The organism is Amycolatopsis sp. DSM 110486, from assembly GCF_019468465.1.
GTDB lineage: Bacteria > Actinomycetota > Actinomycetes > Mycobacteriales > Pseudonocardiaceae > Amycolatopsis.
The window spans coordinates 6,113,421-6,228,763 of the sequence record NZ_CP080519.1; the positions used below are offsets into that span (position 1 = coordinate 6,113,421).

A 115,343-nucleotide genomic window follows, 5' to 3' on the forward strand; every position below is an offset into this window, starting at 1 on the left:
ACAACACGCTCGCCCAGGCGTGGGAGCACCTCGTGACGCAGATGCTCTCGGTCCACGCCGGCATGGGCGAATCGCTGGTCCTTCCGCTGATGGCCGCGGAAGACCACCTGGTGTTCGTCGACGCCATCCGCTCGCGCGAACCCGCCCGGATCCAGGCCACCTTCGACGAGATCATGGCCCACTCCGCGGCCCAGCTGCTCGCTTCGATGCGCGACCCGGCCCGCGGCACCACCGGCTACTCCGATTCCACCCTCCACTAGATCCCCGGTACTCGACGAGGAGACCGACCATGGACCCCGAAACCCCCACCACCCCCGTGCCGCAGAGACCCCGTGAGGACGAACCACCCGGCTCGGCCCCGGCCAAGGTCGTCGCCGCCAGCATGATCGGCACCACGCTGGAGTTCTACGACTTCATCGTCTACGGCACGGTCGCCGCGCTGGTCTTCAACAAGCAATTTTTCCCGGCGGCGGCGCCCGGTGTCGGGACGCTGCTCGCGCTCTCGACGTTCGCCGTCGGCTTCCTGGCCCGCCCGCTCGGGGCCGCGTTGTTCGGTCACCTCGGTGACCGCGTCGGCCGCAAGCGCACGCTGATGCTCACGCTCGTGATCATGGGCGGCGCCACGGTCGCGATCGGTGTCCTGCCGCCGTACGCGGCCATCGGCTACTGGGCACCGCTGCTGCTGGTCGTGTTGCGTGTGCTCCAGGGCGCGGCGGTCGGCGGCGAATGGGGCGGCGCGGTGCTGCTGATCGGGGAACACACGGCGAAGGGCCGCCGCGGCTGGGCGACGAGCTTCGCGCAGCTCGGTTCGCCGCTGGGCCTGCTGCTGTCCAACGGCGTTGTGCTCGGCACGGTCGCGCTCGCCGGCAGCGACCGCTTCGCGAGCTGGGCCTGGCGGATCCCGTTCCTGCTCAGCTTCGTGCTCATCGTGATCGGTGTCGTGCTACGCCGCACCGTCGAGGAATCCCCGGTGTTCCAGCAGATGCAGGTGCGCCAGAGCACCGCGAAGTCACCCGTGGCCGAGGTCCTGCGCCGCCACTGGGCGCGGCTGCTGCTCGCGATCGGCGTCACCGTGGTGTCCTTCGGCGGCTATTACGTCTTCACCACCGTCGGGCTGGCGTACGTGAGCTTGAAGAAGATCCCCAGCTCCTACGGCCTCTACGGCACCGTGATCGGCGCCGCGCTCACCGTGCCGGTGATCCTCGGCTCCGGCGCGCTGTCCGACCGCGTGGGCCGCCGTCCGCTCTACGCGGTGTCGGCGGTGCTCATGGCCGGTTGGGCGTTCGCCTTCTTCCCCTTGCTGGACACAGGTTCCGCAGCGCCGGTCGTGATCGCCTTCGCCACCGGCATCGTCGCCTGGAGCGTGCTCTACGGCGCGCAGGGAGCGTTCCTGTCCGAGCTGTTCCCGTCGCGCGTGCGCTACACCGGCGCGTCGATCGCGTACCAGGTCACCGGTGCGCTCGGTGGGCTCGTGCCGCTGCTTTCCCTGTCCCTGCTGCAATCCCTGGGCACTACGGTCGCGATCTCGGTGTTCGTGGCGCTGACGGCGGTCGTCACGCTCGTGGCGCTGCGGCTGGCACCGGAGACCTACCGGATGCCCGACGACGGGGGCCGCGCATGACCGCCGGCCTCACCCACCACCACGCCGACCTGGGCGACGTGCGCCTGCACTACGTCACGGCCGGGCACGGGGAACCCGTGGTGCTGCTGCACGGCTGGCCCCAGACGTGGTTCTGCTGGCGCCACGTGCTGCCCCTGCTCGCCGGCGACTTCACGATCGTCGCCCCTGACCTGCGCGGGCTCGGCGACTCCTCGCGGCGCGCGGGCGGGTACGACACGCGCACGGTCGCGTCGGACATCGACCGCTTGATGCGGGAAGAGCTGCGAGCCGAGCGGTTCCACGTGATGGGTCACGACTGGGGCGGGCTCGTGGCCTACGCCCTCGCCGCGCACTTCCCGGGCCCGGTCCGCACCCTGACCATCGTCGACGTCGCGATCCCCGGCGACGGCAGTCCCGGCATCAACCAGGGCGGCCGCCGCTGGCACCACGAGTTCCACCGGACGCCCGGCCTGCCCGAGGCGCTGATCGCCGGGCGGGAAGAGCTCTACCTCGGCTGGTTCTACGACCACTACGGCCATCGCGCTGACGTGATCACCGCTGAAGACCGTGTGGAGTACCTGCGCACCTATACGCGGCCCGAGACGTTGAGCGCGGGGTTCGAGTACTACCGCGCGATCGACCAGGACGCCCGCGACAACGCCGCCCGAGCCGCCGAACAACGCGTCGACGTGCCGGTGCTGGCCGTCGGCGGCGCGAGCGGCTGGGGCCGGGGCGCCGAGGTCGAGGCGTCGGTCTCCCGGCTGGCCGACGATGTCACCGGCGCCGTCGTGGCCGAAGCCGGGCACTGGGTGCCGGAGGAGCAGCCGGGCGAGCTGGTGCGGTTGTTCCGCGAGTTCACCGCGCGGAACGCTCCACAGTAGACGGTTCACCGCCCCACGGACTCCACCGGTTCCTGCGGCCGCCCCCGCGGCCGCAACGCCTCTGCCGCGAACATCCGGTGCAGCAGCTGGATCGCGACCGAGCCCTCTCCCACCGCCGACGCCACCCGCTTCACCGAACCGTGCCGCACGTCGCCCGCCGCGAACACGCCGGGCAGGCTCGTCTCCAGTGGCAACGGGTCCCGCGAGAGCGGCCAGGCGCGCAGGTCCGGGCCGGTCACGATGAAGCCGCGGTCGTCGCGCTCGACCTCCGGGGGCAGCCAGTCGGTGTGGGGGTGCGCGCCGATCATGACGAAGAGGGCGTCGGCGGGGGCGGTGGCCGAGCGGCCGGTCCGGCGGTCGCGAAGCACGAGGTGGTCGAGCCAGCCGGTGCCGCCTCCGTCGACGATCTCGGTGGCGAGGCGAACGCTGAGCCGGGGCGTGGCCTCGATTTCCCGCGCGAGGTAGTGCGACATGCCGGACCCCAGCGACTCACCGCGGATCACGAGTGTGACCTGGCCGGCGTACCGCGCCAGGTACAGCGCGGCCTGGCCGGCCGAGTTCCCGCCGCCGACGACGTAGACCTCGCGGTCGGTGACACCGGGCGCCTCCGAAGCCGGACCGCCGTAGTAGACGCCGGCCCCGTTCAACGCCTCGAGGGCCGGCACGCCCAGCCGGTGGTAGGTGGCGCCCAGCGCGAGCAGCACCGCGCGGGACCGCACCCGCGTGCCGTTGGACAGCGTGATCGAGAGCTCGTCGTCGCGCCGCAGCTCGGCCGCCCGCTGCATGAACACGAACTTCGCCCCGAACACCCACGACTGGTCGTACGCCTGCTGCGCCAGCCGGCGGCCGCTGACGCCCCGGGGGAAACCGAGGTAGTTGCGGATCAGTGAACTGGACGTCGCCTGGCCCCCGAGCCCGCCCTCGTCGACGACCAGCGTGCCGAATCCTTCCGACGCGCCGTACATGGCCGCCGACAGCCCGGACGGGCCCGCCCCGATGATCACGAGGTCGAACTCCATGCGGTCCGGGTTGACCGGGGCGCCCGAGGCCACGGCGATGTCGGCGTCGGTGGGGTTGCGCAGGACCGTGCCGTCGGGGAAGACGACGATCGGGAGCTCGCCCGGCCCGGCCTGGGCGATGCGGGCGCGTCCTTCGTTCGAGTCGGCGAGGGAGAACGAGTGCGGGATCGCGCACCGCCCGAGGACCTCCCGCAGCCGGTAGGCCCGGCCGGACCAGGTGTCGCCGACCACGTGGATCGTGTAGGGCGACGTCCGCCGCAGCTCGGTCCATTCGAGCAGCAGGTTCGAGATCGCGTGGTGGAACACCTCGTCCGGCGCGGCCAGCGGCCTGAGCACGTAGTGGTCGATGTGCCCGCGCGCGATCGCGTCGAAGATCGCCTCGCCCGTGGCCCGGTCTCCCCATTCGCCCCAGGCGATCAGCAGTCCGCGTTTCGCGTGCGGGTGCAGCCGACGCGCCTGGGCCAGCAATTCGCTGCCCGTCGTACCGGAAAGCCATTGACCGGCAAGGACGAGCGCGACGTCTTCACCATCCGCGGCGAGTTCTTCGAGCAGCGACAACGCTTCCTGCGCCGAGCCCAGGCTCACGATGCGGTAGTGGCGCGCGTAGCGCTCGCGCAGTTCCCGGTCGACGTCACGCAGCGCATCCGCGTTCTCGTCGACGGCGAGAAGCACGGCGCCGGACATGCACCCGACAGTAACGGCGATCCACACTCGCGCGAACGCGTGGTTTTTCAGAGGCCGTCAGGCCCGGAACACGAACACCCCGCCGTCCTCGCCGTGCCGCGGCCACCCCGGGTCACCGGTCGTGGCGAAAGCCACCCACGCCGCCTGCACCCGATCCGCCAGCTCACGCGGCGGCGTCGGCCCTTCGAGGCCGGACAACCCGAGGTTGCCGAACACGAACCCCAGCTCCAGCCCGTGCGCCGCGCCCACACCGGGCAACGGCGAGGGCCACGCGAACTCGTACACGAAAGCCGGCCGCGCCCGGGCGATCTCCGCGACCGGACGGCGGAACAGGGCGTCGGTCAGCACGTCGGCGTAGAGCTCGACCGGCGTGGTCCCTTCAGGAGCGGCTTCGACCGCAAGACCCAGCTGCCCCAGTAGCTCCGTCACGTCCGAGTGCGAAACACCGTCCGGAAGTGACGCGCCGGCCAGCGCCAGCAGCTCGTCGGCGTTCGTCCCGATCAACAGATCCACCCCGCCGCCGCGCACGACCACGTCGAACGGCGGTTCGGCCAGTACCTCCCCGTCCACCACCGGCAGGAACGGCTGCGCGGCGGCCACGGTCGTCGCACCCCAGCGAGCGGGGTCGAGGTCGGCCGTGAGGTCCGCGACGGCCGCCGTCGACAGCGCGGCGAGCTGCTCCGGCTCGACGCGCGCGAACCCCGCCGCCGTCGGCTCCACGCCGGCCGCGCGGGCGATCTCGCCGGTGACCAGAAGCGCGTCGGACGCGGAAAGCGCGGCCCGCGCGCTGGCACTCTGCACGATCGCCCGCCGGAACAGGCCGCGGTCCGTCGCCACGTGCGCCAGCGTCGCGCCCGCGCCCGCCGACGTACCGAACAACGTCACCGCGTCCGGATCCCCGCCGAACGCCGCGATACTGGAGCGCACCCACTCCAGCGCCGCGACCTGGTCGAGCAGCGCGCGGTTCGCGACCGCGTCCGGCAGCAGCGCGAAGCCTTCCGCGCCGAGCCGGAAGTTCACCGACACGAACACGACCCCGCGCCGCGCGAAGGCGGCGCCGTCGTAGATCGGCATCGCCGACGAACCGGTGACGTTCGAGCCACCGTGCAGCCACACCAGCACCGGCAGTCCGGCCGCGTCCTGGTCGGGCGTCCACACGTTGAGGTTGAGGCAGTCCGGCCCCTCGACCACCGGCTCCGCCAGGAACGAACCCGGCAACGGCACCGAAGGCGCGGTCGGCCCGAACTCGAGCGCGTCACGCACGCCGTCCCACGCCTCCGGCGCGCGCGGCGCCCGGAACCGCGCCTCGCCGAACGGCGCGGCCGCGTAAGGGATGCCGAGGAACCGCGTGACGCCTTCGCGCACGCTGCCCCGCACCCGGCCGTACGGGGTGGTGACGACGGGATCGGTCATCCCCCCATCGTTACCAGCGCCGGGCCCGCACCGGGGCGCGGCTGCCCGAATCGCCAGGGATTCCTGTCCCGAACGCACGAACCCCCGGCCGGCGGTGATGCCGGCCAGGGGCCCGTGTCATGACTCAATAAGTGACTCAGCCGTCCGACTCGGCCGACGGGATGTACGCACCCGGCACCTGATCCGGCGAGAAGACCTTGTTCTCGCCGGGGTACGGGGTCTTGAACCCGTGCGTCTGGTACCACGTGAAGTGGTTCATCTGCGCGGGGTTGGCGTAGTCCGCCGTCGCGTTCGGACCGGTGAGGCGCTGGTTCTTCTGCCACGCCGACCACTGCGAAGCGACCTGCTGCTTGTCCGCCGGCACCGCGGTGTCGGGCTGGACGGACGCGAACTGCGGAGCCACCACGTCCGGACCGCACGACGGCTGCGTCGCGAGGCCGCCCGTGAGCGACGTGCGGTTCGCCACCGCGTTGAACGGCGTGAGGTTCGGCTTGCTCGTGAACGCACTCGCCATCGGGGTGGCCGCGCTGTCCTTCTGGTTCATCGGCTGGATCCCGAGGATCTGCTCGATCGTGCGAACCATCGTGATCTGCGAGTAGTACGTGCTGTCCACGGCACCGTGCTGGGCGTACGGGCTGATGATCTGGATCGGCGCCCGGTGCCCGTCGACGTGGTCCAGCCCGGCCTGGGAGTCGTCCTCGACCACGAAGATCGCGGAGTCCTTCCAGTACTGGCTGTGTGAGATCGTGTCGACGATCTTGCCCACGGCGAGGTCGTTGTCCGCGACCTGCGCGGCGGCGTTCGCAGGACCACCGGTGTGGTCACTGGAAAGCCAGAACATGTTCAGGTTCGCGGGACCGTTCTTCTCGAAGTCCTGCTGCCAGATCTGCTCCCGGTAGACGTCCGGCACGCTGGTGTCGAACTTCGGGAAGCCGTGCACCGACACGTCGTTGAGCGACGGGATCGGCGACGACGACACGAGCGGGTAGGCGCTGGGCTCACCCGTCGCGGCCATGTTCTTGCTGTCGCAGTACAGGTTCTGCCACGACGCGCCCGAAGGCTTGGTCAGGAACTGCTGGAACTCGCCGAAGTCGCGGACGGTGTTGCCCGCGGCCTCCGCGCCCGACCACAGCGTGCCGGAGGCCTGGTGGCCCAGCACGTCGTCCTCGGTGTCGTAGCTGCGCAGGTACTCGCCGGCCGAGGACTCGGTGTACTCCGGGTCGTCGGCCTGCATGAGCCAGTTGTGGCCCTCGGCGGAGTTCGTGCCGATGTCGTACGTGTTGTCGTACAACCCGAACTGCTGCGTCAGCGCGTGCTGGTTCGGCGTCACGTTCTCGCCGAACTGCGCGAGCGCCGCGTCGCCGTTGCCAGCCGCGATGTCACCGAAGACCTGGTCGTAGGTCCGGTTCTCCTTGACGAGCAGGAACACGTGCTTGATCGGGGACGGGTCGCCGAGGCGAGCCGGCACCGGCACGGGCTTCTTGTTCTTGCCGTTCGCCACCTGGACGGCGTTGTTCGTCCAGCCGTTCTGCTTGAACACCTTCGGCGTGTACGACTTGATCGTCCGGTCGTCGGGCAGCTGGAAGCGCTGCACGCTGGACGTCGTGTCGTGCGTGCCGTGCCCGGCGGCCGTGGTCGGGCGCTGGGCGTCGATGCCGCGGGTGTTGGACACGACGATGTCCTTGCCCACCGTGGCGATCGCGGTCGGGAAGTAGTCCGTGGGCAGCAGGCCGATGTAGCTGGCCGGGTCCTTCGGGCTGTCGTACTTGTACACGGCGATCGCGTTGGCGCGGCCCAGGGTCACCAGCAGGTGCCCGTCCTTGGTGAGCGTGATGCCGTCGGGCTCGTACCCGACTGTGGCCTCGGGCCACGGCTGGGTCGCGATGGTCTGGGTGACCTTGTCCTTGCCCGAGTCGATCACGGACACGTTGTTGCTCGACGTGTTCGCGACGAACACCGTGCCGTTGCTGGCGTACACCGCGGTGGGGTGGAGCCCGACGTTGATGGTGGCCACGGCGGCGGCCTGCTTCGCGGTGTTGATCACCGAAACCGTGCCGGTGGTGGAGGCACCCGTGAACGGGTCGGCCGGCACCTGGGTGTTGTACGAGTTGATCGTCGTCTCACCGGGGAGCGGCATCCGCCCGCCCTCGTTGCTGACGTAGAGCTTGTTGCCCACCAGCACGAGGTCGCGCGGCGCGATGCCGGTGTTCCAGCTCTGCTGGACGGCGCCGGTCGACGCGTTGATGGCGACCACGCGGTTCTGGCCGTTCACGGCGGCGTACACGACGGCGCCGTCGGGCGAGAACACCGCCTGGGCGACCAGGGCGTGCTTGGGTCCGTCGGCGGGGATCTTGACGGAGACGGGGTTGGCGAGCGAGCCGTCGGCGTTCACCGAGAACTTGGTGTAGCCGTCGGTCTGGGCGAGCCACAGGAACTTGCCGTCGGGGGAGTACGACGGGCCTTCCTGGCCGACGTCGCTGCCGGCGATCTTGAGGTTGACCTTCGCCGAGGTGCCGATCAGCTGCTGGACCTTGTAGCTCTTGAGGTCCACGATCGTCAGCGCGGCGTCGCCGTCGGTGGTCAGCGCGGCGAGGTGCGTGCCGTCCGGGCTGATCTTCGACGCCATGATCTTGCCGTCGTTCACGACCAGCCGGTCGCCGATCGGGTCGAGGTACTGGTCGCTCGAGACGACCAGCCCGTCCTTGGTGTTCTGGCCGACATGCTGCTGGCCGAACTCCTGCGTCGACGCGGTGCCGATGCCGGAGCCCGTCACGACCAGGGCGAGCGTGGCGGTTCCGGCGGTGACGAGGCGGATCTGACGCGATCTGCCGGTGCCGGACCTGGCTCTCCCTGCACGCCTGCGGCGGCGTGTTACCTGCATGGGGTCATCCCTTCGGGGTGTTGGACAGCAGTTCGACGCTGGCGTCGAACTGCCACAGCGGGTTGGGTTGGTCCCCGATCGGGGTCCGCACCTGGAAGTAGCCGTTCACTTCCTTCGGCCCGTCGCCGTCGGCGACGAACCGCCCGTCTGAGGTGACGTCGAGCTGGTAGATGGCCTGACCAGTCGCTTCGACGCCGGGGAGATGCCAAGAGACGACGCACCGCCAGTCGTTGCCCGGTCCTTCCTGGGCGACGAGGCCGCCGCCCTTCTGGCACTCCGACGTGACGCCGAGCTGGGCTTCGGTCACGGCGGGGCGGTGCAGTTCGTCGGTCTGCAGGCGGTAGAGGTGCGCGAACGTGGTCGAAAGCGACTGCTGCACTTTGTCCTGCGTCACGCCGGAGCCGAGCGACGGCGTGGCCACGGCGATCACCGCGAAGGCGACCACGATCAGCCCGACCAGCGGCAGCGCGCCGGCGGTGATCGTGCGGCGGGCCGAGCCGTCGTAGCTCAGGTTGGTGAAATCGCGGCGCAGGAACAGGAAGTAGGCCAGCGCGGTCGCCACGACTGTCCACACGAGACAGACGAGGATGCTGACGAGCAGCGGCCCGGCTTGCGCGGGACTGGTGAACAACCCTTCCCACGCGATGAACGAGTACGTCGGCAGCGCGAGCCGCACGGCCACGGGCAGCGGCAGCAGCTGGGCCACCGCCATCCCGAGCGCGACGACGGCGGGCAGCAGCAGGCCCATCGGCGACCGGCCCAGCGCGACGGACCCGAGCAGCCCGACCGCGGCCAGCGCGAGCGTCGGGGCCAGCGCGCACACCCAAGCGAGCAGCACCTGACCGGCGGCGGCGCCGGGGGAGAGCAGGTGCCCGTCGAGGCCGACGAGCTGATGGTTGCCGGCGCCGAGCACTCCGCCGATGATGCTGGACACGGCCAGGCCGGCCACGAGCACGAAGATCACGGTGAGGCTGGCCAGCACCTTGGCCACGAAGATCCGCCGGTACGAGCGCACGGCCACCAGCAGGTGCCGCCAGGTGCCGAGCCGGTCCTCGGACGCGAACACGTCACCGGCGACCACCGACGTGAGCAGCGGGAGCGCGTAGCTGCCGGCGAACCCGAGCATCACGAGTGAACCCGCCCAGCCGGTGGCGTTCATCCAGCGGCCGAAGACGGTGTCCACGGGCAGGTCGCTCTGCTGGCTCACCGCGGCGACGAACAGCGCCGGGGCGATCCAGCAGGCGAGCACCAGCAGGCGGACGCGCCACTGGGAGACGAGTTTGACCAGCTCGAAACGGTAGCCGCGGGCCACCGAGGCAGGTGCTTCGCGTGCGGTCGGGGTTTCCGGTGTGCCCGGCGTGCCGGGTTCGGTGAGGGTCGCGGTCATCGAGCGGACTCCTGCTGCTGAGACGCGGTTTCGGGCGCCTCTTCGGATTCGGTGAGGGCGAGGAACGCGGCTTCCAACGGGGACACCACGGGCGCGAGCTCGCGAAGGGCCACGCCCGCGTGGACGAGGCGCACCACGAGGTCGTCGAGAGCGGGCACCAGCGCGCGCACCACGAGGACACCACTGTCCTTTCCGGACTCATCGCCGAGCCGGATGCCGGGGGTTTCGGCGGCGAGCTTCCGCGCGGACTCGCGATCGGAAGTCACGAGCCGGTAGTCGAGCTCCTGGCTCTCCGAAGAGAGCTTGCCCAGCGGGCCGGTGAAGACGACGCGGCCGGTCGCGATGATCGTGACCTCCGAGCACAGCGCTTCGAGGTCGTCCATGCGGTGGCTGGACAGCACGACGGTGGCGCCTTCGGCCGCGAGCCGCTTGAGGACCCCGTGCACGTGCTTCTTGCCGGCGGGGTCGAGGCCGTTGGCGGGCTCGTCGAGCACGAGCAGCCGCGGGCGGGTGAGCAGGGCGGCGGCGAGGCCGAGCCGTTGACGCATGCCGAGGGAGAAGCCGCGCACGCGGTCGTCGGCGACGTCGGTGAGCCCGACCTGGGCGAGCGCGTCGTCGATGTCGGCGGTGCGGGTGTCTCCGCCGCGCAGGGCGGCCAGCGCGGCGAGGTTCTTCCGCGCCGTGAGCGAGGGGTAGAGGCCGGGGCCGTCGACGAACCCGGCAACGCCGCCGGGAGCGTCCAGGGTCCGCCCGACGGGCGAGTCGAGGATCTCCAGGCGGCCCTCGTCCGCGACGGCGAGGCCCAGCAGCAGACCCAGCAGCGTGGTTTTGCCCGCGCCATTCGGCCCGGCCACTCCGTGGATCTGCCCCTGGGCGACGTCGAGATCGATTTCGTCGAGCGCGACGACTTCGCCGAAACTTTTGGTGATTCCCCGAGCCCGGACTGCCAGAGGTGTGTCCATGGTCCCTTTGCTTTCGTCGTGAAACGTGCGTCAGGAACTTAGGGACAGCAAATTAATCTCGAACCGGTGCCGGGTGAACGATCGGGGAACGGGGCTCGGACGAAACAAGTCGCACTCGTGGATTGTCCGAGTTAAATCGTGATCTTGCCTTGAGTTAACTGTCACCTTGCATTAGGAGAGCCGGAACAGGGCTCGCGCGTTGTCCCTGCCGATCTTGCGACGGTCGGGTTCGTTCAGGGGTGCGGAGTCGAACCAGCCGGCCGCGTGGTCGACGTTTTCGAACGGCCAGTCGGTGGAGAAGAGCACGCGATCGGCGCTGAGTTCCGACATCGCGGCGAGCAAGGACTGGGTGTGGAAATTGCCGGACGTCGTCACGTAGAAGTGCTCGGTGAAGTATTCGGTGATCGGCCGTGCGGCGGGATAGGGGAGCGCGGCATTGGTCCATTTGTTGTGGTGGTCGATCCGCCAAAGGGAGTAGGGCAGACCTTCGCCGAGATGACCGAGAATGATGGTGACACCGGGGTGGCGGTCGAACAGCCCCGACGCGGCCAGGCGCAGTGCGTGCACCGCCGTCTGCTGGCCGAACGCCCAGGCCGGGCCGAGCAGCCACTCGTGGCCGGCGTACACGCGGGCGTCCTGCGGCAGCGGGTTGCGCGGGTGCAGGTAGAGCGGCACGCCGAGGCGTTCGACCTCGGCCCAGAACGGCAGGTACTCGGGGGTGTCGTAGTAGGTGACGGTGCCGGCGTCGTCGAGCTCGGTGAAGCTGTTCACGAGCGCGCCGACGAACCCGAGCTCCGTGACCGCGCGGCGCAGCTCTGCCGTCGCGAGGTCCGGGTCCTGCAGCGGCAGTGCGGCGAACCCGCGGAACCGGTCGGGCCGCGCGGCGACGTGCTCGGCGAGGGTGTCGTTGGCGCGCCGGGCGAGCTCGGCGGCCTTCATCGCGTCCGGGATCCCTTGCACGGCAGGGGAGTTGAGCGACAGCAGCATCAGCTCGATGCCGTGGGTGTCCATCAGGCGCAGCCGCTGGCCGTCGAGGTCGAGCAGGCGGGCGCGCAAGGTGGGCCACAGCGCGGGAGGAGCGTAAGGCTCGGAGTCGCCGAGTGTGTCCTCGGTGGCGAAGTGTTCTTCGAGGGCGATCTTGCCGTCCACAGTGGAGGTCCTTTCCGGATCAGGCCTGTTCGCGCTGCGCGTCTTCGAGCTGGATCTGCCTGACGCGCACGGGGTTGTGCAGCGCGGCGATGTGGACGCCGAAGAACAGGTGCCACACGAGGATCGCGAACGGGAACTTCCAGCCGTGCCCGAACGAGAAGAACCCGAGCCCGGTGCCCGGCCGGTAGATCAGCGGCGCGAGCAGGCCCGCGGCGACGAGGGCGAGGATCGTGCAGAAGGTGAGTGCTTTCAGTAGGTTTCCGGTGTTCGTGGCGCGGAAGGGCAGCTTCGGGTACGCGAGCAGCGCGAAGACGAACACGAACGCGATCCCGTTGAAGTAGTGCATGAACTGCCCGGCGAAGTACGACGCGGCCGTGCCCTCGGGGGTTGCCGGCGCGGCGACGTGCCCGTTGTGCAACGGCCACGGCAGCTCCGGCAGGCCGATGGCCGGCATGAAGTAGCCGGCCGTCGTGGCCATTTGTGTCGCGACGAACGCGGTGACCAGCAAGGCGCCGACGGGGTGGCGCCCCGACCAGCGGAACCACTCCCGGTCCGGGCGGAGGTCGGTGAGGCCGCGTGACGTGGCGCGTTCAGGCCGGGGCGCGACGATGCTCGTGGACACTGGAGTCTCCTTCGGCTCGTCCACTTATGTGCAGCGAGTTTACGAAAAGTGGATAACGGTGTCCAGGGGTGGGCGCGCTCGGGCGACGACCGGCGTGCTTTTGGGTGGTGTGGCTGAGGATTCGGGCTGGGGTCAGCCGGCCGCGGGGCCGCGTCCGCCGAGCTCTGCCGACGCGGCGGTGGTCGTGCGCAGCAGTTCCTCGGTGGCGCTCGCGACCTGCTCCGGGCTCGCGTGGCCGACGGGCATCGCGAGCGCGACGGCCAGCGGCAGCGGCGTGGCCTCGGAGAACACGGGGGCGGCGACCGTGGTGACGCCGGGGATCATGGCGTCCGTGGTCACCGCGGCGCCGGAGCGGCGGACGTCGCGGATGACGCGGGTGAGCTGGGCCGGCGAAGGGACTTCGGGTGCCGCGCCGGGGTCGAAGTCGCCGCGCAGGACGGGGGCGGTGATCGTCTCCGGCAGGTGGGCGAGGAAAACGCGGCCGACCGACGTGGACATCAGCGGCAGGATCGCGCCGACCCGCACGGTGATCGGCAGCACGTGGGAGCCGTAGTGCCAGCCGACGATGACCGGCCCGTGGTCGCCCCACACGGCGAGGTTCACGGAGTGGCCGGTCCGGTCGCGCAGGCCCGGCAGGTGCTCGGAGACGACCTCGACCTCGTCCATGCGCCGCAGCGCTTCCATGCCGAGGCGGCGCAGTGCGGGGCCGAGGTCGTAGCGGCCGGAGTTCGGCGACTGCGCGACCAGGCCTTCTCGCGACAGGCTGACCAGGTAGCGGTGCACCTTGCTCGGCGCCATCCCGCTCGCCTCGGCGACCTGCTTGAGGCTCATGGGACCCGGGCCCTGCTCGAGGGCGCGCACGACCGTCATCGCGATCTCGACCGACTGGATGCCCTGGCGGTCGTCTTCGGGTTCCCGGGCTGCCACGTTCTGGACTATACGGCCGGTCCGGTGCCGGACCCGGTGGGGTGAGCCGCCTCGGCGAGCCGTGGTCTGCCCTTGTGTACGGCGGTGGTTCCCGGGCGCACCTCGACAACTCGTCCACTTTCCATAAACTCGATGCAGATAAGTGAATTCTGTGGCCGCGCGGGCGGCCCACGAGGAGGTAGTGGTGAACGAGCGGAATCTGGGTCGCCGGGCGTTGCTCAAGGGTGTCGCGATCACCGGGGCCGCGGCGGCAGTCGCGACGGTGCTGCCGGCGGGGACCGCGGGCGCGGCTTCTCGGGGGTATGGCTCGGGTGGGGGTGTGCGGCAGGTTCCCGGCATCGGCACGGTCATCGACACCTCCCACGCGACGCCCGGCGTCTCGCGGGTGCTCAGCGCGTACTTCCTGGCCAAAACCGGGAAACAACCCGAAGCGACGATGGCGCAGATCAACCGCGCGCAGATGAACTACCTCGACGCCGTGACCGGCGAGATCTGGCCGTCGTGGCAGTCGCTGCACGATCTCTTCGCGAAGAACATGCCGAAGTGGCCCGCCGACGGGAAGTCCTACGCCACGCGCATCCTCGGCGACGACCGCAGCGCGATCGTCTTCTTCTCCAACACCCCCGGCCTGTTCGCGCCCGGCGAGATCCGCGCCACCGGCGTGGTCAACCTGCAGGGCGGCAGGATCGCGCGCTGGGTCGACTACTGGGACGGCCGCCACGTCGGCATCGACTACGTGCGCGGCAAGCGCGAGCCGTTCCCGGCGGATTTCAAGGAGGGGACCGTCGGCGAGACGGCCGCCTCCGTGATGCGCCGCGCGGTCGACGGCCTCGCCGGCGCGCTGGCCACCGGCGCGTCGACGCGGCAGTTCTTCGCGGAGGACGCGGTGTTCGAGGACGTCGCGGCGCACGTGTTTCTCGTGGGCCCGGCCGCGATCACGCGGTTCCTGACCTCGGCGCGTGACCTGCTCCCGTACGCCGGCCCGGGCTCGGCCGTGCGCCACACCTTGGGCGGCGCGCTCGGCGGCGGGTACGAGTGGACCTCTCGCGGCCCCGCGCCCCACGGCGTCACCGGGCTCGAGCTCGACGCGCGCGGCCTGATCACGCGCGCGACCGCCGTCTGGGACGGCTCCTTCGTCGACGACGCGACGCTCGCCGCATTGGCGCAGAAGGCGGTCGAGCACTGATGGCGGCGGGCGATCCGGATTGGCGCCGGTGAGGTTGCCGGGCGGGAGAAGGGGGTTCGGCGTTCTTCGGCCGAACCCGCTTCTCCGCGTGATCAAGCGTGGGCGATGGTCCAGGTGTCCACGGTGTGGAAGCCGAGCGTCCGGGCGAGCTGCTCGTTGGCCGGGTCGATCGCCAGCAGCCCGCCCCGCAGTCCGAGCCCGACGGCCACGACCTCACCGCCCACTTCGACCACATACGGCGACGCCGCGGGCAGATCGAGCGCGGCGCCGCTGAGCAGATCGCGCACACTGTCGGCCGGCACGCCTGTGGCCGCGACGGAAACGTCGAGGAACGTCTGCGCGTAAGCCCCGTCGACGCGCCGTACTGTCGCACCGGGCGGGGTTGTGTCGAATGGTGTGGTGTTCTTCTCGAGAACGGCGAGCGCACGCTGATCCTGCACCGTGAGCCCGTGACTTTCCGCGAGCTCCGTGAATTCCGGCGTCGCGGCACCCCTGGTCCGCAACACCCACGGCGCCCCGTACTTCGGCATTTGTGCGGCGAATTCCGCCATTTCCGCGACGCTCGCGTTTTCCGCGATCCCGAACACGCCGTTCATCCGGGCCTGGCTCTGGAAACTGACCAGCAGCGCGCTGCCTTTTCCGGCTTGATCGACTGACCTCGGCAACGCGCTGAGCAGGTGTTCCGTGGCCTGGAGCCAGCTACTGTTCGCCGCGTCGGCCAGACCTCGGCCCCGCGGCGCGGCCATCGCGGGTGCCGCCATCAGCACCACCCCGGCACCGTCGGCCAGGCCTGCCTTGAGCACGTCCCGTCTTTTCACGTCATTCCTCCTCGGGGTTCTCGCCTTCGAACCTAAGGCGCCAGAGGAGGATTTCGCCGCGACCGAGGACTGCAGGGCTCCGGCACTGCCCTTTCTCTCATTTCAGCGGAATATTCCGCTTGCGATCTTCAAGAGTGTGAACAAATCTCGGTGGTGCCGTTCGTGGAAAACGTTTCCGCGAACATGAATGCACTTCGCCGATGGTGCTCAGCGGTTCCAGAACCAGTCCTTGCCCCGCGCCTGCTTGAGGGCCTGCTTCTTGCGCTCTGGCGTCAAGCGGTCCAGGTAGAGCATGCCGTCCAGGTGGTCGGTCTCGTGCTGCAGACACTGGGCCAGCACGTCGACCCCCTCGACCTCGATCGGCTCGTTGCGCAGGTCGACGCCCCGCACCACCGCGTGCTTGGCCCGCACGGTCGGAAACCACAGCTCCGGCACCGACAAGCAGCCCTCGTCGATCTCGTGCGTCTCCTCCGACAACGAGACGATCTCGGGGTTGATCACGTAACCCGTCAGGCCGCCCACGTCGTAACTGAAGACCCTCAGCCCCACCCCGATCTGCGGCGCCGCCAACCCCGCGCGCCCGTCCGGCTTCACCGAGTCCATGAGATCCGTGACCAGCGCCTCGACCTTCTTGTCGAAAGTCGTCACGGGATCGCAGACCGTCTTGAGCACCGGGTCCCCGAAGTAGCGCAGAGCGCGCATCGCCATGATCGAACGTCCTTCTTCCCGCCGGGTATCCGGACGAAGTGTAATGACCACCGGGTCCGCCCCCACCCGGCACCCGCGCTGGTCAGCCCCGCAGCACGAGCCCTTCGACGCCTGCCGCCGCTCGCGGCGATGCGTCCGCCACCGGGTGCCGCCTCGGTGGCGGCCAGGGCCCGCGCCACGCAGCCGGCCGGCCACAGCCTCTGCGGGCAGGCCGACGCATGCGGCGGTCAGGCTGATGGCTGCGGTCGCTTCGGCGCCGATCGGACTCCGCGGTGGCCAGGCTCGCGCTCGCGGGGCTTCGGTTTCGCCGTTGCCCGTGGAGCACAACTGCGCACCGGCAGGCCTTCGGCGTCGCGGCTTCTTGCCTGCGGCTGCCAGGCGTGTTGCCGCGGCTTTGGCGTCCGTCCGGACACTCGAATACTTGGACACTCGAATACTCAGGCGCGCAACCGCAGCCCCTTCGGTGTCGCCCGGAAGCCGGCTTCACGGAGGATGTCGGCGAGTTCCGAGGTGAGGGCTTGTTCGCCGTCGGCGCGTTGGACGGCCAGCTGGCCCAGCCAGCCCTCGCGGACGGCGGTGGAGAGGCCCGCCGCCGCGGCTTGGAGGGGGGCGCGGTCCTCGGTGAAGCTGAGCAGGGACCGGCCGCCGCGTTCGACGTAGAGGGCGGGGACGCCGTCGACGAGGACCGCGAGGGCGCCCGCCTTGCGCGCCGGGCGGTGTTTCGTGTCGCCTGTGGCGGCCGGCCAGGGCAGGGCCGCGCCGTAGGGCTGGGCGGGGTCGGCGGCGGCCAGCACCACCGCGCGGTCGCTGCCGGCCCGGGCCGGGGAACCGGACCAGCCGTCCGCGCCGGGCGCAGGACCGGACAGGGCACGCAACCGGTCGACCGCACCCTTCGCCGCGAACTGCGCCGCGCCGAGGCCCTCCACCACGTACCCGCGCACGACCTGGCCCGAATCCTCCATGCCGCGCAACACCTTGTAGATCCCCGAAAACCCGCCTGTGACCCGTTCGGTGTCGAGCGCACCGCGCGTGAGCACGCCGTGCCGTTCGAGGAACGCCTCGGTGCGCGCGTGGGCCCGGCGCGTCGGATCGGTCTCCCGCGCCGGCGTGAGAGCCCAGCGGCCCGCGACCGTCGGCGGTCCCGTGCGCGACGGCATCGCCGGGCGCCCCGCCCGCAGTCGCGCATACCGGCCGCGCGGAGCCTGCCGCCGCGGTTTGTGGGCGCCGTGGCCCGCGACCTGCGCGCGCAGCGGCGCCAGCGTGTCGCCCGTGACCAGGCCGGCCCACACGAGGTCCCACAGCGCACCGGCGATGTCGCCGTCGTTCGGCGGCGACTCCAGCTGCGGCGAAACCCGGTCCACCAGCTGCCGGAAGAACAGTGCACCACCCTCCAAAGTGGACAGCAGGGCCTCGTGGACCGGGCTCGACGGCGCGTTCTCCTCGACCTCCGGCAGCAGCAGGTCGGCCACGTCCGTCGGCGCCAGCGCCAGCCACCCGTCCCCGCCGGACAGCGCGCCGCAGCCTGCCCACGTGACCTCGCCGGCCGTGGTGAGCTCGTCGAGCAGCGCGGGGGAGTAGCCCGGCAGCCGGCTCGGCAGGATCAGCGACTCCACGGCGCTGGCCGGCAACGGCGCGCCCGCCAGCTGCTCGACCACTGACAGCACGTCGTCAGCCGTCGGCGCCGAGCGCATCCGCGCGCCGATCCCATGCCACGACGGCAGGAACCGGCCCAGTGCCGCGGGCTCCACCGGCTCGACTTCCGCCCGCAGCTTCGCCAGCGACGCTCGCCGCAGCCGCCGCAGCACTGCCGCGTCGCAGTATTCGAGCCCCACACCGTGGGTGTCCGGGTGCCCGACCGGGCTCAGTTCACCCCGGACCAGCCGGCCCTGCCCAGTCATCCGCTCCAGCACGCCCGTGACCACGGCCGAACCGAGCCCGAACCGAGCGGCCGCCGCCGAAGCCGGGAACGGTGCGCGGATCCGCGCGTACCGCCCGAGCAGGTCGCCCAGCGGATCCTCCACCGGTTCCGTGAACGCCTCGGGCACCCCCACCGGCAGCGCGACCCCCAGCGCGTCGCGCACCCGCCCGGCGTCCTCGATCGCCAGATACCGTTCCTCGCCGGCGATCCGCACCCGGATCGCCCGCCGCGCGGCTTCCAGCTCCTCCAGCCACTCGGGCTGGATCCCTCGTTCCAGAGCCTCCGCAGTGGACAGATCACCCAGGAATCGCAACAGGTCGGCCGCGTCCTCGGCCGAACGCGCGTGCCGATCGGGATCGAGCCGCTGCAGTGACCGCTCCACCTCGCGCACGGCATCGGGATCCAGCAGCTCCCGGATCGCCTCCGTGCCGAGCAGTTCGGCCAGCAAACCGGAATCCAGCGACAACGCGGCCGCCCGCCGCTCGGCCAGCGGCGCGTCGGTCTCGTAGAGGAACATCCCGACGTAACCGAACAGCAGGCTCCGCGCGAACGGCGACGCCGCCGGCGTCTCCACCTCGACCAGCCGTACCCGCCGCGCCCGGACGTCGGCCATCAGCTCCCGCAGCCCGCCCACGTCGTAGACGTCCTGCAGGACCTCCCGCATCGCCTCCAGCACCACGGGGAACCGCTCGTACTTCGCCGCCACCGACAGGAGCTGCGACGCTCGCTGCCGCTGCTGCCACAACGGGGTCCGCCGCCGCGGATCGCGCCGCGGCAGCAGCAGCGACCGGGCCGCGCACTCGCGGAACCGCGCGGCGAACACCGCCGACCCGCCGACCTCCGCCACGATCAGCTGCTCGACCTCCTCCGGGTCCAGCAGCACGTCGTCGGCGCCGATGGTGACCTCGCCGCCCTCGGCGTCGAGCGCGTCGGGCAGCCGCAGCACGATGCCGTCGTCGGAATGCGCCACCTGCGCGTCGACACCCCGGTTCTCCCGCAGCCGCGCGGCGATCGCCAGCGCCCACGGCGCGTTGACCTGCGCCCCGAACGGCGAGTGCACCACGATCCGCCAGTCGCCCAGCTCGTCGCGATAGCGCTCCAGCAGGATCGTCCGGTCGTTCGGCACGTGCCGCGTTGCCGATTTCTGCTCTTCCAGGTACGCCAGCAGGTTGTCGCACGCCCGTTGGTCGAGCCCCGCCGCCGCGGCCCGGTTCCGCGCCGCCTCGCTGTCCGAAGTGGACAGCTCCCGCACGAACGCGCCCAGCGCCCGCCCCAGCTCCAGCGGCCGCCCGGCCGCGTCGCCCTTCCAGAACGGCATCCGCGCGGGCTCGCCCGGCGCCGGCACCACGATCACGCGGTCGTGGGTGATGTCCGTGATCCGCCACGACGACGTGCCCAGCAGGATGGTGTCGCCGACGCGCGACTCGTACACCATCTCCTCGTCGAACTCGCCGACGCGCGAGCCGGGTTTGTCGTCGGCCCCCGGCGTCATCACGGTGAACAGCCCGCGGTCGGGGATCGTGCCGCCCGACGTGACCGCCAGCCGCTGCGAACCCGGCCGCCCGTGCAGCTCACCGGTCACGCGGTCCCACGTGATCCGCGCCCGCAGCTCGCCGAACTCCTCGCTCGGGTACCGCCCGGCCAGCATGTCGAGCACCGCGTGCAACGCGTCGTCGGGCAACGCGGAGAACGGCGCCGCCCGCCGCACCAGCGCCGCGATCTCCGGCACCGTCCACGACTCGAGCGCCACCATCGCCACCACGTGCTGCGCCAGCACGTCGAGCGGGTTGCGCGGGTACCGCACGGCCTCGATCGCCCCCGCGGCCATCCGCTCCGCGACCACCGCGCACGACACGAGGTCGCCGCGGAACTTCGGGAACATCACGCCGGACGACACGGCCCCCACCTGGTGCCCGGCGCGCCCGACCCGCTGCAGCCCCGACGCGACCGTGGGCGGCGCCTCGATCTGCACCACGAGGTCGACCGCACCCATGTCGATGCCCAGCTCCAGCGACGACGTCGCCACCACGCACGGCAGCCGCCCGGACTTGAGCTCCTCTTCCACGTGGGTGCGCTGCTCCCGCGACATCGACCCGTGGTGCGCCCGCGCGATCGTCGGCGCGGCACCGGTGGTGAGCCCGGATTGCCCGATCGCCTCGGCGGGGAAGGCGTCGCCGGCCCGCAGCTCCGTCTGTTCGGCCGCCAGCTCGTTGAGCCGCGCCGTGAGCCGTTCGGTGAGCCGCCGCGAGTTGGCGAACACGATCGTCGACCGGTGCGACTGGATCAGCTCCAGCACCCGTTCCTCGACCGCGGGCCAGATCGACGGCCGCTTCACCTCGGCGCCCGCAATCTCCTCCTGCGTGCCGATGCCGCCCTGAGAAGGCAGCTGCGACAACGACGTGAAGTTCTCCAGCCGCTCCATCGGCGACGGCGCCGGCCCGTCGAGGTTCGCCATGTCCTCCACCGGCACCTCAACGCGGACCTCGATGGTCTTCGCGAGCTTCGGCTGCACCACCGTGACCGGTCGCCCGCCCGCGAGGAAGGAGCTCACCTCGTCGACCGGCCGCACGGTGGCCGACAACCCGATCCGCTGCGCGGGCTTCGGCAGCAGCGCGTCGAGCCGCTCCAGCGACACCGCCAGGTGCGCGCCCCGTTTGCCGCCCGCCACGGCGTGGACCTCGTCGACGATCACCGTCTCCACGCCCGCCAGCGACTCCCGCGCCGACGACGTGAGGATGAGGAACAGCGACTCCGGCGTGGTCACCAGCACATCAGGCGGAGTCTTGCCGAACGACCGGCGCTCGGCCGCCGTGGTGTCGCCGGTGCGCATGCCGACCTCGATCTCCGGCACCGGCAGCCCCAGCCGTCGCGACGCCTGCGAGATCCCCGCGAGCGGCGCGCGCAGGTTGCGCTGCACGTCGACCGCCAGCGCCTTCAGCGGCGAGACGTAGAGGATCCGGCAGCGCTTGCGCGGCTCCGCCGGCGGTGGTTCCACCGACAGCCGGTCGAGCGCCCACAGGAACGCGGACAGCGTCTTGCCGGACCCGGTGGGCGCCACCACCAGGGCGTGCTGCCCGGCGTGCGCGGCCCGCCAGGCCCCTTCCTGCGCCGCGGTCGGCGCGGCGAACGCCCCCTCGAACCACGTGCGGGTCGCGGGGGAGAAGAGGTCGAGGACGTCTGCTGCCACGTCCTCCATGATGCGCGGCACCCCCGACAGTTTCCGATTCCCGCCGTCGCGAACGGTCCCCTCGCGGCGAACGCCCAGGTCACGGCGCCGCCGACCACCCGACCGGGCGACCTGGACGTGCACTGCGTCACGCCCAGGGCCACCCACCCCGAGCCCTCTTACCCACCCCGAGCCCTCTTACCCACCCCCTCCAGGCGACCACAGCGCGAGATCGCGCCGGCTTCCGGATGGGGCGGTGCGATCGGCCCCCGGCCGATCCGACCGCCCCATCCGGAAGCCGGCTCAAAGGCGATCTCGCACGCCCCGGCGAAGCCGGGGCCAAAAACACCGAAGCCCTTCGCATGGGAGCATCACGCCAGCGCAGCTATGTGTAGGGGGAATCGAAGTGCGGATCCTGTCGGTGGACCTGGGGACGTCCAACACCGTCGCCGTCCTTTCGGCGCACGGCAGGCCGCCGCGGGTCGTCGAGGTGGACGGCTCGGCCAACATGCCCTCGGCGATCTTCGACGGCGAGGACGGCACGATCATGGTGGGCCGCGACGCCGAACGCCGCGCCCGCCTGGACCCCACCCGCTTCGAGCCCAACCCGAAGCGCCGCATCGACGAGCAGACGCTGCTGCTGGGCACCGACGTCGTGCCCGTCAACGAAGCGCTCGCCGCGATCCTGCGCCGCGTGCTCGACGAGACCACGCGCCAGCTCGGCGGCGAGCAGCCCGACGAGGTCCGCCTCACGCACCCCGCGCAGTGGGGGCCGGTGCGCCGCAACGTCCTGCTGTCCTCGGCGCGGCTCGCGGGCATCGGCGCGAGCGTGGTCCTGGTGCCCGAACCCGTCGCCGCGGCCGCGCACTTTGCGTCGTTCCCGGGCAAGGGGCTCGCGCCCGGCCAGGCGCTCGCGGTGTACGACCTGGGCGCCGGCACGTTCGACGTCGCCGTGGTCGGCGCGACGCAGAACGGCTACGTCGTGCTCGCCGAGGACGGCCTGCCCGACCTCGGCGGCCTCGACGTCGACCAGGCGCTGATGGTGCACGTCGGGCGCGAGGTCTCGCACTCGGATCCCCAGCGCTGGCAACGCCTTCTGCGGCCGGAGTCCACGGCGGACCGGCGCACGCGGCGCGCGTTGCAGGAGGACGTGAAGGCGGCCAAGGAGGCGCTGTCGCGGCACCCGCAGACCGAGGTACCGATGCCGGAGCCGTTCAAGGACGTGCTGGTCACGCGCGGAGAACTCGAAGGTCTGGTGCGCCCGGCGATGCTGCGCAGCGTGGAGCTGCTCGCGCGCACGCTGCGGGCGGCCGGGCTGACGCCGGATCGTCTCGCGGGCATCTACCTGGTCGGCGGGTCGAGCCGGCTGCCGCTGGTCGGCTCGATGATCGCGGAGAAGCTCGGCGTCGTACCCGCGAGCCTCGACCAGCCGGAGACGGCCGTGGCGCTGGGCGCGCAGCACGTGGCGCGCGACGGGCTGTCGATGCGGACGCAGAACGTGGAAGGTCAGGTCGCGGCCGGTGCGCCCGCGTATGCGCCTGGTGGGTATCCGCCGCCGCCCCCGCGGCAGCCTCCGGCAGGGTACGCGCGGCCGTCGTTCCCGGCGGGGCCGGCGCCGTCGAACTTCCCGACGTACTCGCCCGCCACCGCCGCCACTGCCCCGGCGAAGAAGAAGAGCCGCGCGAAGCTGTGGATCGGCGTCGCTGCGGCGGTGGTCGTGGTTCTCGCGGCGGGGCTGACGGTGTTCCTGACGTCGTCTTCTTCGGCGCAGACCTACACCGCGGACCAGTGCCGCACGCCCGGGCAGGCCGACGCACAGGGCCTCACCGGGTGCCTGCGCCAGCTCGCGGGGAAGATCGCCGACACCGGCGGCTGCCGCCCGGGCATGGGCAACGGCCCCGCCGCGCCCGCGCAGAGCCTCGGCGCCACCTCGACGTGCGCGGCGCCGGGCCGCGCCGGCTCGCAGGTGACGTACGTGCAAGGCACGTCGGCCGCCGTGCTGAAGCAGTACACGGACGGGCTGCTCGCCTCCGCCGGCGGCGACCGCGTCGAGGCCGCGTGGAAGGGCAACGGGCTGGAGGGCCACTACTCGTCGGCGGCCGGGCAGAACGCGGCGGTGCTGGTGTTCACTGTGTCCGACCGGCCGCTCGTCGGCTTCATCTACCAGGTCAATTCCGCAGGTCAGGGCGCTGCGCCGACCCCAGGGACGCTGGCGGACTACTTCGAGCAGAGCGTGCAGCCCGGCGAGTGAGAGGGTTTCGTTCGCTGCCGCGGCGCGAACGGCCCGTTCGCGCCGCCGGCGAGGCCGCGAGCTAGCATTCGGCCGATGCGTATCACGGTGTTCCGGCGGCTCATGGCGGACGAGTTCGGCCCCGGGCGGGCCGAGGTCCTGGCCCAGGACCACGTGCTCAGCGGGCTCGGCGGGAAGACCATCGACCAGGCTCTGGCTGCGGGGATCTCGGCGAAGCAGATCTGGCGCGAGGTGTGCGAAGCCTTCGACATCCCGTCGGAGCGGCGCTGACCTGCGGTTTCCTGGTTCGCCCCGGGGAAGGGGAGCTCGGCAGGGCGAAAAACCCTAGCGGACGGGTGTGTCGCCACAACCCTCGAACACTTGTTCGTCTACAGTGTTGTGCACACCGGGGGCCGGCGATCCACAGATCGGTCGCCGTGCCGGGAATTGTCGGTCCCTCCCCGTAGCGTCGGACCGGACAGAGCTTGATCTGGACAACCGAACAAGCCACACAGGCCAACCAGCGAGGTGGACCCCAATGCCAGCAGCACCCGACAAGGACAAGGCGCTCGAGCTTGCCCTTGCGCAGATCGACAAGCAGTACGGCAAGGGCTCGGTGATGCGCCTCGGCGAAGAGGGTCGCGCGCCCATCGCCGTGATCCCCACCGGTGCGATCGCCCTCGACGTCGCGCTCGGCATCGGGGGGCTGCCCCGCGGCCGCGTCGTCGAGATCTACGGCCCGGAGTCCTCCGGTAAGACCACGGTCGCCCTGCACGCGGTGGCGAACGCGCAGAAGAACGGCGGCATCGCGGCGTTCATCGACGCGGAGCACGCGCTGGACCCGGAGTACGCCAAGAAGCTCGGCGTGGACACCGACGCGCTGCTCGTTTCCCAGCCGGACACCGGTGAGCAAGCGCTGGAGATCGCGGACATGCTGATCCGCTCCGGCGCGCTCGACATCCTGGTCATCGACTCCGTGGCCGCGCTCGTGCCGCGCGCCGAGATCGAGGGCGAGATGGGCGACTCGCACGTCGGCCTCCAGGCCCGCCTGATGAGCCAGGCGCTGCGCAAGATGACCGGTGCGATGAACAACTCCGGCACCACCGCGATCTTCATCAACCAGCTGCGCGAGAAGATCGGCGTCATGTTCGGCTCCCCGGAGACCACGACCGGTGGTAAGGCGCTGAAGTTCTACGCCTCGATCCGCCTCGACGTGCGCCGCATCGAGACGCTCAAGGACGGCGGCGAGCCGGTCGGCAACCGCACCCGCGTCAAGGTCGTGAAGAACAAGATGGCCCCGCCCTTCAAGCAGGCCGAGTTCGACATCCTCTACGGCCACGGCGTCTCCCGCGAAGGCTCGCTCATCGACATGGGCGTCGACCAGGGCATCCTGCGCAAGTCCGGCGCCTGGTACACCTACGAGGGCGACCAGCTCGGCCAGGGCAAGGAAAACGCGCGGAAGTTCCTGCGCGACAACCCGGACATCGCCAACGAGATCGAGAAGCGCATCAAGGAGAAGCTGGGCATCGGCGCGCAGGTCGACGCCGAGGTCGCCGAAGCTGCGGTTCCGGCGCCAGTCGACTTCTGAAGTCGATCGGAAGGGTGAGTTGCGTTCGCGAAACGCGCTCACCCAGCGGATCGATTCAGGTGTCCTGTGGGGGTCGAACCCCCACACCCCCGCCAGGGGGCAAGCCCCCTGGACCCCCGGCGGGGTTGCGTTGGTGAGGTGAGTTCGCCCGCGTGGCCGGGTCGGCCCGGGTGGTGGGGGAGTGATGGTGCTTCGTCGGGCGGAGAGGGCGCGGCGGGGCGGGAGTGTGTGAGAGAGGAAGGGCGTAGTGGCGAGGGCGCCGAAGGTGGAACCGGCGGAGCTGCCGCCGGAGGAGCGGGCCAAGAAAGCCAAGGAGATCTGCTTCGATCTCCTGGCGGCGCGCCCGCGAACTGTCGACGAACTGCGGCAGACGTTGCGGCGCAAGGGTTTCGACGACGACACCATCGAAACCCTGCTCGGCAAACTCGACCGCGCCGGCCTCGTCAACGACGCCGAGTTCGCCGAGATGTGGGTCAAGGCCCGGCACGCCGGCCAGGGCCTCTCCCGCACGGCGCTCGTCGCCGAGCTGCGTCGCAAGGGCGTCGACGACGAGATCGCCACGCAGGCCGCCGGCGAGGTCGACCGCGAGGCGGAGGAGCAGCGGGCCCGCGAACTCGTCCGCAAACGCCTGGGCTCCCTCGGCAACGTCGACGAGCAGACGGCCATCCGCCGCCTCCTCGGCTTCCTCGGCCGCAAGGGCTACCCGCAGGGTCTCGCCTACACCGTCATCCGCGACGAGCTCCGCGAGTTCGGCGCCGAATCCAGCCTGCTGGACGACGCCACCATCGACTGAACCGCCCCGGAGCTACTTGTTCCGAAGCGAGCGGCCCTGCCGTTCCCCGCCCCGCGCAGAGAACGGCAGCGCGAACCTCAGCCGCGCAGCGCGGCGGCCTCGGTGGCCAGCTTCTCGACCGTCCCGAAGTCCTTGGCGGCCAACAGCTTCGCCGGCGTCAGCCACGAGCCGCCGAGGCAGCCGACGTTCGGCAGCGCCAGGTACGACGGCGCCGAGTCCACGGTGATCCCGCCGGTCGGGCAGAAGCGCAAGTCCGGCAACGGACCCGTCAGCGACTTCAGGTACGCCACTCCGCCGCTGGCCTCCGCCGGGAAGAACTTCAACGCCGTCAGGCCACGCTCGGCCAAGCGCATTGCCTCGGACACCGTCGCGGCACCCGGCAGGAACGGCAGGCCCGTGGCGAAACAGGCGTCGAGGACGGCGTCGGTGCAGCCCGGCGTCACCAGGAACTTCGCGCCGGCGTCGGCCGCCTGCGCGGCCTGAGCCGGCGACGTCACGGTGCCCGCGCCCACGACAATGTCCGGCACCTCCGCGGCCACGCGCTCGATCGCGGCGAGCGCGACCGGCGTGCGCAGGGTCAGCTCGATCACCCCGATCCCGCCATCGAGCAACGCGCGCGCGGTGGGCACTGCGTCGTCGACATCGTCGATCACGACCACGGGCATCACGGGCGAAAGGGCGAGCAGGTCCGAACCGGTGGTCACTGACCGACCTCCTGGGTTTCCAAGGTGTGCAACGGCAGTCCGAGTGTGCCCCGCCCGGCGGGGGCGTCGCGGAGCAGGTCCAGCTCCGCCGTCAGCGGGCCGAACACGCTCGCGCCCTGGTCGGCGGGACCCACCGCGCGGCGCAGCGCGCCGAACAGCTCCCGTCCGGTGCCTTCCACGAAAGCCGGCGGTGCGTCCAGAAGATCACGACGTGCGAACTCGTCGGCGTCGACCAGCACGTCGAGCGTGCCGGAGCGCGCGTCGAATCGGACGACGTCACCGTCGGCGATCCGGGCGATCGGCCCACCCACCGCGGCCTCCGGCGTGACCTGGATGGCCGCCGGGATCTTGCCCGACGCGCCCGACATGCGCCCGTCGGTGACCAGCGCGACCTGGAAACCGCGGTCCATCAGCACACCCAGCGCCGGCGTGAGGCCGTGCAGCTCCGGCATGCCGTTGGCCTGCGGCCCCTGCTGCCGCAGGACCACCACGACGTCGCGATCCAGCTCGCCGGCCTCGAACGCGACCGCGAACGCCTCCTGCGACGTGAACACCCGCGCCCGCGCCTGCACCACGCGGTGCTCCGGCGCCACCGCCGACACCTTCGTCACGGCCCGGCCGAGGTTGCCGGCGACCATGCGCAGCCCGCCGTCCGGCGCGAACGGCCGCCACACCGGGCGCAGCACGTCCTCGTCGAGGCTGCGGGTGGGCACGTCGCGCCACACCAGCTCGCCGTCGGACAGGATCGGCTCCTGCGTGTAGCGACGCAGCCCGAACCCGGCGACGGTGTGCACGTCCTCGTGCAGGAACCCGGCGTCGAGCAGAGTGCCGACCAGGAACTGAATGCCGCCGGCAGCGTGGAAGTGGTTGATGTCCGCGCTGCCGTTCGGGTACACGCGCGCCAGCAGCGGCACGACGGCCGAGAGGTCCGAGAAGTCGTCCCACGTCAGCTGGATGCCCGCCGCCGCGGCGATCGCGACGAGGTGCATCGTGTGGTTGGTCGAACCACCCGTGGCGAGCAGCGCGACGATGCCGTTGACGAACGCTTTTTCGTCCAGCACCAGGGAAACCGGCGTGTACGACTCGCCGCGCGACAGCTCGACCACGCGCCGGCCGGCCTCTTCGGTGAGGGCTTGGCGCAGCGGCGTGTTGGGCGGCACGAAGCTCGCGCCCGGCAGGTGCAGGCCCATCACCTCGACGACCATTTGGTTCGAGTTCGCGGTGCCGTAGAAGGTGCACGTGCCGGCCGAGTGGTACGACGCCGCCTCCGCGTCGAGCAGGTCCTCACGTGTTGCGAGACCCTCGGCGTACAGCTGACGCACGCGGGCTTTTTCCTTGTTGGGCAAGCCGGAGTTCATCGGCCCGGCCGGCACGAGGATCGCCGGCAGGTGCCCGAACGACAGCGCGCCGATCAGCAGCCCGGGCACGATCTTGTCGCACACGCCCAGCAGCAGCGAAGCGTCGAACAGGTCGTGGGACAGGGCGATCGCCGTCGCCATCGCGATCACCTCGCGGCTGAACAGTGACAGCTCCATGCCCGGCCGCCCCTGCGTGACCCCGTCGCACATCGCGGGCACGCCGCCCGCGAACTGCGCGACTCCGCCCGCCGCACGCACCGACTTCTTCAGCCACGCGGGGTACTCCTGCATCGGCTGGTGCGCCGACAGCAGATCGTTGTAGGACGACACGATCGCGACGCCCGGCGCGCGCAGCTCGCGCAGTGCCGCCTTGTCCACGCCGTCCATCGCGGCGAACCCGTGGGCGAGGTTGCTGCACGCGAGACCGCGGCGCACCGGGCCTTCTTCGTGGGCGGCGCCGCTACGCGCGAGGTGGGCGGCGCGCGTTTCCGCGCTGCGTTCGACGATGCGGGCGGTGACCTCGGCGACGACGGGATGCACCGTCGTGTCGGGTGTGCTGCTCATGTCCGGCTCCCGGCTCACTGGGTGGTGGGGTCCGCGGGACGGCAGCACTGGCGTCTCAGGAACGTGACGGCCACCACGGTAGCCGGTGTGGGCCGGGTTATCAAAATCGATTCAGTAAACCGCCGGGAAACAGCGAGCCGCACCCGTGTGTCGGGTGCGGCTCGCTTGTTCGGGGTTCACGAGGCCGTGGTCGTCCAGGTGACAGGCAGCTCGTGGACGCCGTAGATGTTCATGTCCGTCCGGAGTTTCACCTGGTCAGCGGGGATGGCGAGCTGCAGCGTCGGGAAGCGCCGCAGCAGCGCCGCGAACCCGGCGCGCATCTCGATGCGGGCCAGCTGCTGGCCGAGGCACTGATGCACTCCGTGGCCGAAGGCCAGCTGGCCGCGCGAGTTGCGGCGGATGTCCAGCGTGTCGGGGTTCTCGAAGCGCCGCGGGTCGTGGTTGGCGGCCAGCGTCGAGACGACGACGGTCGAGCCGGCCGGGATCGTCTCGCCGCCGAGTTCGAGGTCTTCGGTGGCGTAGCGGAAGTTGATGTCGACCACCGACAGGTACCGCATGAGCTCCTCGACGGCCCCGGGCAGCAGCTCCGGGTCGGCGCGCAGCTCGGCCAGCTGCTCGGGGTGCTCCAGCAGCGCGAACGTGCCGAGCGCCAGCATGTTCGCGGTGGTCTCGTGGCCGGCGAGCAGCAGCAGGAACGCGATGCCGGTCAGCTCCTCGATGCTGAGGTCGTCCTGCCGGGCCAGATCCGAAAGGATGTCGTCACCGGGCTCGGCGCGCTTACCCGCCACCAGATTGCCGAGGTACGTGGTCAGCGCACCGTAGGCCGCCATCTTTTCCTCGAGCTCCTGCTCCTTGACCAGGAACTTCGCGGAGTTGGCCTGGAAATCGGCCCGATCCTCGTACGGCACGCCCAGCAGCTCGCAGATCACCAGCGACGGCACCGGCAACGCGAATTCCTTGACGAGGTCCACCGTCGGGGTCAGCTGCGCCATCGCGTCCAGCTGCCGCTCCACGACCTCGGCGATGTGGTCCTCCAGCTGCTTCATCCGCTTGACGGTGAACGCGCCCGTCAGCTTGCGCCGCAGCCGCGTGTGATCCGGCGGATCCATGGCGATGAACAACCCGGGAACCTGCGGCGACGGCTCCGTGGCGACCGGCATCCCGGGCGTCTCGTAGGGCACGTGCATGACTCCCAGGTCCTGCCGCGAGCTGAACCGCGTGTCGGCCAGCAGCTGCCGCACCTCGTCGTACCCGGTGACCAGCCAGCCCTCGTGCCCGTCCGGGAAGAGCATCGGACTGACCGGCCGCGCCTCCCGCAACCGCGTGATCTCCCGCGGCGGATCGAACGGCCCCGCGTCGCGCTCCATCGGCAACCCCTGCGGGACGGACACCGTCTGGCTCATGGGACTTCCTCTCGTGGTGGTCGTGGGCACCACTCTGGCGGCCTCGGCTGACACGGCCCTGACACCGCTCTGACACCGCCGTCTCAGCTGTGCTCGCCGACGTGTCCGGACTGCAACTCGCCTCGCCGTCCACCGCCTGACCAGCGCCCCGACGGCCTACTCACGGCCTGCACTCCAAGACACGCCCCGAGAGGGGTCGACTCCCAAGGTCAAGAGGCAATACGCTAAGGAATGTGCTACTTGTCACATAGCACAACGCAAGGCAGAGTCGTACGTGGCGAAAGTGATCGTCACCCGGTTCCTGTCAGCCCCACCGAACAGGGAGGCTCCCGATGTCCACCACAGAGCTCGCCGAACTGCGGCGCACCATCGGCCAGTTGCGGCAGTGCGTGGGCGCCCTGCGCTCTCGGTACGGCGACGCGTCGGCGGTGCGCCGGCTGGCCAACGATGTCGAGCGCCTCGACATCGACACCGCGGAGCTGGACGGCCACCCGCACGCCGTGCCGGCGCAGGCGAAACCCGTGGACCGCGTGCCCGTCCCGGACACGCCTTACGATCCGGCGTTGTGGCAAGGCGCCGATGACGAGGGTGTTGGCGGCTACAAGCGCGACCAGCGGTGAGCGCTCCCGCTGACAACGACGTCAGCCGGGCCGGCACCGGCGTCCGCTCCCCGGGGCGGGCGCTTTTGGCCGACCGGACGTTGCGCACCGACCGGTGGTGGCTGCAACCCCTGCTCACCGTGCTGGGGTTGGCGACCTTCATCATCTACGCGACCGTTCGCGCCTTCGTGCGCACCGCGTACTGGGTGCCCGACTACCACTACCTGACGCCGTTCTACTCGCCGTGCGTGTCCACCTCCTGCGTCGAAGGCTCGAGCCACTTCGGGCACTGGTTCGGCGACTTCCCGAGCTGGATCCCGCTCGGGGCGCTGGTCCTGCCGTTCCTGCTCGGCTTCCGCCTGACCTGCTACTACTACCGCAAGGCGTACTACCGCTCGGTCTGGTTCTCGCCGCCCGCGTGCGCCGTGGCCGAGCCGCACGGGAAGTACACCGGCGAGACGAAGCTGCCGCTGATCATCCAGAACGTGCACCGCTACTTCTTCTACGTCGCGGTGATCGTGTCGCTGGTCAACACCTACGACGCCGTGGTCGCGTTCCAGAGCCCCAGCGGGTTCGGCTTCGGGCTGGGCAACATCATCATCGTCGCCAACGTGGTGCTGCTCTGGGCGTACACGCTCTCCTGCCACTCGTGCCGGCACGTCACCGGCGGCAGGCTGAAGCACTTCTCGAAACACCCCGTCCGGTACTGGGTCTGGACGCAGGTCTCGAAGCTCAACACCCGGCACATGAACCTCGCGTGGACCACGCTCGGCACGCTGGTGCTGACCGACCTCTACGTGATGCTCGTGGCAAGCGGTGCCATCGCGGATCTGCGTTTCGTCGGCTAGCGTCGGCACCCTCATCTCCGGCAGTACTTCAAGACAACGGCGTCCCAGCTCCGAGGTGGCTCTATTCATGACCGAAGTCGAACGGCACAGCTACGACGTGGTGGTGATCGGTGCCGGCGGCGCCGGTCTGCGCGCGGTGATCGAGGCGCGCGAACGCGGTTTCAGCGTCGCTGTGGTGTGCAAGTCCCTGTTCGGCAAGGCCCACACCGTGATGGCCGAAGGCGGCTGCGCGGCGTCGATGGGCAACGCGAACCCGAACGACAACTGGCAGGTGCACTTCCGCGACACCATGCGCGGCGGCAAGTTCCTCAACAACTGGCGCATGGCCGAGCTGCACGCCAAGGAGGCCCCGGACCGCGTCTGGGAGCTGGAGAGCTACGGCGCGCTGTTCGACCGCACGGCCGACGGGCGCATCAGCCAGCGCAACTTCGGCGGCCACACCTACCCGCGCCTCGCGCACGTCGGTGACCGCACGGGGCTCGAGCTGATTCGCACGATGCAGCAGAAGATCGTTTCGCTGCAGCAGGAGGATTTCGCGAAGTACGGCGACTACGAGGCGCGGATCAAGGTCTTCGCCGAGTGCACCGTCACGGAGCTGCTCCTGACCGACGGCAAGATCGCCGGCGCGTTCGGCTACTGGCGCGAGAGCGGGCGGTTCATCCTGTTCGACGCACCCGCTGTGGTGCTCGCGACGGGGGGCATCGGCAAGTCGTTCAAGGTCACGTCGAACTCGTGGGAGTACACCGGCGACGGCCACGCGCTGGCCTTGCGCGCGGGCGCGAAGCTGATCAACATGGAGTTCGTGCAGTTCCACCCCACGGGGATGGTCTGGCCGCCGAGCGTGAAGGGCATCCTCGTCACCGAAGGCGTGCGCGGTGACGGCGGCGTGCTCAAGAACTCCGAGGACAAGCGGTTCATGTTCGAGTACGTGCCCGACGTGTTCAAGGGCCAGTACGCGGACAGCGAGGACGAGGCCGACCGCTGGTACGCCGACGCCGACAACAACCGCCGCACGCCCGACCTGCTGCCGCGCGATGAGGTGGCGCGCGCGATCAACTCCGAGGTCAAGGAGGGCCGCGGCTCCCCGCACGGCGGCGTCTACCTCGACATCGCGAGTCGCCTGCCCGCGGAGGAGATCCGGCGCCGGCTGCCGTCGATGTACCACCAGTTCAAGGAACTGGCCGACGTCGACATCACCAAGGAGGCCATGGAGGTCGGGCCGACCTGTCACTACGTGATGGGCGGCATCGAGGTCGAGCCGGACACGGGCGCGGCGAGCGTGCCCGGCCTGTTCGCGGCGGGGGAGTGCTCCGGCGGGATGCACGGCTCCAACCGCCTCGGTGGCAACTCGCTGTCGGACCTGCTGGTGTTCGGCCGCCGCGCGGGCCTCGGCGCCGCGTCTTATGTGGACGGTCTGGGCGACGGGCGGCCTCAGGTTGCCGAGTCCGATGTGGACGCCGCCGCGAAGATGGCGCTGGAGCCGTTCGACCCGCCGGCCAAGGGCGTGGCCGAGAACCCGTACACGTTGCACACCGAGCTTCAGCAGTCGATGAACGACCTCGTCGGCATCATCCGCAAGGCCGGCGAGATCCGCCAGGCGCTCGAGAAGCTCGGCGAGATCCGGCAGCGCATGGCGCAGGTGACCGTGGAGGGCCACCGGCAGTTCAACCCCGGCTGGCACCTCGCCGTGGACCTGCGCAACATGCTGCTGGTGAGCGAGTGCGTCGCCCGTGCGGCGCTGCTGCGCACCGAAAGCCGCGGCGGCCACACGCGCGACGACTACCCCAGCATGGACGCCGATTGGCGGCACAAGCTGCTGGTGTGCGCGGCGCGGGCGGGGGACAATCCCGTGGTACCGGACGTCGACGTGGTGGAGAAGGAGCAGATTCCCCTCCGGGAGGACCTGCTCGAGCTGTTCGAGCTCGACGAGCTCGGCAAGTACTTCACCGACGCCGAACTGGAGAACCACTCCGGGAGGAACGCGTGAGCTACAAGGCCAGTTTCCGGGTGTGGCGCGGCGACGCGACCGGCGGCGAGCTGCAGGACTTCAAGGTGGAGGTGAACGAGGGCGAGGTCGTCCTCGACATCATCCACCGCTTGCAGGCCACGCAGGCCTCGGATCTCGCCGTGCGCTGGAACTGCAAGGCGGGCAAGTGCGGCTCCTGCTCGGCCGAGGTGAACGGCAAACCGCGCCTGATGTGCATGACGCGCATGTCGACGTTCACCGAGGAGGAGGTCATCACGGTCACGCCGATGCGCGCGTTCCCCGTGATCCGCGACCTCGTGACGGACGTGTCCTTCAACTACACCAAGGCGCGCGAGATCCCCTCGTTCACCCCGCCCCCGGACCTGAAGCCGGGGGAGTACCGGATGCAGCAGGTCGACGTCGAGCGCTCGCAGGAGTTCCGCAAGTGCATCGAGTGCTTCCTGTGCCAGAACACCTGCCACGTCGTGCGCGACCACGAGGAGAACAAGGAGTCGTTCGCGGGGCCGCGGTACCTGATGCGCATCGCCGAGCTGGAAATGCACCCGCTCGACGTCGCGGACCGTCGTGACGCCGCGCAGGAGGAGCACGGGCTCGGGTACTGCAACATCACGAAGTGCTGCAGCGAGGTCTGCCCGGAAGGCATCCACATCACGGACAACGCGCTCATCCCGATGAAGGAGCGGGTCGCCGACCGGAAGTACGACCCGATCGTGTGGCTGGGCAACAAGCTCTTCCGCAGGTGACCCGCGCGCAGCTGGCCGGCGCCGTCGTCACCGCGCTGGCCGCTGCGTGCCCGGGCTCGCGGGCCCGGTTGCGGGGCTCGCTCGCGGCCGGCACCGCCGACGCGTTCAGCGACATCGACGTGGAGTGGGTCGTCCCCGACGGGCGCGTGCCCGCCTGCGTGGCCGACGTCCGAGCGGTTCTGGAACGCGTGCGCCCGGTCGCCGCCGTGCGCACTTCGCCGGACTTCTTCCGCTCGTCGCAACGGCGGCTGCTGTTCGTGCGGTTCGCGGGGGTGCCGCTGTTCTGGCGCCTCGATCTGGCGCTACGGGAAGCGTCGGCGGTCGCCGATCCCGGGCCGGGCGACCCCGCCGTGCACGCCCGCGACGGCGAGTGGTCCCGTCCGGCGAGCGCCTTGGCCAACGCCCTCGGCGCGATCAAAGCCGTCGCCCGCGGCCGACCGGCCGACGCGACCGGCCTGCTGGAGCGGGGTTTCGCGCGAATCGGCGAGCCGGACACGGCCACGGGACGGTGGGTCGACGACGTCACGCGGCTCTCCCGCGCGGCCGCCGCCCGCGAACCGGAGCTCGCGCCGTTGGCCGAGGAGACGATCGCGTTGGCAGCGGCGGAACTCGGTGCTTGAGGTCGGTGGCGTGCTCATCGAGAACGTCCGGGTGTTCGACCCCGACTTGGGCACCACCGAAGCGGCGAACGTGCTCATAGACGAGCGAATCACCGCAGTAGGGTCCGATGCGGACGGTCCGAATCCCTACGACGGCGACGGCGGACTCCTCATCCCTGGCCTGATCGACTGCCACGGCCACGTCGCTTTCCCCGGCAACGCAGGACTTCCCCGCAGCACGCGGATCTTCGAAGCGGTCGCCACACTGCGCCGCCTACGGACGAGAGGCATCACGACCGTCCGCGACGCCTGGGGTGCCGACGCCGGTTTCAAACACGCGTTGGAAGAAGGCTGGATCGAAGGCCCCGACCTGCTCGTCAGCCTCCGCCAGCTGTCGCCGACGGGTGGGCTCGGGGACTGGTGGGACGCGGACACCGGCCGCCTCGATCGCATCGACGATCCCGCCCTGCCCGACGCGGTGTTCGACGGCCCGGACCAGGCGCGCGCGGCCGTGCGGCGGATGGTGCGCGCGGGCGCCGACTGGGTGAAGCTCGGCGCCGGCGGTTCCATGGCCGCGCTCGCCGAAGGGCGCGACGTTCGCCCCACCGACGAAGAGCTCCACGCCGTCGCCGACGAAGCCCGCCGCGCCGGTCGCGACGTGATGGCCCACGCGCACACGGCCGCCGCAGCAACAGCCGCCGCCCGTGCCGGCGTGCGCAGCATCGAACACGGGGTGTTCCTCGACGAACAAGCCGTCGCCGTGATGCGTGAACACGGCTGCTGGTACGTGCCCACCCTCGCTCCGATCCCGGCCGAACACGGCGAAACCCACCGCCGCTCCCTCGCCCTGGCGGTCGAAGCGGGCCTCCCGATCGCCGCCGGCTCGGACCTCGCGCCGCGTCCTCATGTCGACTTGCTGACCGAGCTGCGCCTCCTCGCTGCCGGTCTCGGCGCCGCGGGCGCCCTGCGCGCCGCCACGAGCGACGCCGCCCGCCTCCTGCGCCTCGACGACCGCGGCCGCGTCGCCCCGGGCCTGCGCGCGGACCTCGTGCTGCTCGACGGCCCCGCCGTGGACGTCACCGACCTCGCCGGTCGCATCCGTGCTGTCTGGCAAGCCGGACGACGAGTGCGCTGAAAACCCCTCGCCGCGCTGCCACCGAACGCGACACACTCGCCGACGTGGACTTCCTGCCCGGTCTCGAGCTCGCCCGCTGCTTCCACGCCGACGCCGTGCGCCCGATCCTCGAACGGCGCGGCGTCACCTACTCCGCGGCCCTCCTCGGCCGCGGCTCCGACGTCCTCGGCTTCGACACCGCGCGCTCCACCGACCACGACTGGGGCCCGCGCCTGCAACTGTTCGTCGACGAACCGGCCGGGCTCACCGAACTGCTCGCCGACGAGCTGCCGCGGGAGTTCCTCGGCTACTCCACGCACTTCGCCGACAACGAAGGCGATCCGACGACGCGCATGGCCCCCGCCGACGGCCCGGTCCGCCACGCAGTGGAGATCGCCGACATCGACACGTGGTTCAGTGCCTTCCTCGGCTTCGTCCCCGGGAAAACCTTGTCCCGGCGCGAGTGGCTCACCACCCCCACGCAGACCCTCGCCGAGCTCACCGGCGGCGCCGTCTTCCACGACGGCCTCGGTCGCCTCGACGCGCTCAGGGCCGTCCTGGCCTGGTACCCCGACGACGTGTGGCGCGAGGTCCTCGCCGGGCAGTGGCGCCGCATCGCGCAGGAAGAGCCCTTCGTCGGCCGATGCGGCGAGGTCGGCGACGAGCTCGGCTCGGCCGTCGTCGCCGCGCGCCTGGTGCGGGACCTCATGCGCCTGTGCCTCCTGATGGGCCGCCGGTACCCGCCGTACTCGAAATGGCTCGGCAGCGCGTTCGCTCGCCTGCCCCTCGCGCCGGCCCTGACACCGCACCTCACGGGCGCCCTGGCCGCCCTCGAATGGCGCCGGCGCGAGACCCACCTGGTCGCGGCGTATGAAACCGTTGCCGCGCACCACAATCAGCTCGGCCTCACCGAACCCCTCGACCCCCAGGTCCGCGGCTTCCACGAGCGCCCCTACCGAGTCCTGGGCGCCGCCCGCTTCGCCGACGCCCTCCGCCCGGGCGCCATCGGGGCGGTCGACCAGTGGGCCGACAGCACGGACGTCCTCGGCCATCCTGAGTGGACCCGGGACCTCGGCCCCTTCGACCACGGCTAGGGATGCCGGGCGGTCATCACCACGAACCGCGGATCACCGGGAACCGGCGCCACGACGGGCTGCTGCCCGACCGAGTGCAACCCCGCGTCGGCGAAGGCCTCCATCGCCGGATCGGCGGCACCGAAGTAAGACAGGACGAGCAACCCGCCACTCCTCAGGTTCGCGGCCAGACGCGCGAGCAACGCGTCGAGCGGACCAGTGACACCGAAGGCGACCACCACGTCGAAGTCGCCGATCACCGGCAGCTTCAGCGGCTCGTGCGCCTCGTAGGAGATCCCCAGCGGGTCGCGTTCCTCCTGCCGCTGGGCCTGCGCGATCAGCGAGCGGTCCGCGTCGACCCCGACCACGCGGGAAGCGCCGGCCGAGCGGAACAGCCGGGCGTGAACACCGGTGCCGCTACCCACCACCAGCACCCAGCGGCCGGCCGGGGGACCGGCGGCCGTCAGCACGGCGTCGGTCTCGGCGCGGTCGGCGGGGGTCCAGTGGGCCGGTTCGGGAGATTCGGGCACGGGCGGGCTCCTGCCTGGCGGCGGCTGCCCTTCGACGCTAACCCGCGACCCGGCGTCCCGACAGGTGCGTCCGGAGCAGCGCACGAAAAAAGCCCCCGCAGGTGCGGGGGCCTTTCCGGGTACCTCGTTCGTCAGACACCGCCGCCGACGAAACCACCGCCCGCGGCGTTGCCGAGCATGACCTGATCCGCCTTGTTGTTCGTCGTTTCGATGTGCTTCTTGCTCCGCCGGTTGCGCTTCTCGGCCCACGTCGCGAGCAGCGTCAGCAGCAGGCACATCACGATGTAGATGCCGGCCGCCACGATGGTCGACGGCACGATCGGGCGCCCGAACGCACCCTGCGAGCCGATGTAGCGCGCGTAGTACAGCAGTTCGGGGTAGGTGACGAGGAACCCGAGCGCGGTGTCCTTGAGCAGCACCACGAGCTGGCTGATGATCGTCGGCAGCATCGCGCGGATCGCCTGCGGCAGCAGCACCGTGAACATGACCTGCGTCTTGCGCATGCCCAGCGCGTACGCCGCTTCCGACTGGCCCTTCGGCAGCGAGTTGATGCCGGCGCGGAAGATCTCCGCGAGCACGGAACCGTTGTACAGCGTCAAGCCCAGCACCACGGCGAACAGCGGCGAGGTGTCGACGCCGACCGTCGGCAGGCCGTAGTAGAAGAGGAACATCAGGATCAGCAGCGGGATCGCGCGGAAGAACTCCACGACGAACGTGGAGATCCCGCGGATCCACGTGTGCTCGGACAGCCGTCCGGCGGCGAAAACCGCGCCGAAGATCAGGGCGAATACCGCTCCGAGTGCGAACGCCTCGAGCGTGGCGAGCACGGCGTTGGCGAGGTCCGACTGCACCTGCGAGTACTCCAGCCACGCCCACTTCTGCGGGGTGAACTGGCCGCTGTCGGCGAAGCTGAAGACCACGAAAGCGATCAGGGCGATCACCAGGAGGATGCCGATCCCGGCGTAGATACGGTGCCGTACCCGCGACTTCGGGCCGGGGACGTCGAACAGGACGTTGCTCATCGGGCCACGCTCCAGCGCTTCTCCAGGCTGCGCTGAACGAACGACAGCACTGCGACCAGGATGATGAACCCGAGCGCCACCCACAGGAGGGCGACCAGCTGGCTGTCGCCGCGCTCGGAGATGTACTGGCGGATCGCACCCGCCTCGGCGACGGAGAACCCGCCCGCGATCGTGCTGTTCTTGAGCAGCGCGATCAGCGTGCTGATCAGGGGCGGCACGACCGACCGCAGCGACTGCGGCAGCACGACCTGGCCGAGGATCTGGCCGAAGGTGAGGCCGAGTGCGCGCGCCGCCTCGGCCTGGCCGACCGGCACGGTGTTGATGCCCGAGCGCACGACCTCGCAGATGAACGCGGACGTGTACACCGTAAGCGACACCACCGCGGCGGTGAAGTAGTCGATCCTGACGATGTCCAGCAGCGGGTAGGCGAACACGAAGAACGCGAACACCAGCGTGAGCGGTGTGTTGCGCACGATGGTGACGTAGGCCGTGCCGATCGCGCGGAACACCGGAACCGGGCTCACCCGCAGCATCGCCAGGATCGTGCCGAACACGAGGCTGCCGACGGCGGAGATGAGGAACAGTTCGATCGTGCGCAGGAAGAACGGACCGAAGAGGTCCAGATTGTCGAGCAGGACGTCCATGGAGCCTTCCCCGCGTCCGTGGGCCGGAAGATTACGTGGAGCGGCCGGTGGACGGAGGCCCCGTCCACCGGCCGTGAAACCGGATCAGTAGCGCTGGATGGTCGGCTTCGTCGCGGTCGCACCGGACTGGCCGAGGGTGGCGTCGTAGATCTTCTGCCACGTGCCGTCGTCGAGGCTGGCCTGCAGCAGGTCGTCGATCTTCGTGCGCAGCACCTTGTCGTCCTTGTTCAGGCCGATGCCGTAGGGCTCCTGCGAGAACGGCTTGCCGACGACCTTCAGGTTCGCCTTGTCCTGCGCCGCGTAGCCCTTGAGGATCGCGTCGTCCGTGGTGACGGCGTCGACCTCCTTGGTCAGCAGCTTGTCCACGCACTGCGAGTACTTCTGGAACTCGACGATGTTGCCCGGCTCCGTCAGGCCCTGGTCGCGCACGCGCTGGATCGGGGTCGACCCCGTCGCAGAGCAGACCTTCTTGCCCTTCAACGTTTCCGGGCCGGTGATCGACGTGTCGTCAGCGCGCACCAGCAGGTCCTGACCGGCCTGGAAGTACGGCCCGGCGAACGAGACCAGGTTCTTGCGCTTGTCGGTGATCGTGTAGGTGCCGACGTAGTAGTCGACCTGGCCGTTGGCGATGGCCTGCTCACGCGCGGCCGAGTCGACCGTGGTGAACTTGATCTTGTCCGGGGCGATGCCGAGACCGGCGGCCACCATCCGGGCGATCTCGATGTCGAAGCCCTGGAACTGGCCCGTCGTCGGGTCCTTCTGGCCGAGGCCCGGCTGGTCGTCCTTGACGCCGACGGTGACGGTGCCGGCCGACTTGATCTTCGCGAAGACCGGCGAGCCGGCCAGGTCGACGTTCTGCGCCACGGTGTAGGTCGGCAGGGCGGCGGTGTTCGCGCCACTGGTGTCGCCACCGGGGGCCGCGGGCGTGCCTTCCTTGCCGCAAGCGGTCAGCAGCAGGCCGCCGGCGAGCAGCCCTGCCGCGAGGGTGCGGATCCTCATAACGTGTCTCCTGTATCTGTCGTCGGTATGGCCGGTGCGGCCACCGGGTACGGCAGGTGCCGGGGAAAATCCGGTAATCGTCAGTGGGTGAGGATCTTGCCGAGGAAGTCCTTCGCCCGGTCGCTCTTCGGCTGGGTGAAGAACTCGTCCGGCGTGGTGTCCTCGACGATCTCGCCGTCGTCCATGAAGATCACCCGATTAGCTGCCCGGCGGGCGAACCCCATTTCGTGGGTGACCACGAGCATGGTCATGCCGTCCTTGGCCAGGCCGGTCATCACGTCGAGCACCTCCTGGACCATCTCCGGGTCCAGTGCCGAGGTCGGCTCGTCGAACAGCATCACCTTGGGGCGCATCGCGAGCGCCCGGGCGATGGCCACGCGCTGCTGCTGGCCGCCCGAGAGCTGGGCCGGGTACTTGTCCGCCTGGTTCGCGATGCCGACCCGCTCCAGCAGTTCCATGGCGGTCTTGCGCGCGTCGGCCGAGGACATCTTGCGGACCTTCACCGGCGCGAGCATCACGTTCTCGAGGATCGTCTTGTGCGCGAACAGGTTGAACGACTGGAAAACCATGCCGACGTCCGCGCGCAACGCCGCGAGCGCCTTGCCTTCGGCCGGCAGGGCCACACCGTCGACGGCGATCTCGCCCGCGTTGATCGGCTCCAGCCGGTTGATGGCGCGGCACAGCGTCGACTTGCCCGACCCGGACGGCCCGAGCACGACCACCACTTGGCCGCGAGGCACCTCGAGGTTGATCTCCTTCAGCACGTGCAGGTCGCCGAAGAACTTGTTCACGGCGGTCGCCTTGATCATCGGCGCCGCCACCTCCGCGGTCATCTTGGCCTCCAGAGCTCCTTCACAACCGGCATCTGCGGGACCGGATCCCACGTCGATGGCGGAAACCTACTCCCGTCGGACCCTTTGTAAAGGCGGCTTGAGCAATACTTAGGGTTTCAAGTACGTATCGACTTCCGGCGCCGTCCGGGCTGGTCGGCGGCCTTCCGCCCTGCTCAGCCTAGCCACGACCGCATTCGGTGATCACGCGATGCGAGTCAGAAGAGTGACGGAGAGTGAACCTTCGTGCCCTGTCGTGGTCGCTGGCGGGTGCCCCCTAGAGTTCCTCGCTACCGTGGGCTGGATCACCGGGGGAGGCGAGCGGTGCGGGTGCTGCTGGTGGAGGACGACGACCGGGTCGCGGGCGCCCTCGTGCCCGCGCTGACGCGGCGCGGCCTGGAGATGCAACGGCTGGCCTCGGGCGCCGGCGTGCTGGACCGCGTGCACGACGTGGACGTGGTGCTGCTCGACCTCGGGCTGCCCGACGTCGACGGCGTGGTGCTGTGCCGGCGCATCCGCGCGGTCAGCGACGTCGCCGTGATCGTGGTGTCGGCGCGCGGCGAGGTCGACGACCGGGTGCAGGGACTGCGCGCGGGCGCCGACGACTACCTCGTGAAGCCCTACGACGTGGAGGAGCTGCTCGCGCGCGTCGAAGCCGTGCGCCGCCGTCGTGGCGAGCGCACCGACGGGCCCGCGCCGGTGATCGAGGTCGGCGACGTGAGCATCGACCTCGCGCGCCACGAGGTGCTCGTGGCCGGGCAGTCGATCGCCTTGTCCCGCAAGGAGTTCCAGGTCCTCGCGCTCGTCGCGGGCGCGCGTGGCTCGGTGTGCTCGCGCGAGCACGTGCTCACCGAGGTGTGGGGCCATCGGGGCGCGGCGGAGAGCCGTTCGCTCGACGTCCACGTGGCCACGTTGCGCACGAAACTCGGGCGCCCGGCGCTGATCGAGACCGTCCGCGGCGTCGGGTACCGCCTCGGCGGCGGGCGGGGCTGAGCCGTGCGCGTCCGCCTCCAGGGGATCGTGGTCACGCTCGTCGCGCTGCTGGTGTTCGGGCTCGGCATCCCCCTGGCGCTGACGATGGCGGGCAGCCTGCAGCAGAACCTGTTCCTCGACCGCCTCACCGACACCGCGCGGTTCGCCTCGCTCGCGCAACGGCCGCTGATCGACAACCGGCCCGCGCTGCTGGAGCCGGAGCTGCGCCGTTACACCGAGGTCTACGGCGTGAAGGTCGTGGTGGTGAACCAGGACGGCGTCGCGGTGCTCAGCTCGCTGGGCGGCACCGACGCGGCGCGGATCGACCGCTCGGCCATCGCGGCCCCCGTGAACGAGGCCCTCGCCGGCCGGCACCCGGAGCCCGGCCCGCTGCTGATGCCCTGGACGACGGCCCCGCTGGTGCTGGCCGAGCCGATCCTCATCGACGGCGAGGTGCGCGGCGTCGTCGTCACGGAGTCCTCGACCGACCACGTGCGCACGCGGCTGCTGTGGCAGTGGCTCGTGCTCGCGGCGGGCGCGGTGGTGGCGTTCGGGCTCGCGCTGCTGGTCGCGATCCCGGTGGTGCGCTGGACGCTGCGACCCGTGCGCCGGCTCGACGAAGCGACGGGCGCGCTGGTCGCGGCCGTGGTGAGCGGGCGCGAGGCGGAACCGGTGGGGGAGAGCGGCGGGCCGCCTGAGCTGCGGAAACTCGGCCGTTCGTTCGACCGGATGGCGGCGAGCGTGTCGGAGGCGCTGGCCGCGCAACGGGCGTTCGTCGCCGATGCCTCCCACCAGCTGCGCAACCCGCTGACGGCGTTGAAGCTGCGGCTGGGCAACCTCGAAGGCCACGTGGACGACGAAACGGCGGCCGCCGACCTCGACGCCGCCCGCGTGGACGCCGGCCGGCTCAACCAGATCCTCGACGAGCTGCTGTCGATGGCCCGCGCCGAGGCGGCGGGCGGTGAGCTCGTGGCGGAGGACCTCGGTGCCGTGGTCGCCGACCGCGTCGCCGACTGGAGTGTGGTGGGTGCGGCGCGTGACGTCGCGCTGGAAACCGAGGCCGACGTCAACGGCGCCCGGGTGCTGCTGCCGCCGCGGGGGCTCGAGGTGATCCTGGACGCGCTGATCGACAACGCGCTCAAGTTCACCGGCCAGGGCACTTCGGTGCACGTTTCGGCCGTACACGGTGGGGACGGGGTGACCTTGGCGGTGCGCGACCACGGGCCGGGCCTGCGCGAGGACGAGCTGGAACGCGCCGTGGACCGCTTCTGGCGCAGCAGCGCGCACCAGAACGTGCCCGGCTCGGGATTGGGTCTCGCGATCGTGCGCGAGATCGTCCGCCACTCCGGCGGCGACATGCGCTTGTCCCTGCCGGACGGCGGCGGGCTGCGGATCGAGCTGGACCTGCGGGTCGCGCCTTAGACCTTGAGGCTTCGGTAGTAGGTGAGCGCGCCCGGGTGCAGGGGGAGCGGCTCCGTCTCGATGCCCGGGTGGACGTCGATCGACAGGGCCGCGCTGTTGGCCTGCGCGAGGGCGGGGCGGGCGTCGTAGAGGCCGCGGGTGAGGGCTTCGGCGACGTCGTCGGCCATTTTCGCGGGGACGACGAGGAAGTTGGGGACCACGAGCGTGGTCACGGGGCCGGCCTGGTTGTAGGTGCTGCCGGGGATGGTGGCGGTGCTGTAGACGGGGCTGTAGGCCTGCATGCCCTCCTGCAGGCTGGCCATGTCGAGCAGGCGCAGGCCGACCTTCTGCGTGTACTGCGTGATCAGCGGTGTCGGCAGGCCGCCCGACCAGAACAAGGCGTCGAGCTGGTGGTTTTCGAGGGCCTTGAGGGAGTCTTCGAGGCCCAGCTGCTGCACGCTCACGGAATCGGTCAGCCCGGCGACGGCCAGCACGCGGTTGGCGATGTACTCGACCCCGGACTCGGGCGAGCCGACCGCGATGTGGCGGCCCTTGAGCATCGACACCGACGTGTAAGGCGAGTCGGCGCGCACGACGATGTGCAGGTAGTCGTCGTGAATGCGCGCCAGCGCGGTCAGCTGGCCCGGGTGCTGCGTGGCGGCCTCGGCGGCGAGGTCGGCCGCGACAAAAGCCACGTCGGCGCCCCCGGCCAGCACGCGGTTGAGGTTGTCGCGCGAGCCCTGCGTCGCCAGGACCTCCGGCCGGGCGATGCCCAGGTCCTTGGCCCACGCGTCGGCGAGCGGCCGGGCGAGGTCGTTGTACACGCCGCCGACCGCGCCGGTCGCGATCCGCAGGTGCAGGCCCTCGAAGCTCGGGCCGCACGCGGCCGTGAGCCCTGCCACGAGAACCGCGACGAGCACCGCCGTGAGCCTCCGCCTCGCACGCATGGGGCGATCGTGCCAGACGAGCGCCCCGCGCGTTCGCGGCTCAGGTGCACTGCATCGTGAACCGGGCCGCGTCGAACCTCCCCGCCGCGAGGTCGTCGGACCGGATCACCCAGTAGATCGTGCCGACGTCGCCCACATCATGTCGACGTCGTCGTCGCTGTCGAACTGGGCGAGCAGCACCCAGCTCGCGCCTTCCTCGGCCAGCGCGGGGTTGCGGCGGCCGCCGCCGAGCGCCATCACGGCGACCGGGTCGCCACCCAACTGCCCCACGGCGGCCCCGTCCAGTTCCGCGATGAGGTGCACACCGGGGCGCAGCAGCCCCAGCCACGCGTCGACGGCGTCGGCGGGCAGGTGCTCACGGGCGATGGCCGTGAGGCGCTCTCTCCATGCGGTCACGGAGGGATCATGCAGCGCACACCGACAAAAACCGCGCGCGGGACGAGCGGAGCGAGATCCGGCCGGGACCGTGTTCAACCAGGTGGGCGGCGTCTTCACCGAGGTCGGCGGGGGTTACCCTGGCTACCTGATGACCGAGAATCGCAAGACCTTCCAGATCCGCACCTTCGGCTGCCAGATGAACGTGCACGACTCGGAACGGCTCGCCGGTCAGCTCGAGGAGGCCGGGTACGTCCCCGCGAGCGCGGAGGCGAAGCCGGACCTGGTCGTGTTCAACACCTGCGCGGTGCGCGAGAACGCGGACAACAAGCTGTACGGCACCCTGGGCCACCTGCGCCCGGACAAGATCGCCAACCCCGACATGCAGATCGCGGTCGGCGGGTGCCTGGCGCAGAAAGACCGCGGGGACATCGTCAAGCGCGCCCCGTGGGTCGACGTCGTGTTCGGCACGCACAACATCGGCTCGCTGCCGACGCTGCTGGAGCGCGCCCGGCACAACGCCGAGGCCGAGGTGGAGATCCTCGAGTCGCTCGAGACGTTCCCCTCCACGCTGCCCGCGCGTCGCGAGTCGTCGTACGCGAGCTGGGTGTCGGTTTCGGTGGGGTGCAACAACACCTGCACGTTCTGCATCGTGCCGTCATTGCGGGGCAAGGAACGCGACCGCCGCCCGGGCGAGATCCTCGCCGAGGTCGAGGCGCTCGTGGCCGAGGGTGTGCTGGAGGTGACGCTGCTGGGGCAGAACGTGAACTCCTACGGCGTCGAGTTCGGCGACCGGCTGGCGTTCGGCAAGCTGCTGCGCGCGACCGGCGGGATCAGCGGCCTGGAGCGCGTGCGGTTCACCTCGCCGCATCCGGCGGCGTTCACCTCCGACGTGATCGACGCGATGGCCGAGACCGCCAACGTCTGCCACCAGCTGCACATGCCGCTGCAATCGGGTTCGGACCGGGTGCTGCGCGAGATGCGGCGTTCGTACCGCTCCGGGCGCTACCTGAAAATCCTCGACGAGGTGCGCGCGGCGATGCCCGACGCGGCCATCACCACGGACATCATCGTCGGCTTCCCCGGCGAGACCGAAGAAGACTTCCAGGCGACGCTCGACGTGGTGAGCGAGGCGCGGTTCTCCAGCGCGTTCACGTTCCAGTACTCGAAGCGCCCCGGCACGCCGGCCGCGACGATGGCCGACCAGCTGCCGAAGGAGGTCGTGCAGGAGCGCTACGACCGGCTCGTGCAGCTGCAGAACGAGATCTCCTGGGCGGAGAACAAGAAGCTGGTCGGAACCAAGGTCGAGCTGCTCGTGGCCGCGGGCGAGGGCCGCAAGGACGCCGAGACGCACCGCATGAGCGGCCGCGCCCGCGACGGGCGGCTCGTGCACTTCACGCCCGCCGGGTCCGTTGTGGACCGTGCGGTGCGCCCGGGCGACGTCGTCGAGACGGTGATCACCTACGGCGCCCCGCACCACCTGGTCGCCGACGGCGATCTCCTGACGCACCGCCGCACCACGGCGGGCGACAACGCCGAAGCCGGTCTTCGGCCCAAGACGAGCGGGGTCACGCTGGGACTGCCGGGCTTCGGAGCCCCGGCCGTCGAGCCGGCCCCGGTGAGTGGGTGTGCGCTGTGAGCGAGCCAGGAACGCCGGCCGAGGTCGACGAGGAGCTGACCGACCAGATCGACCAGGCGGGAGCGCGCGCGTCCCGCACGGTCGAGCTGGGCCGCCGCGGCTTCTACATCGCCGTGTTCATCGTCGTGCTGCTCGTGGCGCAGTTCCTGCCGTGGGTCGGCGACCACGCGGGCTACCAAGTCCTCCAAGGCGCCGGCGGCGGCATCCCGCAGCTGTTCGCCGCGACGTCCACGGGCATCGGCGTCCTCGCCGGTGCGGTGGGCGTGGCCACGCGCCGCTGGTGGGTCGCCTGGTGCTGCGCGGCCGGCGGCTGGTTCGCCTCGGTGGACGGGCTGCTGTCGGTGTGGTCCCAGCAGTCGGCCCACGCGAACGGCGCCGTCGGCGGCGGGCCGGGGATCGGGATGATCGTCGCGTGGATCGCCACGATCGTCCTGGCGACGATGTGGATGAGGACGGCTTTCTCGCGGGCTTGAGGTTCACCCATCGCGACCACAACCCACCCGAACGATCGAAAAGGGCCGCCCCCGGTGGAAATCCGGGAGCGGCCCTCGTCGAAGAACCAGCGATCAGCGGTCCGCCACAGCGGCCTCCGCCGCTTCCATCCACTCGCGCCACTGGGCGGCCTGCTCGTCGGCCTTGCGGGCGCGGCGCTCGTCGCCCGCGGCGCGGGCCTTGGCGGCCTGCGACTCGAACTGTTCGACGCGCTCGCGGAACTGGGCGGCGCGGGCCTGGGCCTCCGGGTCGGTGCGGCGCCAGCGGCTGTCCTCGGCGGACTTGACGGAGTCCTGGACCGTCTTGAGCCGGCCGTCGAGCTCGCGGATGCGTTCGCGCGGGACCTTGCCGATCTCGTCCCACTGTTCCTGGATGCGGCGCAGCGCGGACTTGGCGGCGTCGAGGTTGGCGGCGACGTCGATCTTCTCCGCCTCGACCAGCAGCTCTTCCTTGCGGGCGGCGTTGCCGGCGAACTCGGTGTCGCGCTCGGTGAACACCGCCGAGCGGCGGGCGAAGAAGGCGTCCTGGGCCGCGCGGAAGCGCTGCCACAGTGCCTCGTCGCTGTCCTTGGGTGCGCGGCCGGCCGCGCGCCACTCGGCCATGAGCTCCTTGTAGCGGCCGGCGGTGGCGCCCCAGTCGTCGGACTCGGCGAGCGACTCGGCCTCGGTGATGAGCTCTTCCTTGCGGTGCTTGGCGCTCGCGCGCTGCTTGTCCAGCTCCGCGAAGTGCGAGCCGCGGCGGCGGTTGAACGCCTCGCGGGCCTTGGAGAACCGCTTCCACAGCTCGTCGTCGGTCTTGCGGTCGACGCCCTTGACGGTCTTCCACTCGTCCAGGATCGTGCGCAGCCGGTCGCCCGCGACCTTCCACTGGGTCGAGTCGGCGGCGATCTTCTCCGCCTCCTCGGCCAGCTCCTGCTTGCGCGAAACGGCGGCCGCGCGGGCCTCCTCGCGCTCCTGCTTGACCTTGCCCAGCGCCTTCTCGGCGGCGGCTATCACGTACTCGACGCGCGCGGCCAGCGCGGCGAGGTCACCGACCACCGCCGACTCGGCCAGCCCGTCGCGGATCTGCGTGGCGTTCGACAGCGCGTGCTTCGGGTCGCCGACGCCCGAACTCAGCCGCGTTTCCAGCAGCTCGACCTCGGTGCGCACGTCATCGAAGCGGCGGGCGTAGTGCAGCAGCCCCTCGTCGGGCGTGCCCGCCTGCCAGACCCCGACCGCGCGCTCGCCGTCGGCGGTGAAAACGAAGACGGTGCCCTCGGCGTCGACCCGGCCCCAGGTGGACGGGCTGGGCTCGGCGGCCGGCACCGGAGGTGCGGTCTGGGCGCTGCCGGGCGCGTGGGGCACCGGGTGCGGTGCCGGGGTGCCGCTGGACGTGTTCTCCTGGGCCATCGCAGGCTCCTTATCGCCTGTACGCCCGCTGGTGCGGGCGCCCCGCGTGCTGCGGGGCCGGGTTACGCGGTGGTGCTTCCGGGGGCATGGGGCCCCAGCGGCATTCAAGCAGCTCAGCGCCTGCTGTGGTACTGGATGAGCCACCTGAAGCCAGTGATCCTACTTCTCCTTGACGCTCCGTGTCGGCGGTCCACCCCGTCCAGGTACCCTCGGCCAGCGTGATCAGCCCTGCTCAGCCGCCTCGTCCGGTGGCCGTCGTCGGTCCCACGGCCACCGGGAAGACGGCGCTGGCCGTGGAGCTCGCCCTCGCCCTCGGCGGTGAGGTCGTGAACGCCGACGCGCTCCAGCTCTACCGCGGCATGGACCTCGGCACGGCCAAGGCCACCGAAGCCGAGCGGCGCGGCGTGCCCCACCACCTGCTCGACGTCCTCGACGTCACCGAGACCGCGTCCGTCGCCGCCTACCAGCGCGACGCCCGCCGCGTAATCGAAGATCTCCTCGCCGTCGGCCGCGTGCCCGTCCTGACCGGCGGCTCGGGCCTCTACGTGCAGGCCGTGCTCGACGACCTGAAGTTCCCCGGCACCGACCCCGCCATCCGGGCCCGGCTCGAAGCCGAGGCCACCGAACGCGGCACGGCGACCCTCTACGCGCGGCTGGCCGAAAAAGACCCCGTGGCGGCCGCCGCCATCCTGCCCACGAACACCCGCCGGATCGTGCGCGCGCTGGAGGTCATGGAGCTCACCGGAGAGCCCTTCTCCGCGAACCTGCCCAAGCCCGGCCCCGCCCGCTACGGCACGGTGCTGATCGGCATCGACCGCGAAGCCGCGGAGCTCGACGAGCGCGTCGACCTGCGCGTGGCGCGCATGTTCGAGGCCGGGCTCGTCGACGAGGTGCGCGAGCTCGAAGCCCGCGGCCTGCGCGACGGCAAGACGGCGTCCCGGGCGCTGGGCTACCAGCAGGTGCTCGCCGAGTTCGACGGCGAAGGCGACTTCGCGGCGGCCGCCGCGGCGACCGCACAGGCCACCCGCCGCTTCGTCCGGCGGCAACGCTCCTGGTTCCGCCGCGACAAGCGCATCCAGTGGTTCGACGGCGCTTCCCCCGACCTGGCCGCGCGCGTGCACGACGCCCTGGCCCAGTAATCTTGTCCCCATGGGCGGCATCGAGTTTCTCAAGGGCCACGGCACGCAGAACGACTTCGTGCTGCTGCCCGACGCGTCCGGCCGCCTCGACCTCACGGCGGAGCGCGTGGCGGCGCTGTGCGACCGCCGGCGCGGCCTGGGCGCCGACGGTGTGCTGCGCGTGGTGCGTGCCAACGCGCTGGGCGAGGCGTCCGAGGGCGAGTGGTTCATGGACTACCGCAACGCCGACGGCTCGATCGCCGAGATGTGCGGCAACGGCGTGCGCGTGTTCGCCCGCTACCTCGTCGACGCCGGCCTGGCGGGCGACGGCCGCTTCACCATCGGCACCCGCGCGGGCGACCGGCCGGTGGTGGTCCACCCCGACCGCTCCGTGACGGTGGGCATGGGCCCGGCGACGATCACCGGCACCTCCGTCACGGTGGTGGCAGGGAGCCCGTTCTCCGGCGTGGCCGTGGACGTCGGCAACCCGCACCTGGTTTCCGTGCTCGACGACGACGTCGCCGACCTCGACCTGCGCGACCAGCCCGACTTCGACCACGACGTGTTCCCGACCGGCGTGAACCTCGAGTTCGTGAACCTGCTCGGCGAGGGCGCGCTGCGCATGCGCGTCCACGAGCGCGGCGTGGGGGAGACGCGCTCGTGCGGCACCGGCACGGTGGCCGCCGTCGCCGCCGCGCTGCACCTCGCCGGCACCGACACGGGGGAGTCCACTGTGGACATCCTCGGCGGCCGCGTGGTCGTGACCGTCGAACGTGGCGCCGCCACGCTCACCGGTCCGGCGGAGATCGTCGCGCGCGGCGAGCTCGACGAAGCCTGGTGGGCCGCCGCCGGGGCGTGAGCCACGCCCCGGCAGCAACGCGTCAGACCACCGTCACCTCGACAGCCAGCTCGCCGTCACCCGGACGAGTGGTCACGGCGGAGATCACCCCGGCCGCGCGCACATCGTCCGACACCGCGGCGAACTCGCTGAGCAGTTCGTCGGACGCGCTCACCGTCAGGGTTTCGACGGCCGAGCGCATCGACACCTTCGCGTCCGTCTTGGCCCGCCGCACGGCCGCGATCACCGAGCCGGCCAGCGGCAGCAGGGCGACGTCACCGTCGACCCCCGGCGCCTCCGGCCACGGCGCGCGGTGCACCGAACCCGCCTGCCACCACGACCAGACCTCCTCGGCCGTGTAAGGCAGCACCGGCGCGAACAGTCGCACCAGCACCGAAAGCGCGGTCGTCAGCGCCGCGCGGGCCGAGTCCGCGGCCGCCTCGCCGCGATCGCCGTACGCGCGGGCCTTGACCAGCTCGACGTAGTCGTCGCAGAAGGTCCAGAAGAACGTCTCCGTGATCTGCAGCGCCCGCGCCTGGTCCAGGCCTTCGAACGCCGCCGTCGCCTCGGTGACCACGCGCGCGAGCGCGGCGAGCACCGACCGGTCCAGCGGTTCCGTCACGGAAGCGCCCGGCGTGGGCAGGCCGAGCCCGAGCACGAACCGGCTCACGTTGAGCAGCTTCGTCGCCAGGCGCCGCCCGACCTTCATCTGGCCCTGGTCCTCGGCCGTGTCGACGCCGGGGCGTGCGCTCGCCGCCCAGTAGCGCACGGCGTCGGGCCCGAACTGGTCCAGCAGCGCCGCGGGCGTGACGACGTTGCCCGCGGACTTCGACATCTTCTTGCGGTCCGGGTCGAGCACCCAGCCGGAGATCACGGCGTCGCGCCACGGCAGCACGTGCTCTTCCAGCTCGGCCCGCACCGTCGTGGAGAACAACCAGGTGCGGATGATCTCGTGCGCCTGCGGCCGCAGCGAGTACGGGAACACGCGGCGGAACAGGTCGTCGTCGAGGCTCCAGCGCCCGGCGATCTGCGGCGTGAGCGACGACGTGGCCCACGTGTCCATCACGTCCACCTCGCCCGCGAACCCGCCCGGCTTCCCGCGCTGGTCCTCGGTGTAGCCCGGCGGCACGTCGGTGCTCGGGTCCACGGGCAGGGCCGAGTCCGAAGCCACCAGCACGGCTTCGTGGTCGGGCTCGCCGTGCTCGTCGAGCGGGTACCAGACCGGAATCGGCACGCCGAAGAACCGCTGACGGCTCACGAGCCAGTCGGACGTGAGGCCCTCGGTCCAGGCGCGGAAGCGGACCTCCATGTGCGGCGGCACCCAGTTGAGCTCGCCGCCGCGTTCGAGCAGCTTCGCGCGCAGCTCTTCGTCGCGCCCGCCGTTGGTGAGGTACCACTGGCGGCTCGTGACGATCTCGAGCGGCCGGTCGCCCTTCTCGTAGAACTTCACCGCGTGCGTGATCGCCCGCGGCTCACCGCGCAGCGACCCGTCGGCCCGCAGCGCCTCGACGAGGAGCTGGCGTCCCGTGTGGACGGTCTTGCCGGCCAGCGGGGCGTACGCCTCGGCGGGCACCCCGCGCGGCGGCTCGGGCAGGAACCGCCCGTCGCGGCCGAGCACGGGTCGGGTTTCCAGCCGCAGCGCGCGCCACCACGTGACGTCGGTGGTGTCGCCGAAGGTGCAGACCATCGCGATGCCGGTGCCCTTCTCGGGATCGGCGAGGTGGTGCGCGTGCACCGGCACCTCGACGCCGAACACGGGCGTGCGCACCGTTTTCCCGACGAGGTCGCGGTACCGCTCGTCGTCCGGGTGGGCCACGAGCGCGACGCACGCGGGCAGCAGCTCCGGCCGCGTGGTGGAGATCAGCACCTCGGCGTCTTCGCCCGTGCGGAACACGAGGTCGTGGTACGCGCCGGGCCGCTCGCGGTCCTCCAGCTCGGCCTGCGCGACGGCGGTGCGGAACGTGGTGTCCCACAACGTCGGCGCCTCGGCCTGGTAGGCCTCGCCGCGCGCGAGGTTGCGCAGGAAGGCGCGCTGGGAGATCTCCGTGGTGGCCGGGTCGATGGTCTGGTACGCCAGCGTCCAGTCCACCGACAGCCCGACGCGGCGCCAGACGTCCTCGAAGACCTTCTCGTCCTGTTCGGACAGCGTGCGGCACAGCTCGACGAAGTTGCGGCGCGACACCGGGATCACGTCCTTGCCGGGCTTGGCCGGCGGCGTGAACGACGGGTCGTAGGGCAGGGCCGGCTCGCAGCGCACGCCGTAGTGGTTCTGCACGCGGCGCTCGGTGGGCAGGCCGTTGTCGTCCCAGCCGACGGGGTAGAACACCTCACGCCCGCGCATGCGCTGGTAGCGCGCGAGGACGTCGGTGTGCGTGTAGGAGAACACGTGCCCGATGTGCAGCGAACCGCTCGCCGTGAGTGGCGGCGTGTCGATCGAGTAGATCTCTTCGCGCGGCTTCGTGCGGTCGAAGGTGTGGACGCCGTCCCGCTCCCATACCGCTACCCACTTGTCCTCCAGGCCGTCGACACCGACCTTGTCCGGGACACGAGGGCTGGGCTCCGGGGTAACGTTCATGAACCAGACTCTAGGCGGGCGCCGCCACCGCTTTCTCGCCCACCGGCAGGTCACGCATGTGCCGCAGCGGCGAGCAGACCACCCACAGCGCCGCGGCGAGCTGGCCGATCACGGCGGTCCACAGCGCGCCGGTGAGCCCGAGCCCCTCGCCGAGCGCGCCGCCCAGCAGCCCGCCGAGCGGCATCGTGCCCCACACGACGAACCGCACGCTCGCGTTCATCCGGCCCAGCAGCCGGTCGGGGGTGATCGCCTGGCGGTAGGAGACCTGCGCGACGTTGTAGAGGATCACGCCGAACCCGGCCAGCGCCAGGCCGAAACCGGCGAGCGGCACGCGCCAGCCGGGCCCCGCGAGCGGCACGAGGAGGTTGCCCGGCCACACGAGCATCGGCAGGAGCCAGATCGAGCGCGCCTGCCCGACGCGCCGGATGATCGCGCCGGCGAACAGCGCGCCGAGGATCCCGCCGATGCCGCCGACGGCCAGCAGCCCGCCGACCGCCGCGGGCGGGAGCCCGGCCGTGCGCGTCAGGAACAGCACCTGCACGGCCTGCGCGGCGGCGCCGAACAGGTTCGCGGTGGCGGTGCAGGCGACGATGGCGCGCAGCGGCTTGTCGGTGAACACGAACTTCAGGCCTTCGAGCATTTGCGGCACCAGGCGTTCGTGCCCGGTCTTCTCGGGCAACTGCTCGACCGTGCGGATCCGCCAGAGGCACAACGCGGAGGCGAGGTAGCCGAGACCGGTGACCAGCACCGTGCTCGCCGCGCCGACGAACTGCACCAGCACACCCGCGGCGCTCGGCCCCGCGATCTGGGCCGAGGACTGCACACCCTGCAGCTTCGCGTTGCCCTCCAGCAACCGGTCGCGGCCCACGAGCGCGGGCAGGTAGGCCTGGTAGGAGACGTCGAAGAACACCGTGCCGATGCCCACGAACAGCACGACCACGATCAGCTGGACCATCGTCAGCCCGCCCGCCCACCACGTCAGCGGGATGCTCAGGATCAGCGCCGCGCGGGCCAGGTCGGCCGCGAGCATCACCGGCCGCTTGCGCAACCGGTCCACCCACACACCCGCCGGCAGGCCGATCAGCAGGAAGCCCAGCGTCTCGGCCGTGGTCAGCAGACCCATCTCGAACGGGGTCGCCGCGAGCGTCACCGCCGCCAGCAGCGGGATCGCCGTGACGCCGACAAAAGTGCCGAGCTGGCTCGCCGTGTCGCCGGCGAACAGCCGGCGGAAGTCGGCGTGGAAGAGGAGGGAGTCCCGATTCACCCGATAGAGTGTTGGCGAGTGATTGGAAAGTGTCAATCACTTTGTCGTGCCTAGGCTGTTCGGGTGCCGACCCCACGACGCCCTTCGACGGAGGCCGAGGCCGCCGCGCTCGCGTCCGGAATACGCCTGCGCATCATCCGGTTGACCTCCTTCGAGGCGATGACCAACAAAGAGCTGGCCGAGCGGCTCGGCCGCGACCCGGCCACCACGCTGCACCACGTGCGGCGCCTGGTCGAGACGGGTTTTCTCACGCCGCTGGAAGAGCGCCGCGGCGCTCGCGGCGCCAAGGAGATCCCGTACCGCTCCACCGGCCTGTCCTGGCAGCTCGACAACGGCACGGCGGTCGCGTCCGTCGGCCAGGCCATGCTCGAGGCCTACCTCGCCGAGATGGGGGAGGCCGACGCCGCCGAGGTCGACTCCAGCCGGCTCGTCTTCCAGGTCGCGCCGGCCGAGGTCGCCGAGTTCAAGGATCGGCTCACGCAGCTGCTCGAGGAGTTCCGCGAACGGCCCGCCCAGGCCGGCGCCGAACGCACCGCCATCTACGTATCGATCTATCCCAGCAGGTAATCACTCGGCTCCCGCGCCGAATCGTGGGAGCATGGAGGCACGATGACAGAACTGACACACGAAGACCTGTACGACGACGACCCGTCGACCGGTGAGATGGAGCTCGAGGACCGCGCCTCGCTCCGCCGCGTCGCAGGCCTGTCGACCGAACTCACAGACGTCACCGAGGTCGAATACCGCCAGCTGCGGCTGGAGCGCGTCGTGCTGGTCGGCGTGTGGACCGAAGGCACCGCCGAGCAGTCGGAAGCCTCCCTCGCCGAGCTGGCGAGGCTGGCCGAGACCGCCGGTTCCGAGGTGCTCGAGGGCCTCGTCCAGCGGCGCGCCAAGCCCGACCCGGCGACCTACGTCGGCTCCGGCAAGGTGCGGGAGCTGCGCGACGTGGTCGTGGCGACCGGCGCCGACACGGTGATCTGCGACGGCGAGCTCTCGCCCGGCCAGCTGCGTCAGCTCGAGGAGAAGGTCAAGGTCAAGGTGATCGACCGGACCGCCCTGATCCTCGACATCTTCGCGCAGCACGCCCGATCCAAGGAGGGCAAGGCCCAGGTCGAGCTGGCCCAGCTGCAGTACCTCATCCCGCGGCTTCGCGGTTGGGGTGCGTCGCTGTCCAGGCAGGCCGGTGGTCGCGCCGGTGGCGCCAACGGCGGTGTGGGCCTACGCGGTCCCGGTGAGACGAAGCTCGAGACCGACCGCCGGCGGATCAACAAGCGCGTCGCGAAGCTGCGCCGCGAGATCGCGGCGATGGACACGATCCGCGAGACCAAGCGCGGCCGGCGCGTGGCCAACGAGGTGCCCAGCGTGGCCATCGTCGGCTACACCAACGCCGGCAAGTCGAGCCTGCTCAACGCGCTGACCGGCGCGGGCGTGCTGGTGGAGGACGCACTGTTCGCCACCCTGGACCCGACCACGCGCCGGGCCCAGACGGCCGACGGGCGCACGTTCACCCTCACCGACACCGTCGGGTTCGTGCGGCACCTGCCGCACCAGCTGGTGGACGCGTTCCGCTCGACGCTGGAGGAGGCGGCCGACGCCGACCTGCTGCTGCACGTCGTCGACGGGGCCGACCCGGCGCCCGAGGAGCAGGTGAACGCCGTGCGCGAGGTGCTCGGCGAGATCACCCGCACCCGCAAGGAGCCGCTGCCGCCCGAGCTGCTCGTGATCAACAAGGCCGACGCGGCCGACCAGGTCACGCTGGCGCGACTGCGCCACCAGCTGGCGGGTTCCGTGCTGGTGTCCGCCCGGACCGGCGCCGGTATTCCGGAGCTGGCCGAGGTGCTCGCCGACCGGCTGCCGCGGCCGCAGGTCGTGGTCGAGGCGCTGGTCCCGTACTCGCGGGGCGAGCTCGTGGCCCGCGCCCACTCGGACGGCGAGGTGCTCGAGGAGGAGCACGTCGCCGACGGTACGAGGCTCCTCGTGCGGGTCCACCCGGACCTCGCGGCGGCTTTGCGCCGGTACGAAACCAACTCCTCGGCGCTCTGAACGTCTTCCGTAGTGTGCGGCCGGACCCGGCCGCACACTACGGAGGTGAGCTGGTGCGGGTCGTCCTCGCGGTGACGGCGGTTTTGCTGGTGCTGGGCGCTGTGCCCGCTGCTGCCGCGGCGCCGCCACCGGCGCCCGAATCGCTGTGCAAGGTCACCGACTCGCGGCTGGGGGAGCTCTCCGGCCTCGTCTCCGACGGCGAGCACTGGTACGCGATCAACGACGGCGGCACGAAAGTGCAGGTCTTCGTCCTCGACCACTCGTGCAAGGTGCAGAAGGTGCTCTCCGCGAGCACCGACCCGTACGACGTCGAGGACCTCGCGCGCTCGGCCGACGGCACCCTGTGGCTCTCGGACACCGGCGACAACAGCCACAAGCGCACGACCGTGGCGCTCATGGAGATGAAACCTTCGGGCGGCAGCGTGACGCTGCACCGCCTGACCTATCCCGACGGGCCGCACGACACCGAGGCCCTGCTGCTCGACCGGTCGGGCACGCCGTACCTGATCACCAAGGAAGTGCTTGGTGACGCGGCTGTCTACCGGCCGACCGGTCCTTTGGCCACGCCGGGGCCGACGAAGCTGGAGAAGGTCGGTTCGCTGACCATCCACGACACCGACACGGTGGGCGGGCCGGTGGGCGCGTTCGGATCCGTGCTGGTCACGGGTGGTGCCACCAGTGCCGACGGCAGCGTCGTGGCCCTGCGCACCTACACCGACGCGTACCTGTACCCGGCCCCGGACGGCGACGTGCTCGAGGCGCTCAAACGCAACCCCGTGCGGATCCCGCTGCCGAACGAGAAGCAGGGCGAAGCGCTCGCCTTCGAACCCGACGGCACGCTGCTGTCGGGCGGTGAGGGTGTCGGCCAGCCCATCCGAGCGGTGAAAAACGCGACGGCTCTGGTGGCGGGTGCCGCCGCGCCGCAGCGTGAAGCGGCCAAGCCCGCCGCTTCCGGCGCGACCGGCGGCTCGGACGACTCGTCCGGCTTGCCGCTGCTGCCGGTGGTCGGCATCGCGGTGGTCGTGGTGCTGATCGGCTGGTTCCTGCTCAGCCGGCTGCGTCGCCGCCCGCGCCGCTGAGTTCTGACCGCCGATTTCTGACCGCCGATTTTCTGACAGCCGAGTCCTGATCGCTGAGTTCTGACCGTTGAGGTCCGCTCCGGGGAGGCAACCGGGGCGCGGCGCGCACAGCGGGAAGACCACAACGCAAGACCACTCAGCACACGGACCACTCAGCACACGGACCACGCAGCGGACCGCACGGCACCGTCCACACCGGACACCGGGAAGCTCCCGCCCGCGGCGCGGGGACGATCGAGGCCGGGCATCCTCGTCGCCGGCCCGCGGCCGCGTGGGTGGGCTCCCGGGTCTAGAGGCGCCGCAGGACTGCGACGACCTTGCCGAGGATGGTGGCGTCGTCGCCGGGGATCGGCTCGTACGCCTCGTTGTGCGGCATCAGCCAGACGTGGCCGTCCTTGCGCTTGAACGTCTTCACCGTGGCTTCGCCGTCGATCATGGCGGCCACGATGTCGCCGTTCTCCGCGGCGGGCTGCTGGCGGACCACGACCCAGTCGCCGTCGGTGATCGCGGCGTCGATCATCGAGTCGCCGGTGACGCTGAGCAGGAAGAGCTCACCCTCGCCGACGATCTCGCGCGGCAGCGGGAAGACGTCCTCGATCGCCTGCTCGGCCAGCACCGGGCCTCCGGCCGCGATCCGGCCGACCAGCGGCACGTACGCCGCCTTCGGCATGGACGGCTGCTGGTCGATGTCGATGCCCATCGGGTTGTCGTCCGTCGTCGAGAGGACGCCCACGGCCCGCGGCCGGTTCGCGTCGCGGCGCAGGTAACCCTTGCGCTGCAACGCCTTCAGCTGGTGGGACACCGACGAGGTCGACGTGAGCCCCACGGCCTCGCCGATCTCGCGGACGCTCGGCGGGTAGCCGAACCGGGCCACCCAGGTGCGAATCACGTCCAGCACCTGCTGTTGCCGCACGGTCAGCGTCTCGTCCACGTCGTAGACCTCGGGCAGGGCCGTCACCTTCCCCGAGCCACCGGGCGTGGTGCCCGCCTTGCTCTCCTTCGCCACTGTGTGTCGCCTCCCAGCCGTTCGCGGTCGCCTCGCCGGCATCCCGCGCGTTCCCGCGTGCGCCGGCCGGCTCCCGCGGACGCGGGTGCCCTCGCCGGCGACATCTGCCCGGCAGATGTCCTGGTCACCGACGTTAGCCCACCGAGCGTGACGATTTCAAACATCTGTTCGATCGACACGCCGTGTCCTCTCGATTTTGTCGGTGCGGGGTGGTAGACCTTCGCACGGACGTTCGATAGAACGCCTGTTCGACCTGAACCGCATTGTCGCCGGTGAGAGCACCGGACCGGGCTCGGATCGAACCGATCAGCAGGTCAGAAGGAGGTTCGCCATGTCGATTCTGGCAGACCGCGGGATCGTCCGCCCGCTCCGGCCCGCCCGGCAGGCCGCCGCCCCGGCTCGGGTTCCCTCGGGTCCCGCCGCACCCGTTCGCGGCACGCGCGAGCGCCGTGGCGAGCCGCTGCGGCCGCCGACGCGCGCCCGGGTGGTCGTTGGGCCTCGCATAGCGCCGGCCACGTGCGCCCAGGCGCGTCGGCCCGCCGTCCGGTGGCCGTGGCTCGCCGCGATCGCCGTCGCCGCCTGTCTGGTGGTCACCGTTCTGGGTGTTTTCGGGTCCGGCACGCCGGGTGGCGCGGTGCCCGAGCGCACGGCGTCGGTGTCCGTGCAGCAGGGCGACACGCTCACCGCGATCGCCGCCCGGTTCGCACCCGACTCGGACCAGGGCGCTGTGGTCGAGCGCATCAAACAGCTCAACCACCTCGACGACGCCGTCCTCGTGCCGGGATTGCCGCTCACCGTGCCGGTCGCGTCGGAGGTGGCCGGGTTCGGTTCGTGACCGTCGGGATGCGCTCGATCGCGCCACGGATCGGTGCCTTGTTCACCCGCTTGTGTCGCTTGCGTGGGCCGTCCGGGCAATCTATGGTCAACCCCTACATCTGGTAGTTACACCGCTGTAGTTGGTCCACAGGTAGGGGTAGACTGGAGACCAGTTGTCCACAGCTGGGCGGTGTTCACCCACCGGTTGTCCACAAGTCGATCACCAGGCGCGGGTCCGTGCGGGGTGATCGTGGTCCAGGCCGTAGCGTGGCGGCAGGGGCCGGCGTGGATGGACTCGGCCGGCGCGGAGGGGAAGGTGATCGGCGGATGAGGTGCCCGTTCTGCCGGCATGCGGACTCTCGGGTCGTCGACTCCCGAGAGGTGGATGAAGGACAGGCGATCCGGCGGCGGCGCTCGTGCGCGCAGTGCGGCCGGCGCTTCACCACGTCGGAGACGATGGTGCTCGCCGTCGTCAAGCGGTCCGGCGTCACCGAGCAGTTCAGCCGGGACAAGGTCGTCAACGGCGTGCGGCGGGCCTGTCAGGGCCGGCCGGTCGACGACGACGCGCTGCAGAAGCTCGCGCAGCGCGTGGAGGAGTCGATCCGCTCCGCCGGTCTGGCGGAGATCCCGAGCCACGAGGTCGGTCTGGCCATCCTCGGTCCCTTGCGGGAGCTCGACGGGGTCGCCTACCTCCGGTTCGCCAGCGTCTACCGCTCGTTCTCCTCGGTCGAGGACTTCGAGAAGGAGATCGCTGACCTGCGGGAAGCCATGGCGGGTACTGCCGCGGAAGAAGGAAGCGAGCGCGCCGGAGACGACTGAGTGTCGCCTGCGCCGCGCGGGAGCGAGGGACGAGACCCGATGACCGAAACCGTGGGAACCGGCGCGGCGGCCGCCGGCCGGAGCAAGAAGAAGGCCAGTGGTGGTCTGGCCGTCAAGCGGGTCTTCACGACCGAAGGCGTGCACCCGTACGACGACGTCGTGTGGGAGAAGCGCGATGTCGTGATGACCAACTGGCGCGACGGCAGCGTCAACTTCGAGCAGCGGGGCGTCGAGTTCCCCGAGTTCTGGTCGGTGAACGCCACCAACATCGTCACCAGCAAGTACTTCCGCGGCGCCGTCGGCTCCCCGCAGCGCGAGAGCAGCCTCAAGCAGCTCATCGACCGCGTGGTGAAGACGTACGTGAAGGCCGCCGCGGACTACGGCTACTTCGCCGGTGCAGGCGACCTGGAGATCTTCGAGCACGAGCTCACCTGGATGCTGCTGCACCAGGTCTTCAGCTTCAACTCGCCCGTCTGGTTCAACGTCGGCACGTCCTCGAAGCAGCAGGTCTCGGCGTGCTTCATCCTGTCGGTCGACGACACGATGGAGTCGATCCTGAACTGGTACCGCGAGGAGGGCCTGATCTTCAAGGGCGGCTCCGGCGCGGGCCTCAACCTCTCCCGCATCCGCTCCTCGAAGGAGCTGCTCACCTCCGGCGGCACCGCGTCCGGCCCGGTTTCGTTCATGCGCGGCGCCGACGCGTCCGCGGGCACCATCAAGTCCGGCGGCGCCACGCGGCGCGCGGCGAAGATGGTCGTGCTCGACGTCGACCACCCCGACATCGAGGAGTTCATCCAGACCAAGGCGCGCGAAGAGGAGAAGATCAAGGTCCTCCGCGACGCCGGGTTCGACATGGACCTCTCCGGCGCGGACATCGCGTCGGTGCAGTACCAGAACGCCAACAACTCCGTGCGCGTGTCCGACGAGTTCATGCAGGCCGTGGAGAACGGCACGGAGTTCGGGCTGCGCGCCCGCCTCACCGGCGAGGTCATCGAGCGCACCGACGCGAAGAAGCTGTTCCGCACCATGGCGCAGGCCGCGTGGGAGTGCGCCGACCCGGGCGTGCAGTACGACGGCACGATCAACGACTGGCACACCTGCCCGGAGTCCGGCCGCATCAGCGCGTCGAACCCGTGCAGCGAGTACATGCACCTCGACAACTCCAGCTGCAACCTCGCGTCGCTGAACCTGCTGAAGTTCGTGGCCGACGACGGCACGTTCGACGCGCCGCTGTTCGCGAAGGCCGTGGAGTTCGTGATCACGGCGATGGACATCTCCATCTGCTTCGCTGACTTCCCGACCGAGCCGATCGCCGACACCACGCGCAAGTTCCGCCAGCTGGGCATCGGGTACGCCAACCTCGGCGCGCTGCTGATGGCGCTGGGCCACGCGTACGACTCCGAAGGCGGCCGCGCGCTCGCCGGCGCGATCACGTCGCTCATGACCGGTGTGTCGTACCGCCGCTCGGCGGAGATGGCCAAGGTCGTCGGCGCGTACGAGGGTTATGCGCGCAACGCCGAGGCGCACCAGCGCGTGATGCGCAAGCACGCCGCGGCCAACGAGCTGGTCCGCACCTACCACTCCAACGACGCGGCCGTCCGCGCGCTGGCCACCGAGGAGTGGCAGCGCGGCGTCGAGCTCGGCACGCGCCACGGCTGGCGCAACGCGCAGGCCTCGGTGCTCGCGCCCACCGGCACCATCGGCTTCATGATGGACTGCGACACCACGGGCATCGAGCCGGACTTCTCGCTGGTGAAGTTCAAGAAGCTCGTCGGCGGCGGGTCGATGCAGATCGTGAACCAGACCGTGCCGCGCGCGCTGCGGGTGCTGGGCTACCAGGACGAGCAGGTGGAGGCGATCGTCGAGTACGTGGCGCAGCACGGCCACGTCGTCGACGCGCCGGGCCTGCGTCCCGAGCACTACGAGGTCTTCGACTGCGCTGTGGGCGAGCGCTCCATCGCGCCGATGGGCCACGTGCGGATGATGGCCGCGGTGCAGCCGTTCCTGTCGGGCGCGATCTCGAAGACGGTGAACATGCCGGAGACGGCGACCGTCGAAGAGGTCGAGGAGATCTACTTCCAGGGCTGGAAGCTGGGGCTCAAGGCGCTGGCGATCTACCGCGACAACTGCAAGGTCGGCCAGCCGCTGTCCACGGCGAAGAAGAAGGAAGCCGAGCCGGAGCCGGAGAAGGTCGTGGAGTACCGCCCGGTGCGCCGCCGCCTGCCGAAGAAGCGCCCGAGCCAGACGGTGTCGTTCACCGTCGGCGGCGCCGAGGGCTACCTCCACGCGGGCTCCTACCCGGACGACGGCCTCGGCGAGATCTTCGTCAAGCTCGGCAAGCAGGGTTCGACGCTGGCGGGCGTGATGGACGCCTTCTCGATGTCGATCTCCGTGGGCCTGCAGCACGGCATCCCGCTGGAGTTCTACGTCTCGAAGTTCTCCAACCTGCGCTTCGAACCGGCCGGCATGACGGACGACCCGGACATCCGCATCGCCACCAGCGTGATGGACTACCTCTTCCGCCGCCTGGCCCTCGACTACCTGCCGTACGAGAAGCGCTCGCAACTCGGCATCTTCACCGCCGACGAACGCTCGGCCGAAGTGGAATCCAACTACGGCGGCATGGACCTCGAAGCCCTGCGCACCAGCGTCGACTCCTCCCCGGCCTCCGCGACCACCCCGGCCGCCCCGCCCACCCCGGCGGCCCCGGACGCGCACTCCACGGCCGAACTGATGGAACTCCACCTCGGCAAAGCCGCGGACGCGCCGTTGTGCATGACGTGCGGCACGAAGATGCGGCCTGCGGGGTCGTGTTATGCCTGTGAAGGGTGTGGAGCTACGTCGGGTTGTAGCTGATTGTCTTGAAGTGGTGAAGCGGGGAGCCGGGTTTCCGGCTCCCCGCTTTGCTTTGCCGGCGACCGGATTTCCGCACAGGATCTCCACACGTCCTCCCGCTGGGGGTCACATCGGTGCGACAGCATCGGGCGCGTGGAGTGGCTTAGGGAGTTCAGGGAAGAAGCACAGCGGCGGCGAGTGCGGCCGGAGCCGGAGTGGGGGCGTGGGGCGCGGCTGGACCCCGTGGTGGTGCGGAGCGTGCAGCGGTTCCAGGTGGGGGAGTCGGGGGACGGGGCCAACCTGATCGCCAAGGCGGACCCGCGGTTTCGGCCCGCCGTCGAGTTGTTCGTGGCCGAGGAGCAGAACCACGCGCGGCTGCTGTCCGAACTCCTCAGGGCCGCGGGGAGTGCGACGATCCACAACCACTGGTCGGACACCGTGTTCGTCTGGCTCAGGCGAGCGCTCGGGCTCAGGCTGGAGTTGATGGTGCTGTTGATCGCCGAAGTGGTGGCGCTGAGCTACTACCGGGCGCTGAGGGATGGCACCGGGGATCCGCTCACGAGGGAAGTCGCGGCGAGGATTTTGGCGGATGAGGAGCGGCATGTGCCGTTCCACTGTGATCAGCTCAGAGGAGCTTTCCCCGGGGCAAAGGGAAAACTCGTCGCCGGCGCGTGGCGGATTCTGTTGCTGGGGGCGTTGGCGGCCGTCACAATCGATCATGGCAAGGCGTTGGGGGCGCTCGGTGTCACGCGGCTCGCGTTCGCGGCGGGGGTGCTGGGGCGGTTCGAGCAGGTGGTCGTGGAAGTCCACGATGGACGGACGTGTCTGGTCGCGACGAGGCCGTTCACGCGTCGGGCGCGGCCGCGGGGTCTGCTCTGACCCCCAGCGAAGCGAGGTGCGCTCGCAGGACGTCGCGGCAGACCTGGGGCGTGGTCGCGTCCGGTTGGAGGGCCGAGCGGAACGTGAGGCCGTCCAGCAGAGCGGCCAAGCGCTCGGCTTCCAGGTCGGCCGCGGAAGCCGGCAAGCGCATGGCCTCGATGATGCGGCGGGCCAAAGCCAGCGTGCCTCGCAGAGCCTCGTGGGCCAAGGCGGTCAGGTCGGTGTCCACGCGGGCCGCGACCAGGAACTCCACCAGCACCGTGGCTTCGGCACGGCGGGGGGCGTCGAGGGGGAGCAGTTCGGCCAGGAAGTCGGTCAGTTGTGAGGCCGCCTCGTCGGGTGTCAGCTCCGAAAGGGGCCGCAACGAGACGCGGCGGCGCTCCAGGCGGGCGGTGACGCGGTCGATCGTCGAGCGCATGGCGAAGCGCATGAGGTCGCGCTGGCCGTCGAAGTAGTGGCGGACGGAGCCGATGTTCAGGCCGGACTCCGCGGCCACCGAGCGCAGCGACACGGCCGGCAAGCCGTCGCGCGCGGCCAGGCGCAGCACGGCGTCCGCGATGTCCGCGCGGCGTTGTTCTCCGTCGATGACCTTGGGCACTGGACCTTTCTATCACACCTGTGATACCAATGTTTATGTCACAGATGTGATAGAAACGAGGTGGGAGACGATGGAGACGGTGCTCAACGTGCTGCTGATCCGGTTCGGCCTGATCGCGGCCGGGCTGGTGGTGCTCGCCCTGGTGTTGTTCGCGGTGGTGGTCACGCTGCGGCGCAGGGGCAAGGGCCACCACGTGACGGCGGCGGCGCGGTTCGCCGCGCGCGTGCTGGATGAGCGAGGGGCCCGGCGTGGGAGCCGCGTGGTGAGGGAAGCGCTCAACCGGTTCGACGACCGGTGAACGGCGACGAGCTGCTGCACCATCTGCTGCTGGACCTGCTGGTCAAGGGCCTGACCGGCCTCGGCGCGGTGGTGGTGCTGGTGATCGGCGCCGTCGCGATCTGGCGCAAGGCGGGGAGGTGAATGGGGGCGCCGGTCACGGCGCCCCCACCACGTCAGGACAGCCGCGACCAGAGGAACTCGAACACCAGCGCCCACTTGAACGCCAGCTGCGCGTTGTCCGCCGCGCCGCCGTGGCCGCCTTCGATGTTCTCGTAGTAGCGCACGTCGTGGCCCTGCTCCTGCATCCGCGCCATCATCTTGCGGGCGTGGCCCGGGTGCACGCGGTCGTCCCTTGTGGACGTGGCGAACAGGGTCGGCGGGTACGTCCGTCCCTTGTGGACGTTGTGGTACGGCGAGTACTTCGCGATGTACTCCCACTCCTCGGGCACGTCCGGGTCGCCCCACTCGGCCATCCACGACGCGCCCGCCAGCAGCAGGTGGTAGCGCTTCATGTCGAGCAGCGGCACCTGGCTCACCACGGCGCCGAACAGCTCCGGGTACCGGGTGAGCATCACGCCCATCAGCAGCCCACCGTTGCTGCCGCCGAGGATGCCGAGCCGTGCGGCCGTGGTGATGCCGCGGGTGACGAGGTCGCGCGCGACTGCGGAGAAGTCCTCGTACACTTTGTGCCGGTTTTCCTTCACGGCCTGCGCGTGCCACTCCGGCCCGTACTCGCCGCCGCCGCGGATGTTCGCGACCACGTACGTGCCGCCGCGCGCGACCCAGCCGCGGCCGATCACGCCGCTGTACGCGGGCGTCAGCGAAACCTCGAAACCGCCGTAGCCGTTGAGCAGCGTCGGGCCGTCCTGCGCGCCGGGCGGGCGCACCACGAAGTACGGGATCTTCGTGCCGTCCTCCGACGTCGCGAAGTACTGCGCGACCTCGATCCCGGCCGCGTCGAAGAACCCCGGCGCCTGCTTGAGCACCTCGACCTCGCCGCCGACCTCACCCCGGCTCAGGGTCGACGGCTGCAGGTAGCTCGACGAGTCCACGAGGTACTCGTCCCTCTCGTCCGGGTCGGTGCCCACGATGTCCGCGCTGCCGAACTCCGGCGCCCCGCCCAGCGGCGCCTCCGTCCAACCGTCGGGGCCGGGCGTGAGCGCGACCAGCTCCGTCTTCACGTCACGCAGCTTCGCGAGCAGCACGTGGTTGCGGGTGAACGTGTAGTACTCGAGCGAGGTGTGCGCGTCCGGCGTGAACAGCGCGGTGAAGTCCCGCTCGCCCGCCAGGAACGCGTCGAACCCGATCACGAGCAGCGCGCCGGCGGGGTGCTCGGTGCCGCCGACGGTCCACGGCGTGCGCGGCTGCACGTACAGCCACTCGCGCTCCACCGACAGCTCCACGTCGTCGGGCAGGTCGAGCTTCTCCAGCCCGGACGGCGTCCGCAGGAACACCTCGGTGCGGTAGAAGTCGATCGAGCGGTGCACGAAGTCGCGCTCGAACGCTGGAGTCGGGTCGTGGAACGCGACCACCGCGACGTCGTCGGGCTTGCCCTCGAACACCAGCTCCGCCGATTCGACCGGCGTGCCGCGGCGCCATTCCTTCGTCAGCCGCGGGTAGCCGGACGTGGTGAGCGTGTCCGGGCCGAAGTCGGTGCCCACGTACACGCGGTCCTCGTCGATCCAGCCGACACGGTTCTTCGCCTCGGCCAGGAAGTAGCCGCCTTCGACGAACTCGTGCGCGTCCAGGTCGAACTCGCGCACCACCGTCGCGTCGGCGCCGCCGCGCGAGAGCTGCACGAGCCCGAGCCGGTGGCCGGGCCGCAGCACCGCGGCGCCCTTCCACACCCAGTTCTCGTCCTCGGCCTCGGCCAGCGCGTCGACGTCGAGCAGCAGCTCCCAGTCGGGTTCGGGCTTGCGGTACTCCTCGAGGGTGGTGCGCCGCCACAGCCCGCGCGGGTGCTCGGCGTCCTGCCAGAAGTTGTAGAGGTTGGGCCCGCGGCGGGTCACGTAGGGGATGCGCCCGCCGGCGTCGAGCACTTCGCGGACCTCGTCCCGCAGCGCGGCGAAGCGTTCGCCGGACGTGAGCACGTCCAGCGTCTCGGCGTTGCGCGTGCGGACCCAGTCCAATGCCTCGTCGCCGGTCACGTCTTCCAGCCACAGGTACGGATCTTCGACACTCATGGCCCCAGTCTCTCCGCCGGGCGGGGGTTCCGGCCACCCGTCCGGCGTTCCCGTTTCGTGATCCCGCCCGGCCGGGTGCTCCGTATGCTGGAGCGCGCAGGTGACAGGGGGAGCGAGCGCACTTGAGCGAAAACGCGGGCGGGGTGCCGCCGAGGGAGCCGGCCGGGCCGCCGCCACCGCCGCCGATGGCGGCCCGGCCACCCGCCGTGAATCCGTGGGCACCGGTTTCGTACGGTCCGCCGCGCCGCCGTAACGGCGGGGTCGTCGGCGGAGTTATCGCGCTCGTCATCCTGGTCGCCACGGCCGGGGTCATGGCCGTGGTCCCGAATGAGCTGTCCGGCCACGCGATCGCCGTGCCGATCTCCGTGCACCGCTCCGACGCGTCGCCAGGCGACGGAGCCCGCGCCGACCCCCGCGCGGTGCCCGAGCTGGAAACCAACCCCATCCTGGCGAACGGCGTGAAGCTCGGCGCGGTGTCGTGCGAGCTGCCGCAGCTGGGGGACACCGGGCCCCAGCTGTCGGCGTTCTACGAAGCGCTCACCGGCTGCCTGGAGCAGGCGTGGCGCCCGGCGCTCGACCGCGCGGATGAGCCGAGCGTGAAGGTCGCCGTCTCCGTGACGCTGCCGAAGGTGAGCGCGTGCGGGGCGGCGCCGTCGAAGGACCAGGCCGTGGCCTACTACTGCGGCGGCGACACCACGATCTACGCCCCCACTGACTGGATGCTCTCGGACGCCGGGCTGAACCGCTCGCGCCACCTCGCGACCATCGCGCACGAGTACGGCCACCACGTGCAGAGCGAAAGCGGCATTCTGACCGCGGCGGCCGACCGCATGAGCTCACCGGACCAGGACAGCCCCGCGGACCTGGCGCTGGTGCGGCGCATCGAGCTGCAGGCCAACTGCTTCGGCGCGCTGTTCATCGCCGCCGCGGAGGGGCGCGGCTCGATCAGCCGCGCCACGGCCAACGCGGCTGTCGCCGACTACGGCCGCGCCGACGACAGCGACGACCACGGCAGCCGCGCTCACCAGCTGTCCTGGGCGAAGGCCGGCTTCACGGCCCAGAACACGGCCGCGTGCAACACGTGGTCGGCGCCGGCCGACAAGGTCAGCTGAGCTTCCAGCCCGGGTCGCGTCCCAGCAGCCCGATCAGCCGGTCGAGTTCGTCGGCGCCCTCGGGCACCTCGACCAGCGCGCCGAACGCGCCGCTCACCGCGCGTTCGGCCGGGTCGGTGGGCACCATGGCGGCGAAGCCGAGGGCGGCCGTCACCGCTTCCGGCGCGGGCTCGTACGCCACGCCGAAGGTCTTCGCGAGGTCCCAGCCATGCACGACCGTGTCGACGAGGTGCATGGCCGCGGCGATCTCGGCGGCGAACGGGCCGATCTCGTGGATCTTCACCTGGCGGCGCAGGGCGCCCTCCTCGCCGTATGCGGCGAGGAAGTCGTCGACCGACGCGGCGTAGGAGGTGTACGCGTCTTCGCCGAGGCGCCCGGCATCCCAGTCGGCCGCTTCGCCGCGGCGCAGGGCTTCGGCGAAGGCGTGGTTTTCACTGACCTGGTGGCGCAGCAGGTCGGCCAGCGTCCAGCCTTCGCAGGGGGTGGGGCGGGAAAGGTCCTTCTCGGTGGCTCCGGCCACGATTTTGTCGAGGACGAGCAGAGACTGGCGGTCGAGTTCGAACGTGGTCATACCCGGACGCTAACCGCCTCAGCGGACCAGCTGAAGGTCCAAAAAGAGCCGAACTCCGGTGGACCAATCTAGGCTGGCGAGGTGGACCTGCACATCGACCTGACCGGCCGCCGAGGCCACCGCGACGAGATCTACCGTCAGATCCGGGAGGCCGTGCTCGATGGCCGGATCCGCGACGGTGACGCGCTGCCGCCCACGCGCGAGCTGGCCCAGCGGCTCACCGTCTCGCGCACCACCGTCAGCGCGGCCTACGAACGCCTCGCCGCCGAGGGGTTCCTCAACGCCCGCCCCGGCGCGGGCACGTTCGTCCGGTCGGGTGCGGCGCCGTGGCCCGCCGAGCCGGCGGCCGAGCAGTCCGAGGAGGCCGTGCGCCCGCGTCCGGAGTGGGCGGCGGTGCCTCGCCCACCGCGCTCGTTCGGGCCCGTGGCGGAGTACGACTTCCGCTCCGGCGTGCCCGATGTGCGGCTGTTCCCGTTCGACACCTGGCGTCGCCTGATGACGCAGCGGCTGCGCGCGTCGCAGGCCGATCTGCTCATGTACGGCGCACCGCAGGGCGATCCGCGGCTGCGCGAGGGGCTCGCGCGCCACCTCGGGGTGTCGCGCAACGTCCGCGTGCGCCCGGAGGACATCGTTGTCACGACGGGAGTCCAGCAGACCGTGGACCTCGTCGCGCGGGTCCTGCTGAAGGCCGGTGACCTCGTGGCCGTGGAGGATCCCGGGTACCCGCCGCCGCGGCTGCTGCTCGGCACTCTGGGCATGCGCGTCGCGGGCGTGCCGGTGGACGGCGAGGGGATTGTCGTCGAGGCGATCCCGGCCGGCACGCGGGTTGTGTACGTGACGCCTTCGCACCAGTGCCCGCTCGGCGTCGCGATGTCGTTGGCGCGGCGGCAGGAACTGCTCGACTGGGCCGAGCGCACGGGCGCGGTGATCATCGAGGACGACTACGACAGCGAGTTCCGCTACACCGGACGGCCGCTGGAACCGTTGCACAGCCTGGATTCCCGCGGCCGCGTGGTGTACGTCGGGTCGATGTCGAAGGTGCTCTCACCGGCGTTGCGGGTGGGGTTCCTGGCTGCGCCGCCGTCGCTCGTGGGCGCGCTCGCCAAGGCGAAGTACCTCGCCGACTGGCACACGCCCGCGCTCGAACAGGCCGTACTGGCCGACTTCATCGACGAAGGCGGCTTCGCGCGCCACATCCGGCGGATGCGCAAGATCTACCGTGAACGCCACGACATCCTCGTCGACGGTCTGCGCAGCGAATTCGGCGATGTGCTCGACCCCGTACCCGCGGCGGCCGGACTGCACCTGGGCGCTTCGGCCGACCGCGATCTGCGCCTGGTGGCCCGCAACGCGCGCGACGCCGGCGTACGCCTGTTGTCCCTTGGCGACTTCTCGATGACCCGGACCTGCCACGGATTGCTGTTCGGCTACGGTGCGATCGCGGCCGAGGCCATCGAACCGGGACTGGCCCGGCTGCGCCGGGTGTTCGACGAGGGAGTGCGATGACCGACGACGCGATGGTGGCGATCGACGCGGGCCTGCGCAAGCACATCGCGGGCGACCGCGCGGGCGCGCGCGAGACCTTCCTCGCGCTGTGGCAGGAGATCGGCGAGGACGGCGACCCGCTGCACCGCTGCGCGCTGGCCCACCACCTCGCCGACGTCTGCGACGAGCCGGCCGAAGAGCTCGAGTGGGACCTTCGTGCCCTCTCCGCCGCGGACTCCCTCACCGACGAACGCGCGCAGCAGTACCACTCGACGCTCGCCGTACGCGGCTTCTACCCTTCGCTGCACCTCAACCTCGGCGAGGACTACCGCAAGCTCGGTGACCTCGACGCCGCGCGCCGGCATCTCGCGTCGGCCCGGGAAAAGCTCGACGCGCTGGGCGAGGACGACTACGCCGCCGGCATTCGCGCCGCGCTGGAAGGCCTGGCAGAACGGTTGGTGTGAGCACTCCATACCACGGGTGAACGCGGCTCGCCGGACTTTCGCACTCGGCACCCGGGCCCTAACCTGGTGTGACCCAACTCGACGAGGAGAGGGGAACACCATGCGGATCGCGGATCTGCTCCGGTCCAAAGGCGCTGCTGTCGCCACGGTGGCTCCGGGGACCACGGTGACCGAACTGCTCGCCGGGCTCGCCCGCCACAACGTCGGTGCCATGGTGGTGGTGACACCTGAAGGCGCCATAGCGGGGATCGTGTCCGAACGCGATGTGGTGCGTCGGCTCAACGATCACGGTCCCATGGTCCTCGACGGTCCCGTCGCGGACATCATGACGAAGATGGTGGCCAGCGCCGGGCCCGACGACTCGGTCGACGAGCTGAGCGTGCTGATGACCGAACGCCGCATCCGGCACGTGCCCGTGCTCGAAGACGGCCGCCTGGCCGGCATCATCAGCATCGGCGACGTGGTGAAGTCCCGGATCGAGCAGCTCGAGAAGAGCCAGGAGCAGCTCGAGGCCTACATCGCGCAGGGCTGAGTCTCTCAGGGCAGGCGGGGTCATTCCCGCCAGCCGCTGAGCTCCACCCCCTTGGCGACGTCCACGCGGTAGGCGAGCGTGACCGTCCCGGTCGCACCGGGCGCGAGCGTGAGCCGCCACGTGAACTCGCCGAGGTCGGTGGTCTCCACCGGGTCCGGCGTCGCGCGTACGTCCCGCACCGTGATGGCTTCGTCGCGGGAGACGGGTGCCTGGTCGAGCACGGTGACCACTGCTTCGCGCGGGCTGTGGTTGGTCACCGTGGTGCGGTACTCCGCTTCGCGGCGGCGCTGGCCCGACAGCGTGGCCTTGCTCGCCGTGCGTCGCACGAGGTCGCGTTCCACGCGGATGCGGTCGTCCACGCCGAGGGCGAGCTCGAGCTCTTCGCCCGGAGCCCACAGATCGAGCCGGGTGGTGCCGACGAACTCGGTGTCGTGGAAGACGGACGCGCGCCCGGCGCGCAGCGTGTGCTCGCCGGTGTTCACCACGGTCGCGCGCAGGTATGCCTCCGTCGCCTGCACGGGCGCGGTCACGTAGCCGAGCTCGGCCGTCAGATCGAGCTGTGCCAGCGTGGTCCGGTGCCCCTGCGAGCCCGACGGGATCGCGACCGGGTGCGACGGCCGGTAGGTGACCGCGGTGGTGCCCTGCTCCGCCTCGGCGAACACCGGGGCCATGCGGCGCAACGATACGGCCTTGTCCCGCACGGCGGCGCTGCCGGGCGCGGCCGCGGCGAACGCGGCCATCGGCCGGGCCGGCGGGGCCGGCTGCACGCGGTCGAGGAACCACGGGTCGAGCTCCGGCACCACGACGGTGCTCGCGGGGCGCGCGGTCGACAGGGCGAGCTCGCACTCCGGCCAGTCTTCGCCGGTGTGCTGGCTGACCAGGCCGAAGGAGGTCACGGTGACGTCGGTGTCGCGCACGCGCACGTCGTAACCCGGCTCCCAGCTGGCGCCGGGGACCACATAGGACAGTTCGACTTCGATCTCTCCGGTGTCTTCCTGCGGTTCGAGGTCTACGGTGACGCCGGCACTGTCCTGTTCGGACTGTGCGCTGTGGTTCGCGATCCGGCGTTCCAAAGCCGCGAGGTTTTCGCGCATCCGCTCAAGGCGTTCGGTGAGTGCCCGGCGCGTGCGCAGTGCGGCGGCGAGCTGGCCGCCGAGCGCCTCGGTGACCTCCTCGACGCGCGTCGGGCCCGCGACGCCCGACGCCAGTGCCTTCGCGAAGCTCGCCCCGCTGCGTTTCGCCACGCCCGTGAGCAGCTCGACCTTCGCGGCTTCGGCTGCTTCGTCGTCGGCGACGGCGTCGATCGCGGCTTGGTTCGTGCGGCGTTGCTCGACGAGCGCGTTGAGCGCGGGGTCGGCGGGGCCCGCGTGCTGCTCGTAACCGACGTCGACGCCGGTGATCAGCGCGGCGCCGGTTCCCGTGACGCGCACCGATTCCGCGTCGAGCGCCAGCGGCAGGCCGGTGATCCGCACGCGGGCGCCCTCGGCCAGGTTCGCTCGGCCGCGGCGGGTGATCCGCGCGTGCTGCGGGTAGACGGTCACGGCGACGATCGGAGCATCCATGACCCCGACGTTAGTCGGTTGACGGCGGCCGCGGTTGCCGGAAGTGTCGGGGGTGATCGCCCGCTTCGTCCGGCTTGGGGGTTCTGGTGGGAGCTGCTCGGATCGCGTCCGTGCTCGCTGCGGTGCTCGTGCTTCCGCTCGGAACGGGGGTGGCGCAGGCGGATCCGCCACCCGCGCCGGTGTTCTCCGACGGGCAGGCGCAGCCGGTGTTCGACCCGGCCGACGTGGTGCGCGAGGACGTCTGGGTCACCGCACCGGTGGACAGCGACCACGACGGGCAGGACGACCTCGTCCACGCGCAGGTGGTGCGACCACGCGCGACGGACGCCGGGATGAAGGTGCCGGTGGTCTACGAGGCGAGCCCGTATTTCGCGGGGGGCAACGACGTCGCGAACCACAACGTGGACGTGGAGCTGTCGGTGCCGGATTCCTCTCGGGTTGCCCCCACCGGCGTCGGCCCGCACGCGGCGCCGCCGATCCGCTGGAGCTACCAGGACTACTTCACCGCGCGCGGCTTCGCCGTGGTGTACGGGGAATCCCTGGGCACGGGGCTGTCCACGGGCTGCCCGACGACCGGCGACGTGAACGAGACCGTCGGCGCGCGGTCGGTGGTCGACTGGCTCAACGGCCGCGCCCCGGCCCGCGACGAGGCCGGCGGGCCCGTGACCGCGGGCTGGAGCACCGGGCACACGGGCATGATGGGCGTGTCCTACAACGGAACCCTGCCCAACGCCGTCGCGAGCACCGGTGTTCTCGGTCTCGAGACGATCGTGCCGATCGCCGCGATCTCGAACTGGTACGAGTACTACCGCAACGACGGCGCGGTCGTCGCCGCCGGCGGCTTCCAGGGCGAGGACGCCGATGTGCTGGCCGAGTACGTCTACACGCGCGCCGACCGGCAGATCTGCCGTCCGGTGATCGACGGGCTCACCGCCGACCAGGACCGGGTGACCGGGGACTACGGGCCGTTCTGGGACGTGCGGAACTACCGCAACGACGCCGAGCTGGTGCACGCGTCCGTGCTCGCCGTGCACGGGCTGAACGACTGGAACGTGAAGACCGACCAAGTCGCTTCGTGGTACGAAGCCTTGAAGGCGCACGGGGTGGAGCACAAGATCTGGCTGCACCAGTCGGGCCACGCGGACCCTCTGTCGCTTCGCCGCGACGTGTGGCTCGTGACTTTGAACAAGTGGCTCTCGCACTACCTATACGGGGTCGACAACGGCATCGAGCGCGAACCGAAGGCCACGATCCAGCGCGAGGACAAGTCCTGGGTCGACGAGACCGACTGGCCCGCGCCCGGCACTCGTGACGTGCAGGTCCACCCGTGGCCGGGCGGCCGCGCGAAGGGCACACTTTCCGCCGTCGCCGTGCCCGGCCGTCCCACGGTGGAGGTCTTGGCCGACGACGCCTCGAAGACCGTGCAGCAACTCGCCGACGCGGCATCATCGGGCAATCGCCTGCTGTACGGGACTCCCGCGGTGAAGTCGCCGCTGCGCCTCTCGGGCACCGCGCGGGCCGACCTGCAACTGTCGTTCGACCGGCCCGCCGCCAACGTCACGGTGGCGCTGATGGACCGCGCCCCGGACGGCAAGTCCTTCGTGATCACGCGTGGCTGGACCGACCCGCAGAACCGCGTTTCGCCTTCGGTGACCTCGCCGATCGTGCCCGGGACTTCGTACCGCATCGGGGTTTCCCTGATGCCGAAGGACTACGTGCTGGCGGCCGGGCACCGCCTGGAGTTCCTCGTGGCCTCCAGCGACCACGACTACACCCTGCGGCCGCGTCCGGGAGCCGGGCTGTCGCTGGACCTCACGCGCACGTCGCTGACCCTGCCGGTCACGGGTGGGAAGCCGGCGCTGGGCTTCTGAGCGACCTTTGCGGAGACGTGGTGGTCCTGGCTGACTTGTCCACACCTCGACCCCGCCTTGCCTCAGTTGTCCACAGTTTCTCCGCTCGGCCGATTTTGGCCCCTCACCTCGGTAAACTGGGACTGGGGACGCCCCCCGAGGAGGGTGGGGGTGTGCTGGTGGACGGTCTTGGAGTCCGTCAGCGCTTCGCCTTCGAGGAGGGCGGCGTCGTCGGCGACACCGTCGTCCCCGACTCCGTCCCGGACGCGGCTTTCGCCGCCGCGCTGCGGCCGTACGTCGAGGCTGTACGGCGCTAGTCCGCGATCCCCGCCCGGTACGCGAATGCGACCGCCTGCGCACGGTCCCGCAAGCCGGCCTTGGAGAACAGGTGGTTCACGTGCGTTTTGACCGTGGCCTCGCTGACCACGAGCTCCCGCGCGATTTCCGTGTTCGACAGGCCCGCCGCGATGAGGCGCAGCACCTCGATCTCGCGCGCCGTCAGGCCCTCGACCTCGGCCGCGCGCACGGGGGCCCGGCGCGTGGCGGCGTCGACGAGGCGGCGTTGCAGCTCGCCGTCCACTGTGGACTGCCCGGCCGCGGCGGAGCGCAGCGCACGCGCGATGGCCTCGGCGTCGGCGTCCTTCGTGAGGAAGCCGCGGGCGCCGGCGCGCAGGGCGCCGAGCAGGGACTCGTCGTCGGTGTAGGTGGTGAGGACGACGACCTCCGTGGCGGGGTAGCGCTCGCGGACGGCCTCGGTGGTGGAGACGCCGTCGCGGCGGGGCATGCGCAGGTCGACCAGCAGCACGTCCGGGTGGTGCTCGGCGACGAGCTCCAGCGCGGCGTCGCCGTCGGCGGCCGCGCCGACCACCTCGACGCCGGGCAGCAACCCCAGCAACGTCACGAGGCCCTCGCGCACCACGGCCTGGTCGTCGGCCAGCACCACGCGCAGGTTCACGCCGGCACCGTCAGGTGAATCCGCCATCCGTCCTCTCCCGGCCCGCTGTCCAGCTTTCCTTCGAGCAGCGCGACCCGCTCGGCCATGCCGCGCAAACCGTATCCCGCCGCGGGCGCGTCCGGCGGACGGCGGCCCTGGCGATCGAGCACCGTCAGCTCGACGTGTGACTCCGCGAAGGCGAGCTTGACGTCCACGTCGGCTCCCGGCGCGTGCTTGCGCGTGTTCGACAGCGCCTCCTGCACGGCGCGGACGAGCGCGGTGGTCACGCCGGCGTCGAGGTCCCGCGGCTCGCCCTCCACGACCAGGTCGGCGCGCGCCCCCGTGTCCAGACGGTAGCCCGCGAGCAGGTCGGCCACGGCACGCTGCGCGGGCACCGCGTCTTCCCTCAGCGCCGCGACGGCCTTGCGCGCCTCGGACAGCCCGTCCGAGGCCAGCTTCTGGGCTCGTTCGATCTGGGCGACGGCTTCGGGGCTGGCGCCGTCGCGCACGAGCATCAGCCGGGCGCCCTGCAGGTTGAGCGCCAGGCCGGCCAGGGAGTGGGCGAGGACGTCGTGGACCTCGCGGGCGATGCGCGTGCGTTCGGCCAGCGCCGCGGCGCGCGCGTGCTCCTCGGTGGCGGTTTGTGCGCGGGCCAGCGCGAGCTCTGTCTGCTCCAGCCGCGCCGCACGGTCGCGCCGGCTCGCGGCGAGCAGCACCATCACGATGAGGATGGCGAACAGCGCGAGCGCGTTCAGCCATTCGAGCTGGTGCACCACGGCCCACGCGACGATCGCGCCGGCACTCGACACCAGCACCACCGCGGTCAGCGCGCGGCCGAACGTCCGCAGCGTGTAGAACGTCGTGCTGAACATCGCCACCGACATCCAGCTGTTCGGCTCGAGCACCCACAGCGCGCCCGCCGCCGCGACCACCACCGGCATCGCCGCCGGCAACACCCACGCCGGCCTCGACTCCGGCGTCGCGGGCAGCAACGGCGCCGACGCCACCAGCGTCACGCCGAACAGAACCCACGCCCACCACCCCGTGAGGTACGGGATCGAGATGATCAACGGGAACACCACGAATCCCCAGCGCACCCAGTCGGGCGCGCCGAGCCGCCGGCGGTTCCCGGTGGTCGTGGTGGTCATGTCCCTCCCCGGTGCTTGTAGGGAGAATGTACGGGAGGACGCCTCGCGTGGTGGGCAGGCGCAGTGGTGTGAATGCGTTTCACGGAATGGTTTTCCGCTGTCGGGGCCGGCGTCGAAAACAGGGTCGGTCGAGGCCGTTCGCCGTCGGGACACCCGTTGCTACCAGGTGGTTTGCCCGGCATGTACGCAAAATGTACTTCGCGTCGCTTTCCTGGTTCCCGTCATCCACGCCAAACAGGAGGTACGCACCATGTCCAGGTTGCGACGGCTCGCCGTGTTCGCCGCTGCCGCGGTGTTGCCCGCGCTCGGTCTCACGTTCGCCGCCCAGGCGCCCGCGTCCGCCGCGCCGAACTTCCAGGTGCCGTTCAAGTGCGGCGTCACGGTGACGGCCGCGACGTTCAGCGGGCACAGCCCCGCCAACTCCGTCGACTTCCAGAAGACCGGCATCACGGGTATGCCCGTGGTCGCGTCGGTGGCCGGCACCGTCACGCGCGTCGAGAACGAGGGCAGCACCAGCTACGGCCGCTGGATCGAACTCGACCACGGCGGCGGCTGGCGGACCCGCTACGCGCACTTGTCCGCGCAGGAGGTATCCGTGGGCCAGAAGGTGAGCGGGGGCGCCGAAATCGGCAAGGCGGGCGCGACGGGCGGCGTGACGGGACCGCACCTGCACTTCGAGGAGAACCTCAACGGCGTGACGCAGAAGGCCGTGCTGAACGGCGTCGCGGCCGTCTACTACGGCAAGAAGGACTTCACGAGCAAGAACAACTGCGGCGGCAACCCCTATTCGGCCACGGAGGTGTGCGGCTCCGGGTTCTCGGTGATCGACCAGCAGGGGCTGGGCTCGTCCGGCACCGCGTACCTGCTGTACAACGCTTCGACGAAGGCCAACTGCGTGACGACGCTGAAGTCCGTTTCGCTGGGTACCGCGAGCCCGACGTCGGCGTTCCTGGAAGTGCAGGGCCAGGCGCGCACGACCGACTCCGGCAACTTCACCTACTACGCGGGGCCGGTGAAGAAGACCGCGGGCGCCACCTGCGTGAAGTGGGGCGGTTCGGTGGGTGCGGACACCTACACGAGCCCGTTCGAGCATTGCGGCTGAGCGCCTAGCACACGGCACCGACACGAACCCGGTCCAGCCCGCGCGGCTGGGCCGGGTTTTCCACAACTGCCGCAGTTGTCCACAGATTTCCGCTGATGTCTCCCCACGCCCGTTTTCCGCCGCACAGTGGAGTGCGTGACCACCTCGACCCCACCCGGCACGGCCCGGGCTCTGCTCACCGACCCGGCGCAGCTCATCGCGGCGCTCCCGTACTTGCTCGGCTTCAAGCCCGCCGACTCCGTGGTGCTGCTCGGGCATCGCCCGCCCGGCACGCGGATCGGCCTGATCCTGCGCGCGGACCTGCCACCCGGCGATCTCCTTGCGGAGCAAGCGGATGCGCTCGCGCCACGCTTCCGCGTGGACGACCACACAGGCGTCACCGTGGTGATCGTCGGCGGCCGGGCCGGTCCCGACGGCGAGCTGCCCCACGCCGAGTTCGCCGGGGAACTGAGCCGCGCGCTCAAGGAGTACGAGCTGCCCGTGATGCATCCATTGTGGACACCGGAGATCGCGGCCGGGGCACCGTGGGCGTGCTACCGCGAACCGACCTGCGGCGGCCTGCTGCCGGATCCTCGCGACACCGTGGTGGCCGCGACGATCACCAACGCCGGCTTCGTCTCCTTCCCCAGCCGCGACGACGTCTTGGCCTTGCTGGAGCCACGTTCTCCTTCGGCTCTGGTGCGGCGCCGCGCCCTGCTCTCCCGCGCGGCCCCACCGTGGGATCCCGACGACCTGCTCGCGGCGGCCGCCGAGGTACGCGCGGCGTTCTTCCGCCACCGCCGGGCCGAAGGTCCGCCGTCCGACGACCAAGCGGTGCGCCTCGCCCACGCCCTGCGCGTCCCGAAGGTCCGCGACGCCTGCCTCGCCACGGCGGTGCCGCCGGAGTCGCCCATCGCCGTGGCCGCGATGAGCCTGTGGCTGGAGCTCGTGCGTGAACTGCCCGCGCCCCACCGCGCGGACGCCGCCGCCCTAGTCGCGTACGCCGCCCTCATGCGCAGCGAAGGCGCCCTCGCGGGCATGGCCCTGACCAACGCCCTGGACGCCTGCCCCGAGCACGTCCTCGCGCAGCTCCTCCACGCGGCCTGGAACCTCGGCACGGACCCGTCGAGACTCGCCGGGTTGGCTTCGCTGCCGGATGCCGTGGACCTGGGCTTGTCGCTACCGGAACTCGGCCTGGACCCGGATGCCGGAACGTGGTGAAGCAGCACGGAAAACGCGTCCGGCGGGCCCAGGCTCGCCAAGAGCCCGGACCCGCCGGAAGGAGGTCGGTCAGGAGCGGCGCGACTGCGTGAACGCCCAGGCGTCGGAGACGATGCCGTCGAGGTCGGTGCGGTCGGGTTTCCAGCCGAGTTCGCGGCCGGCCTTTTCGCTGGAGGCCACGAGGACCGACGGGTCGCCCGCGCGGCGCGGGGCGATCTCGGCGGGGATCGGGTGGCCGGTCACGCGGCGGCAGGACTCGACGACCTCCAGCACGGAGAAGCCGGTGCCGCTGCCGAGGTTGTAGATGCGGTGTTCGCCGGGCGTCGCGTGGCGGAGGGCGAGCTGGTGGGCGTCGGCGAGGTCGACGACGTGGATGTAGTCGCGGACGGCCGTGTGGTCGGCCGTCGGGTAGTCGTCGCCGTAGATGGAGATGTGGGCGCGGTCGCCGGTGGCGACCTGGAGCACGAGGGGGATGAGGTGGGTTTCGGTGGTGTGGCGCTCGCCGAAGGCGTGGTAGGCGCCGGCGACGTTGAAGTAGCGCAGGCTCACCGCGGCGATCCCGTGGGCGCGGGCGAAGCTCGTGATGGCGTGGTCGATCGCGAGCTTGGAAGCGCCGTAGGTGTTGGTGGGCTGCGTCGGCGCGGTCTCCGGGATCGGCGACGACTCGGGCTCGCCGTAGGTGGCCGCGGTGGAGGAGAACACCAGGCGCGGCGTGCCGTGGGCCTTCATGGCCTCCAGCAGGCGCAGGGAGGTGACGACGTTGCCTTCCCAGTACTTCGCCGGGTCCGTCATCGACTCGCCGACGAGCGACTTCGCGGCGAAGTGCAGCACGCCGTCGAAGCCCTCGGCGAGGATGTCGGCGGCGACGGCGGCGGCGTCGCCCTCGATGAAGCGCGCGTCGGGGTGCACGGCGTCGGCGTGCCCGGTGGACAGGTCGTCCACGACCGTGACCTGGTGACCGGCCTCGATGAGCCGCGCGGCGCACACGCTGCCCACGTAGCCGGCGCCACCCGTGACGATCAGTTTCAGGGGGCTCTGCGGGTCCGTCACGGTGTGGCCTTTCCGGTGTGGGCGGTGACTGTGCGCCACAGTCTTCCCTCACCGCGCCGCGCCCGGCCGCCCGGGGTTGCCGCGGCCGGTCCGGCCCGCCGGCGGACGCGCGGGCTCCGGACACGGCGCTGCCCCCGAGACCGGAGTCCCGAGGGCAGTGCCGAAGCCAAAGCAGCCGAAGCCGATACGCAGCAGAAGCCGAGACCGCGTCAGACGGCGTCGCGGCCCGCGCCGCGGGAAGGGACCGCGGTGAACGTGCGGGGGCGGCGGAGCCCGGCGGCCTCGAAGGCCTGCTCGACCGCAGTGCGGACGTGCTCCAGGTCGGCCTCGCGGACCAGCGCGATGGCCGAGCCGCCGAAGCCGCCGCCGGTCATGCGGGCACCCAGGGCGCCGGCTGAGCGGGCGGAGTCCACGGCGAGGTCGAGTTCGGAGGTGGAGATGCGGTAGTCGTCGCGCATGCTGGCGTGGGAGGCGTCCAGGTGCGGGCCGATGTCGGTGAGGCGGCCCTCGCGCAGTAGGGCCACGACGTCGAGCACGCGCTGGTTCTCGGTGACCACGTGGCGCACGAGCGGCGCGAGGTCGTCCGGCAGCTGGGCCAGCGCTGCGTCCAGGCCTTCGAGGGTGACGTCGCGCAGGGCCTTCACGCCCAGCAGCTCGGCGGCGCGCTCGGTGCCGCGGCGGCGTTCGCCGTAGCCGCCTTCGGCGTGGGAGTGCTTGGTGCGCGTGTCCATGATCAGCACGCGGACGCCGGCCTCGGCGAGCGGGAAGGGCACCTGTTCCATCTCGCCGGAGCGGACGTCGAGGAACAGCACGCAGGAGTCCTGGCAGCACAAGGACGCCGTCTGGTCCAGCAGGCCGGTGGGGGCGCCGACGAAGTCGTTTTCGGAACGCTGCACCCAGCGGGCGATCTCCGGGCGGGTCGGGGTGCCGGGCAGCCCGGCGTCGAGTTCGACGCCGGCGAGGCCGAGCAGCGCGAGCGTGACGGCGCACTCGAGGGCATGGGACGAGGACAGGCCGGCGCCGGAGGGGACGTCGCCGGCGATGACCAGGTCCGCGCCCGTGGCGTGGCCGTGGTCGCGCAGCACCCAGGCGACGCCCGCGGGATAGGCGGCCCACCCCTCGACCGAACCCGGTTCGAGGGAAGCGATGTCGAGGAGATCGGAGTATTGGAACTGGCCGTCGTCGCCGAGGGTGGCGACGTTGAGCTTGCTGTCGTCACGCGGCGTGGCCGCCACGGCGAGGCGGTGGGGGAGGGCGAAGGGCAGCACGAAGCCGTCGTTGTAGTCGGTGTGCTCACCGATCAGGTTCACCCGGCCGGGAGCGGACCAGACCCCGGCCGGGGCGCGGCCGTGGATCCGGTGGAACGCGCCTGCGGCGTCTTCGGCGGCGCTCACCGGGCCTGCGCCAGCACGGCGTGCAGCGCCGAGGTGGACACCTGTGCCGAGGAGTCGCTGCCGGTGACCTCGATGGTCACGGTGCCGCCGTTGGCCTTGCCGACCGTGACGCGGCCGCCGGGCACGATGCCGACGGACTTGAGCTCGGTGAGCAGCGACTCGTCGAGCTGCACGTGCTCGGCGATGCGCCGCACCACGACGTCGCCGCCGCCGGTGCGGGCGAACTCGTCGAGGCGCACGAGGTCGGACTCGGCGGGCGGCGCGGGGTCGCCGTCGCCCAGCTTGTCGAGGCCCGGGATCGGGTTGCCGTAGGGCGAGGTGGTCGGGTGGTCGAGCAGCTTGACCAGCTTGCGCTCGACGGCCTCGCTCATCACGTGTTCCCAGCGGCACGCCTCGGTGTGCACGTGTTCCCACTCGAGCCCGATGACGTCGACGAGGAGGCGCTCGGCGAGACGGTGCTTGCGCATCACGGCGATGGCCAGCTCACGACCGTGGTCGGTCAGCTGCAGGTGCCGGTCGTCGGCCACGACCACCAGCCCGTCGCGTTCCATCCTGGCCACGGTCTGGCTCACGGTCGGCCCGCTCTGCTGCAGGCGTTCGGCGATCCGTGCCCGCAGCGGGACGACACCCTCTTCTTCAAGCTCGTAGATGGTACGCAAGTACATCTCGGTGGTGTCGATGAGATCGTTCACGCTGTCCCCTTCGTCCGCGTAGCTCATCGTAGTCGTTGGCCCCGACAGCGACGGCACGCGCCGACATAACAAGCCGGGCGGGCTGAAAAGTCCGGCCCGGGTGCGTGTGCGGCGCCCGGACCTGCAGGATGGGGCGCATGGGACCGCTGATCACCCCCGCCGAGCTCGCCGCCCTGCCCGAAGCGCGGCGCCCCGTGGTGCTGGACGTCCGCTGGCGCCTGGCCGGGCCGCCCGCCGCCGAGTCCTACCGCGAGGGCCACGTGCCCGGGGCGGTGTTCGTCGACCTCGACACCGCGCTGGCCGCCCCGCCCGGCGACGGCGGCCGCCACCCCCTGCCCGACCCCGCCGATCTGCAGCGTGAGCTGCGCGAAGCCGGCGTGAGCGCCGGGCGCCCGGTGATCGTGTACGACGACGCCGACGGCTCCGTCGCCGCGCGGGCCTGGTGGTTGCTGCGCTGGGCCGGCCACACCGACGTGGCGGTGCTCGACGGCGGTTACGCAGCGTGGCTCGCCGAAGGCCGCGAAACGACCACCGACGCCCCGACCCCCGAACCCGGCGACTTCGAGGTGCGCCCGGGCGGCATGCCGGTGCTCACCGCCGACGAAGCCGCCGCCCGCGCCCGCGCCGGAGTGCTGTTCGACGCCCGTGCGCACGCGCGCTACACGGGCGAGACCGAGCCGGTCGACCCGCGCGCCGGCCACATCCCCGGGGCGATCAGCGCGCCGTCGGCCGAGCACGTCGGTGAAGACGGCCGCTGGCGCACGCCCGCCGACCTCGCCGCGCGCTTCGCGGGCCTGGGGCTCGAAGAAGGCACCCCCGTCGGCGCCTACTGCGGCTCCGGCGTCACCGCTTCGTCGGTCGTGCTCGCGCTGGAAGTCGCGGGCCACCCCGAGCCGGCGGCGCTGTACGCCGGCTCCTGGTCGCACTGGTCGCGCGACCCCGAACGCCCCGCCGCGACCGGCCCCGAGCGCGGCTGAACCACCGCGCCCGAACCACCGCAGGCACCGAAGCTGAACCCGGCTCGGGCACGCCGGGGCCAGTACAGTGCGGTACATGTCCTCGCCTGCTGTCGTCTGGGATGCCGCACTGCTGGGGTACGACCTGGGCGGGGAGCATCCGTTCAACCCCGTCCGCCTGGAGCTCACGATCCGGCTGGCCACGGAGCTCGGTGTGCTGAACGACGTCGAGCTGCTCGTGCCCACCGCGGCGGGCGACGAGGAGCTGCTGCGCATCCACGCACCCGAGTACCTCGCGGCCGTGCGGGAGGCGCCGCTCGTCGGGTGGGATGTCGGGCACGGGCTGGGCACGGCGGACAACCCGGTGTTCAGCGGGATGCACGACGCGTCGGCGCTGGTGGTCGGCTCGACGCTGCTCGCGGCGCGCAAGATCGCCGAGGGGGAGGTGAAGCGCGCGGTCAACATCGCGGGCGGGCTGCACCACGCGATGCGCGACTACGCGTCGGGCTTCTGCGTCTACAACGACTGCGCCATCGCCATTTCCTGGCTGCTCGACCACGGTTTCGACCGCATCGCCTACCTCGACACCGACGTGCACCACGGCGACGGGGTCCAGACCGCCTTCTACGACGACCCGCGCGTGCTCACCGTTTCGCTGCACCAGCATCCGTTCACGCTCTGGCCCGGCACCGGCTACGCCGCCGAGATCGGCAATGGCAAGGCCGCCGGCACTTCGGTCAACATCCCGCTGCCGCCGCACACCAAGGACCCGGGCTGGCTGCGGGCGTTCAACGCGGTCGTCCCCTCGCTGCTGGCCGAGTTCGAACCGCAGATCCTCGTGACGCAGTGCGGCGTCGACTCGCACGAGGAAGACCCGCTGGCCGACCTTTCGCTGTCGGTCGACGGGCACCGCACCATCTACTCGACGATGCGCGACCTCGCCGAGACCTACAGCGGCGGGCGCTGGCTCGCCGTCGGCGGGGGCGGCTACCAGCTGATCCGCGTGGTCCCGCGCTCCTGGACGCACCTGATCGCCACGGTGCTCGACCGCGACGTCGCGCCCGACACGGGGCTGCCGCCCGGCTGGGTCTCCTCGATCACCAAGGCCGCGCCGACCGCCGAGATCCCGCACGCGATGACCGATGAAAAGGACACGGCGTTCAAGCCGTGGGGCGACGCCGCCGACGACCCGGTCGACCTCGCGATCCGCGACACCCGCCGCGCGGTGTTCCCGCTGCACGGCCTCGACCCGGACGATCCCAGGGACTGACCATGTCCGAAGACCCGGCACCCGGAAACGGCCTGCGCGACCCGTACGACTACCCCCGCGACTGGGAGGCCGACGTCGTCCTGTCCGACGGCGGCACCGTGCACCTGCGGCCCGTGGTGCCCACGGACGCCGACGGCCTCGTCGCCTTCCACAGCAGGCTTTCCGAGCGCACGCGCTACCTGCGCTACTTCGGCGCCTACCCGCGGATCCCCCCGCGCGACTTGCAGCGGTTCTCCACTGTGGACCACCACGACCGGGTCGCGTTCGTGGCGCTGCTCGGCGGCGACATCGTGGCCGTCGGGCGCTACGAACGGCTCGACGGCGGTCCCTCGGCCGAGGTCGCGTTCGTCGTCGACGACAAGCACCAGGGCCGCGGGCTCGGCTCGATCCTGCTGGAGCACCTGGCCGCCGCCGCGTCGGAGAGCGGGCTGCGCCGGTTCGTCGCCGAGGTCCTCGCCGAGAACGCGCCCATGGTTCGCGTGTTCCGCGACGCCGGCTACCAGGTCAGCCGCGCCATCGAGGAAGGTGTGCTGCACCTGGAGTTCAGCATCGACCCGACGGAGGAGTCGCTCGCAGTCGCGCGCTCGCGCGAGCAGGCGGCCGAGGCGCGCAGCGTGCACAACCTGCTGCACCCGCGCTCGGTCGCGGTGATCGGCGCTTCGGCCGACCACACGAAGGTCGGCCACGTCGCCTTCCGCAACCTGCTCGCTGCCGACTTCACGGGCACGGTCTTCCCGGTCAACCCCGAGCACCGCTCGGTGCGCGGCGTGCGCGCATACGCGTCGGTGCTCGACATCCCGGACCCCGTTGACCTCGCACTGGTCGCCGTGCCCGCCGAGCTCGTCGAGTCCGTGCTCGACGCCTGTCTCGCCAAGGGCGTGAAGACGCTGGTGATCGTCTCCGGCGGGTTTGCCGAGTCCGGCCCGCTCGGCCTGCACGCCGAGCTGCGGCTCGTCGGCGAGGCCCGCGCGCACGGCATGCGCGTGGTCGGCCCGAACGCGCTCGGCGTGCTCAACACCGCGCCCGGCGTGCGGCTCAACGCCACCCTCGCACCGAAGCTGCCGCGCCGCGGGCACACCGGCTTCTTCTGCCAGTCCGGTGCGCTGGGCACGGCGATCCTGGCCGACGCCGGTTCGCGCGGCCTGGGCCTGTCCACGTTCGTCTCCGCCGGCAACCGCGCCGACGTCTCGGGCAACGATCTGTTGCAGTACTGGGAAACCGACCCCGAGACCGACCTCGTGCTGCTCTACCTCGAGTCCTTCGGCAACCCGCGCAAGTTCGCCCGCCTGGCGCGGCGACTCGCGCGGAACAAGCCGATCGTCGCGGTGAAGTCGGGCCGCCACGCCGTGCGTCCCCAGCTGGCCGCCACGTCGGCCGAGGTCGACGAGGCGAGCGTGCAGGCGCTGTTCGAACAGGCCGGCGTGGTGCGCGTGGAGTCGCTCGCGCAGCTGTTCGACACCGCGCTCGTGTTCGCCCACCAGCCGCTGCCGGCCGGGCCGCGGATCGCCATCGTCGGCAACTCGAGCGCGATCGGGCTGCTCGCGGCGGACACCGCGCGGGCGCAGGGGCTGCACCTCGCGTTCGACCCCGTGGACATCGGCCCGCAGGCCGGGCCCGACGCGTTCGCCGCCGCCGTGCGCGAAGCCCTCGACTCGCCCGAGACCGACGCGCTCATCGCCGTGTTCGCTCCGCCGATCACCATTCCCGGCACCGCGTACGCGCGGGCGCTGAAGGAAGCCGTGCTGGAGCACGAGCGCACGAAGCCGGTCGTCTCCACGTTCCTCGCGGTCGAGGGTGTGCCCGACGAATTGGCCGTGCTGAGCGAAGACGGTGTACCCACGCGGGGTTCGATCCCGTCGTACCCGAGCCCGGAACGCGCGGTGACCGCGTTGTCCCGCGTGGTGCGGTATTCGGCGTGGCGGCAGCGTCCACAGGGGACGCTGGTGCGCCCGGGTGGGCTGCACGTCGAGCAGGCGCAGTCGATCGTGCGCGAGCTGCTCGCCGAAGCCGACGGCCATTCCATGATGCTGTCCGACGACGACGTGGTGCGGCTGCTCGGCTGCTACGGCGTCGATGTGGTCCCGTTCCGCGTGGTGTCCGATGTGGACGCTGCCGTCGAGGCCGCCGCGGAGCTGAGCTACCCGGTCACGCTCAAGGCCGTGGACGAGCGGCTGCGCGGCCGGCCCGACCTCGCGGGCGTGCGCCTGGACCTCACTTCGGAGGACTCCGTGCGCGTGGCCTACCGCGACCTGTGCGAGGTCTCCGGCGACAACGAGCTCTACGTGCAACGCATGGCGGCCAAAGGAATCTCGTGCGTGATCGGGCTGCAGGACGACCCGTCGTTCGGCACGCTCGTGTCGTTCGGGCTCTCGGGCCTGGTCAGCACGCTGCTCGGCGATCGTGCCTACCGCGCGGTGCCGGTCACCGACGTCGACGCCGCCACGCTCATCCGCGAGCCCCGCACGTCGCCCCTGCTCACCGGCTACCGCGGCGACGAACCCGCCGACCTCGCGGCGCTGCAGGACATGGTGCTGCGCGTCGCCGCGCTGGCGGAGGACAACCCGGAAGTCCGGTCCCTGGCTCTCGACCCGATCCTCGCCTCGCCCGACGGCGCCTTCGTGGCCAACGCGCGCATGGTGCTGGGCCCGCCGCCGACCCGGCCGGACACCGGGCCGCGGCGGTTGCGCCACATCACGCCGTCGGACTGACGGCTCACCAGGTCTTGCCGGCCTGCTCCCCGTTGATCCGGTTGATGCGGTTGAAGAAGTTGGTCAGCGCGATCTCCAGCGTGAGCGCCGACAGCTGCTCCTCGGTGAAGTGGGCGGCCACGGCGTCCCGGATCTCGGGGGTGACGCCCGCCGCGCCGTCCTGCAGGCGGGTGGCCGACTCGGTCAGCGCGAGCGCCGCCGCTTCCGCGTCGGTGAAGAAGGGCGTGTCGCGCCAGGCGGCCACGTTGTGCAGCCGTTCGTCGGTCTCCCCGTGCTTCTTCGCCGCTTCGACCCCGGCGTACACGCAGGGGCTGCAGCCGTTGATCTGGCTCGCGCGCAGGTGGACCAGCCCCAGCAGGCCCGGGTCGACGCCGCCGGCGTGGATCGCGCGGGTCAGGTGCTGGATCGCGGTCATCACGTCGGTGTTCGCCGCGCGCTTCGTCGGTGCTGTCATCTCTGGTGCTCCTCCATCGGTTACCTGTGCCCCTTCGGGCTCGTCATCCCCCATGACGGAGCAGTGGCGAGGAAGGTAACGACCATGACCGACCCGATCGCGGAAGCGTTCGAATCCCAGCGCGAACGGCTGCGCGCCGTCGCCTACCGCGTGCTCGGGTCGCACGCCGACGCCGACGACGTCGTGCAGGACGCGTGGCTGCGTCTGTCCCGCCAGGACCCGGCGGCCATCGACAACCTCGGCGGCTGGCTCACCACGGTCGTCGGCCGCCTCAGCCTCGACGTGCTGCGCGCGCGGCAGACCCGGCCGCAGGCACCGGGCGACGACCGGCTGCCCGACGGCGTGGTGCCCCTCGACGGGCCCGAGGACGACGTCGCGCTCGCCGACTCGGTCGGGCTCGCGCTGCTGGTGGTGCTCGACGCGCTCGGTCCCGGCGAGCGGCTGGCGTTCGTGCTGCACGACCTGTTCGCGGTGCCGTTCGAGGAGATCGGCCAGATCCTCGGCAAGTCCACCGCCGCGGCGAAGATGCTCGCCAGCCGCGCCCGCCGGAAGGTGCGGGACTCCGAGCGGCCTGCCGCCGTCGGACGGGAGCAGCGGGGCGTGGTCCGGGCCTTCCTGGCGGCGGCTCGCGACGGTGACTTCGCGGGGCTGCTGCAGGTGCTCGACCCCGACGTGCGGTTGACGGCCGAGACCCCGGACGGTGTGGTCGTGGTGCTCGGCGCCACCAAGGTCGCGAGCGGCGCGCGGTTGTCCGGTGGCCTGGCCGCCGCGGGCCGGGACGTGCTCGTGTCCGGGCGCCCCGGCGTCGTGTCCCTCGACGAGGACGGCACGGTGGTGGCGCTGCTCGCGTTCACGATCGTCGCGGGGCGGATCACGGAGCTCACCGTCGTCACCGATCCGGCGAAGCTCACCGAGTGAGCAGACCGCCCAGAGTGAGCAGTTGCGCCGTGGCGCCGCCGCCGGTGAACTCGAGGCGTTTGGCCGCCGCGAAGTAGCGGTGCAGGGGGTGCTCGACGTCAATGCCGACACCGCCGTGCAGGTGCACCGCGGTATGGGCGACGCGGTGGCCGGCTTCGGCGGCCCAGTACTTCGCCGTGGCGATCTCGGCGTCGGCGGGCAGGCCTTCAGACAGGCGCCACGCGGCCTGCCACAGCGTGAGCCGCACGGCTTCGACGTCCAGGTAGGCGTCGGCGAGACGCTGGCGCACGGCCTGGAATCCGCCGAGCACGTGGCCGAACTGCTCGCGCTCACGCGTGTGGGCGGCCGTCAGCTCCAGGGCGCGCTCGACGACGCCCAGCTGCTGCGCGCACAACCCCACCGCGCCGCGCTGTCGCAACGCTTGACCGACCTCGCCCAGGGCCGTGCCGGGCGCGTCGACGAGCTGGACCAGGCCCGCGTCGGCGTGGTCGATCGTCTGCTGCGCCGCGACGGAGACGCCGGGGGCGTCGCGTTCGACCAGGAAAACACCGCGCGGGGTTTCGACCAGCAGCGCGTCGGCGAACGCCGCGAACGGCACCGCGGTCTGCGTACCGGTGAGCCGTCCGCCGGTCTCGGTGAAGCCGCCGGACGCGACCGCCAGCACGGCGGAACCGCGCGACACCGGCACCAGCCAGCGCTCCGCCAGCTCCGGCCGGCCCAGCTCCGCGAGCACCGAGGCCGACTGCACCACGGAAGCGCGGTAGGGCAGCGGCGCCACGGCCCGGCCGATCTCGATCAGCACCGAGCACTGCTCCAGCAAACCGAACCCGCCGCCGCCGACCGCGGCGGGCAGTGCCGCGTCGAGCACGCCCGACTGCGCGAGCCGCGTCCACAGCGGAGCATCGAAGCCGCCGGACCCGTGCGGCCCCAGCGTTTCCGGCGTCACATGGTCGGCGAGGATGCGGCGAGTCAGTGCGGCGAGGTCCTGCTGCGCCTCGGTGGGGGAGAAGTCCACGGCGATGCTCCTAACGCGTCACGGGCTGGCCGAGCGCGGCCGCGGCGACGATGTCGCGCTGCACCTCGTTCGTGCCGCCGCCGAAGGTGAGGATGAGGGCGGAGCGGTGCAGCCGTTCGATGCGGCCGGCCAGCACCGCGCCCGGCGACCCTTCGCGGACGACGGCCGCCCCGCCGAGCACTTCCATCAGCAGCCGGTAGGCCTCGATCGCGGACTCCGTGCCGAACACCTTCGTCGCCGACGCTTCGGCCGGCCCGAGCTCGCGTTGCGCCGCCGCCCACGCGATCTGCCAGTTGCGCAGCTTCAGGTACTCCGCGCGGGTGTGCACGCGGGCGAGGTTCAGCCGCACCCACTCGGCGTCGAGCAGCGGCGCGCCTTCGGGGGTGACGGCGGTGCGCGCCCACTCGATCACGTCGTGCAGTGCCGTGCGCATCGGCGCGGCCGAGGTCAGCGCGACGCGCTCGTGGTTGAGCTGGTTGGTGATCAGGGGCCAGCCCGCGTTCTCGTCGGCGACACGCGCGCTCACGGGCACGCGCACGTCGTCGTAGTAGGTGGCGCTGGTGCCGGGACCCGCGACGGTGTGGACCTTCGTCCAGGAGAACCCGGGTGCCGACGTCGGCACGACGAGCATCGACAGGCCCTTGTGCTTCGGCGCGTCCGGGTCGGTGCGCGCGGCGAGCCACACGTAATCGGCGTACTCGATGAGGCTGGTCCACATCTTCTGGCCGGTGATCACGTACTCGTCGCCGTCGCGCACCGCGCGCGTGCGCAGCGAAGCGAGGTCCGTGCCCGCGCCCGGTTCGGAGTAGCCGATGGAGAAGTGCAGGTCGCCGGCGGCGATGCGCGGCAGGTAGAACGCCTTCTGGTCTTCGGTGCCGTAGCGCATGATGGTGGGCCCGATCGTGTTCACCGTCAGGAAGGGCACGGGCACACCCGCGGCCGCCGCCTCGTCGGTGAACACGAGCTGGTCGAGCATCGAGCGCGCCTGCCCGCCGTACTCGCGCGGCCAGCCCAGCGCGAGCCATCCGTCCTTGCCCAGCCGGCGCACGATCTCCTTGTACGCCGCGCCATCGCCGTACTCGCCGCCACTCGCGGCGAGGCTCTCCCGGCGGGCCGGCGTCATCAGCTCGGCGAAGTACTCTCGGAGCTCCGCCGCCAGCTCACGCTGGGCGTCCGTGTGGTCGATCCGCACCGCTCACCTCGCCACCGGTTGTATAGAACTTGTTCTATTTGTAGCAGTCGGACCAGCAATAAGGAAGGCGTCACGAGCCTTGCCTGAAACGAGAACAGATTCTAGTCTGGGCTCATTCTGGCAGGCTTCGACGAGGAGGCTCGCGGTGAGAGCAGCCGTATTGAACGCGATCGGCGACGACAAGCTGGAGCTGCGGGACGACGTCACCACCGTCGATCCGGGCCCGGACGAGGTCCGGATCCGGGTGCGGGCGTCGGGCATCTGCCACAGCGACCTCTCCGCGATGGACGGCACGCTGCCCGCCCTCACACCCGGCGTCGTCGGCCACGAGGGTTCGGGCGAAGTCCTCGAAGTCGGCTCCGCGGTCACGCATCTCGTGCCGGGCGACCACGTCACCGTCTCGTTCGTCCCGCCGTGCGGCGCGTGCGCCAACTGCCTGCGGGGGCAGCCGAACCTGTGCGCCGTGCACGCGATCGCCGCGTTCACGACGCCGCGGTTCCGCCTCGGCGACACGCCGCTGTTCGGCTACGCGGGGCTCGGCACGTTCGCCGACGAGGTCGTGGTTCCCTCGTCCGGCGCGATCAAAGTCGACGCCGACGTGCCGTTCGAGACGGCCGCGCTGATCGCGTGCGGTGTGCTCACCGGCGTCGGTTCCGTGCTCAACACCGCGCAGGTGGAGCCGGGCTCCACGGTCGTGGTCTTCGGCTGTGGCGGCGTCGGGATCTCCGTGATCCAGGGCGCGCGCATCGCCGGCGCGGCCACGATCGTCGCCGTGGATCCGGTGGAGGGCAAGCATTCCGTCGCGCAACGCTTCGGGGCCACCCACGCCGTGACGCCGGAGCACCTCGACCAGCTCAAGGGTGAGCTGACCGGTGGCGAGGGCTTTGACTACGCCTTCGACGTGGTCGGGGCGCCCGCCACGATCCGTGCCGGCTGGGACGCCGCACGCCGCGGTGGTGCGGTCGTGGTCGTCGGCGCCGGGCGCGGAGACGCGATGGTGTCGTTCAGCGCGCAGGAGCTTTTCTTGCACGACAAGAAGATCCTCGGCTCGTTCTACGGTTCGTCACACGTCCATCGCGACACCGCGACCATGCTGCGGTTCTGGCGCGCCGGGCTGCTCGACCTCGACGGCATGATCTCGCGCCGCCTCACCTTCGCCGACATCAACGACGGCCTCGGCCTCCTGCGCGAAGGCAGCACCGACGTGATCCGCCAGGTGGTGACGCTGGCGTGAGCCTCGACGGCAAGGTCGCGATCGTCACCGGAGCCGCCGCCGGCCTCGGCCGCGCGGAGGCGCTCGCCCTCGCGCGCGAAGGCGCGGCGGTGGTGGTCAACGACGTCACCGAAGCCGGCGAAGTCGTCGAAGAGATCGAAGCGGGCGGCGGCAAAGCCCTTGCGGTGGCGGGCGACGTCTCCGAAACCGCCACCGCGCAGGAACTGCTCACCGCCGCCGTCGACCACTTCGGCGGTCTCGACATCGTGGTCAACAACGCCGGTGTCCTGCGCGACCGCATGCTGTTCTCGATGACCGACGCCGAGTGGGACCAGGTCATCGCCGTCCATCTGCGCGGCCACTTCCTGCTCTCCCGCGCCGCCGCGAGACACTGGCGCGAACGCTCCAAAGTGGACGGAAAACCGGTCTACGGACGGCTGGTGAACACCGCGTCCGAAGCCTTCCTCGTCGGCTCGCCCGGCCAGCCCAACTACTCCGCCGCCAAGGCCGGCATCGCCGCGCTCACGGTGTCCGCCGCGCATGGGCTCGCGAAGTACGGCGTGCGCGCCAACACGATCTGCCCCCGCGCCCGCACGGCGATGACGGCGGACGTCTTCGGCGAGGCGCCCGAAAACGGCCTCGATCCGCTGTCGGTCGAGCACGTCGCCCCGTTCGTGGCCTTCCTCGCCTCGCCCGCGGCCGACCACGTCAACGGCCAGGTTTTCGTCGTCCACGGCGGCATGGTCGCGCTGCTGCGTCCGCCTTCGGTCGAGCAGCGCTTCGACACCGCGCACGGCACGTGGACCCCCACCGAGCTGGCGGAGACGGTCGGCGCCCATTTCGCCGGCCGCGACCCGGAGCGGATGTTCGCCGCCACTGAGCTCCTCACCCTGCCCTGACCTCCCGGGAGACCTCATGACGCTCACCGTGTTACCCCACCGCGACGAAGCCGGGCTCAAGGCCGGGCAGCTGTTCATCGGCGGCGAGTGGACACCCGCGCGTGACGGCGCGACCTGGACCCACCTGCACCCCGCCACCAGCGAGGAGATCGGCGAGTTCGCCGTGGCCGGGGCCGCCGACGTCGACGACGCCGTGGCCGCCGCGCGCGCGGCGTTCGCGACCTGGGGAACCTCGCGCGCGAGCACCCGCATCGCCGTTTTGCTGAAGTACGCCGAGCTGCTGCGCGCCCACGCCGACGAGCTGCGCGCGCTGCAGGCCCTGGACAACAGCGTGCCGCTGTCCTTCGGCGCCATTTACGCGACGTCGGTGGCCGCCGCGGCCGACGTGTTCACCCACCACGCCGGCTGGGTCGACAAGGCGGGCGGCCAGACGCTCCCGCCCTACCAGGGCGGCGACCACCTGGCCCTGACCTTCCGTGAGCCGATCGGCGTGGTCGGGGCGATCCTGCCGTGGAACGCCCCGTTCCTGCTCTTCGCGCAGAAGGTCGCGCCGGCGCTCGGCGCGGGCTGCACGGTGGTGCTGAAGGCTTCGGAGTACGCGTCGTTCGCCGTGATCCGCATGGTCGAGCTGCTCGCCGAGGCGGGGTTGCCCACGGGCGTGCTCAACCTGATGACCGGCCCCGGCGACCCGACGGGCGAGCGGCTCATCACGCACCCGGACGTGGACAAGGTCAGCTTCACCGGCAGCCGCGCCGTGGGCAAACGCATCGTCGAGGCGTCGGCGGGCACGCTCAAGCGCGTGTCGCTGGAGCTCGGTGGCAAGAGCCCCGCCATCGTGTTCCCCGACGCGCCCAACGTCGGCCTCGCGGCGATGACCACGATGGGCGCGGTCACCATGGGCCTGTCGGGCCAGGCGTGCGTGGCCAACACCCGCGCGCTGGTCCACCGCGACGTCTACGACGAGTTCCTCGCCGCCGCGCAGGGCATGGCGGCGGCCGTGACGTACGGCGACCCGTTCGACCCGACGGTGATCTCGTGCCCGCTCGTGAACGGCCGCCAGCTCGAGCGCGTGCTCGGCTACATCGAGAAGGGCAAGGCCGAGGGCCGGCTCGTCACCGGCGGCAAACGGCTCGACGGCGACTACGCCAACGGGAACTTCGTGGCCCCGACGATCTTCGCCGACGTGGACAACCACGCCACCATCGCGCAGGAAGAGATCTTCGGGCCCGTACTGGCCGTCGTCCCGTTCGGCTCGGAAGAAGAAGCGATCACGCTTGCCAACGACACCGAGTACGGCCTCGGCGCCGGTCTCTTCACCGCCGACTCCGCCCGCGCGTTCCGCGTGGCCCGGCGGCTGCGCGCGGGCACGATCGGCGTCAACGGCTTCCAGGTCGAGCCGCACCTGCCCTTCGGCGGCTTCAAGCAGTCGGGCCTCGGCCGTGAGGGCGGGCTCTCGGCATTCGAGGCCTACACCGAGCTCAAGACCGTGCTCATGCCGCTCGGCGAGGAGCTGATGTAGTGGGCCGGCTCGACGGCCGCGTCGCCCTCGTGACCGGCGCGGCGCGGGGCCAGGGCGCGGCGGCCGCACGCGCGTTCGTGGCCGAGGGCGCGCGGGTGGTGATCGCCGACGTGCTCGACGCCGAAGGCAAGCAGCTCGCCGCCGACCTCGGCGACGCGGCCGTGTTCCAGCACCTCGACGTGGGCGACGAGGACGGCTGGACGGCCGCGGTCGAGCGGACCGTCACCGAGTTCGGGCCGCCGACGGTGCTCGTGAACAACGCCGGCGTGCTGCATTTCGCCGAACTGCAGAGCACCACGCTGGCCGACTACGAACGCGTGGTGCGCGTGAACCAGATCGGGGCGTTTCTCGGGATGCGGTCGGTCGTTGAACCGATGACCGGGGCCGGTGGCGGCTCCATCGTCAACGTGTCCTCTGTGGAGGGACTTGCCGGGATGCCGTTCCTCGTCGCCTACACCGCGAGCAAGTTCGCGATCCGCGGGATGACCAAGGTCGCCGCGCTGGAGCTGGGCAAGCGTGGCATCCGGGTGAACTCGGTCCACCCCGGCATGATCGACACACAGATGGTTTCCGAGGCCGCCGGCACCGACGTGGACGTGTCGTGGGTCGGCAAGAAGGTGGCGCTCGGCCGGGTCGGGCGGGCCGACGAGATCGCGCCGCTGCTGGTGTTCCTGGCGAGTGACGAGAGTTCGTACTGCACCGGGAGCGAGTTCGTAGCGGATGGGGGAGCTACGGCGACTCATGCGTTAAAAGTCTGACCAGCGGAGCGAAGCTCCTCCGTTGAGGGCGGCGGTGGGGGCATGGATGGAGTGATCCACACGACTGAGAGCGAGTAGTGAACACCGCTAACGGAACTCGGGCGGGAGGTATGGACAAGACTCGGGGGTGACTACTGGGAGGTGTGGTGAGCGACAGCGGCTCGATCACCCTCCCGGGCACCGCGGCGCTGACCCAGGTCGGCCGGCTCGCCACGCTGTCCTGGGAGGTGCTGCGGGCGGTCTTCCGGCGTCCGTTCCAGTTCCGCGAATGGATCCAGCAGTGCTGGTTCTTCGCGAGTGTCACGATCCTGCCGACGGCGCTGGTCGCCATCCCGTTCGGGGCCGTGATCGCGCTCCAGCTGGGGTCGCTGACCACGCAGATCGGCGCGCAGTCGTTCACAGGGGCCGCGAGCGCGCTCGCCATCGTGCAGCAGGCCGCCCCGCTGATCACGGCGCTGCTCGTGGCCGGCGCAGGAGGAAGCGCGGTCTGTGCCGATATAGGCGCGCGCAAGATCCGTGAAGAGATCGACGCGATGGAAGTGCTCGGCGTCAACCCGATCCAGCGCATCGTCGTGCCGCGCGTGCTGGCCGCGATCGTGGTGTCGGTGCTGCTCAACGGCCTGGTCAGCGTGGTCGGGGTGCTCGGCGGCTACTTCTTCAACGTCGTGCTGCAGGGCGGCACGCCGGGCGCGTACCTGGCCAGCTTCAACGCGCTGGCCCAGGTGCCGGATCTGTGGATCAGCGAGATCAAGGCGTTCCTCTACGGCTTCGTCGCCGGCGTGGTCGCGGCCTTCCGCGGCCTGAACCCCGCGGGCGGGCCGAAGGGCGTGGGCGACGCGGTGAACCAGGCCGTGGTGATCACGTTCCTGCTGCTGTTCCTCATCAACGTCGTGCTGACCGCGATCTATCTCAAGATCGTGCCGCCGAAGGCGCTGTGACGTGACCGCCGAACCGATCGAGGCCCCCGCGCTGTCCGACCGGACGCTCGAGATCATCGCGCGCCCGGGCGCGAGCCTGGAAGGCCTCGGGCGCCAGCTGTCGTTCTACGGCCGCGCGCTCGCCTGGTCGCCGCGCACGATCCGCCGCTACGGCCACGAGACCCGGCGGCTGCTCACCGAAGTCTGCTTCGGCACGGGCGGGCTCGCGGTGATCGGCGGCACGCTCGGCGTGATGATCGGCATGACGCTGTTCACCGGGCTCATCGTGGGCCTGCAGGGCTACTCCGCGCTCAACCAGCTCGGCACCGCCGCGCTCACCGGGTTCATCTCCGCGTACTTCAACACCCGCGAGGTCGCGCCGCTCTCGGCCGGGCTCGCGCTGTCGGCGACCGTCGGCTGCGGCTTCACCGCACAGCTCGGCGCGATGCGGATCTCCGAGGAGATCGACGCGCTCGAGGTGATGGCCGTGCCGAGCATGCCCTACCTCGTGACCACGCGCGTGCTCGCCGGGGTGACCGCGGTGATCCCGCTGTACGCGATCGGCCTGCTTTCGTCCTACCTCGCGTCGCGCCAGATCACCATCTGGCTCTACGGCCAGTCGGCCGGCACCTACGACCACTACTTCACGCTGTTCTTGCCCCCTGAAGACGTGTTGTGGTCCTTCGCCAAGGTGATCGTGTTCAGCGTGATCGTGATCCTCTCCCATTGCTATTACGGCTATACCGCCGACGGCGGGCCGGCCGGCGTCGGCGTGGCGGTGGGCCGCGCGGTGCGCACGTCGATCGTGCTGATCTCGGTGCTCGACTTCTTCCTCAGTCTCGCGATCTGGGGCGCCAATACCACCGTGCGGATCTCCGGATGAGCACGCGGCGCGAAACGCTGAAGCGGCTCCGGTACCAGGTGCTGGGGCTGGTCTTCCTCGTCGTCGCGGCGCTGTTCTTCACGACCACGATCGCGATCTACAAGAAGGTCTTCACGCCCGTCACGCTGGTGAAGCTGGAGACCGACCACGTCGGCAGCCAGCTGCGCACGGGCGGCGACGTGAAGGTGCGCGGCCTGCTCGTGGGCGAGATCCGTTCGGTCACCGCGAAAGGCGACCACGCGGAGCTCGAGCTCGCGTTGCAGCCGGACAAGATCGACGAGATCCCGAGCAACGTCTCGGCGCGGCTGCTGCCCAAGACGCTCTTCGGCGAGCGCTACGTCGCGTTGCAACTGCCCGAAAAGCCCGCCGCGCACATCGAAGCCGGTGACCTGATCCCGCAGGACCGCAGCAGCACGGCGATCGAGCTGGAACAAGTACTCGACGACGTGATGCCGCTGCTGCAGGCCGTGCAGCCGGAGAAGCTCTCGAGCACACTCAGTGCCGTGTCGACCGCGCTCGACGGGCGCGGGAAGCAGCTCGGCCAGACACTCGTGAACCTCTCGGACTACCTCGGGCAGCTGAACCCGTCGTTGCCCGACCTCAAGGCCGACATCACGGGGCTGGCCGACGTTTCGGCCACCTACGACAAGGCCGCGCCCGATCTGCTCGACGCGTTGGCCGACCTCACCACGACGACTCAGACCATTGTGGAGAAACGCCAGGGACTGTCCGATGTGTACGCCTCGGTCTCGGCGGCTTCGGCCGACCTCACGAGCTTCCTGAACGTCAACAAGGACAACCTGATCCGGCTCACCACGGCTGTGCAGCCGACGCTCGACGTGCTCGCGAAGTACGCGCCCGAGTACCCCTGCCTGCTCAAGCAGCTCGCCGCGTCCGTACCCGAAGCGGAGCTGGCGTTCGGCAAGGGCACGGCCCACCCCGAGGTGAGCCGCGTGACGATCGAGTTCACCGCGAGCCGCGGCAAGTACCTGCCGGGCGTCGACGAGCCCAAGTACGACGACAAGCGCGGCCCCCGCTGTTACCCGCAGGTGCCGAAACCCGGGTACTGGCCGCAGTACCCGCCCGACGGCGCGGTCAAGGACGGCTCCACGAAGCCCACGCCGCCGCACAGCCCCGCCGAGTCGCTGCCCGGCGAGATCACCTCAGGCGCGATCACGTCGAACACCGTCGCCGGCCGTGGCCAGTCCGGCGGTGGTGGTGAATCGGGCGGCGCGCCTTCCGTCATCGGCTCGACCGACGAGGAGCAGCTGATCGACCTGCTGGCGTCGTCCGCCATGGGGACGACGCCGGACCAGGTGCCCGGCTGGGCCGGCCTGCTCGTCGGGCCGCTCTACCGCGGGGCGGAGGTGGAGCTCAAGTGAGGTCCTTCGTCCCCGCACTGGTGAAGATCTTGATCTTCGCCGCCGTCACGGTGTTGCTCACCGGCATCCTCGCGGCCACCATCGCGAACACGAACTTCGGCACCACGGCGGGGTTCGCCGCGAAGTTCACCGACGCGTCGGGCCTGCAGCCGGGCGACGACGTCCGCATTTCCGGCGTGAAGGTGGGGCAGGTCGACTCGATCGACGTGCAGCAGGGCGAGCAGAACTTCGCTGACGTGCGCTTCGCCGTCGACGCGCAGTACAAGCTGCCCGCGCTCACGACCGCGACGATCAAGTACCGCAACCTCGTCGGCCAGCGCTACCTCGCGCTCGGCACCGACGTCACCGGCGGCGGCACCCTCGCCAACGGCGCAACGATCCCGCCGGAGCGCACCAAACCCGCGCTGAACCTCACCGTGTTGTTCAACGGGTTCAAGCCGCTGTTCCAAGCGCTGGACCCCAAGGAGGTCAACCAGCTCTCGGCCGAGATCATCCAGGTGTTCCAGGGCGAGGGCGGGACGGTCACGAGCCTGCTGGCGCACACCGCGTCGATCACGACGTCGATCGCCGGCAAGGACCAGGTGATCGGGCAGGTCATCGACAACCTCAACCAGGTCCTGACCACCGTGAACTCGCGCGGCCCGCAGCTGGGTGACCTCATCGACCAGACGCAGCGGCTCGTGAGCGGCCTGGCCGAGCAGCGCAAGCCGATCGGCGACGCCGTGGGCGCGCTGGGCGAGCTGACCGAGACCACGTCGGGCCTGCTCGCCGACGCGCGCCCGGCGGTGAAGGACGACGTCAAGCAGCTCGGCACGCTGTCGAACAATCTCGCGGACTCCGACCAGTTGCTCGACCACCTGCTGCAGGTGCTGCCGGGCAACCTGGAGAAGTTCACGCGCACGCTTAGCTACGGCAGCTGGTTCAACTACTACCTCTGCGGGATCGAAGGCACGATCGGGATCTCGTCGCTGGACGTGACGCTGCCGATCGTGCCGCTGCCCGCCACCGAGCGCGCGCCGAGGTGTGGCCCGTGAAGCGGCTCAAGGAACGCAACCAAGCGGCGGTCGGCGGGGTGACGCTCGTGCTGATCCTGCTCGTGACCGCCGTGGCCTACTTCTCCGACAGCATCCCGATGTTCGGCAACGGCTCCACGTACTCCGCCTACTTCGGCGAAGCCGCCGGGCTCGCGCCGGACAACGAGGTGGAGGTCGCCGGCGTGAAGGTGGGCCAGGTGACGTCGGTCGAGCTGGCGCACAAGCAGGTGCTGGTGAAGTTCCGCGTGAAGGGCGTGCGCGTGGGCGACACGTCCACCGCGTCGATCGAGATCAAGACGCTGCTGGGGGAGAAGTACCTCGCGCTCGACCCGAAGGGCGGCGGTACGCAGAGCCCCGGCGACACGATCCCGCTGCAGCGCACGCGCACGCCGTTCCAGCTGCAGGACGCGTTCGACCAGCTGTCGACGACCGTCGGTGACATCGACACGAAGCAGCTCGCCGACAGCTTCACCGCGTTGTCGGACTCGCTGAAGGACAGCCCGCAGTACCTGAAGGACACGCTCTCGGGCTTGTCCGCGCTGTCGAAAACGGTGTCCTCGCGCGACGACGATCTGCACACGCTGCTGGCCGGCACGAGCACGATCTCCAAGACGCTCTCGGACCGCAACACCCAGCTGCAGCAGGTGATCAGCGACGGCAACCTGCTGCTGACCGAGCTGCAGAACCGCCGCGACCAGATCAGCGCGCTGCTCAAGGGCACGCAGCAGATCTCGCAGCAGCTCTCCGGGCTCGTCGCCGACAACCGGGCGCAGCTGAAGCCGACGCTCGACGCGCTGGGGAAGGTGACCGATGTGCTGCAGCGCAACCAGGGCAACCTCGATCGCGGCCTGGCACTGATGGCGCCGTTCGCGCGCGTCGGCGCCAACGCGACGGGTAACGGCCGCTGGTTCGAAGGCTACCTGTGCGGGCTGCTGCCGCCGACGATCACCGCGGGCGGGCTGTCGATCAACCCCGAGGGCTGCACCCCGCCCATCGCGGCGCCGAACCAGGGGGTGGGTGGCCGGTGACCACCGCCGACGTGCTTTCTCCCGCGGAGGCGGCATGACTATCGAAACGAAGACGCAGCGCAACTTGGTGACGTGGCTGGGTTTCGCCTGTGTGGCCGCGTTGCTGCTCACGGCGGGACTGTGGCTCGTATTCCGCACTGCCAACGGCACCACGCTCTCCGCGTACTTCGGCAAAACCGTCGGGCTCTACGCGGGTTCTTCCGTCCGAGTGCTCGGCGTGCCCGTCGGCGAGGTCACCGCCGTGACGCCGGACGGGCAGGCCGTGCGCGTGGACATGCGCGTGAACGACGACGTGCCGATCCCCGTGAACGTCGGCGCCGTCGTGGTCGCTCCGAGTCTCGTCAGCGACCGCTACGTGCAGCTGACGCCGGCCTACGACAGCGGCCCGACGCTCGCGAGCGGCGCCGTCCTCGCGCGCGACAAGACCGCCACGCCCGTGGAGCTCGACGACCTCTACGCGAGCCTCGACAAACTCTCCACCGCGCTCGGCCCCAACGGTGCCAACAAGAACGGCGCCCTGTCCGACGTCCTCGACACCGCGGCCGCCAACCTCAAGGGCAACGGCTCCGACCTCAACTCCACCGTCGGCCGCCTCGCCGACCTCGCGGGCACGCTCGACGACTCCAAGGACGACCTGTTCGCCACCGTCCAGAACTTGAACTCGTTCACGGACGCCCTCGCCCAAAGCGACGGCCAGCTCAACGAGTTCTACGAACGCGTCGCCGACGTCAGCGGGTTCCTCGCCGACGACTCGGCCGACGTCGGAGCCGCGCTGAACTCCCTGGCCTCCTCGCTCGGTGACGTGAAACAGTTCGTGGCCGACAACAAGGCCGGCCTGGAGTCCAATGTGGACAAACTGGCGTCGCTGACGGGTGTGCTCGTGGACCAGCGCGCCGCCCTCGCCGAGGTGCTCGACATCGCGCCCACCGGCGCCACGAACTTCATCAACTCCTACGACGCCGCGTCGGGCACCATCGCCGTGCGCGACAACCTCAACGAGATCACCAACCCGCCGATCCTCACCGTCTGCCGCATCCTCGCCGCGGGCACCCCGAAGGGCGTGCCCACCACGTTGACCGACATCTGCAAGCAGCTCGCGCCGGTGCTCGACGGCGCGCTCAAGCTGCCGACCGTGCCGCAGGTGCTCAACTCGCTGCAGAACGGCCAGCTGCCCCCGTTGCCGCTCCCGCTCGTCGACGTGATGACGCAGCTTTCCGGCGGTGGCAAGTGAAGCGGCGGCGCCTGGCCGGGGTGTTCGCCGGCGTGCTCGTGCTCGCCGGCTGCAGCGACGGCGGGTTCAACGGCCTGTACTCCACACCGCTGCCAGGCGGGCCCGATCTCGGCGACCACCCGTACCACGTGACGGCGCTGTTCACCGACGTGCTCGACCTCGTGCCACAGGCGAGCGTAAAGGTGGACGACGTGGCCGTGGGCCGGGTCGACAAGATCACCCTCACACCCGACACCCGCTCGGCGCTGGTTGCCATGACTGTCAACGGCGACGTGCAGCTGCCCGCCAACGCGCGCGCCGAGCTGCGGCAGTCGAGCCTGCTGGGGGAGAAGTTCGTGGAGCTGGGCCAGCCCACCGCGGAAAAACCCGCCGGTCACCTCGCCGACGGCGCGCAGATCCCGCTCGGGCGCACCAACCGCAACCCCGAGGTCGAGGAAGTGCTCGGCGCGCTTTCCTTGCTCCTCAACGGCGGCGGCCTCGGCCAGCTGCAGGACATCAGCCACGAGCTCAACGACGCGTTGTCCGGCAACGAACCCGAGATGCGCGCGCTGCTGTCGCGAGTGGACGATCTCGCGACGCAGCTCGACTCGCACAAGGGCGAGATCCTGCGCGCGATCGACGGGCTGGGCAAGCTCTCGCACACGCTCGCCGGACAGCAGCAGAACATCAAGACCGCGCTGGACAACCTGGCGCCGGGCCTGAAGATCGTGGCCGACCAGCGCGACCAGCTCGTGGGGATGCTGAACGCGCTCAACAAGCTTTCGGGCGTCGCGGTCGACACGGTGAACCGCAGCCGCGACCAGCTCGTCGCGAACCTCAAGGCGCTGCAGCCGACGTTGCAAAAGCTCGGCGAGGCGGGTCAGGACCTGCCCAACGCGTTGCAGATCCTGCTCACCTACCCGTTCCCGGACTACGCGGGCAACACGATCAAGGGCGACTACGCCAACGTCGACGCGACCGTGAACCTCGATCTCGACAAGCTGCTGCAGAACTTCACGAACACCTCGCAGCCGCCGATCCAGATCGCCGGGCTGACCTCGCAGCAGCCAGGATCGGCCACTCCGGAGCTGCCCCTGCCCTTGCCGACCACGGCGCCGCCGGCGAAGAACCAGGCCGGACCCGGCGGGCTGCTCGGCGGCCTCCTGGGCGGCCTGCTCGGGGGAGGTGCCGGATGACCTCGCGCAAGACGCGGATCCAGCTCATCGCGTTCGTGGTGATCGCCGTGGTGTCGGTGGTCTACGCGGGCGGCAAGTACGCGGGCCTCGACCGGCTTTTCGGCTCCCGTGGCTACCAGGTCACCTTGCAGCTGGCCGATTCCGGCGGCATCTTCGTCAACTCCGAGGTCGCCTACCGCGGCGTGACGGTCGGGCGCGTGTCGGCCATGACGCTCACCGGCCACGGCCTCGACGTGCACCTCGACCTCGACTCCGGCGGCCCGGACATCCCCGACGACCTCCACGCGCAGGTGGCGAACCGCTCGGCGGTGGGGGAGCAGTTCGTGGACCTGCTGCCCGACCGCGAGACGGGTCCGTACCTGCACGACGGCTCGGTGATCACGCAGGACCGCACGTCGCTGCCCGCGTCGCCCGACTCCGTGCTGTCGCATTTGGACGATCTCGTGGCGAGCGTGCACCCGGACTCGCTCAAGACCGTGGTCGACGAGACCTACGACGCGTTCGCCGGCACGGGCCCGCAGCTGCAGAAGCTGTTGGACAGCACGGGTTCGCTCACCGCCAAGGCCGCGCAGTACATCCCGCAGACGCGCGGGCTGCTGGCCAACTCGCGCACGGTGTTCGCCACGCAGGAGCGCCAGGCGCAGAACATCACCGACTTCGCGGGCGGGCTGAAGACGATCGCGGCGCAGCTCAAGTCGTCGGATCCCGACCTGCGCACGGTGATCGACCAGGCGCCGCAGCTGAGCCGCCAGATCAGCGACGTGCTCGCCACCTCGGGCACCGATCTCGGCGTGATCTTCGCGAACTCCCTGACCACCGCTCAGATCACGTCCGCACGCACCGACGCGATCGAGGAGCTGCTGGTCGCCTACCCGGTGATCTCGGCGTTCTCGCCGTCGACGTCACCGGACGGCACCGGGCACCTGGGCGTGGTGTTCAACTTCTTCGACCCGGCGTCGTGCACCAAGGGCTACGAGGGCACGAAACAGCGCCCGGCCAATGACACCACCGAGGCGCCGGTGAACGTGAACGCCTACTGCGCCGAGCCGCCGGGCAGCCCGGTCGAGGTCCGCGGTGCGCAGAACGCGCCGTATGCCGGGAAGCCGCCCGCGATCCCGGCCGCGCCGAAGGAATCGGCGCCGTCGGCCACTCCGGACGCGAACCAGTTGCCGGGTCTGCTCGGCCTGCTCACGCCGCCGGCCGGCGGCCTCGGGGCGCTGCTGGGCGGGTCGTGATGAAGGCGCGGCTGCTCGTGGTCGTGCCCGTGCTGGCCGTGCTGGCGGCCGCGTGGTTCGGCTGGTCGTGGTGGCGCGCGGCGCACGACGACGCCCTGGCGCGTGGCCGCGACCGCGACGCCGTGCTCGCCGCGGCGAGCACGGAACTGGTCGCCCTCAACACGATCGACTACCACACCGGCGGCGCCGACGTGGACCGCTGGATCGGTGCGACCACCGGGCAGTACGGGGCGAACCTCGCCGGCGACCGGCAGCTGCAGCTCGACCGCGCGACGAGCACCAAGACCGTCTCCACGGCGTCGCTGCTGCAGGCCGCGGTAACCGACCTCGACCCGGCTGCGGGGACGGCCCGGGTCATCGCCGTGCTCGACGTACGCGTGAGCACCGGTGGCGGCGCGGCCGTGCCGAAACAGGCGCGGCTGACCGTGGACTTCGCGCGCGACGGCGACACGTGGAAGGTCGGCGGCGTCCAGGCGGTGGGCTCGTGAAGCGCTGGTCGATCGCCGTGACCGTGGTGGCGCTCGCGTGCGCCGTGTGGTTCGCCGTGCAGGCCTCGGCGCTGCAGCCCCGCGATGACGACGCGTTGGTGGACCAGGCCACCACCACCCAGGTGCGCGACCAGGTGAGTGCCGGCGTGAAGGCGTTGTTCTCCTACGACTACGCCAACCTCGACCGTACCTCGCGGGCCGCCGCCGAACTGCTCACCGGCCCGGCCGTCGGCCAGTACCACGCGCAGTTCGCCACCGCGAGCAAACGCGCGACCGACGGCAAGCTGATCCGCACCACCGCCGTCCGCTCGGCGGGCGTCCGCACCCTCCACGGCGACGACGCGACCCTGCTGCTTTTCCTGGACCAGCAGACGATCCTGCCCGGCGGGGGAGCGCCGCAGTCTTCGGTCGCGCAGCTGGCCGTGACCGCGCACCGCGTCGACGGGTCGTGGAAGATCACCGGCCTCGACCCGCTGTAAGTCCCTTCGTCCGCGGGCGAATTCGGCGCGTTCGCCGGGAATGTTCCGACCGGCTGACCGTGTATCGCACCAGTCACACGAAAGCCGAGTCGTCTTTGTTCACCGCAGTGACCCGATTCACCCTGGTATGTCCACAGTGGACGACTTGATGTGATGTGTGCCGCTGCAAGGGGTTCCGGTCGAACCGGGAACCGGGGCGCTACGTGGTTCCGGGTGGGGGAGTCGCGAAGGAGAAGGGTGGAAACCGTGAAAAACCTCAGGATTCTAGCGATCGCGGGCACCGCGGCGGCGGCGATGGCCGGACTGGCCGCGTGCGGGAGCGGCAGCATGGCCGCCTCGGCGCCCCCGCCGGCCGGCGCTCAAGCGCCAGCCTCCTCGGCGGCCGCGCCCGCGACCGTGGGCGAGGCGAACACCTCACTCGGGACGGTTCTCACGAACGCCAAGGGGTTCACGCTCTACACGTTCGACGAAGACAAGCCCGGCATGTCCGCGTGCACCGACAGTGGGTGCAAGTCGCTCTGGCCGCCGATCACCGGCCCGGCGCAGCCCGCGAACGGCGTGAGCCTGCCCGGGCAGCTCGCCACGTTCACCCGCTCCGACGGTATCCAGCAGGAGACCTTCAACGGGAAGCCCGTCTATACCTACGCCCAGGACAGCGCCCCCGGGCAGACGAAGGGTGACGGCGTGCTGGGCACCTGGCACGCGCTCGTGGTCACCCCGGGCGGGGCCGCGCCGGCGACCACGTCGAACGGCACGGGCACGGCCGGCGGGGTATCCGGCTACTGATCGCTCACCGGGGGCCTGGCTCGGCCCGGCGTGCGTCGTGCCGAGCCAGGCGGGTCCCCGCTCCGGCCCGCTCTAAGCGAACGGGCCGCCTGAGCCGAACACCAGGTGCGCGAAGCGTTCGCCGACGCGCCGGTGGGTCTCGGAGTCCGGGTGCAGGGCGTCGGGCAGGGGCAGCTCCGCGAAGTCCTGCTCGCCGTACAGGGTCAGGCCGTCGAGCAGGTGCAGGTTCGGGTCGTCGCCGCGCTGCGCGACGACCCGCGCGAGTTCTTCCCGGATGACCTTCAGCGTCAGCTTGCCCGGGCCGGGTTCGCCGGTCGCGCGGAAGCGGACCACGCCGTCGGCCTCGAAGACCGGGGCGCCGGGGCCGGGGGTGTCCTCGTGGATCGGGCACAGCAGCGGTGAGACGACCAGCAGCGGTGTGGTGGGGTGGCCGGCGCGGATCGTGTCGAGGAACCCGTGCACGGCGGGGCCGAACGCGCGCAGCCGCATGAGGTCGGCGTTGACGACGTTGATGCCGAGCTTCACGCTCACGACGTCGGCCGGGGTGTCGCGCATGACCTGCGCGGTGAACGGATCCAGCAGCGCGCTGCCGCCGAAGCCCAGGTTGGTCAGCTCCACGCCCGCGTGCCTCGCGGCCACCGCCGGCCACGTCGTGGTGGGGCTCGCCGCGCCCGACCCCTGGCTGATGGAGCTGCCGTGGTGCAGCCACCGCAGCCGGCCGTCGGGGTTCGCCGCGCTGGCCGGCGCATCGGTCCGCAGCTCGACGAGCGTGGTGAGCTCGTTGTGCGGCAACCAGATCTCGACGTCCTTGGTCCGCGCGGGCAGGCCGGCGAACCACACCGTGCCCGGCTCGCCGCGCCGCACCTCGGTGCCGCCGGTCGTCATGTCGACGAGGAGCTCGTCCCCGCCGCCCACCGTCCCCGCGCCGGCGGGAGCGCCGTCCACGAACAGCTCGTACACCCCGTCGGGCCGCGCTGCCGCGCCGACGTAGGACACCTTGGTGCGCACCGCGTCCAGCTCCAAGACGGTCGCCGCGGTCCGGAACACCAGCCGCACCCCGGAGGGCTGCGCCTCCACCATGGCCAGCTGCGCGTCGCCGCGTGCCCTGGCCCACGCGGGCAACCGGTGCGGCACGAGGCCACGCTCGGTGCGCTCGAGTTCCAGGGCGCCGCGGACGACATCGGGCAAGTCGATCATGTGCACGAGCCTCAGTCTGACCGCCGCGGCCGCGGTGCGCACGGTGTTTTTCAGTGCTGGATCAACCCCAGCTCCCCGAACAGCCCCTTCGCCCAGTCCAGCGCCGTCGGCAGGTCGTCCCACTGGCGGTCCTGCTCGGTGAGGTACGGGAACACGTACGGATCCGTCACCTCGGCCGGCAGGTCGTCCGGCCGGCAGTCGCAGGCGATGCCGAAGTTGTGGTCGTTGACGGTCTGCGCGACCGCCGCCGGTTGCGCGTCCCAGACGCCGAGCCAGAGGCGGCGCAGCATCGCGGGGTGGGCGACGCCGAAGATCAGGCGGCCGACGTCGAGAGGTTCTCCGGCCGAGATCACCCGGGCGACCGCGTGCGTGCGCAGCTTCTCGCGGGCAATGGTGAACATTCCGGTGAAACCGGACCAGACCTCGACACTGTGGCCCGCGTCGATGATCGCCGCGCACAGGGTCACCAGCGCCAGGCCGCGGTTGATGATCACGTCGTGGGCGATGCGGTTGGAGTAGGCGGCCGGGATGAGGAAGGTGACGACCTTGCCGCGGCGGGAGATCTGGCGGGGGACGGCGTCGACCATGCACTCGGGCACCCCGGAGAGGTAGGCGCCGATGTCGACCTCGCTGCCGGTGACGTCCCACGACGGTTGCAGCTCGGTCACCTGGTGGCCGAGGCCCGCGCCGGCACGGAGCTCGTCGACGGTGATGCCGGCTTCCTCCAGGGCGACCGGCCAGCCGTCGACGGCCAGCCGCAGAGCCTCCTCCCACGTCGCGCCCGGCCAGTCGGTGCCGGTCTCCCGGCTGCCCGGCGCGTCGATCGTGGGCGGTGCGGTCGCGCTCTCGACGAACTCGTGCCACGACAGCATCGGGGGCAGGTGGCTCGGCAGCACGGCGTCAGTCCAGCCCGAGCGCCGCGCGGTGGGCGTCGGACAGCCCGCGGATCACGCGCCACTGCATGACCTGTTCCACGGTGGCGCCGGCTTCCAGCAGCTTCGCGCCGTCGATGCTGGCGCGCGGCGAGAGGATCACCGGGAGCTTCTTGGCCAGCGCGGTCGCGCGCAGCTCGCGGATCGACGCCACCAGCTCCTCCACCTCGTCCGGGTGCGAAGGCGCGTGCCGCAGCGCGATCCGTTCCTCCAGCCCTTCGTCGATGGGCACGTCGAGGACCACGAACCGGTCCAGCGTGGCCGAATCGAGCGTCTGGCGGCCGACGTACTGGCGGTCGCCGCCGGTGCCGTAGGTGTTGCCGGTGGCCACGAGCCGGAAGTCGGCGTGCGCGGTGACCATGCGGTCGGCGAAGGCGCACACGCCCAGCGCGAGCGCCTGGTTGAGCTCGGCCAGCAGGCCGGGGTGGCCGTTGTCGAGCTCGTCGAGCAGCATCACGCCACCGTGCTCGAACGCACGGCGGAACGGTGTGTCGTGGTAGTGGCCGTTGGCGTCGTAATAGCCGAACACCTTGCTCATCGGGGTGGTCGGGCCCAGCGAAAGCGCCTGCAACTGCAGGCCCAGCGCCTGCGCCGCGTGCTTGGCCAGCATGGACTTGCCGGTGCCCGCAGGACCGACGAGCAGCACGTGGCAGCGCGCGTGCAGCGCGACCAGCACCTCCGGCAGCACGGAGTGGGTGTCCTCGGCCAGCTCGATCGGCTTGCCCTGGGGCAGCACCACCGACACCACGGTCGGCGAATACCGGGCGAGCTCCTTCTCGGCCGCCGCCTGCACGGCCGAGCGGACGCGGGCAAGGGCCACGGCCGACACGCGCTCGACGAGGTCGGGTTTGGCCTGCCGCGCCACCTCGGCCACGGCCTTCTCGATCGTGCCGGACAGCGCGGCCGTCGCTTCGTGCAGCAGGTGCTCGCGGGCCTCGCCGAGATCGGGCGTGGCTTTCGCGATGGCCTCGCGGGCGAGGTCCGGCAGCACCGTGCGCCGGAGCTGATCGGCGAGCGTGGTCCGCAGCTCGGCGGTGGCCTGCGCCACGGCTTCGCCCACGGTGTGGGCGGTCTGCTCGCGCAGGGCTTCGGCTACCTCCGGTGTGGCTGCGGACACCAGCTTCGCGCGGATGGACTCGACGTCGGGCGTCGCTGCCTGCACCGCGCGCTCGGCCAGCTCCGGGAGCAGCCGCGCCGACGTGGTCTCCACCGCTTCGGCCGCCGATGCGCGCAGCGTGTCCCGCAGCGCGAGCTCCACCGACGCCTGGGCCTCGGCCAGGTCCGGCGTCGCGTCGGCGACCGCGGCCCGCGCGAGCGGCGGCAGCAGTCCCTCGGCGTGACGGCGGATCGTCTCGGGCAGACGCGCGTGCACCTCGCGGTCGATGCCCCAGTACATCGCGGCCTGGGTGAACATCGACCGCGCCACGGCCTCGGAGATCTGGGCGATCTCGGCTTTCTGGCTGTCCCGCACTGCCTCTCCCCGCTTTCCGCGTTGCTCTGCGAAGACGGTAAGAGCCCTGCGGCGGGAGGGGTCCCGGACGGCCGTTCAGCCGTCCCAGACCGCGGCGCCCTGGCGCACCACGGTGACCGGCGCCGCGGTGTGAACCGGCCACAGGTCCACGACGTAGCGGAAGTGCTCGCCGTACTCGTGCTCGTTCCACGTCACGGCCGGCGGGCCACTCTCCACATAGGACACTCGCACGCGGTAGCGGCCGGGCGCGAGCTCCAGCACGCGCTCCTGACCCGGGTAGTCGGCCGGACCGGCGAGCGTCACGTTCCCGCCCGCCACGGCGAGGTCGGCCTCGACCACGTGCTCGGCGTCGGCGAGCACAGCCGGCGGGCCGGGGTGCACGGCGACGTCCACCTCGACCAGGTCGGAGCGCGCGGTCGCGACCGCGAGCGACGACGGCTCCACCGCGATCCGGTGCGAGTTCACCGCCTCGTCGGACCACCCACCGTCGCCGGGGACCCAGGCGGTGTTGTCCCGCAACGAGAACTGACGCTGATCGGCATGGACCACGAGACGCACGAGACCCCACGGTAGACCCTGGACAGGGGGTCACCCGAAATGGTAGCGACGCGCGGTTTAGCGTTGAGCCCATGACCACTGCTCCCGTCGACGTCGACACCGCCCGTCGCGACTACGCGGCGCTCGTCGAGCGCGGCCTCTCCCTGGACATCACCCGCGGCAAGCCGTCCCCCCGGCAGCTCGACCTCTCCGCGGACCTGCTCACGCTGCCCAACGGCGAGTACAAGGCCGAAGACGGCACCGACACGCGCAACTACGGCGGCCTCAAGGGCCTGACCGAGCTGCGCCGGATCTTCGCCGGCGCCCTGCAGGTCCCTGTCGACCAGCTGCTCGCGGCCGGCAACTCGAGCCTCGAGCTCATGCACGACACCGTGGTGCAGGCGCTGCTGAGCACCCTGCCGGGCGGTGAGCGCCGCTGGGCCGACGAGCCGCGCATCGCGATGCTGTGCCCGGTGCCCGGCTACGACCGCCACTTCGCGCTCGCCGAGCGCTTCGGCATCGAGCTGATCCAGGTCCCGATGACCGACGACGGCCCGGACATGGACGTGGTCGAGCGCCTCGTGGCCGAGGACGCCGGCATCAAGGGCATCTGGTGCGTGCCCAAGTACTCGAACCCGACCGGCGTCACCTTCTCCGACGAGGTCGCCCGCCGCCTGGCCGCGATGCCCACGGCCGCGCCGGACTTCCGCATCTTCTGGGACAACGCCTACGCCGTGCACCACCTCACGGACAACGAGGTCGAGGTCGCCGACGTCCTGGCGCTGTGCGCCGAGGCCGGCAACGCCGACCGCGCGTTCGTGTTCGGCTCCACCTCGAAGATCACGCTCGCCGGCGCCGGCGTCGGGTTCTTCGGCTCGTCGCCGGCCAACATCGCATGGTGGTCCGGTGTGCTCGCCAAGCGCACGATCGGCCCGGACAAGGTCAACCAGCTGCGCCACGCGATGTTCCTCAAGGACGCCGAGGGCGTGCGCGCCCACATGCGCAAGCACGCGGAGATCATCGCTCCGAAGTTCGCGGCCGTCGACCGCATCCTCACCGAGGAGCTCAGTGACTCGGGGTTGGGCACCTGGACCAAGCCGACCGGCGGGTACTTCATCTCGCTGACCGTGCCCGAGGGCACCGCCAAGGAGATCGTGCGCCTGGCCAAGGAGGCCGGCGTCGCGCTGACCCCGGCCGGGGCTACGCACCCGTACGGCGACGACCCGAAGGACGCGACGATCCGCATCGCGCCGACCTTCCCGGTGCTCGAAGAGGTCGAAGAGGCCGTGCGCGCGCTCGTCGTGTGCTTGCGCCTCGCTGTCGCCCAGACCGCGTGAGCCACCCGTGCCACCGCCGGCCGGTACGGTCGGCGGTGGCACGGACACGGCTCGAGGGGGATTTCGATGCGCGTTCTCATCGCCGGCGGTGGCGTCGCGGGCACGGTCACGGCGATGGCGCTGCAGCGCGCCGGTCACGAGCCCGTGGTCTTCGAGGCATATCCCTCCGGCGGAGCCGACGCCGGTGCGTTCCTCACGGTGATGCACAACGGCATGGACGCGCTGAAGGCGATCGACGCCGACGGCCCTGTGAACGAAGCGTCGTTCGCCACGCTCGGCGTCGAATTGGTCGGGCCGGACGGCACGACGTTGGGCACGCGCGAGTTCGACACCGGTGAGCTCGCCGGGCCGCGCACGCTCACCCGCGCCGCGTTCTACCGCGCGCTGCAGGAAGAAGCCGGCCGCCGCGGGATCACCGTGGAGCACGGCCGCCGCCTCGTCTCCGCTGAACCAGTCTCCGCCGAAACCGGTGCGTCCGGCGTGGTCGCCACGTTCGCCGACGGGTCCACCGCGACCGGCGACGTGCTCGTGGGCGCCGACGGCGTGCGCTCCGAGGCCCGCACCCTCATCGACCCGGACGCCGACCGCCCCCGCTTCACCGGTCTCACCGTGGTCTACGGCTACACCCGCGCCGAGGGCCTGCCTGCCGCACCCGGCATCTACCGCATGATCCGCGGCAGCCGCGCGGCCTTCGGCTTCACCACCGCGCCCGACGGCGCCACCTTCTGGTTCGCCCGCATCCCCGACACCGAACGCCCGCGCGACGAGATCGTCGCCGTCGCGCCGGCCGGCTGGCGCGAGTTCGCCCACGCGGCCTTCGACGGCGACCCGCTGCCGTGCGCCGGCATCGTGGCCGCGACCGGCGACGAGGTCTTCGGCGGCCACTCCTACGACGTGCCCACCACCCGTGTCTGGTCCACCGGCTCCATGGTGCTCGTCGGCGACGCGGCCCACGCGGCTTCGCCGGCCGCCGGGCAGGGCGCGTCGATGGCGCTCGAGGACAGCGTGGTGCTCGCGCTGTGCCTGCGCGACCTGCCGGACGCGCCTTCCGCGTTCGCCGCCTACGAGAAGCTGCGGCGCACCCGCGTGGAGAAACTCGTGGCGGCCAGCGCGGGCCAGGACGTCGGCGAGGAACGCGGGTGGCTGTACCACCACCACATCGACTGGAACGAGCGAATCACAGGCTGATTCGCGAGTGCGCGGCGCCGCCGGTCGATACGATCCGGCGCATGACCCAACCCGCACCTCCCATGCAGTTCCCGATCATGCTGTCCACGATGAACGATCTGCCCGGTTACCGCGTGGTTCGCGTGTTCGGCGAGGTTTTCGGCCTCACTGTGCGCAGCCGCAACATGTTCTCCAACATCGGCGCCGGCTTCAAATCCATGGCGGGCGGTGAGCTCAAGGGCCTGTCGAAGCTGCTGTCCGACTCCCGCTACGAGGCGCTGGGCCGCCTTTCGCAGGAAGCCATGGCGCACGGGGCCAACGCCGTGCTCGCGCTGCGCTTCGACTGCAACGAGATCGCCCAGACCGCCAGCGAGATCGCCGCCTACGGCACGGCCGTGTACGTGGTGCCCGACGGCGCGCCGCAGCAGCCCGGCCAGCAGCAGGCCCAGCACGCTCCGCAGCAGCCGCAGGGCCAGCCCCAGTACCAGCAGCAGCAGGGTTTCCCGCAGAGCTGACCCCCGAGCACCCCACTGCGGCGTTGGTTGCTTCAACGCACCGCGACGGTCTCGACCACTGACCAAGCCCCACCAGCGAGATCGCGCCGGCTTCCGGATTGTGCGGTGCGATCGGCCCCCGGCCGATCCGACCGCACAATCCGGAAGCCGGCTCAAAGGCGATCTCGCACGCCCCGCCGGAGGCGGGGCCAAAGATTCAACGCTTGTAAAGCGCCTCGATGTCCGACGCGTAGTTCTTGTTCACCACGTTGCGCTTGAGCTTTAGCGAGGGCGTGATCTCGCCGTTCGCCTCGGTGAAGTCCTTGGCCAGCACGGTGAACTTCTTGATCGCCTCGGCGTGGGAGACCTGCTTGTTGGCCTCGTCGACCGCCGTCTGGATCTCCTTGAGCAGGTCCTGGTCGGCGGCCAGGTCGGAGACGGTGGCCTGCGCGGGCTTGCCGTGCTGGGTCTTCCAGGACGGGAAGAACTCCTCGTCGATCGTGACCAGCGCGGCGATGAACGGCCGCTGGTCGCCGACCACCATGGCCTGGCTGATCAGCGGTGAGGCCTTCATCGTGTCCTCGAGGCCCGACGGCGCGACGTTCTTGCCGCCGGCCGTCACGATGATCTCCTTCTTGCGGCCGGTGATCTTGAGGAAGCCCTCGTCGTCGAGCTCGCCGAGGTCGCCGGTGTGGAACCAGCCGTCGGTGAGCGACTCGGCGGTCGCGGCGGCGTTGTTGTAGTACGCGCCGAACACGACGCTGCCCTTGAGCAAGATCTCGCCGTCTTCGGCGATGCGCACGGACGTGCCCGCGACGGGCTTGCCGACGGTGCCCACGCGGAACGCCGTCTTGGTGCTGACGGCCGCCGCGGCCGAGGTCTCGGTGAGGCCGTAGCCCTCGAACACCGGCACGCCGATGCCGCGGAAGAAGTGGGCCAGGCGCACGCCCAGCGGGGCGCCGCCGGACACCGCGGCGACACAGCGGCCGCCCAGCGCCGCGCGCAGCTTGCTGTACACGAGCTTGTCGAACACCAGGTGCTTGGCGCGCAGCCCGAACGAGACGCTGCCTTTGTCCGTCGCCTGGCTGTACTCGACCGCGGTGGCCTCGGCGGCGTCGAAGATCTTGCCCTTGCCCTCGCTGTGGGCCTTCTGCTTGGCCGAGTTGTAGACCTTCTCGAACACGCGCGGCACGGCGACCACGAACGTCGGCCGGAACGTGCCGAGGTCCGCGACGAGGTTCTTCACGTCCGGCGTGTGGCCCAGCGTCACGCGGGCCGACAGCGCGGTCACGGCGATCGCGCGGGCCAGGATGTGGGCCAGCGGGAGGAAGCACAGCAGCGAGTTGCCCTGCTCCATGAGCTCGGGGAACGCCTCGATGTCGGCGCGGATCTCGGCCAGCAGGTTGCGGTGCGTCAGCTCGACGCCCTTCGGCCGGCCCGTGGTGCCCGAGGTGTAGACGATCGTGGCCAGCTCGCCCGCGCTGACCTCGCGGCGGCGCGCGTGCAGGTCCTCGTCGGTGACCTCGGCGCCGAGCGCGGTGAGCTCGTCGACCGCGGGGGAAGCGCCTTCGATCTGCCAGGTGTGGCGCAGCGTGGTGAGCCGGTCGCGGATCGCGTCCACGGACCCGTGGTGCGTGTCGGTCTCCACCAGCACGGCCTTGGCGGCCGAGTCGGACAGGATCCAATGCACCTGCTCGGGCGACGACGTCTCGTAGATCGGCACGGTGACGGCACCCGCGGCCCAGATCGCGAAGTCGATCAGCGTCCACTCGTAGCGGGTCTTCGACATCAACGCGACCCGGTCGCCGTGGCCGATGCCGGCGGCGATCAGGCCCTTGGCGACGGCCGCGACCTGGTCGGCGAAGTCCTTGGCCGTCACGTCCAGCCAGGTGCCCTCCACCTGCCGGCGGAAGCTCACGACGTCGGAGAACCGCTCGGCGTTCGCCCAGACGACGTCGGCCAGGTTCTCGTCGTCGGTCACCGGCTTCCCGGCGGGGGCGCTGTATTCGCGCACGTGGACCTCCGTGTTCGACGCGTGCGGGGTTACCCGCCGGTCAACTTAGCTTGCCGTAGACCTTAAGACCACGCCGCGCCGACCCGCCGTACGAGGTCGTGACATTCTGCGCCTGTGAACCCCGGATCACCCGCTCTCGATCTCGTGGACGAGACCTTCATCGTGGTGCCGCCGAGCACGATCGCCGCGGCGTTCGCCGACCCGGGCGCCTGGCGGCGGTATTGGCCGGACCTTTCCCTTCAGGTGTACACCGACCGTGGCGACAAGGGTTTGCGCTGGACCGTGACGGGTGCGCTCGTCGGTACGATGGAGGTCTGGCTGGAACCTGTGCTCGACGGCACCGTGCTGCACTACTTCCTGCGCGCGACGCCCGCCGGCCCCGGCGGTGCGCCGCGGACCCTGACTCCGCGTGAGCTGCGCCGGGAGTTCGACCGGCGGGCCCGCGCGGCGAAGCACCTCGCACTGGAGCTCAAGCACGTCCTCGAGGACGGGCGCGAGCCCGGGATCCCGCCGCGGGCCGAAGACCTTGAGACCACTGACTAGGAGGGTCTTGTGCGGGTTCACGTCGTTTCGGACGTGCACGGCAATGCCGACGCGCTGAAGCGGGCGGGTGAAGGGGCCGACGCGCTGGTCGTGCTCGGCGACCTGCTGGACTTCGTCGACTACCGCGAGCACGACAAGGGCATCATGGGCGCCCTGTTCGGCGCGGACAAGGTGGCGCAGTTCGCGCGCCTGCGCCGCGAGGGCACGCGCGACGAGACCGTGGCCTACTCGCGCACGCTGTGGGCCACGCTCGACGACCCGGCCTCGGCCGTGGACGAGGCCATGCGCGAGCAGTACGCCACGCTCTTCGCCTCGATGACCGCGCCGACCTACGCCACGCCCGGCAACGTCGACTCGCCCGACCTGTGGCCGGAGTTCGTCGGCGACGGCGTGCAGGTGCTCGACGGCGAGGTCACCACCATCGGCGGTCTGCGCTTCGGGTTCGTCGGGGGAGCGGTGCTGCCCGAAGGCGTGGTGCCGCGGCCGCGCAAGGGCGCCGCGTGGCGGCCCTACCTGCGGG

The 115,343-nt window shown here is 71.0% G+C and carries 105 protein-coding genes (2 of these 105 cut by a window edge); 62 read left to right on the forward strand and 43 right to left on the reverse strand.

What is annotated here, in order from left to right; translation table 11 throughout:
- The 3 genes in view from K1T34_RS29720 to K1T34_RS29730 are tightly spaced (at most 29 nt apart) and all read left to right on the forward strand, a layout consistent with a single transcriptional unit that may run on beyond the window.
- On the forward strand, positions 1–260 hold the final stretch of the coding sequence (locus K1T34_RS29720; protein WP_220238067.1) for a GntR family transcriptional regulator. It extends 436 nt beyond the left edge of the window; 260 of the gene's 696 nt are visible here — the last part of the coding sequence; the start codon falls outside the window, past its left edge; the stop codon is at positions 258–260.
- 29 nt (positions 261–289) lie between these two features.
- Positions 290–1,621 carry an MFS transporter gene (locus K1T34_RS29725; RefSeq protein ID WP_220238068.1) on the forward strand — a complete coding sequence of 444 codons (1,332 nt, stop codon included), beginning with the start codon at positions 290–292 and terminating at the stop codon, positions 1,619–1,621.
- Positions 1,618–2,481, forward strand: coding sequence for an alpha/beta fold hydrolase (locus K1T34_RS29730; RefSeq protein WP_220238069.1), 864 nt, complete (start codon positions 1,618–1,620; stop codon positions 2,479–2,481). Before K1T34_RS29725 ends, K1T34_RS29730 begins: the two co-directional genes overlap by 4 nt.
- A 5-nt stretch (positions 2,482–2,486) precedes the next feature.
- Here K1T34_RS29730 and K1T34_RS29735 read toward each other — a convergent pair whose 3' ends face one another.
- The 8 genes from K1T34_RS29735 to K1T34_RS29770 form a co-directional block, all read right to left on the reverse strand.
- A complete protein-coding gene (locus tag K1T34_RS29735; protein WP_220238070.1) occupies positions 2,487–4,184 on the reverse strand; it encodes an FAD-dependent oxidoreductase in 1,698 nt (565 codons plus the stop codon).
- A gap of 57 nt (positions 4,185–4,241) precedes the next feature.
- Complete coding sequence (locus K1T34_RS29740) at positions 4,242–5,597, reverse strand: carboxylesterase/lipase family protein (RefSeq protein ID WP_220238071.1); 1,356 nt, start codon at positions 5,595–5,597, stop codon at positions 4,242–4,244.
- A 136-nt stretch (positions 5,598–5,733) separates the two neighbouring features.
- Positions 5,734–8,478 (reverse strand): alkaline phosphatase family protein, encoded by a 2,745-nt coding sequence (locus K1T34_RS29745; protein ID WP_220238072.1) that lies wholly within the window; start codon positions 8,476–8,478, stop codon positions 5,734–5,736.
- Between the two features lie 4 nt (positions 8,479–8,482).
- A complete protein-coding gene (locus K1T34_RS29750) occupies positions 8,483–9,865 on the reverse strand; it encodes an ABC transporter permease (RefSeq protein WP_220238073.1) in 1,383 nt (460 codons plus the stop codon).
- On the reverse strand, positions 9,862–10,827 hold the full coding sequence (locus K1T34_RS29755; RefSeq protein ID WP_220238074.1) for an ABC transporter ATP-binding protein: 966 nt from the start codon (positions 10,825–10,827) through the stop codon (positions 9,862–9,864). The genes K1T34_RS29750 and K1T34_RS29755 overlap by 4 nt, the downstream gene beginning before the upstream one ends.
- A gap of 171 nt (positions 10,828–10,998) precedes the next feature.
- A complete protein-coding gene (locus tag K1T34_RS29760) occupies positions 10,999–11,976 on the reverse strand; it encodes an amidohydrolase family protein (RefSeq protein WP_220238075.1) in 978 nt (325 codons plus the stop codon).
- A 19-nt stretch (positions 11,977–11,995) separates the two neighbouring features.
- A complete protein-coding gene (locus K1T34_RS29765) occupies positions 11,996–12,598 on the reverse strand; it encodes a hypothetical protein (RefSeq protein WP_220238076.1) in 603 nt (200 codons plus the stop codon).
- A gap of 132 nt (positions 12,599–12,730) precedes the next feature.
- On the reverse strand, positions 12,731–13,525 hold the full coding sequence (locus K1T34_RS29770; RefSeq protein WP_220238077.1) for an IclR family transcriptional regulator: 795 nt from the start codon (positions 13,523–13,525) through the stop codon (positions 12,731–12,733).
- A 184-nt stretch (positions 13,526–13,709) separates the two neighbouring features.
- Between K1T34_RS29770 and K1T34_RS29775 the strand changes: the two genes are divergently transcribed.
- A complete protein-coding gene (locus K1T34_RS29775) occupies positions 13,710–14,711 on the forward strand; it encodes a hypothetical protein (RefSeq protein WP_220238078.1) in 1,002 nt (333 codons plus the stop codon).
- Between the two features lie 92 nt (positions 14,712–14,803).
- On the opposite strand, the gene K1T34_RS29780 is transcribed toward K1T34_RS29775, so the two are convergent.
- The 3 genes from K1T34_RS29780 to K1T34_RS29790 all read right to left on the reverse strand — a co-directional run bounded on the left by K1T34_RS29780 (position 14,804) and on the right by K1T34_RS29790 (position 21,351).
- Entirely contained in the window at positions 14,804–15,529 is a 726-nt protein-coding gene (locus K1T34_RS29780; RefSeq protein WP_220238079.1) for a hypothetical protein, read from the reverse strand.
- A gap of 207 nt (positions 15,530–15,736) precedes the next feature.
- Positions 15,737–16,237 (reverse strand): peptide deformylase, encoded by a 501-nt coding sequence (gene def, locus K1T34_RS29785; RefSeq protein WP_220238080.1) that lies wholly within the window; start codon positions 16,235–16,237, stop codon positions 15,737–15,739.
- A 437-nt stretch (positions 16,238–16,674) separates the two neighbouring features.
- Positions 16,675–21,351 carry an ATP-dependent helicase gene (locus tag K1T34_RS29790; protein ID WP_220247484.1) on the reverse strand — a complete coding sequence of 1,559 codons (4,677 nt, stop codon included), beginning with the start codon at positions 21,349–21,351 and terminating at the stop codon, positions 16,675–16,677.
- 376 nt (positions 21,352–21,727) lie between these two features.
- Here K1T34_RS29790 and K1T34_RS29795 point away from each other — a divergent pair, with 376 nt between their 5' ends.
- From K1T34_RS29795 to K1T34_RS29810, 4 genes are all read left to right on the forward strand, one after another.
- On the forward strand, positions 21,728–23,572 hold the full coding sequence (locus K1T34_RS29795; RefSeq protein WP_220238081.1) for an Hsp70 family protein: 1,845 nt from the start codon (positions 21,728–21,730) through the stop codon (positions 23,570–23,572).
- A gap of 75 nt (positions 23,573–23,647) precedes the next feature.
- On the forward strand, positions 23,648–23,842 hold the full coding sequence (locus K1T34_RS29800; RefSeq protein ID WP_220238082.1) for a DUF3046 domain-containing protein: 195 nt from the start codon (positions 23,648–23,650) through the stop codon (positions 23,840–23,842).
- A 247-nt stretch (positions 23,843–24,089) separates the two neighbouring features.
- Positions 24,090–25,139: a recombinase RecA gene (recA, locus tag K1T34_RS29805; protein ID WP_220238083.1), complete on the forward strand. Its 1,050-nt coding sequence runs from the start codon at positions 24,090–24,092 to the stop codon at positions 25,137–25,139.
- Between the two features lie 265 nt (positions 25,140–25,404).
- Positions 25,405–25,932 (forward strand): regulatory protein RecX, encoded by a 528-nt coding sequence (locus K1T34_RS29810; RefSeq protein ID WP_220247485.1) that lies wholly within the window; start codon positions 25,405–25,407, stop codon positions 25,930–25,932.
- Positions 25,933–26,009: 77 nt separating this feature from the next.
- Here the strand turns inward: K1T34_RS29810 and eda are convergent, their stop codons facing one another.
- The 3 genes from eda to K1T34_RS29825 form a co-directional block, all read right to left on the reverse strand.
- A complete protein-coding gene (gene eda, locus K1T34_RS29815) occupies positions 26,010–26,636 on the reverse strand; it encodes a bifunctional 4-hydroxy-2-oxoglutarate aldolase/2-dehydro-3-deoxy-phosphogluconate aldolase (protein WP_220238084.1) in 627 nt (208 codons plus the stop codon).
- Complete coding sequence (gene edd / locus K1T34_RS29820) at positions 26,633–28,558, reverse strand: phosphogluconate dehydratase (RefSeq protein ID WP_220238085.1); 1,926 nt, start codon at positions 28,556–28,558, stop codon at positions 26,633–26,635. The genes eda and edd overlap by 4 nt, the downstream gene beginning before the upstream one ends.
- A 176-nt stretch (positions 28,559–28,734) precedes the next feature.
- The gene (locus K1T34_RS29825; RefSeq protein WP_220238086.1) at positions 28,735–29,961 is read right to left on the reverse strand and encodes a cytochrome P450; all 1,227 of its coding nucleotides are present in this window, start codon (positions 29,959–29,961) and stop codon (positions 28,735–28,737) included.
- Positions 29,962–30,293: 332 nt separating this feature from the next.
- Between K1T34_RS29825 and K1T34_RS29830 the strand changes: the two genes are divergently transcribed.
- From K1T34_RS29830 to K1T34_RS29860, 7 genes are all read left to right on the forward strand, one after another.
- Complete coding sequence (locus K1T34_RS29830) at positions 30,294–30,581, forward strand: hypothetical protein (protein WP_220238087.1); 288 nt, start codon at positions 30,294–30,296, stop codon at positions 30,579–30,581.
- Complete coding sequence (locus K1T34_RS29835; RefSeq protein WP_220238088.1) at positions 30,578–31,408, forward strand: hypothetical protein; 831 nt, start codon at positions 30,578–30,580, stop codon at positions 31,406–31,408. The genes K1T34_RS29830 and K1T34_RS29835 overlap by 4 nt, the downstream gene beginning before the upstream one ends.
- A 67-nt stretch (positions 31,409–31,475) precedes the next feature.
- Positions 31,476–33,395 (forward strand): fumarate reductase/succinate dehydrogenase flavoprotein subunit, encoded by a 1,920-nt coding sequence (locus K1T34_RS29840; RefSeq protein WP_220238089.1) that lies wholly within the window; start codon positions 31,476–31,478, stop codon positions 33,393–33,395.
- Positions 33,392–34,138 carry a succinate dehydrogenase/fumarate reductase iron-sulfur subunit gene (locus K1T34_RS29845; RefSeq protein ID WP_220238090.1) on the forward strand — a complete coding sequence of 249 codons (747 nt, stop codon included), beginning with the start codon at positions 33,392–33,394 and terminating at the stop codon, positions 34,136–34,138. Before K1T34_RS29840 ends, K1T34_RS29845 begins: the two co-directional genes overlap by 4 nt.
- Positions 34,135–34,758 (forward strand): hypothetical protein, encoded by a 624-nt coding sequence (locus K1T34_RS29850; protein WP_220238091.1) that lies wholly within the window; start codon positions 34,135–34,137, stop codon positions 34,756–34,758. Before K1T34_RS29845 ends, K1T34_RS29850 begins: the two co-directional genes overlap by 4 nt.
- A complete protein-coding gene (locus K1T34_RS29855) occupies positions 34,751–35,872 on the forward strand; it encodes an amidohydrolase family protein (RefSeq protein ID WP_220238092.1) in 1,122 nt (373 codons plus the stop codon). Before K1T34_RS29850 ends, K1T34_RS29855 begins: the two co-directional genes overlap by 8 nt.
- 44 nt (positions 35,873–35,916) lie before the next feature.
- Complete coding sequence (locus tag K1T34_RS29860) at positions 35,917–36,945, forward strand: DUF4037 domain-containing protein (RefSeq protein WP_220238093.1); 1,029 nt, start codon at positions 35,917–35,919, stop codon at positions 36,943–36,945.
- On the opposite strand, the gene K1T34_RS29865 is transcribed toward K1T34_RS29860, so the two are convergent.
- The 5 genes from K1T34_RS29865 to K1T34_RS29885 form a co-directional block, all read right to left on the reverse strand.
- The gene (locus K1T34_RS29865) at positions 36,942–37,454 is read right to left on the reverse strand and encodes a class I SAM-dependent methyltransferase (RefSeq protein WP_220238094.1); all 513 of its coding nucleotides are present in this window, start codon (positions 37,452–37,454) and stop codon (positions 36,942–36,944) included. The two genes, K1T34_RS29860 and K1T34_RS29865, sit on opposite strands and share 4 nt — an antisense overlap.
- 131 nt (positions 37,455–37,585) lie before the next feature.
- A complete protein-coding gene (locus tag K1T34_RS29870; RefSeq protein ID WP_220238095.1) occupies positions 37,586–38,476 on the reverse strand; it encodes an amino acid ABC transporter permease in 891 nt (296 codons plus the stop codon).
- Positions 38,473–39,120: an amino acid ABC transporter permease gene (locus K1T34_RS29875; RefSeq protein ID WP_220238096.1), complete on the reverse strand. Its 648-nt coding sequence runs from the start codon at positions 39,118–39,120 to the stop codon at positions 38,473–38,475. Before K1T34_RS29875 ends, K1T34_RS29870 begins: the two co-directional genes overlap by 4 nt.
- An 84-nt stretch (positions 39,121–39,204) precedes the next feature.
- Positions 39,205–40,119 (reverse strand): glutamate ABC transporter substrate-binding protein, encoded by a 915-nt coding sequence (locus K1T34_RS29880; RefSeq protein ID WP_220238097.1) that lies wholly within the window; start codon positions 40,117–40,119, stop codon positions 39,205–39,207.
- A gap of 80 nt (positions 40,120–40,199) precedes the next feature.
- On the reverse strand, positions 40,200–40,928 hold the full coding sequence (locus K1T34_RS29885) for an amino acid ABC transporter ATP-binding protein (RefSeq protein WP_220247486.1): 729 nt from the start codon (positions 40,926–40,928) through the stop codon (positions 40,200–40,202).
- 345 nt (positions 40,929–41,273) lie between these two features.
- On the opposite strand from K1T34_RS29885, the gene K1T34_RS29890 reads away from it, so the two are divergent.
- Both K1T34_RS29890 and K1T34_RS29895 read left to right on the forward strand, forming a co-directional pair.
- Positions 41,274–41,942, forward strand: coding sequence for a response regulator transcription factor (locus K1T34_RS29890; RefSeq protein ID WP_220238098.1), 669 nt, complete (start codon positions 41,274–41,276; stop codon positions 41,940–41,942).
- 3 nt (positions 41,943–41,945) lie between these two features.
- Positions 41,946–43,343, forward strand: a complete 1,398-nt coding sequence (locus K1T34_RS29895; RefSeq protein WP_220238099.1) for a HAMP domain-containing sensor histidine kinase — start codon at positions 41,946–41,948, stop codon at positions 43,341–43,343.
- On the opposite strand, the gene K1T34_RS29900 is transcribed toward K1T34_RS29895, so the two are convergent.
- Genes K1T34_RS29900 through K1T34_RS53580 form a run of 3 tightly spaced genes read right to left on the reverse strand, consistent with a single transcriptional unit; the run spans position 43,340 to position 44,665 of the window.
- A complete protein-coding gene (locus K1T34_RS29900) occupies positions 43,340–44,269 on the reverse strand; it encodes a TAXI family TRAP transporter solute-binding subunit (RefSeq protein WP_220238100.1) in 930 nt (309 codons plus the stop codon). The genes K1T34_RS29895 and K1T34_RS29900 overlap by 4 nt on opposite strands.
- A 40-nt stretch (positions 44,270–44,309) precedes the next feature.
- Complete coding sequence (locus K1T34_RS53575) at positions 44,310–44,405, reverse strand: DUF1963 domain-containing protein (protein ID WP_370643399.1); 96 nt, start codon at positions 44,403–44,405, stop codon at positions 44,310–44,312.
- Positions 44,375–44,665: a YwqG family protein gene (locus K1T34_RS53580; protein ID WP_255637675.1), complete on the reverse strand. Its 291-nt coding sequence runs from the start codon at positions 44,663–44,665 to the stop codon at positions 44,375–44,377. Before K1T34_RS53580 ends, K1T34_RS53575 begins: the two co-directional genes overlap by 31 nt.
- A 130-nt stretch (positions 44,666–44,795) precedes the next feature.
- Between K1T34_RS53580 and miaB the strand changes: the two genes are divergently transcribed.
- A complete protein-coding gene (gene miaB, locus K1T34_RS29910) occupies positions 44,796–46,283 on the forward strand; it encodes a tRNA (N6-isopentenyl adenosine(37)-C2)-methylthiotransferase MiaB (protein WP_220238101.1) in 1,488 nt (495 codons plus the stop codon).
- A complete protein-coding gene (locus K1T34_RS29915) occupies positions 46,280–46,756 on the forward strand; it encodes a hypothetical protein (protein WP_220238102.1) in 477 nt (158 codons plus the stop codon). Before miaB ends, K1T34_RS29915 begins: the two co-directional genes overlap by 4 nt.
- Before the next feature lie 93 nt (positions 46,757–46,849).
- Here K1T34_RS29915 and K1T34_RS29920 read toward each other — a convergent pair whose 3' ends face one another.
- The gene (locus K1T34_RS29920; RefSeq protein WP_220238103.1) at positions 46,850–48,163 is read right to left on the reverse strand and encodes a DUF349 domain-containing protein; all 1,314 of its coding nucleotides are present in this window, start codon (positions 48,161–48,163) and stop codon (positions 46,850–46,852) included.
- A gap of 218 nt (positions 48,164–48,381) precedes the next feature.
- On the opposite strand from K1T34_RS29920, the gene miaA reads away from it, so the two are divergent.
- Both miaA and dapF read left to right on the forward strand, forming a co-directional pair.
- Positions 48,382–49,302 (forward strand): tRNA (adenosine(37)-N6)-dimethylallyltransferase MiaA, encoded by a 921-nt coding sequence (gene miaA / locus K1T34_RS29925; RefSeq protein ID WP_255637676.1) that lies wholly within the window; start codon positions 48,382–48,384, stop codon positions 49,300–49,302.
- A gap of 10 nt (positions 49,303–49,312) precedes the next feature.
- Positions 49,313–50,140, forward strand: a complete 828-nt coding sequence (gene dapF / locus K1T34_RS29930; RefSeq protein ID WP_220238104.1) for a diaminopimelate epimerase — start codon at positions 49,313–49,315, stop codon at positions 50,138–50,140.
- Between the two features lie 22 nt (positions 50,141–50,162).
- Here the strand turns inward: dapF and valS are convergent, their stop codons facing one another.
- Together valS and K1T34_RS29940 are read right to left on the reverse strand one after the other, a co-directional pair.
- Positions 50,163–52,694: a valine--tRNA ligase gene (gene valS, locus K1T34_RS29935; protein WP_220238105.1), complete on the reverse strand. Its 2,532-nt coding sequence runs from the start codon at positions 52,692–52,694 to the stop codon at positions 50,163–50,165.
- Between the two features lie 10 nt (positions 52,695–52,704).
- Positions 52,705–53,958: an MFS transporter gene (locus K1T34_RS29940; RefSeq protein WP_220238106.1), complete on the reverse strand. Its 1,254-nt coding sequence runs from the start codon at positions 53,956–53,958 to the stop codon at positions 52,705–52,707.
- Between the two features lie 63 nt (positions 53,959–54,021).
- Here K1T34_RS29940 and K1T34_RS29945 point away from each other — a divergent pair, with 63 nt between their 5' ends.
- From K1T34_RS29945 to K1T34_RS29955, 3 genes are read left to right on the forward strand one after another with little or no spacing between them, the layout of a single operon-like run.
- A complete protein-coding gene (locus K1T34_RS29945) occupies positions 54,022–54,525 on the forward strand; it encodes a transcriptional regulator (protein WP_220238107.1) in 504 nt (167 codons plus the stop codon).
- A gap of 42 nt (positions 54,526–54,567) precedes the next feature.
- Positions 54,568–56,001 carry a GTPase HflX gene (gene hflX, locus K1T34_RS29950; RefSeq protein WP_220238108.1) on the forward strand — a complete coding sequence of 478 codons (1,434 nt, stop codon included), beginning with the start codon at positions 54,568–54,570 and terminating at the stop codon, positions 55,999–56,001.
- Between the two features lie 53 nt (positions 56,002–56,054).
- The gene (locus K1T34_RS29955; protein WP_220238109.1) at positions 56,055–57,080 is read left to right on the forward strand and encodes an esterase-like activity of phytase family protein; all 1,026 of its coding nucleotides are present in this window, start codon (positions 56,055–56,057) and stop codon (positions 57,078–57,080) included.
- A gap of 289 nt (positions 57,081–57,369) precedes the next feature.
- Here the strand turns inward: K1T34_RS29955 and lexA are convergent, their stop codons facing one another.
- Positions 57,370–58,086 carry a transcriptional repressor LexA gene (gene lexA / locus K1T34_RS29960; RefSeq protein ID WP_220238110.1) on the reverse strand — a complete coding sequence of 239 codons (717 nt, stop codon included), beginning with the start codon at positions 58,084–58,086 and terminating at the stop codon, positions 57,370–57,372.
- A 331-nt stretch (positions 58,087–58,417) separates the two neighbouring features.
- Between lexA and K1T34_RS29965 the strand changes: the two genes are divergently transcribed.
- From K1T34_RS29965 to K1T34_RS29980, 4 genes are all read left to right on the forward strand, one after another.
- Positions 58,418–58,921, forward strand: a complete 504-nt coding sequence (locus tag K1T34_RS29965; protein WP_220238111.1) for a LysM peptidoglycan-binding domain-containing protein — start codon at positions 58,418–58,420, stop codon at positions 58,919–58,921.
- A gap of 308 nt (positions 58,922–59,229) precedes the next feature.
- Positions 59,230–59,721, forward strand: a complete 492-nt coding sequence (gene nrdR, locus K1T34_RS29970; RefSeq protein WP_220238112.1) for a transcriptional regulator NrdR — start codon at positions 59,230–59,232, stop codon at positions 59,719–59,721.
- Between the two features lie 39 nt (positions 59,722–59,760).
- Positions 59,761–62,577, forward strand: a complete 2,817-nt coding sequence (locus K1T34_RS29975) for a vitamin B12-dependent ribonucleotide reductase (protein ID WP_220238113.1) — start codon at positions 59,761–59,763, stop codon at positions 62,575–62,577.
- Between the two features lie 327 nt (positions 62,578–62,904).
- A complete protein-coding gene (locus tag K1T34_RS29980; protein ID WP_255637677.1) occupies positions 62,905–63,435 on the forward strand; it encodes a ferritin-like domain-containing protein in 531 nt (176 codons plus the stop codon).
- On the opposite strand, the gene K1T34_RS29985 is transcribed toward K1T34_RS29980, so the two are convergent.
- Positions 63,401–64,033 carry a TetR/AcrR family transcriptional regulator gene (locus tag K1T34_RS29985; RefSeq protein WP_220238114.1) on the reverse strand — a complete coding sequence of 211 codons (633 nt, stop codon included), beginning with the start codon at positions 64,031–64,033 and terminating at the stop codon, positions 63,401–63,403. The genes K1T34_RS29980 and K1T34_RS29985 overlap by 35 nt on opposite strands.
- A 70-nt stretch (positions 64,034–64,103) precedes the next feature.
- Here K1T34_RS29985 and K1T34_RS29990 point away from each other — a divergent pair, with 70 nt between their 5' ends.
- Positions 64,104–64,331 (forward strand): hypothetical protein, encoded by a 228-nt coding sequence (locus tag K1T34_RS29990; RefSeq protein WP_220238115.1) that lies wholly within the window; start codon positions 64,104–64,106, stop codon positions 64,329–64,331.
- Positions 64,328–64,453, forward strand: coding sequence for a hypothetical protein (locus K1T34_RS53585; protein WP_255637678.1), 126 nt, complete (start codon positions 64,328–64,330; stop codon positions 64,451–64,453). Before K1T34_RS29990 ends, K1T34_RS53585 begins: the two co-directional genes overlap by 4 nt.
- A 32-nt stretch (positions 64,454–64,485) precedes the next feature.
- Here the strand turns inward: K1T34_RS53585 and K1T34_RS29995 are convergent, their stop codons facing one another.
- Entirely contained in the window at positions 64,486–66,495 is a 2,010-nt protein-coding gene (locus K1T34_RS29995) for a prolyl oligopeptidase family protein (protein WP_220238116.1), read from the reverse strand.
- Positions 66,496–66,680: 185 nt separating this feature from the next.
- Here K1T34_RS29995 and K1T34_RS30000 point away from each other — a divergent pair, with 185 nt between their 5' ends.
- Complete coding sequence (locus K1T34_RS30000) at positions 66,681–67,607, forward strand: neutral zinc metallopeptidase (RefSeq protein ID WP_220247488.1); 927 nt, start codon at positions 66,681–66,683, stop codon at positions 67,605–67,607.
- On the opposite strand, the gene K1T34_RS30005 is transcribed toward K1T34_RS30000, so the two are convergent.
- Positions 67,600–68,178: a TIGR03086 family metal-binding protein gene (locus tag K1T34_RS30005; RefSeq protein WP_220238117.1), complete on the reverse strand. Its 579-nt coding sequence runs from the start codon at positions 68,176–68,178 to the stop codon at positions 67,600–67,602. The two genes, K1T34_RS30000 and K1T34_RS30005, sit on opposite strands and share 8 nt — an antisense overlap.
- Before the next feature lie 81 nt (positions 68,179–68,259).
- Between K1T34_RS30005 and K1T34_RS30010 the strand changes: the two genes are divergently transcribed.
- The 3 genes from K1T34_RS30010 (at position 68,260) to K1T34_RS30020 (ending at position 70,659) form a co-directional block, all read left to right on the forward strand.
- Positions 68,260–69,684, forward strand: a complete 1,425-nt coding sequence (locus K1T34_RS30010) for a PLP-dependent aminotransferase family protein (RefSeq protein ID WP_220238118.1) — start codon at positions 68,260–68,262, stop codon at positions 69,682–69,684.
- Positions 69,681–70,127 (forward strand): hypothetical protein, encoded by a 447-nt coding sequence (locus K1T34_RS30015; RefSeq protein WP_220238119.1) that lies wholly within the window; start codon positions 69,681–69,683, stop codon positions 70,125–70,127. The genes K1T34_RS30010 and K1T34_RS30015 overlap by 4 nt, the downstream gene beginning before the upstream one ends.
- A gap of 100 nt (positions 70,128–70,227) precedes the next feature.
- Positions 70,228–70,659: a CBS domain-containing protein gene (locus K1T34_RS30020; RefSeq protein WP_220238120.1), complete on the forward strand. Its 432-nt coding sequence runs from the start codon at positions 70,228–70,230 to the stop codon at positions 70,657–70,659.
- Between the two features lie 20 nt (positions 70,660–70,679).
- On the opposite strand, the gene K1T34_RS30025 is transcribed toward K1T34_RS30020, so the two are convergent.
- Positions 70,680–72,221, reverse strand: a complete 1,542-nt coding sequence (locus tag K1T34_RS30025) for a DUF4139 domain-containing protein (protein ID WP_220238121.1) — start codon at positions 72,219–72,221, stop codon at positions 70,680–70,682.
- Between the two features lie 86 nt (positions 72,222–72,307).
- On the opposite strand from K1T34_RS30025, the gene K1T34_RS30030 reads away from it, so the two are divergent.
- Together K1T34_RS30030 and K1T34_RS30035 are read left to right on the forward strand one after the other, a co-directional pair.
- The gene (locus K1T34_RS30030; protein ID WP_220238122.1) at positions 72,308–74,092 is read left to right on the forward strand and encodes a Xaa-Pro dipeptidyl-peptidase; all 1,785 of its coding nucleotides are present in this window, start codon (positions 72,308–72,310) and stop codon (positions 74,090–74,092) included.
- A 158-nt stretch (positions 74,093–74,250) separates the two neighbouring features.
- Positions 74,251–74,388: a hypothetical protein gene (locus K1T34_RS30035; RefSeq protein WP_220238123.1), complete on the forward strand. Its 138-nt coding sequence runs from the start codon at positions 74,251–74,253 to the stop codon at positions 74,386–74,388.
- On the opposite strand, the gene K1T34_RS30040 is transcribed toward K1T34_RS30035, so the two are convergent.
- Positions 74,385–75,026, reverse strand: a complete 642-nt coding sequence (locus K1T34_RS30040) for a response regulator transcription factor (protein WP_220247489.1) — start codon at positions 75,024–75,026, stop codon at positions 74,385–74,387. The genes K1T34_RS30035 and K1T34_RS30040 overlap by 4 nt on opposite strands.
- Complete coding sequence (locus tag K1T34_RS30045; RefSeq protein WP_220238124.1) at positions 75,023–76,153, reverse strand: sensor histidine kinase; 1,131 nt, start codon at positions 76,151–76,153, stop codon at positions 75,023–75,025. Before K1T34_RS30045 ends, K1T34_RS30040 begins: the two co-directional genes overlap by 4 nt.
- Before the next feature lie 250 nt (positions 76,154–76,403).
- Between K1T34_RS30045 and K1T34_RS30050 the strand changes: the two genes are divergently transcribed.
- Together K1T34_RS30050 and K1T34_RS30055 are read left to right on the forward strand one after the other, a co-directional pair.
- Positions 76,404–77,255: a M23 family metallopeptidase gene (locus K1T34_RS30050; RefSeq protein WP_220238125.1), complete on the forward strand. Its 852-nt coding sequence runs from the start codon at positions 76,404–76,406 to the stop codon at positions 77,253–77,255.
- 135 nt (positions 77,256–77,390) lie between these two features.
- Positions 77,391–78,455, forward strand: a complete 1,065-nt coding sequence (locus tag K1T34_RS30055) for a DUF4192 domain-containing protein (RefSeq protein ID WP_220238126.1) — start codon at positions 77,391–77,393, stop codon at positions 78,453–78,455.
- A 69-nt stretch (positions 78,456–78,524) separates the two neighbouring features.
- Here the strand turns inward: K1T34_RS30055 and galE are convergent, their stop codons facing one another.
- From galE to K1T34_RS30070, 3 genes are all read right to left on the reverse strand, one after another.
- Positions 78,525–79,505, reverse strand: a complete 981-nt coding sequence (gene galE, locus K1T34_RS30060; protein WP_220238127.1) for a UDP-glucose 4-epimerase GalE — start codon at positions 79,503–79,505, stop codon at positions 78,525–78,527.
- Positions 79,506–79,714: 209 nt separating this feature from the next.
- Complete coding sequence (gene galK, locus K1T34_RS30065; protein ID WP_220238128.1) at positions 79,715–80,899, reverse strand: galactokinase; 1,185 nt, start codon at positions 80,897–80,899, stop codon at positions 79,715–79,717.
- Positions 80,896–81,618, reverse strand: a complete 723-nt coding sequence (locus K1T34_RS30070; RefSeq protein ID WP_304504291.1) for a metal-dependent transcriptional regulator — start codon at positions 81,616–81,618, stop codon at positions 80,896–80,898. The genes galK and K1T34_RS30070 overlap by 4 nt, the downstream gene beginning before the upstream one ends.
- A gap of 110 nt (positions 81,619–81,728) precedes the next feature.
- Here K1T34_RS30070 and K1T34_RS30075 point away from each other — a divergent pair, with 110 nt between their 5' ends.
- The 3 genes from K1T34_RS30075 to K1T34_RS30085 all read left to right on the forward strand — a co-directional run bounded on the left by K1T34_RS30075 (position 81,729) and on the right by K1T34_RS30085 (position 86,525).
- Positions 81,729–82,568, forward strand: coding sequence for a sulfurtransferase (locus tag K1T34_RS30075; RefSeq protein ID WP_220238130.1), 840 nt, complete (start codon positions 81,729–81,731; stop codon positions 82,566–82,568).
- A gap of 76 nt (positions 82,569–82,644) precedes the next feature.
- Positions 82,645–83,817, forward strand: a complete 1,173-nt coding sequence (locus K1T34_RS30080) for an acetoin utilization protein AcuC (protein WP_220238131.1) — start codon at positions 82,645–82,647, stop codon at positions 83,815–83,817.
- Between the two features lie 2 nt (positions 83,818–83,819).
- Positions 83,820–86,525 carry a bifunctional GNAT family N-acetyltransferase/acetate--CoA ligase family protein gene (locus tag K1T34_RS30085; protein WP_220238132.1) on the forward strand — a complete coding sequence of 902 codons (2,706 nt, stop codon included), beginning with the start codon at positions 83,820–83,822 and terminating at the stop codon, positions 86,523–86,525.
- Positions 86,526–86,529: 4 nt separating this feature from the next.
- Here the strand turns inward: K1T34_RS30085 and K1T34_RS30090 are convergent, their stop codons facing one another.
- Positions 86,530–86,979 carry a carboxymuconolactone decarboxylase family protein gene (locus K1T34_RS30090; protein WP_220238133.1) on the reverse strand — a complete coding sequence of 150 codons (450 nt, stop codon included), beginning with the start codon at positions 86,977–86,979 and terminating at the stop codon, positions 86,530–86,532.
- An 84-nt stretch (positions 86,980–87,063) separates the two neighbouring features.
- Here K1T34_RS30090 and K1T34_RS30095 point away from each other — a divergent pair, with 84 nt between their 5' ends.
- Complete coding sequence (locus K1T34_RS30095) at positions 87,064–87,897, forward strand: sigma-70 family RNA polymerase sigma factor (protein ID WP_220238134.1); 834 nt, start codon at positions 87,064–87,066, stop codon at positions 87,895–87,897.
- Here the strand turns inward: K1T34_RS30095 and K1T34_RS30100 are convergent.
- Together K1T34_RS30100 and K1T34_RS30105 are read right to left on the reverse strand one after the other, a co-directional pair.
- A complete protein-coding gene (locus K1T34_RS30100) occupies positions 87,887–88,912 on the reverse strand; it encodes an acyl-CoA dehydrogenase family protein (protein WP_220238135.1) in 1,026 nt (341 codons plus the stop codon). The two genes, K1T34_RS30095 and K1T34_RS30100, sit on opposite strands and share 11 nt — an antisense overlap.
- 10 nt (positions 88,913–88,922) lie before the next feature.
- Positions 88,923–90,104: an acyl-CoA dehydrogenase family protein gene (locus tag K1T34_RS30105; protein ID WP_220238136.1), complete on the reverse strand. Its 1,182-nt coding sequence runs from the start codon at positions 90,102–90,104 to the stop codon at positions 88,923–88,925.
- Positions 90,105–90,249: 145 nt separating this feature from the next.
- Here K1T34_RS30105 and K1T34_RS30110 point away from each other — a divergent pair, with 145 nt between their 5' ends.
- The 15 genes from K1T34_RS30110 to K1T34_RS30180 all read left to right on the forward strand — a co-directional run bounded on the left by K1T34_RS30110 (position 90,250) and on the right by K1T34_RS30180 (position 105,131).
- A complete protein-coding gene (locus K1T34_RS30110; protein WP_220238137.1) occupies positions 90,250–91,338 on the forward strand; it encodes a zinc-binding dehydrogenase in 1,089 nt (362 codons plus the stop codon).
- A complete protein-coding gene (locus K1T34_RS30115; RefSeq protein WP_220238138.1) occupies positions 91,335–92,216 on the forward strand; it encodes a 3-oxoacyl-ACP reductase in 882 nt (293 codons plus the stop codon). The genes K1T34_RS30110 and K1T34_RS30115 overlap by 4 nt, the downstream gene beginning before the upstream one ends.
- A 16-nt stretch (positions 92,217–92,232) precedes the next feature.
- Positions 92,233–93,735, forward strand: a complete 1,503-nt coding sequence (locus K1T34_RS30120; RefSeq protein ID WP_220238139.1) for an aldehyde dehydrogenase — start codon at positions 92,233–92,235, stop codon at positions 93,733–93,735.
- Complete coding sequence (locus K1T34_RS30125) at positions 93,735–94,493, forward strand: glucose 1-dehydrogenase (RefSeq protein WP_220238140.1); 759 nt, start codon at positions 93,735–93,737, stop codon at positions 94,491–94,493. The genes K1T34_RS30120 and K1T34_RS30125 overlap by 1 nt, the downstream gene beginning before the upstream one ends.
- 143 nt (positions 94,494–94,636) lie before the next feature.
- Positions 94,637–95,431 carry an ABC transporter permease gene (locus tag K1T34_RS30130; RefSeq protein ID WP_220238141.1) on the forward strand — a complete coding sequence of 265 codons (795 nt, stop codon included), beginning with the start codon at positions 94,637–94,639 and terminating at the stop codon, positions 95,429–95,431.
- 1 nt (position 95,432) lies between these two features.
- A complete protein-coding gene (locus K1T34_RS30135) occupies positions 95,433–96,293 on the forward strand; it encodes an ABC transporter permease (RefSeq protein ID WP_220238142.1) in 861 nt (286 codons plus the stop codon).
- On the forward strand, positions 96,290–97,675 hold the full coding sequence (locus K1T34_RS30140; protein ID WP_220238143.1) for an MCE family protein: 1,386 nt from the start codon (positions 96,290–96,292) through the stop codon (positions 97,673–97,675). Before K1T34_RS30135 ends, K1T34_RS30140 begins: the two co-directional genes overlap by 4 nt.
- Positions 97,672–98,709, forward strand: a complete 1,038-nt coding sequence (locus K1T34_RS30145; protein ID WP_220238144.1) for an MCE family protein — start codon at positions 97,672–97,674, stop codon at positions 98,707–98,709. The genes K1T34_RS30140 and K1T34_RS30145 overlap by 4 nt, the downstream gene beginning before the upstream one ends.
- The gene (locus K1T34_RS30150; RefSeq protein WP_220238145.1) at positions 98,706–99,737 is read left to right on the forward strand and encodes an MlaD family protein; all 1,032 of its coding nucleotides are present in this window, start codon (positions 98,706–98,708) and stop codon (positions 99,735–99,737) included. Before K1T34_RS30145 ends, K1T34_RS30150 begins: the two co-directional genes overlap by 4 nt.
- 34 nt (positions 99,738–99,771) lie before the next feature.
- A complete protein-coding gene (locus K1T34_RS30155) occupies positions 99,772–100,968 on the forward strand; it encodes an MCE family protein (protein ID WP_220238146.1) in 1,197 nt (398 codons plus the stop codon).
- Positions 100,965–102,143 carry an MCE family protein gene (locus tag K1T34_RS30160; protein ID WP_220238147.1) on the forward strand — a complete coding sequence of 393 codons (1,179 nt, stop codon included), beginning with the start codon at positions 100,965–100,967 and terminating at the stop codon, positions 102,141–102,143. The genes K1T34_RS30155 and K1T34_RS30160 overlap by 4 nt, the downstream gene beginning before the upstream one ends.
- Positions 102,140–103,378 carry an MCE family protein gene (locus K1T34_RS30165; protein ID WP_220238148.1) on the forward strand — a complete coding sequence of 413 codons (1,239 nt, stop codon included), beginning with the start codon at positions 102,140–102,142 and terminating at the stop codon, positions 103,376–103,378. The genes K1T34_RS30160 and K1T34_RS30165 overlap by 4 nt, the downstream gene beginning before the upstream one ends.
- Positions 103,378–103,866, forward strand: coding sequence for a hypothetical protein (locus K1T34_RS30170; protein ID WP_220238149.1), 489 nt, complete (start codon positions 103,378–103,380; stop codon positions 103,864–103,866). Before K1T34_RS30165 ends, K1T34_RS30170 begins: the two co-directional genes overlap by 1 nt.
- Positions 103,863–104,345 carry a hypothetical protein gene (locus K1T34_RS30175; protein ID WP_220238150.1) on the forward strand — a complete coding sequence of 161 codons (483 nt, stop codon included), beginning with the start codon at positions 103,863–103,865 and terminating at the stop codon, positions 104,343–104,345. The genes K1T34_RS30170 and K1T34_RS30175 overlap by 4 nt, the downstream gene beginning before the upstream one ends.
- A gap of 327 nt (positions 104,346–104,672) precedes the next feature.
- Positions 104,673–105,131: a hypothetical protein gene (locus K1T34_RS30180; protein ID WP_220238151.1), complete on the forward strand. Its 459-nt coding sequence runs from the start codon at positions 104,673–104,675 to the stop codon at positions 105,129–105,131.
- Positions 105,132–105,203: 72 nt separating this feature from the next.
- Here K1T34_RS30180 and K1T34_RS30185 read toward each other — a convergent pair whose 3' ends face one another.
- The 4 genes from K1T34_RS30185 to K1T34_RS30200 all read right to left on the reverse strand — a co-directional run bounded on the left by K1T34_RS30185 (position 105,204) and on the right by K1T34_RS30200 (position 109,289).
- The gene (locus K1T34_RS30185; protein WP_220238152.1) at positions 105,204–106,328 is read right to left on the reverse strand and encodes a GDSL-type esterase/lipase family protein; all 1,125 of its coding nucleotides are present in this window, start codon (positions 106,326–106,328) and stop codon (positions 105,204–105,206) included.
- A gap of 50 nt (positions 106,329–106,378) precedes the next feature.
- A complete protein-coding gene (locus tag K1T34_RS30190; RefSeq protein ID WP_220238153.1) occupies positions 106,379–107,224 on the reverse strand; it encodes a hypothetical protein in 846 nt (281 codons plus the stop codon).
- 4 nt (positions 107,225–107,228) lie between these two features.
- Complete coding sequence (locus K1T34_RS30195; protein ID WP_220238154.1) at positions 107,229–108,731, reverse strand: AAA family ATPase; 1,503 nt, start codon at positions 108,729–108,731, stop codon at positions 107,229–107,231.
- Positions 108,732–108,806: 75 nt separating this feature from the next.
- Complete coding sequence (locus K1T34_RS30200; RefSeq protein ID WP_220238155.1) at positions 108,807–109,289, reverse strand: hypothetical protein; 483 nt, start codon at positions 109,287–109,289, stop codon at positions 108,807–108,809.
- 71 nt (positions 109,290–109,360) lie between these two features.
- On the opposite strand from K1T34_RS30200, the gene K1T34_RS30205 reads away from it, so the two are divergent.
- The 3 genes from K1T34_RS30205 (at position 109,361) to K1T34_RS30215 (ending at position 112,287) form a co-directional block, all read left to right on the forward strand.
- Complete coding sequence (locus tag K1T34_RS30205; protein ID WP_220238156.1) at positions 109,361–110,605, forward strand: aminotransferase class I/II-fold pyridoxal phosphate-dependent enzyme; 1,245 nt, start codon at positions 109,361–109,363, stop codon at positions 110,603–110,605.
- Between the two features lie 66 nt (positions 110,606–110,671).
- Positions 110,672–111,793, forward strand: a complete 1,122-nt coding sequence (locus K1T34_RS30210; protein ID WP_220238157.1) for an NAD(P)/FAD-dependent oxidoreductase — start codon at positions 110,672–110,674, stop codon at positions 111,791–111,793.
- Between the two features lie 41 nt (positions 111,794–111,834).
- Positions 111,835–112,287, forward strand: coding sequence for a YbjQ family protein (locus tag K1T34_RS30215; RefSeq protein ID WP_220238158.1), 453 nt, complete (start codon positions 111,835–111,837; stop codon positions 112,285–112,287).
- A 196-nt stretch (positions 112,288–112,483) separates the two neighbouring features.
- Here the strand turns inward: K1T34_RS30215 and K1T34_RS30220 are convergent, their stop codons facing one another.
- Entirely contained in the window at positions 112,484–114,280 is a 1,797-nt protein-coding gene (locus K1T34_RS30220; protein WP_220238159.1) for a long-chain fatty acid--CoA ligase, read from the reverse strand.
- 114 nt (positions 114,281–114,394) lie between these two features.
- Here K1T34_RS30220 and K1T34_RS30225 point away from each other — a divergent pair, with 114 nt between their 5' ends.
- A complete protein-coding gene (locus K1T34_RS30225; protein WP_220238160.1) occupies positions 114,395–114,823 on the forward strand; it encodes a polyketide cyclase / dehydrase and lipid transport in 429 nt (142 codons plus the stop codon).
- 9 nt (positions 114,824–114,832) lie between these two features.
- Positions 114,833–115,343 carry the 5' portion of a metallophosphoesterase gene (locus tag K1T34_RS30230; RefSeq protein WP_220238161.1) on the forward strand. It continues 284 nt past the right edge of the window, so the window shows 511 of its 795 coding nt (coding positions 1–511); its start codon is at positions 114,833–114,835; the stop codon falls past the right edge of the window.

Bases quoted from the DNA above. Each gene is read 5' to 3' on its own strand.
- K1T34_RS29725 (WP_220238068.1), top strand. From the start codon at position 290: ATGGACCCCGAAACCCCCACCACCCCCGTGCCGCAGAGACCCCGTGAG.
- K1T34_RS29730 (WP_220238069.1), top strand. From the start codon at position 1,618: ATGACCGCCGGCCTCACCCACCACCACGCCGACCTGGGCGACGTGCGC.
- K1T34_RS29735 (WP_220238070.1), bottom strand. From the start codon at position 4,184: ATGTCCGGCGCCGTGCTTCTCGCCGTCGACGAGAACGCGGATGCGCTG.
- K1T34_RS29740 (WP_220238071.1), bottom strand. From the start codon at position 5,597: ATGACCGATCCCGTCGTCACCACCCCGTACGGCCGGGTGCGGGGCAGC.
- K1T34_RS29745 (WP_220238072.1), bottom strand. From the start codon at position 8,478: ATGCAGGTAACACGCCGCCGCAGGCGTGCAGGGAGAGCCAGGTCCGGC.
- K1T34_RS29750 (WP_220238073.1), bottom strand. From the start codon at position 9,865: ATGACCGCGACCCTCACCGAACCCGGCACGCCGGGCACACCGGAAACC.
- K1T34_RS29755 (WP_220238074.1), bottom strand. From the start codon at position 10,827: ATGGACACACCTCTGGCAGTCCGGGCTCGGGGAATCACCAAAAGTTTC.
- def (WP_220238080.1), bottom strand. From the start codon at position 16,237: ATGGCGATGCGCGCTCTGCGCTACTTCGGGGACCCGGTGCTCAAGACG.
- K1T34_RS29790 (WP_220247484.1), bottom strand. From the start codon at position 21,351: ATGGAGGACGTGGCAGCAGACGTCCTCGACCTCTTCTCCCCCGCGACC.
- K1T34_RS29800 (WP_220238082.1), top strand. From the start codon at position 23,648: ATGCGTATCACGGTGTTCCGGCGGCTCATGGCGGACGAGTTCGGCCCC.
- recA (WP_220238083.1), top strand. From the start codon at position 24,090: ATGCCAGCAGCACCCGACAAGGACAAGGCGCTCGAGCTTGCCCTTGCG.
- edd (WP_220238085.1), bottom strand. From the start codon at position 28,558: ATGAGCAGCACACCCGACACGACGGTGCATCCCGTCGTCGCCGAGGTC.
- K1T34_RS29825 (WP_220238086.1), bottom strand. From the start codon at position 29,961: ATGAGCCAGACGGTGTCCGTCCCGCAGGGGTTGCCGATGGAGCGCGAC.
- K1T34_RS29830 (WP_220238087.1), top strand. From the start codon at position 30,294: ATGTCCACCACAGAGCTCGCCGAACTGCGGCGCACCATCGGCCAGTTG.
- K1T34_RS29840 (WP_220238089.1), top strand. From the start codon at position 31,476: ATGACCGAAGTCGAACGGCACAGCTACGACGTGGTGGTGATCGGTGCC.
- K1T34_RS29870 (WP_220238095.1), bottom strand. From the start codon at position 38,476: ATGAGCAACGTCCTGTTCGACGTCCCCGGCCCGAAGTCGCGGGTACGG.
- K1T34_RS29875 (WP_220238096.1), bottom strand. From the start codon at position 39,120: ATGGACGTCCTGCTCGACAATCTGGACCTCTTCGGTCCGTTCTTCCTG.
- K1T34_RS29880 (WP_220238097.1), bottom strand. From the start codon at position 40,119: ATGAGGATCCGCACCCTCGCGGCAGGGCTGCTCGCCGGCGGCCTGCTG.
- K1T34_RS29885 (WP_220247486.1), bottom strand. From the start codon at position 40,928: ATGATCAAGGCGACCGCCGTGAACAAGTTCTTCGGCGACCTGCACGTG.
- K1T34_RS29900 (WP_220238100.1), bottom strand. From the start codon at position 44,269: ATGCGTGCGAGGCGGAGGCTCACGGCGGTGCTCGTCGCGGTTCTCGTG.
- miaB (WP_220238101.1), top strand. From the start codon at position 44,796: ATGACCGAGAATCGCAAGACCTTCCAGATCCGCACCTTCGGCTGCCAG.
- K1T34_RS29920 (WP_220238103.1), bottom strand. From the start codon at position 48,163: ATGGCCCAGGAGAACACGTCCAGCGGCACCCCGGCACCGCACCCGGTG.
- dapF (WP_220238104.1), top strand. From the start codon at position 49,313: ATGGGCGGCATCGAGTTTCTCAAGGGCCACGGCACGCAGAACGACTTC.
- valS (WP_220238105.1), bottom strand. From the start codon at position 52,694: ATGAACGTTACCCCGGAGCCCAGCCCTCGTGTCCCGGACAAGGTCGGT.
- hflX (WP_220238108.1), top strand. From the start codon at position 54,568: ATGACAGAACTGACACACGAAGACCTGTACGACGACGACCCGTCGACC.
- K1T34_RS29965 (WP_220238111.1), top strand. From the start codon at position 58,418: ATGTCGATTCTGGCAGACCGCGGGATCGTCCGCCCGCTCCGGCCCGCC.
- nrdR (WP_220238112.1), top strand. From the start codon at position 59,230: ATGAGGTGCCCGTTCTGCCGGCATGCGGACTCTCGGGTCGTCGACTCC.
- K1T34_RS29975 (WP_220238113.1), top strand. From the start codon at position 59,761: ATGACCGAAACCGTGGGAACCGGCGCGGCGGCCGCCGGCCGGAGCAAG.
- K1T34_RS29990 (WP_220238115.1), top strand. From the start codon at position 64,104: ATGGAGACGGTGCTCAACGTGCTGCTGATCCGGTTCGGCCTGATCGCG.
- K1T34_RS29995 (WP_220238116.1), bottom strand. From the start codon at position 66,495: ATGAGTGTCGAAGATCCGTACCTGTGGCTGGAAGACGTGACCGGCGAC.
- K1T34_RS30000 (WP_220247488.1), top strand. From the start codon at position 66,681: ATGGCGGCCCGGCCACCCGCCGTGAATCCGTGGGCACCGGTTTCGTAC.
- K1T34_RS30005 (WP_220238117.1), bottom strand. From the start codon at position 68,178: ATGACCACGTTCGAACTCGACCGCCAGTCTCTGCTCGTCCTCGACAAA.
- K1T34_RS30015 (WP_220238119.1), top strand. From the start codon at position 69,681: ATGACCGACGACGCGATGGTGGCGATCGACGCGGGCCTGCGCAAGCAC.
- K1T34_RS30020 (WP_220238120.1), top strand. From the start codon at position 70,228: ATGCGGATCGCGGATCTGCTCCGGTCCAAAGGCGCTGCTGTCGCCACG.
- K1T34_RS30025 (WP_220238121.1), bottom strand. From the start codon at position 72,221: ATGGATGCTCCGATCGTCGCCGTGACCGTCTACCCGCAGCACGCGCGG.
- K1T34_RS30045 (WP_220238124.1), bottom strand. From the start codon at position 76,153: ATGACCACCACGACCACCGGGAACCGCCGGCGGCTCGGCGCGCCCGAC.
- K1T34_RS30050 (WP_220238125.1), top strand. From the start codon at position 76,404: ATGTCCAGGTTGCGACGGCTCGCCGTGTTCGCCGCTGCCGCGGTGTTG.
- K1T34_RS30070 (WP_304504291.1), bottom strand. From the start codon at position 81,618: ATGAGCTACGCGGACGAAGGGGACAGCGTGAACGATCTCATCGACACC.
- K1T34_RS30075 (WP_220238130.1), top strand. From the start codon at position 81,729: ATGGGACCGCTGATCACCCCCGCCGAGCTCGCCGCCCTGCCCGAAGCG.
- K1T34_RS30080 (WP_220238131.1), top strand. From the start codon at position 82,645: ATGTCCTCGCCTGCTGTCGTCTGGGATGCCGCACTGCTGGGGTACGAC.
- K1T34_RS30085 (WP_220238132.1), top strand. From the start codon at position 83,820: ATGTCCGAAGACCCGGCACCCGGAAACGGCCTGCGCGACCCGTACGAC.
- K1T34_RS30090 (WP_220238133.1), bottom strand. From the start codon at position 86,979: ATGACAGCACCGACGAAGCGCGCGGCGAACACCGACGTGATGACCGCG.
- K1T34_RS30095 (WP_220238134.1), top strand. From the start codon at position 87,064: ATGACCGACCCGATCGCGGAAGCGTTCGAATCCCAGCGCGAACGGCTG.
- K1T34_RS30120 (WP_220238139.1), top strand. From the start codon at position 92,233: ATGACGCTCACCGTGTTACCCCACCGCGACGAAGCCGGGCTCAAGGCC.
- K1T34_RS30140 (WP_220238143.1), top strand. From the start codon at position 96,290: ATGAGCACGCGGCGCGAAACGCTGAAGCGGCTCCGGTACCAGGTGCTG.
- K1T34_RS30155 (WP_220238146.1), top strand. From the start codon at position 99,772: ATGACTATCGAAACGAAGACGCAGCGCAACTTGGTGACGTGGCTGGGT.
- K1T34_RS30165 (WP_220238148.1), top strand. From the start codon at position 102,140: ATGACCTCGCGCAAGACGCGGATCCAGCTCATCGCGTTCGTGGTGATC.
- K1T34_RS30170 (WP_220238149.1), top strand. From the start codon at position 103,378: ATGAAGGCGCGGCTGCTCGTGGTCGTGCCCGTGCTGGCCGTGCTGGCG.
- K1T34_RS30180 (WP_220238151.1), top strand. From the start codon at position 104,673: ATGGCCGCCTCGGCGCCCCCGCCGGCCGGCGCTCAAGCGCCAGCCTCC.
- K1T34_RS30185 (WP_220238152.1), bottom strand. From the start codon at position 106,328: ATGATCGACTTGCCCGATGTCGTCCGCGGCGCCCTGGAACTCGAGCGC.
- K1T34_RS30205 (WP_220238156.1), top strand. From the start codon at position 109,361: ATGACCACTGCTCCCGTCGACGTCGACACCGCCCGTCGCGACTACGCG.
- K1T34_RS30210 (WP_220238157.1), top strand. From the start codon at position 110,672: ATGCGCGTTCTCATCGCCGGCGGTGGCGTCGCGGGCACGGTCACGGCG.
- K1T34_RS30215 (WP_220238158.1), top strand. From the start codon at position 111,835: ATGACCCAACCCGCACCTCCCATGCAGTTCCCGATCATGCTGTCCACG.